We start from the raw sequence: 95,986 nt of genomic DNA, 5'->3' as shown, positions 1-95,986 counted from the left end.
GCCGGTGGTCTTCGGCAGGTTCACGTTCTTGAGGCTGCCGCTGGCGGCCTTCTGGTCGCCGCTCGACCCGACAACGCCGGCCTTGGTGTCGGCGGAGGCTCCGCCGGTCGACACGTGCTTGGCCGAGATCTTGGTCTCCACGCCGTACGGCGTGGCGTTGATCAGGTTGGCCCGCGCCTGACCGAACCAGAACGCCGCGACTTCCTTCGCGGCGAGGTTGGTCTTGGCGAGGTTGACGGACGGGATGGAGTCGGCGTGAGCCGGGGCGGCTATCGCCGCGGAGGCCAGCAGGCCGGCCGCGACCCCGCCCAGAGCGAGAGTGCGTTTCAAGAGGATCTCCCTGGTCTGTCGTGAGGCGTCACTCGCGCCCCATACGTCAGTGAAGGAACGGTCGGAAGTTATAACGAGAAACCCTCTGAAACCAGGAATTTCGGGTTTCCTCTCCGCGCCCGCAGAGTCTCCGCTCCGGCGTGGTGGCCGCGTCGTCATGGCGGCGCGGACCCCGTCTCCGCTGATCACAGACCTTTCGGTCGCCTCGGGCCTCGCCCGGTGCTGGACCGATCCAAGGAAGGTGTGTGACGTAAATCACACGGATATGCATCATATCGATGCCGGTTGGACATGAGTCAATAGCGGGCTGGCGTGCGTTCGAGGTGCCGCCAAAAGCGCCAAAAGTGACAAACGTCAAAGAAGGCATGTTTTACCCCGGACGGGAACGTTTGTCGGTGTCAACCCCCCGGGGTCCGGCCGGCTTCCGCCTCCATCGGACGGCCGGGCCGGGGGTGGCGACGGCTCCGCCGGATCAGTGGGCGGACGCGTCGGAGGTGTCGAAGGGGATCAGAAGCGTGCGCAGCAGGGCGGCGAGTGCCTTCTGTTCGTGCTGGTCGAGACCTGCGAGGAGTTCGCGTTCGCGGCGCAGCAGGTCGGCGAAGGCCGCGTCCACACGGTGCATCCCGGCGGGGGTCAGCCGCACCAGCACGCCGCGCCGGTCCTCCGGGTCCGGGCGCCGGGTGACGAGCCCTCCGGCGGCCAGCCTGTCGATGCGGTTGGTCATCGTGCCGGAGGTCACCAGGGTGGCGCGAAGCAGCGCGCCCGGGCTCAGCTCGTACGGTTCCCCCGCACGGCGCAGGGCCGTCAGCACGTCGAACTCCCACGACTCCATGTCGTGCGACGCGAAGGCCGCGCGGCGCTCGCGTTCCAGGTGCCGGCTCAGCCGGGAGACCCGGCTCAGCACTTCGAGAGGCGTCACGTCCAGGTCCGGGCGCTCCTGTCTCCAGGCCGCGACCAGCCGGTCCACTTCGTCCTCGACGGGCCTCGAGAAGGTCATGGGCCGAGTCTAGCTTCTCTTGACATCGAGATATCTCCCGCGATATCGATTTATCTCGATGTCAAGATAATGGAGGTGCGTGGCATGGGTGCGGACATCTGGGATCCGGTGGTCTACGAGCGGTACGCGGCCGAGCGCGGCCGCCCCTTCCACGAGCTCGTGGCCCGGGTGGGCGCCAAGTCGCCCGAGTATGTGGTCGATCTCGGCTGCGGCACCGGGGAGCTCACCGCGACCCTGTGCGACCGATGGCCCGGCGCTCGGGTGCACGGCGTCGACTCCTCGCCCGCGATGATCGCCAAGGCGCCGCCCGGGCCGACGTTCGAGGTTGTCGACGTCCGGGAGTGGCAGCCGCCCCGCCCGGTCGACGTGATCGTCTCGAACGCGCTCCTGCAGTGGGTGCCGGAACACCCCGACCTGCTGCGCCGGTGGAGGAGTCACCTGACCGAGGACGGCTGGCTCGCCTTCCAGGTGCCCGGCAACTTCGACGCGCCGAGTCACGCCGTCGTGCGCGAGCTGTGCCGTACGACCTGGCGGGAGGAGCTGGGCGACGTGCCGCGGGACGCGCCGGTCCGGGAGCCGGCCGACTACGTGGACCTGCTCGCCGATCTCGGCTTCACGGTGGACGCGTGGGAGACGACCTACATCCACGTGCTGCCGGGGGAGGACGCCGTGCTGAACTGGATCAAGGGCACCGCCCTGCGGCCCATGCTCGACCGGCTGCCGCCCGAGCGCCACGCCGACTTCCTCGCCGACTGCGCCCGCGGCCTGCGCGCCGTCTATCCCCCCAGGCCGTACGGCACGCTGTTCCCGTTCCGGCGGATCTTCGTCGTCGCGCACCTGTGAGTGGGCGCGCGCCCGAACGGGCCGGTTGACCGCGCCGCGGCCATGAATGCGTGGAGCCGGCGCGCCCGTGGTGAGCGGAACGTACTGTTCACCTTGGGGGGCATATGACCGTAAACCGGGGCATTCGGGGGGAACGGTGGCGTTGGAGATCGAGGACAAGTTCGACGTTCCGGAGGGTTTCGCCCTGCCCGACCTCAGCGGCGTGCCGGGGTGCGAGGGGGTGTCCGAGCCGCTCTCCCACCGCCTGACCGCGGTCTATTTCGACACCCCCGATCTGCGGCTGGCGGCTCGCGGCGTCACTCTGCGCAGGCGGCGCGGCGGGGACGACGAGGGCTGGCACCTCAAGCTGCCCAAGGCCAAGGGAGCCCGCCAGGAGATCACCCGGCCGCTCACCCGCAGCGCCAAGGTGGTGCCCGCCGAGCTGGCGAGCCTCGTCCTCGCGTACACGCGGGGCGCCCCGCTCGCGCCGGTGGCCCGGCTGGAGACCCGCCGCAGCATCACCCGGCTGCTCGGCCCCGGTGGCGCAGGCGGCTCGGGCAGCATGGGCGGCGAGGGCAGCGCGGACGGCACAGGCGGCGCGGGTGGCACGGGTGGCACGGGTGGCACGGAGAGCACGGTCCTTGTGGAGATCGCCGACGACCGCGTGAAGGGCACCGTGCTCGGGGACGAGCCGGTGGTGCGGCGCTGGCGCGAGGTCGAGGCCGAGCTCAAGGAGGGCGATCGCGGCCTCCTTGAGAAGGTCGCCAAGCGGCTGCGCAAGGCCGGCGCCACTCCCGCGGACAGCGCGAGCAAACTCGCCCGCGTCCTGGGAGACCGCATCCCCGCGCCGCCGCCGAGGATCCGGCCCGAGCCCGGTTCGGTCGGCGAGGTCGTCGTCGCCTACCTCCGCGCCCACGCCGACGCGCTGATCGCGCAGGACCCGCACGTGCGGCTGGCCGAGGAGGACGCCGTCCACAAGGCCAGGGTCGCCGGCCGCCGCCTGCGCAGCGCGCTCAAGGCGTTCAAACGGATCGTCGCCGGCACCGAGGATCTCCAGGAGGAGCTCAGGTGGCTCGGCGAGGTGCTCGGCGAGGCGCGTGACCTGGAGGTCATCAGGGCGCGCTTCGCCGGCCGGCTCGACGGCCTCGATCCCCGCTTCGTCACCGCCGACGCGCGCCGCAGGCTGGGCGACGACCTGCAGGCCAGGGAACACGAGGCGTACGAGCGGATCCGGGGCGTGCTCAGCGAGAGCCGTTATTTCGCGCTGCTCGACGCCCTCGACGCGCTGGCCGCCGACCCGCCGCTGACGGCCGCGGCGGCCAAGAACGCGGACAAGGCGCTGCCGAAGATCGTGGACAGGAACTGGCGGCGGGTGACCGACGCCTACGAAGCGGCGCGGCGCATGGAGGAGGGCGCGGAGCGGGAGGCGGCCATGCACGACGTGCGCAAGGCCGCCAAGCGCGCCAGATATACGGCGGAGGCCGCCGGCATGTCCGGCGCGGCCGAGCGCGCCAAGGAGGTGCAGGAGGTGCTCGGACGGCACCAGGACGGTGTCGTCGCCCAGGGCGTGCTGCTGGAGGAGGCGGAAAGGGCCCGCCGGGCCGGGGAGGACACTTTCACCTACGGCGTGCTCGTGGGCATCGAGAGCGCCGAGGCGGCCCGGGCCCACGATGAGTTCCCCGTCGTCTGGTCCCGCCTCGCCTGAGGGTTCAGGTCGTATAACGCTCCAGGCTGACAACGCGGGCGGGGCCGGGGTCGGTGGCGCCCGGGTGCATGGCGCGGTGGAGGACGGCGAAGCCGCCCTTGGGGAGAGTGTGATCGGCGGTCCGCACGCCGCGCAGCGCCTGGCCCGCCATGCCCAGCAGCTCGGGCAGGACCTTGCCGTGGCTGCACACCACCGCCGCCTCGGGCGCGGCCAGCAGCTCGCGCATCAGCCGTTCCGCCTTGCGGGGGTCGTATCCGCTCTCCGACAGCGCCGTCTCCTCCCGCACCTCCAGCCCGTGCCGCTCGGCGTACGGCATGAGCGTCTGCGTGCAGCGCCTGCTGTGCGAGCTGACCAGCACGGCCGGACGGTAGCCCCCCAGCACCGTGGCCAGCACCTCGGCCTGAGCGCGCCCGCGCTCGTCCAGTGGCCGCAGGTCGTCGTCGCCCTTCCACTCCTGCCGGGAGCCCGCCAGCGCGTGCCGCACGAGGATCAGCGGCGTGGTCGGCAGGGGAGCGGCACCGGCGGCGCGCAGCAGGCCGCGGTCCCACCTGTGGGTCAGGCGCCGCTGCGCCTCCTCGATCGGCAGCCACACCACCTCATCGACCTCGTCGCCGTCGGCCGCGACCCGGTCGTCGAGAGCATGGGCGAGCCAGTAGTCCACCCGCTTGAGCCGGTCGCCGTGCATGTAGTGCACGGGCGGCAGCGCACGGCCGAGCACGACCTCCAGGCCGGTCTCCTCCCGCACCTCGCGCAGGGCCCCGGCGATCACGTGCTCGCCGCGCTTGAGCTTCCCCTTGGGGAGGCTCCAGTCGCCGTACGCCGGGCGGTGCACGAGAGCGACCTCCGGGTCGTCCTCGTCACCCCGCCAGACGACGGCCCCGGCCGCCCTGATCATGCCCATGGCCATGTCACCGACCCCGCCCCCGGCCGTCGATCCGTCAGTCCGCCACGTCGTCCACGGTCCGCCAGCGCCGTCCGGCGATCAGATGGTGCTGGAGATCGACCTCGCCCCGGTGACGCAGCCACTTGCCGTCGGAGTGCAGCGTCCAGGCCGTGGTGGTGTCGCGGAACGCCAGGTCGAGCAGATCGGACAGATACCGGCGCTGCTGCGGGCTGGCGACCTTGACCAGCGCCTCGACCCGCCGGTCGAGGTTGCGGCGCATCAGGTCGGCGCTGCCGATCCAGATCTCCGGCCGCCGCCCCCCGCCGAACTCGTAGATCCGTGAGTGTTCGAGGAAACGGCCGAGCACGCTGCGTACGCGGATGTTCTCCGACAGGCCGGGCACACCGGGACGCAGGGTGCAGATGCCACGGACCCACAGGTCCACCGGCACCCCCGCCTGCGAGGCGCGATACAACGCGTCGATGATCGGCTCGTCCACGATCGAGTTCGTCTTGATCCGGATCCGGGCCGGGCGGCCCGCGGTGCGATGGGCGATCTCCTGCTCGATCCGGGCGAGCAGGCCCTGGCGCAGCGAGTTGGGCGCGACCAGCAGCCGGCGATACTCCGACTGGCGGGAGTATCCGGTCAGGGGGATGAACAGGTCGGTGACGTCCTCGCCGACCTGCGGATCCGCCGTCAGCAGGCCGAAGTCCTCATACTGCCGGGCCGTCTTGGGGTTGTAGTTGCCGGTGCCGATGTGGCAGTAGCGCCGCAGCTCGCCGCCCGCCTCCTGGCGGACCACCATGGCCAGCTTGCAGTGCGTCTTGAGGCCGAGCACGCCGTAGACCACGTGGCACCCGGCCGTCTCCAGCTTGCGCGCCCAGGAGATGTTCGCGTGCTCGTCGAACCTCGCCTTGATCTCCACCACGACCACGACCTGCTTGCCCGCCTCGGCCGCGTCGATCAGCGCGTCCACGATGGGCGAGTCGCCGCTGGTGCGATAGAGGGTCTGCTTGATCGCCAGCACGTCCGGATCTGCCGCCGCCTCCTCCACGAACCGCTGCACGCTGGTCGCGAACGAGTCGTACGGGTGATGGACGAGGATGTCGCGCTCGCGCAGCACGGTGAACAGGTCGTCCTCGGCGCTGATCGCCTCCGCCGGGACGAACGGCCGGTAGTGCAGCTCCGGGCGGTCGAGGTCGGCGATGGCGTGCAGCCCGGTCAAGTCGAGCGGCCCGGGCAGCCGGTAGATCTCGTTGTCGGACACGCCGAGCTCGTCCACGAGCAGTTCCAGCACCTGCGGGGTGATGGTGTCCTCGACCTCCAGCCGTACGGGCGGCCCGAACCGGCGGCGCAGCAGCTCCCGCTCCAGCGCCTTCATGAGGTTCTCGGTGACGTCCTCGTCGACCTCCAGGTCCTCGTTCCTGGTCACCCGGAAGACATGGTGTTGCACGATCTGCATGCCCTTGAACAGCTCGCCCAGGTGGGCAGCGATCACGTCCTCAAGCGGGACGAACCGGTTCGGCGAGGCGGTCACGAACCGGGGGAGCTGCGAGGGGACCTTCACCCGCGCGAACACCGTGTGGCCGTTCTCCGGGTTCCGCACGGTCACGGCCAGATTCAGCGAAAGACCCGAGATGTACGGGAACGGGTGGGCGGGATCGACGGCCAGCGGCGTCAGGACCGGCCGGATCCGCTCACGGAAGAGCTTGCGCAGCGCCGTCCGCTCGTCCCGTGCGAGGTCTTCCCAGCGGACGATCGCGATGCCCTGCTCGGCGAGCTCCGGGCAGATGAGCTCGTGGAAGACCGCCGCGTGCCTGCGCGCCAGGTCGTCGGCGACCGTCGCTATCCGCGACAGCGCCTCGCTCGGCTTCAGCCCGCCCGTCGTCCGCAGCAGCAGGCCGGTGGCCATCCGCCGTCTGAGCCCGGCCACCCGTACGCGGAAGAACTCGTCCAGGTTGCTCGCGAAGATGGCGAGGAACCTGACGCGTTCGAGCAGCGGCACCGAGGAGTCCTCCGCCAGCTCCAGGACGCGTTCGTTGAACTGGAGCCAGCTCTCTTCACGGTTGAGGAACCGATCGTTGGGCAGCGGCGTCTGCGCGGGGAGGTCGGCCTCCTCCGGCTCGCGGGCGGGGGAGCTTTGGGCGGACATATAACGAAATATGCCCCAACTCGTTGAACAGAACGTTAACTGAACCGCAACGAAAGCGTCAGACCGCTCTGTCAGGCCACTCTGTCGGACCGCGCTCTTCCCGATCTCCACGCTTCACCCGTCACCGGCGACCGCCGCGCGCTCCCCGCGTGCGCTGTCTGTGCGTCCCACGCGCTTCCTGTGCGTCCCACGCGCTCTCGCGCTTCCAGGGCAGGGCCTCCCGCGCGCTGCCTGTGCGTCGCACGCGCTTCCCCGCGCGCGCCCTCCGCCTCCCGCGTGATGCCGGCGTGCCTCTCTCGTCGGCGGGGACCGCCCGCGAGCCGCGCTCCCACGGCATCGCAGATCACCCTGAGCGGGTCGCCGGACCTCCCCCGAGCGGGTTGCGGGATCACCCTGAGCGGGTCGCCGGACCTCCCCCGAGCGGGTTGCGGGATCACCCTGAGCGGGTCGCCGGACCTCCCCCGAGCGGGTTGCGGGATCACCCTGAGCGGGTCGCCGGACCTCCCCCGAGCGGGTTGCGGGATCACCCTGAGCGGGTCGCCGGACCGTGCTGAGCGGCTTTTCGCGCTGTAGCGGCGCCCGCCGGCGAGCCGCCGGCGGGCGGTCAGCTCTCGCCGTGCTGCTGCCGTTCGAGTTCCTTGGCCCGTTCGCGCTGTTCGCGTTCCTTGGCCTTCTCCAGCTCGCGCTGGCGGCGTTCGAGTTGCTTGGCGCGTTCGCGCTGTTCGCGTTCGCGCGCTTTCTCCTGCTCACGGCGGAGCTTTTCCTGCTCCTTCAATTGCCGTTCGAGTTCCTTGGCCCGTTCGCGCTGTTCGCGTTCCTTGGCCTTCTCCAGCTCGCGCTGCTGGCGTTCGAGTTGCTTGGCGCGTTCGCGCTGTTCGCGTTCGCGTGCCTTCTCCTGCTCGCGGCGGAGCTTTTCCTGCTCCTTCGACTCGCGCTCGGCGGGTCTCGCCGTACGGGTCTCCGCGGAGGGGGACAGGACCAGGCCGCGCGTCGCGGCGGTGAGCATGGGATTGGCGTCGAGGCCGGTCAGGCCGTTCCAGGACAGGTTCACCAGGTGAGCGGCGACCTCCTCGCGGCGCGGCTTGCGCACTTCGAGCCACCACTGCCCGGTGAGGGCGGTCATCCCCACGAGCATCTGGGCGTACATCGGCGCGAGCTTGGGGTCGTAGCCGCGCTCCTTGAACTCGTCCGCCAGCACGTCCTCCACCTGGCTGGCGATGTCGCTGATCAGGCTGGCGAAGGTGCCCGTGCCCGAGGCGGCGTGGGAGTCGCGGACCAGGATGCGGAATCCCTCGCTGCTCTCCTCGATGTACTGGAGGAGGGCGAGTGCGGCGCGCTCCAGCTTGATGCGGGCATGCGAGGCCGACAGGGCCTGGGTGACCAGGCTGAGCAGGCGCTGCATCTCCCGGTCGATGACGACGGCGTAGATGCCCTCCTTGCCGCCGAAGTGCTCGTACACCACGGGCTTGGACACCTTGGCGCTGGCCGCGATCTCCTCGACCGAGGTGCCGTCGAAGCCCTTGTCCGCGAACAGGGCACGGCCGACCTGGATCAGCTGCTCGCGCCGTTCCGCGCCGGTCATGCGTCTTCGGGATCGGGAGGACTCGCTCACGGGTTCCATCATGGCGGGTGCGGCGGCTCGAACTCGGTTCGGACCGGTTCGCGATTGTTTGGTGGAAGTGGCCGGACGCGCCGGTACGACCACCGCGGAGGCGGAGGCCGTACGAGTGCCGGCGGCGGCCGATGCCGAACGGGCCGGTGCCTGACGGGCAGATGCCGAACGGGCCGACGTTGAACGGGCAGGGGCCTGCCGGGCGGGTGCCGGGAGGGCGGGCGTGGCCTGCGCCGCCGGAGAAGAGGGTGCGGATGCGGGGGACGTCGGTGTGAGGGACAGGGCCGCCGCGTTACGCGGAGCGGCCCTGCCGTCACCGCTGACTGAGTCGTCAGGCAATGCGCTTCGCCGCCAGCCGCTCGGGGGTCGGCCAGCGCACGTCGTAGGCCCATCCGGCCTTCTCGAACCAGCGGATCAGGCCCGCGCTGAGGTCGATCTGGCCCTTCAGCGCGCCGTGCCGGGCGCAGGTGGGGTCGGAGTGGTGCAGGTTGTGCCACGACTCGCCGAACGACGGGATGGCCAGCCACCACACGTTGCGGGACTTGTCGCGCGACTCGAACACCTCCTCGCCGAACACGTGGCAGATGGAGTTGATCGACCAGGTCACGTGGTGCAGCAGCCCGATCCGGATCAGCGTGCCCCAGAAGAACGCGGTGAGCGCGCCCTGCCACGACCAGGTGATGAGGCCGCCAAGGACCGGCGGGAGCAGCAGGGAGGTGATCGCCAACGTCGGGAACCACCGGTGCAGCTTCATGATGTCCGGGTCCTTGAGCAGGTCCGGGGCGTACTTGGCGCGGTTGACGCGCTCGACCTCGAAGAGCCAGCCCACGTGCGCGTACAGCAGGCCCTTGCACATCGACTTGAAGCCGGGCCCGAACCGCCACGGCGAGTGCGGGTCGCCCTCCTTGTCGGAGAACTTGTGGTGCTTACGGTGGGCGGCTACCCAGTCCACCACCGACATCTCAAGCGACAGGCTGCCGGCGATCCCGAGCGCGATCTTCAAAGGCCGGTTGGCCTTGAACGAGCCGTGGGTGAAATAGCGGTGGAACCCGACCGTGACCCCCAAGCCGGACACGATGTAGAAGGCGGCGGCGATCGCGACATCGGTCCAGCCCAGGCCCCATCCCCAGGCGAACGGCACGGCGGCGATGACCGCGAGGATCGGAAGGCCGACGACGAGTCCGAAGACGACCAGATCGGCTTTGCTCTTGCCTTCCGGCTCGAACTCCGGCTTCGGCTGTGGTGAGGGACGTTCGGTCAGGACGGTCATGGGCTACCTCACGAGATGGGGAAGAATGTCTGGCTACGGAACCGTAACCTACGCCATCGTAAGTTAGGAATCCCTAAGAGCGAATGTGTGGAAGGTGACGCTCCGGGCCGCAACTGGTGGCGAATCCACGTCTTGCGTCAACGGTCGGCCATCTGGTAGTGCCTCGTGCTCACATCCGGCCGCGTCGCCGATGCCGCGGCGTCCACGGCGATCTGCCCGCTATGCCCTCTCGATAACATCCCCGGCCGTCGTGCTCGGCATCATGCGCGGTCCTGCCGGACGGGGCGACGCGGTGCCGCTGCCGGGCCGCGGCGGCGAGGCGGACCGTCGAGGAGCAGGTCGCCAAGCCGATCGAGAGCGCGTTCTAGGTATGCGGCCGGTCCGATCGAGGGGCGTGGCATGGCCCGCGCCCGGACCTGGCGGGGCGGGAGGCGTGACCCCCGATCGGCCTGGCCGCACCTGAGTGCGGCCTGCTTGTCGCTGGATGCCCGGGGGTTCCGCGGCCTCGGCCGGGGTTTTCCTCGCGCTGGATTTTGGGGGAGCGCGCCGGGGGGACTGCTCTGTATCCTGAGTGTCGGATTCCGGCGGGCGCCGGGATCCGACAAAACGGCACTTCGCGCCCATCCCGGGTCGTCTAGGGGCAAGACTACAGATTTTGGTTCTGTCAACGGAGGTTCGAATCCTCCCCCGGGAGCCTGTTTCGTCCGGCTGTCGGAGCCCCAGGGGGGCTGGTTCCCTCCTGGGGTACGGCAGGTAAGCTCACCTTGTCGAGCGGGTGACCGTGCGGTTCCTGGGTATTGGACGCGTGGGAAGCCGCCCTCAATCCATACAGTCACGATCCGTAGTGAGCCGCGACGCCGAGGGAGCCTCAATCCGTGAGTGTGCCGCGCCCGGCAGCCGTGATCGTCCTCGCCGCCGGCGAGGGCACCCGGATGAAGTCGAAAACCCCAAAAGTCCTCCACGAGGTCTGTGGCCGAGCGCTGGTCGATCACATGCTGGCCGCTGCGCGCGGCCTGTCGCCCGAGCGGCTGATCGTGGTCATCGGGCATGCGCGTGAACAGGTCGGCGCCCATCTCGCGACGACCGCCGCCGACGCCCGCACGGTCGTCCAGGAGAAGCAGAACGGCACCGGCCACGCCGTGCGCACCGCGCTCGAAGCCGAGGGCCCGTTCGACGGCACCGTCCTGGTGACGTACGGTGACACGCCCCTGCTGCGCACCGAGACCCTGACTGCCCTGCTGGAACGGCACGCCGCCGACGGCAACGCCGTCACGGTGCTGACCGCCGTCGTCCCCGACCCGACCGGCTACGGCCGGATCGTGCGCGACGAGAGCGGCGCGGTGCTGGAGATCGTCGAGGAGAAGGACGCGACCCCCGAGCAGCGCGCGATCGCCGAGATGAACTCCGGCGTGTACGCCTTCGACGGCGCGTTGCTGGCCGACGGCCTGAGGCGGATCGGCGCCGCCAACGCCCAGGGCGAGGAATATCTGACCGACGTGCTGGCCATCCTCCGCGAGGACGGCCACCGGGTGGGCGCGCACGTGGCCGCCGACCACGCCGAGGTCGAGGGTGTCAACGACCGCGTCCAGCTCGCCTTCGTCCGGCGCGTGCTCAACGACCGCATCCTCCAGGCGCACATGCGCGCCGGCGTGACCGTCGTCGATCCGGCGAGCACGTGGATCGACGCGGGGGTCGAGATGGAGCCCGACGCCGTGATCCACCCCGGCACCCAGCTCAAGGGCGCCACGAGGATCGGGGCGGGAGCCGAGGTCGGGCCGGGCACCACACTGACCGACACGGTCGTCGGCGAGGAGGCCGTCGTACGCAACACCGTCTCCGACGGTGCGGAGATCGGCCCCGGCGCCGTCGTGGGCCCCTTCTCCTACCTGCGCCCCGGCACCGTGCTCGGCGCCAAGGGCAAGATCGGCGCGTTCGTCGAGACCAAGAACGCGCGGATCGGCGAGGGCTCCAAGGTCCCCCACCTCACGTACGTCGGCGACGCGACGATCGGGGTCGGCTCGAACATCGGCGCCGCCTGCGTCTTCGTCAACTACGACGGCGTCGCCAAGCACCACACGGTCGTGGGCGATCACGTGCGTGTGGGCAGCGACAACATGCTCGTCGCCCCGGTCACGATCGGGGACGGCGCCTACACGGCCGCCGGATCGGTGATCACGTCGGACGTGCCGCCGGGGGCGATGGCGGTCGCCCGGGGCAAGCAGCGCAACATCGAGGGCTGGGTGGAGCGCCGCCGCGCCGGCACCCGGTCCGCGGAGGCGGCCCGGCGGGCGACCGAAGCCGGCGACGTGGCCGCGGCGAACGGCAGAGACCCCGCCGGTGACTAGAGCCGGTGAACTGCGCCGTCGATAAAGGACCACCTGCGGCCCGCCACTCCGCGGGCCGTACGGGGACAGGAAAAGGGTACGAGGCGCGGTTTCGGCCGCGTAGCGCCGAAGGGCCAGGCCAGGAGGACACCGTGACCGACCACATCGACCGGGCGAAGGGGTTCGCGGCCCCCGGGCGAGACGGGGGGACGGCGTTACGCGCGGCCCGGCCCCAGCACCATGCCCGGTACGGCGAACAGGCTCGACACGCGAGGAGCGCGGCATGAGCGGCAAGAAGACGACCGGCGAGCGGAACCTGATGTTCTTCTCCGGCCGGTCCCACCCCGAGCTGGCCGAGGAGGTGGCGCAGGCCCTCGGCGTCGAGGTCACGCCGACGGCGCTGCGTGACTTCGCCAACGGCGAGATCTACGTGCGCTACCTGGAGTCCGTGCGCGGCTGCGACGCCTTCGTCATGCAGAGCCACACGGCGCCGATCAACCAGTGGATCATGGAGCAGCTGATCATGGTGGACGCCCTCAAGCGGGCCTCCGCCAAGCGGATCACCGTGATCATGCCGTTCTACGGCTACAGCCGCCAGGACAAGAAGGGCCGCGGGCGCGAGCCGATCACCGCCAGGCTGATGGCCGACCTGTTCAAGCAGGCCGGCGCCGACCGCATGATGTCCATCGACCTGCACACCTCCCAGATCCAGGGCTTCTTCGACGGCCCGGTGGACCACCTGTTCGCCCTGCCGGTCCTGATCAACTACCTGCGCGGCAAGGTCGACCCGGCGACGACCACGATCGTCTCGCCCGACACCGGCCGCGTACGGCTGGCGGAGCGCTGGTCCGACACGCTGGGCACGCCGGTGGCGTTCATCCACAAGCGGCGCGACCTCGACGTGGCCAACCAGGTGAAGGTGCACGAGGTGGTCGGCAAGGTGCGCGGCCGGACCTGCGTGCTGATCGACGACATGATCGACACGGGCGGCTCGATCTGCAAGGCGGCCGACGCCCTGTATGAGCACGGCGCGACCGACGTCATCGTGGCCGCCACGCACGCGATCTTCTCCGACCCGGCCGTCGATCGGCTCAAGAACTCCCGCATCTCCGAGGTGGTCGTGACCAACACGCTGCCCATCCCGGAGGAGAAGAGGTTCGACAGCCTCACGGTCCTGTCGATCGCCCCGCTGCTCGCCCGGGCCATCACCGAGGTCTTCACCGACGGCTCCGTCACCAGCCTCTTCGAAGGCGACAGCTGAGCGGTGCGGGCTCCCGGACCGGCCGACCGGCCGTCCGGGAGCCCGCGCACGCCCCTTCACGCGACACGTGCCCTTGAGTAACGCGTGCCCGTGGGCGACGCGTCCCTCAGGCGGCGGGTTTTCCCTTCAGTAGAGGGCCTTCATCGCCTCCCGCACCTCCTTCAGGGTGTCGTCGGCGATGGCGTTCGCCCATTCGTTGCCGTCGCGCAGCACCCGGCGGACGTGGGCGCGGTCCCGGGCCAGCTCGGCGCGCCGCGCCCGGATCGGCGCGAAGTAGTCGTTGACCGCGTCGGTGACGACGGCCTTCAACGCGGCCGCTCCCCGGCCGCCGATCTCCCCGGCCACCTCGTGCGGGTCGCGCTCCAGGCACAGCGCGGCCAGGAGCACCAGGCTGGAGACCTCGGGCCGGGCCACCGGGTCGTACGTGATGCGGCGGTCCGCGTCGGTCTTGGCGCCGCGGATCATCCGGGCGGTCTCGTCGGCGGTCGCGGCCAGGGCGATGGCGTTGCCCCGGCTCTTGCTCATCTTGCCGCCGTCGGTGCCGAGCAGCAGCGGAGCGGCGGACAGCAGCGCCTCCGGCTCGGGGAACACCGGACCATAGCGGCTGTTGAAGCGGCGCGCGATCGTGCGGGCGACCTCCAGATGGGGAAGCTGGTCCTGGCCGACGGGCACGAGACCGGCCTTGCAGAACAGGATGTCGGCGGCCTGGTGCACCGGATAGGTGAACATCAGCCCGCTGACCGCCGACTGGCGCGAGTGCGCGATCTCGTCCTTGACCGTGGGGTTGCGGCCCAGCTCCGCGACCGACACCAGGCTGAGGAACGGCAGCAGAAGCTGGTTCAGCGCGGGGACCGCGCTGTGCGTGAAGATCGTGGCCCGGCCCGGGTCGATGCCCACGGCCAGGTAGTCGAGCACGAGGTCCTCCACGTGCTCGGCCAGCCGGTCGGCGACGTCGCGGTCGGTCAGGACCTGATAGTCGGCGACGAGCACCATCACGTCCACGCCCAGGTTCTGGAGGCGGACGCGGTTGTGCAGGGTGCCGAAGTAGTGCCCCAGGTGCAGCCGGCCGGTCGGGCGGTCACCGGTCAGCACGCGGAACCGTCCCGGCCGTTCGTGGATCTGTCTTTCCAGCTCGGCGCTGCGGCGCCGGGCGGCCGGCACGCCGAGCTCGTCGTCGTCCGGGGCGGCGTCGATGATCGTGGTCATGGTCTCTCCCTTGGCAGGTGGTCCGCCGTCCCGACGGCGACCCCTCGTCCAGGGAGCACGAAAAAGGGCCGTCCATCCGAACGGCCCGGTCGTACGCGTGTGAGATGGCCGCTCCTACGTGGAGCGCCACCAGCCCTGACACAGCGTGCGAATCACGCCGCCAAGTATAGATCCGCCGGAGCGCCGCCCACCATCGTGGCCAGGCGCGGCCGCCGCCCGGTGAGCGGACGGCGATCCGCGGACTCGGGAGGGTGGCGGGCGGGGCCCTCAGCGCGCGTGCGCCCCGCCGGCGGCGGCCGTGCCGGGGCGGAGCGCCGCCAGACGACGCCGCCCGAGCGTGCCGGCCGCGGCGCCGACGCCGGACGCGGCGAGCGCGATCAGGAAAGGCGCCGCCGGGCCGTACCGGTCGGCGAGGGAGCCCGACACCAGCGCGCCGATCGCGTAGCCGACGACGACGGAGGAGGTGAGCAGGGTCATGACCCAGGAGATCCGCTCCACCGGCACCGCCATCTCGGCCAGCGTGTACGCGGTGACGAGGATCGGCGCGATGGTGACGCCGGGGAACGCGATCAGCAGGGCCAGCACCCACAGATCGCGGGCGTTCGAACCCCCGATGATCGCGAGGGGCAGGCTGAGGACGCCCAGGAGGACGAAACCGGCCCAGAGCCGGCGGACGAGCGACAGGGACGCGGGCAGCATCGGGACGAGCACCCCGGCGAGGGCGCTGCTCAGCCCGAGGACCGCGTAGATCAGCCCGGCCGCGCCGCCGGCGCCGGCGGCCTCCGCCCGCCAGGCGACCCCGGCCTGGGTCGAGCCGAAGTAGCAGCCGAGCCCGGTCAGCGCCACGGCGAGCAGGAGCACGGGGACCGGCGGCACCCGGGCCCCGGCGGCCGCGCTCCCTCCGCGGCCCCCGCCGACCAGGGTGGCCGTGCCGTGCAGGGCGAACGCCACGCACGTCGTGACCGTGAGCCCGGCCGCCACGAGCACGGCCGTCCGGGGCGAGGCCGCCGTCGCGATCACGCCCACCAGCGCCGGGCCGAGGACGAACGCGATCTCGTCGCCGGTCCCCTCGAAGCTCATCGCGGTGGGAAGGCGGTCGGCCGACAGCCGGCCGCGGTGGGCCAGCGCCGTCCAGCGGGCCCGGGACAGCGGGCCCACCTGCGGCACCGAGAACCCTGCGATCGCCGAGGACGTCAGCGACGCCCACGCGGGAGCGCCCGCCCCGACGCACACCACCAGCAGCACGAGGGCCGCCGTGTGCGACAGGGCCGCGGCCAGTCCGGCGGGCCGGTGCCCGTACCGGTCCGCGGCCCGCCCGACGACGGGACCGCCCGCCGCCTGCCCCACGGCGAAGGCCGCGGCCGTGGCGCCGCCGAGCGTGAGCGACTGCGTCGCCCCGCCGACCAGCAGCAGCGCGCCGAGCTGTCCCATGGTCGCGGGTATGCGGCCGACCAGCGTCACCACCAGGAACCGGCGACCGGTGGCGGCGGGCAGGGAGGTGTAGGCACGCAGGGCGCCCCAGCGGCTCACCGCTCGGCGTCCCGGCCGTCGTCCCGGCCGGGACGCGGGTCCACCCCGTACTCCATCAGCGCCTCGCGGGGGACCACCTCCAGGGCCCGGATGTTGGTCGCGGCGAGGTTCACCGGGCAGGCGCAGCCGGCCAGGTACGCCTCGTACCACTTGGAGGCGATGACACACCAGTGGTCGCCCGGCTTGAGCCCGGGGAAGGCGAGGTCCGGCCGCGGCGTCGCGATGTCGTTGTCGACCGTCGCCTGGAACGCGATGAAGCGCTCGTCCACGATCGCGCAGACCGTGTGCCCCTTGGGGTTGTCGGGTCCGGTGTAGCAGTAGCCGTCGCGCCGGTATCCGGTGATCGGGTCGAAGCCGCAGGGCTCCAGCGGCTCGCCGAAGACGTTCAGCGCCTGCTCGGTCATCATCGGCTCCTTGTGGTGGTGAGGTCGTCGCCCGCGGTCTCGTGCCGCGCCGGGGGCGGTGGGCAGCGGAAGACGTGCTCTTCGAACTCGGCGGCGACGCGGACCAGGCGCGCGTCCGCGCCGGGACGCCCGACGAGGAGCATGCCGACCGGCAGCCCGTCCACGAACCCGCAGGGGACGCTGAGCGCCGGGTGCCCGGTCAGGTTGAACACGCAGTTGTTGTCGTGCATCTCGAAGGGCATCTCGGTGTCGATCACGGCCGTGCGCGGGTCGGCCGGGAGGAGATGCGGCGGCATCGGGACGGTCGGCAGGACGAGGAGATCGACCTCGCGCAGCGCGTCGTCGATCTGCTCGCGCAGCCGCCGCCGCAGGCGCTGCGCGTAGGCCATGACCTTGCCGTGGGTGGCGTCCCGCAGCAGCGTGGCTCCGACGAGGGCCAGCACCCCGCCGACCGGGATGTCCTCGGGGCGCCGGGTCAGGGCCTCGCCGAACGCCTCCCCGAAGTTCGGGTGGTAAGGCCCGAAGTGGTTGTTGCCCTGGAGACGGGACTCGAAGACCGTGGTGAGACCGCCCTCGATGGAGATGGGCAGGTGGATGTCCCGCCCGAACCGGTGCAGCGGCACCGACACCTCGGACACGGTCAGTCCGAGCCGTTCCAGCGCCAGGCCGGACTCCCGCACCAGGCCGTCGACCCGGGGATCGGATCGGCCCGGCCACCCGAACCCCTCGGCGAGCAGCCCGGCGCGCAGCCCGGCGACCTCCCGGGCGTACCCAGCGGCGTACGGCTCGCCGTCCCCGTCCGGGCGCGGCGTCGCGGTCGCCTCGAGGAAGGGGATCAGGTCGGCGGCGGTCCGGGTGAGCACGCCGATGTGGTCCAGCGTGCGCTCGGTCGGCATGGCGCCGTCGTAGTCGATCACGCCGTAGGTGGGCTTGAGGCCGAACACGCCGGACCAGGCGGCGGGGTTGCGGACCGAGCCGCCGTGATCGGTGCCGATGCCGTAGTCGGCCTGCCCGGTCGCCACCAGGACGGCGGCGCCGCTGGAGGAGCCGCCGGCGGAGCGGCGCGGGTCCCAGGGGTTCCCGACGGGTCCGTGCGCGCTGGTGAAGCTCGACCCGGAGTAGCACAGGTCCTCGCAGACGGACGTGCCGAGGATCACCGCCCCGGCCGCCCGCGCCCTGCCGACCACCACCGAGTCGGACGCGGGCACGAAACCGGCCATGAGGCGGCTGCCCAGCGTCATCGGCACCCCGCGCACCGCGATCGACTCCTTGACGGTCACCGTCCGCCCGGCGAGCGGTCCGCTCCCCGGAGGTCCGGGTTCGTCCACGGTGTAGAGCCAGGCGCCGTACGGGTTGCCGGGCCCCCGGGAGACCCGGGTGACGGGGACGGGCGGCGGCTCGGGGGGCTGTCCCTCGGTCGCCAGATCGCGGACCCGCAGGTAGACCTCGCGCATGCGGTCGACGGCCGGGCCGAGCCGTGCCACCAGGCCGGGGTCGAGCCTCCATCTGGCGGCGACGGCGGCGAGGTCCGCGGGGCTGAAGGAGGGGATGCTCATGCCGCTCACGCGCGCGTCTCCGGTTCCCCGGCCACGCCGGACGGCGCGAAGCCGGCCTCCTCCAGCGCCCGGCTCGCCGCCGCGAAGGGCTCCACCGGGATGGGAGTGATCCCGGCTCCGACCCGGCCGCGTCCGGGCTCCCGGTGCGCGAGGCCGTTGTTGATGACGGGTTCGACGCCGGTCGCGCGCACCCGGTGCACGTCGATGCCGAGCGGCGTCCCCCGGAAGTCCTCACCGGGGATGAGGAAACGCCGGCTCGTGCCGGCGCAGACGGTCCGCATGCTCCGGGTGATCTCCATGGCGCGGGCCATGTCGCCGCCGACGAAGGACATGATCGCCGGCGCGGCGGTCATCGCGAACGCGCCGAAGCCGGCCGTCTCGGCGATCATCGAGTCGCCCATGGTCGGGTTGACGTCGTCGATGGTCGCCCCGTCCAGCAGAACCGGGTCGCCGATCGGCGCGGGCACGGTGAACCAGCGGTCGCCGAGCCCGCTGACGCGGATGCCGAACTCCCGCCCGTTGCTCGCCATGGCCGTCACGATCGGACTGCCCGGGATCCCCCCGGCGGCGACCGTCACCGCCTTGGCCGCCGAGATCGCGAAGGGCAGCGCGAAGTGCCCGTTGCCCGAGATGAACGCGACGACGTCCGCGGCGTCCGTACGGTCCAGGGGGGCGCGCAGCAGGCCGGGGGTGAGCGCCGCGAGCAGGGCCGCGCTGGTCGCGACCAGCCGGTTGTGGCAGTCGTCGCCGCGTCGCAGCCCCTCGGCCACCAGGGCGATCAGGTCGAGGGGGTCGCTGCGCCGCACGGCCTCGTCGAGGGCGGGGGCGAGCACGTCGCCGAGCCACCGCAGCCGCGAGAGCGTCCCCTCGTCGTACGACCCGTAGCGCATCGCGCCGCCGATCCCCTCGTTCAGGGGGGAGAACGTCGTGATGCCGCCCGTGGCCTCGGCGACCACGACGGGCGTGCTCGGCGTGACGACCCCGGCCATCGCCCCGACGGCGTTGGCGTCGTGACAGGGGCTGATGGTCACCTCGCCGGCGTCGATGATCGCCTCGGCCTCGGCGACGGTCGCGGCCTCCTTCTCCAGCAGCAGGCCCGCGATGATCGCGCCGCGCATGGGCCCGGTGATGTCGGCCAGGTCGATCGGCGGCCCGGCGTGCAGGAAACGCCGGGGCCCGACCCGGTCGGTGGCGTCCCGCGCCTTACAGACGCGGCGCAGACGGACCTCGGTGCCGTTCAGGGCGTCGAGGGTCGCCTGCGTGGGGTCGGACGCCGGGGCGGCGCCGGACGGCGGGGTGGCGCCGGACGGCAGGGTGGCGCCGGACGGCGGGGTGGCATTGGCCATGGTGGTACTCCTGAGCGGGAGGGGGAGGAAGGCGCGGCGACGACGTGGCCGCGCGATGAACGGGGAGCGACCCGGATGGGGGGCGGTGTGCTCGCGCCGGGCGGTCGCGTCCGGGTCGTGGTGTTACGCCGAAGGCGTCTGGCGCTGCCGTTCGGCCAGGAGCTTGCGCACGATCTCCCGGTTCAGCCGGGCGTGCTCGCGGGCGCGTTCGGCGGCGAGGTCGGCCGAGCCCGAGGCGATCGCCTCGAACCACGCCGAATGCTCCTCGAACAGGTCGTACGGGTCGCCCGTCTGCCGCAGCAGCCAGTGCAGGCGCCCCTGCAGGGGCTCCAGCAGGGACTGCAGCAGGGTGTTGTGGGACAGCTTGAGTATCTCGTCGTGGAAGGCCTCGTTGGCCTTGCCGAGGGCGATGCGGTCTCCGGCGTCGAGCGCCTTGCGCGCCCGGGTCAGGATGCTCCGGACGCGGCGCAGCTCGGCCTTGGTGGCCCGCGTCGCGGCCTGCCGGCTGGCCAGGACCTCCAGCGACTCGCGCACGTCGAACAGCTCCTCGACGTCCTGCTCCGACAGCTCCACGACGACCGCGCCCCGCCGGGGGACCGTCTTGACGAAGCCCTCGCTCTCCAGGGCCCGGATCGCCTCCCGCACCGGCAGCCGGGAGACCCCGAGCTGGGCGGCGATCTCGGTCTCGACCAGTCGCGTTCCCGCGGGGTAGACGTCGTCGATGATGCGCTGGCGCAGCTCGTCGCGTACGCGGTCCCGGAGCGGCTTGTAGTCGGCGTCGATGTCGAACGCACCCGGCGCGTCCGCCTGCCTGCTCACAGGGCCGTCTCCCCGGTCTTCCGCCTCGGTCCCGGACCGGTGCCGACCGGCGCGGGCCGCTCGGCGCCGTCGAAAGGATAACGCCGCCGGAAGTCGTCGGCCGCCGCGTCGAACGTGGTGAACTCGACGCCGGGCAGGCCGAGCCAGCTGTCGAAGAGCCGCTCGAGCATCAGCAGGACCTGCGGCCGGCCGGACACGTCGGGGTGCAGGGTCATGGGGAAGACCGCGTAGTCGAACTCGCGGTAGACCCACTCGAACTGGTCGCGCCACAGCCGTTCCACATCGTGCGGGCTGACGAAGCCGTGGCTGTTGGGGGACTTCTTGACGAACATCATCGGCGGCAGATCGTCGACGTACCAGTTGCCGCAGAACTCCACGAGGTCGACCTCGGCGCCGTGGGTGAGGGGCTTCATCCAGTCCTCGGCCCGGCGGCTGTAGTCGATCTTCGTCCACTCGTCGCCGACGCGGGCGTAGAAGGGATGGAAGTCGTTGTAGTTCTGCGAGTGGTCGTAGGAGAAGCCGAACTCCTTCAGCAGGGCCGCGGTGTGGCGGCTCATCTCCCACCACGGCGCCACGTAGCCGCGCGGCGGACGCCCCCACAGGCCCTGGATGAGCTCGACGCAGCGGCCGAGCACGTCCCGCTCCTGCTCCGGTGACATGTCGATGGGGTTCTCGTGCGAGTAGCCGTGCGCTCCGATCTCGTGCCCCGCCTCGGCGACGGCCGCCATCTGCTCGGGGAAGGTCTCGATGGAGTGGCCCGGGATGAACCAGGTCGTGCGCAGGCCGTACCGCTCGAAGAGCTGGAGCAGCCGGGGGGTGCCCACCTCGCCGGCGAACACCCCGCGCTGGATGTCGTTGGGCGAGTCCTCGCCGCCGTACGAGCCGAGCCAGCCGGCGACCGCGTCGACGTCGACTCCGATAAGGATCTTGATGTCCTTGGCCATGGTCTTCCTCATCTCTGCGTCTGGACTGCGGGCGGGTGGGCCAGTAAGCGCCCGTACCCGGTGATCGGTCTCGCGTCCCCGGCCAGGGCGAGGGCCTGCCACAGCGTCGCGGCGACGCTGTCGATGACCGGGACGCCACTGCGGTGTTCCCACCGGGCGGCCAGGTGTGCGGCGCGCAGGTTGGTGCACACCACGGCGACCGCGTCGCAGCCCGCCGTGACGAGCGCGTCGAAGGCCTCGTCCAGCTCGGCGTCCCCGAGCAGGGCGAAGTCGTAGTTGGTGGTGCGGCCGAAGTGGCGGGCCGCGTGCACGGGGAAGCCGTGATCGGCGTAGTGCGCGGCGATGGCGTCGCCGACGTCCCGCGTGTACGGCGTGAGCAGACCGGTGCGCCGGGCCGCCAAGGCGCGCAGGGCGGCGAGGACGGCCAGCGTCGAGGTCGTGGCGGGGGCGCCGGCGGCTTGTTCCATCTCGCGGCACAGCCGCTCGTCCCCGCCCGGGCCGAGCCAGGAGCCGGAGGTGCCGTTCCAGGCGACGACGTCGACACGCGCGTCGCCGAGGAGGCGGGCCGCGTCGACGAACGATTCGGGGGCGAACTGACGGGTGTCGGCGGCGTCGAGGCTGATGCTCGTGACCCGCAGTCGGGTGAAGTGGACCGAGACGTCGTCCCGGCCGGCGAGCAGCGCGCCGGTCATCGGTTCGACGACGGTGTTGGACGACGGGGTGATCATGCCTATTCGCCGGGCGGTCGGCCGCACGATGCCTCCGCTCAGAGGGGGTCATTGAGGATACTGTATACAGGATCCTAAGCACCCTCTGCGACTGAAAACAACTGAAAACTGGTCATTGACACCCCTTTTGGGCCGCCTTACCCTCCTGGTACCGGCGCACCGGATACCCACCGTGACCGTTCCCGATGGGGGAAACCGGCTCCGTCGGATCTCAGACGACCCTGCTCGCCCAGGGGCGTCGCACGCCTGCCCATAGCTCCGAACCTTGGCTCGTCAACGCCGGCGGAGGGACCAGGGGGCGTTCACTCAGTGCCAGGAGACCGCCGTGTCACCTTCCACCCGTGCACCCAAATCAACGGCTTCCGACCGCCATCCGGTGGACGAAGTCCTTCCTGCGCCCCGACTCTTCTTCTTCGGCCTGCAGCACATGTTGATCATGTATGCGGGCTGCGTCGCGGTTCCGCTCGTGCTCGGCACGGTGCTCAAACTTGAGACGCACACCATCGCACTGATCGTCAATGCCGATCTGCTCGTGGCGGGCATCGCCACCGTCATCCAGAGCGTTGGCCTCACCCGCTTCTTCGGCATCCGCATGCCGGTGGTCGCGGGAGCCTCCTTCACCTTCCTCACCCCGATGATGCTCGTCGGCTCCGAGTACGGCATGCCGACCATGTACGGCTCGATGATCGCGGCAGGCGTCTTCGGAATACTGATCGCCCGGCCGTTCTCCAAGGTGCTGCGGTTCTTCCCGACGCTGGTCACGGGCTGCGTGATCACGATCATCGGGCTCTCGCTGGTCAAGGTCAGCGCCGACCTGATCACCGGGTCCGACCCGCAGGCGCCGGACTACGCGAGCGTGCGGTACATCCTCCTGGCCTTCGCCGTCGTCGTGATCATCGTGCTGGCCAACCGCCTGTTCACCGGGTTCCTCCGGAACATCTCGGTGCTGTTCGGCCTGGCGATCGGCACGGTGATCGCGGCGATCATGGGCATCACCGACTTCTCCTCCGTGGCCGGCGCCAAGTGGTTCGGCTTCTCGACGCCGCTGCACTTCGGCGCGCCGGAGTTCCGGCTCGTGCCGATCCTCGCGATGTGCGTCGCCATGGTGGTGGTCTTCTGCGAGATGACCGCGTGCGTGCTGGCCATCGGCGACGCGGTCGGCAAGCGCGTCACCGACAAGGACATGGCCCGGGGACTGGCCACCGACGGCCTGTCCGCCGTGCTGGCCGGGTTCATGAACTCGGTGCCCGACTCCACGTTCGGCCAGAACGTGGGACTGATCAGCCTGACGAAGGTCAGCAGCCGGTACGTCATCACCGTCACCGGCGTGCTGCTGATGATCATGGGTGCCATCCCCAAGCTCGGCGAGGTCGTCGCCAGCCTGCCGGGACCCGTCATCGGCGGCGCCGGCCTGGTCATGTTCGCCATGACGGGGGCCGTCGGCATCCAGATGCTGCAGAGAGTCGACTTCACCGGGAACCAGAACCTGCTCATCGTCGCCGTCTCCCTCGGCCTGGGGATGCTGCCGGTGGCGGTGCCGGGCATCTACCAGAACTTCAACCAGGACACGCAGTTCATCCTCGGCAGCGCCGTCACGGTCACGGTGCTGGCGGCCTTCCTGCTCAACCTGCTCTTCAACCACCTGCTGGTCCGAGCGGGCACGCCCGTTCCACAGGCCCCCGAGGCCCCCGGGGCCGCCGAGGCGCCCGGGACCGCCGCCACGGCGGCGGACGGCACGGCCTGATTCGCGCCCGCCGCGACACATCACACGTAAGGAGCATCCGAACCATGGGTCTTGCACCCGTCTCCGAGAACATCCGGCGCATCCTCAAGGTCATCGAAGAGGGCTCCCGGGACATGGCCACCGGCTGGAACCTCCCTCGCGAGTGCTACGTCGATCCGGAGTTCTACGCCTTCGAGCAAGAGGCGATCTTCATGCGCCAGTGGCTGTGCCTCGGCCGCGTCGACGAGATCCCGAAGCCGGGTGACTTCGTGCGCATCGACATGGGCGACGAGCCCCTGATGATGGTCCGCGGCAAGGACATGGAGATTCGGGTCCTCACCCCGGTCTGCGCACACCGGGCCCACCTGGTGTGCGAGGGGTCGGGGAACACCGGCAGGCTCTTCCGCTGCCCCTTCCACGCCTGGACGTACGGGCTGGACGGCTCCCTCATCGCGGCGCCGTCCATGAACGACACCGTCGGCCTGAAGAACCTGAAGGCGGAGGCGTACCTGCCCTCGCACCGGGTCGAGATCTGGAACGGCTTCGTCTTCACCAATCTCGACCCGAACGCGAAGCCGCTCGCGCCCACGCTCACCAAGCTCACCAAGGAGCTGGAGAACTACCACATCGACGAGATGGTGAGCATGCCCGTCGCGGAGCTGCGCGGCAACAACTGGAACTGGAAGGCGCAGCTCGAAAACGGCATCGAGCCCTACCACAGCGCCTACCTCCACGGCATGCTGCACGACTTCGCGCACGTCAGGCTCACCAGCTTCGTGGACCTCGACCCCGACGAGGGCGCGGTCTACCACCCGACCGGCTTCTACCACCCGGACGCCGGCTTCAACGCGACCACCAAGGCCCTGCTCCCGATCATCCCGACGCTCGGCGAGAAGGAGCGCAACCAGGTCATCTTCGCCTCGGTCCCCCCGAACCTGGGATTCGGGGCGGTTCCCGAGGGTCTGTTCTACTACCTCGTCCTGCCCGCGGGGCCGGACCACATGAACCTGCGCATCGGTCACCTGTACCCCGAGGAGTCCACCCGGCACCCCCGCTTCGAGCAGCTCTACAAGATCGCCCAGGACGGCCTGGTCCTGTTCCACCAGCAGGACGCCAGCTCCGATCTGTCGCTCCAGAAGGGCATGCGCTCCCGCTTCCGCCGTCCCGGCCGCTACTCCTTCCAGGAGGAGTCGCTTCTCCAGTTCAACCGGTGGCTGCTCAAGCGCTACAAGGACTACGTGAACCTGGTCGACGGCGTGACCGAGCCCGCGGCGGCCAACTGAACGCGACATCTTCCCGCCCTCAAGGAGATCCACATGAAAGTCACTGTCGACCGCACCCTGTGCGACGGAAACGGCGTGTGCATGGGCATCGCCCCCGACGTCTTCGACGTCGACGACGACCTGAACCTCCACATCGTCGACGAGATCCCCGACGACCCGGTCATCCAGGCCCAGGTCCGGCAGTCGATCACCTCCTGCCCGGTCCTCGCGCTGAGCCTGGAGGAATAGCGGCCGTGGTCGCCACCACCTCGCAGACCGTCGTCGTGGCCGGCGGGTCCCTCGCCGGCCACAGGGTGGTCGCCGAACTCGCCCGGCATGGCTTCGCCGGCGACGTCGTCTGGGTACGCGGGCCCGAGGGCACCGCTCCCTACTCCCGGCCCGCCCTGTCCAAGGAGCTCATCCAGGGCAAGGTCACCCGCGACGACATCCGGCTGCCCGGCCTCGACACGCACGGCCTGCGGCTGCGCGTCGTGGACCACGCGGTGTGCGCGCGGCTGGACCCCGACGACGACCGGGTGCTGGTCACGCCCACGCACGAGGCTCCGGCAGAACCCTCCGACGGCGAGTGGATCCCCTTCGACGCCCTGTTCGTCTGCACGGGGACGCGCGCCCGCCTGCCGGAGGCGTTCGCCGGGCTGCCCAACGTCCACTGCCTGCGCACGCTCGCCGACGCCGAACGGATCAAGGAGCGGCTGCCCGGCCGGCCCCGGACGGTGGTCGTCGGCGCCGGTCTCGTCGGCAGCGAGATCGCCGCGTCGCTGCGGTCCTGCGGGCTGCCGGTCGAGCTGGTCGTGCAGGGGCGGCTGCCCATGGACACGGTGTTCGGCGAGGACCTGGGACGGTTCTGCCTGGACCGGCACCACGCCAACGGCGTGACGACCCGGCTGCTGACGACCGTCACCGGCCTGTCGGCGACCGAGCCGGACGGCCCGGTCGTCCTGACCTTCGACGACGGCGGGCAGACCTGCGCCGACCTGGTCGTGCTCGGGCTCGGCGCGGTCACGGCCTGCGAATGGCTGCACGGCTCCGGGCTCGACGTCTCCGACGGCCTCGGCTGCGACGAGGCCCTGCGGACCGCGCGGCCGAACGTCTTCGCGGCCGGGGACATCGCCAACTGGAGGCACCCCGTGTTCGGCCGGCGGATGCGGGTCGAGCACTGGAGCAACGCGTCGGCGCAGGCGCGGCACGCCGTCGAGAGCTGGTGGGCCGGGCTGGAGGGCCGCGAGCCCGCGCCGTTCGCGGAGGTGCCGTACTTCTGGTCGGACCAGTACGGCCTGAAGTACCAGATGGTCGGCCACGCGCGCGGGCACGACGAGGTCAGCGTCGAGCGGATCGGCGCGGACGGGTACCCGTTCGTGACCTACTTCCGCGAGGGCCGCGTCGTCGCCGCCGCCGGAGTGAACGCGCCGCGCGCGGTGATGCGCATGAAGGCGCGCATCCAGTCCGAAGCAACCACGATTCAGGGGGCGTACGCAGGGTGAACGGCGACCTGGCCGCAGACGGCACGACATACGCGCACGACGACGAGCGGGACCCGGCGCTGGCCAAGGTGATCCGGGACCACATGTGGTCGCTGCTGAGCGCCCGCTACCGCACCAACCGCCGCTCCCCGGGCGCGCCGACCGAGGACGAGTACCTCCACGACCGGCCGTTCTGGCCCGAGTTCACCTTCGAAGAGGTGACGTACGCGGTGGAGGACGACAGGGACCTGCTGCTGGTGGCCTTCCACGACACCGACGTGCCGGACGTCACCCTCGGCTTCCGGATCGACCTCGGCAAGGCCATGACCAAGTGGTCCCGTCGCGTCGGCGGACGCCACCCGCGGCAGCACCCGGAGATGTTCGCGGCGGAACTGATCTGGTTCATGGTCTGCTTCATCGGCGTCGCCGACTTCGACAAGGCGACGAGCACCCCCGGGCCTCCGCCGTACTGGATCAACGACGGATCCGAGATCTTCGGAAAGCTCAAGGACAACCCGAACATGGAGACCTTCGAGTCCCACCACTGACCTCCCCGCAGAAAGGCCGGCATCCGCCATGGCAGTTGTCGAGATCGAAAAGCCCCGCGACGGCGTCGCGGTCATCCGGCTCAACCGGCCGGAGGTGCGCAACGCGCTCAACACCGAGATACGCGTGCTGCTCGCCGAGGCCGTCGAGACCCTCAACCAGGACGACGACATCGGCGCGATCGTCCTGACCGGCGGCGACACCGTCTTCGCCGTCGGCGCCGACCTGAACGAGCAGGCCGGACGCGATGTGGTGGGCGCGATCCGCGCCTACACCCACCAGGCGTTCTGGTACAGCGGAAAGCCCGTGATCGCCGCCGTGAACGGGGACGCGTTCGGCGGCGGCAACGAGTTCATCCTCCAGTGCGACTTCGTCATCGCCTCGCAGAACGCCCGCTTCGCCCAGACCGAGGTCACCATCGGCCTGGTCCCCGGCGGCGGCGCGACGCAGCGGCTGCCCCGCGTCATCGGCCGGCAGAACGCGCTGTACGCCCTCCTCACCGGCACGCCCATGACCGCCGCCGACGCGTACCGGCTCGGCTACGTCTCCGAGGTGGTCGAGGGCAACGCCATCGACCGGGCCGTGGAGCTGGCCGCGCTGATCGCCTCCCGCCCCCGCCTGGCCGTGCGGCAGATCAAGGAGGTCGTCCGCCTCGGTCTCGACACGTCCTTCGAGGCCGGGATCGCGCTGGAGCGCCGCGGCTACCAGCTCATGTTCGGCACGCGAGACCTGCGCGAGGGCTTCGCCGCGGTACGGGAGGGGCGGGAGCCGAAGTTCACCGGCGAGTGACGGGCGGAGCGCCGATGGCGCGTGGCCGGCGCGGCGAACGGTAGGCTACTGGGGTTGCGCTCGTAACGCCTTCCGCTAGGGCGGGTGAGGGGGAGCGCGCCAATCCCGATTCGAGTCATCCCTAGGAGATGTGCCGTGTCCGAAGTACGCATCGCCGCCGAGCTCCGTAACGAGTTCGGCAAGGGCGCCGCCCGCAAGATCCGCCGGGCGAACAAGGTCCCCGCCGTCCTCTACGGCCACGGCACCGAGCCCAAGCACCTGACCCTTCCCGGCCACGAGCTGCTGCTCGCGCTGCGCACGCCGAACGTGCTCATCCGCCTGCAGGGCGAGGGCGTGGACGAGATCGCGCTGCCCAAGGGCGTCCAGCGCGACCCGATCAAGGGCTTCCTCGAGCACGTCGACCTGCTGCTGGTCAAGCGCGGCGAGAAGGTCACCGTCGAGATCCCGGTCACCGTCGTCGGCGAGCCGGTCGGCAGCGCGATCGTCGAGCAGCCGCTGAACACGATCTCGGTCGAGGCCGAGGCGACCCACATCCCGACCGGCGTCGAGGTGGACGTGAACGGCCAGGACGCCGGCTACACCGTGCACGCGGGCGACCTGAAGCTGCCGAGCGGCACGACGCTCGCCGGTGACCCCGAGGCGCTGGTGCTGCACGTGATCGCGGCCCCGACGGCCGCGCTGCCGGAGGAGGGCGAGGCCGCCGAGGGCGAGAGCGCCGAGGCCGCCGAGTAGGACCCGTTCGTGAGAGAGTCCTCCACAGAATGTCTGTGGAGGACTCTTCCATGTGAGTCGGCGGTGGAGCCGGCTGGTGGAGCCGGCTGGTGGAGTCGGCTGGTGGAGCCGGCTGGTGGAGTCGGCTGGTGGAGCCGACAGCGGAGCCGGCGGCGAGGCAGACAGCAAGGCAGACAGCGGAGGAGACAGCGATGTCCGACACGTCCGCGCAGCGGTGGCTGGTGGTCGGCCTGGGCAACCCCGGGCCGGAGTACGCCGGAAACCGGCACAACGCGGGCTTCATGGTGCTCGACGAGCTGGCGGCCCGGATGGGCGGCCGGTTCAAGGCGCACCGGTCGCGGGCCGAGGTGGTCGAGGGCCGTCTGGCCGGGCTACCGGTCGTGCTGGCCAAGCCGCTGTCGTTCATGAACCTGTCGGGCGGCCCGGTGAAGGCGCTGGCCGACTTCTACAAGGTCACCCCCGACCGGGTGATCGTGATCCACGACGAGCTGGACATCCCGTACGGCGCGCTGCGCGCGAAGATCGGCGGCGGCGACAACGGCCACAACGGCCTGAAGTCGATCACGAAGGCGCTCGGCACGCGCGACTATCCCCGGATCAGGTTCGGCATCGGCCGCCCGCCGGGCCGCATGGACCCGGCGACGTTCGTGCTGCGCGACTTCGCCACGGCCGAGCGGAAGGACCTGCCGTTCCTCGTGGACCGGGCGGCCGACATGGTGGAGTCGCTGATGACCGCCGGTCTCGAGGCGACGCAGAACCGCTTCCACGCCGCCGATCTCAATCCGGCGAAGCCGCCCCGCTGAGACCCCGCGAAACGGCCCCGTCGCCGGCCTCGCGGTGCGCCGAGCCCGGCCACTCCATGAGGTTCTGCAGCAGCTCCGCCTGCTCGATCGCGTCATCCAGGGCGTTGTGCGTGTGCGGGCGCCGCGAACGCACCTCGCGCGGCATCTGACGCTTGGTCGCCCAGGCGACCGGCACCACGGCTTTGGCGGCGTACAGCGTCTTGATGTCGATGCACCGAGAGTGGCCGAAAGGCGACTGTCCGGTGAAGCGGAGGAAGTACCAGTACATCCACATCCAGTCGTACGACAGCGGGAAGGCCGCGAGCACCGGCAGGTCGTCGCCGCACACCTCGGCCACCCAGGCCGCCGCCTCGGTCATCGCCTCGGCCGGGTCGCGTCCCTCGCGCAGCAGCGTCTCCCGGTCGAGGCCGCTCACCGCCAGCGCCTCCGCCACGTGGTCGTCGCTGATCGGCCGTAACTCGGCGTAGAACGTCAGCGCCTCAGGGTCGGTCCGCTCGAACCGCCGCCCGGTCATCCGCCCGGCCACGGTCATGCCGAAGCTGACCATCGAGTACGGCCCCGGAATGGGGCCGTCCGCCTCGACATCGACCGATATGTACGTTTCGGCTTTCAACGAATCTCCCTGAGACGCCGGGGTGAGGCCGCTAGCATTCCATCACCGTCGGTAGTGGCAGGATTGCGGGGGGCGACAGTGCTGGACGGCGATACGACCGCGCTCGCCGTCGGCATGTCCCGGGACGCGCCCGCCCATCCGATGCCGCGGCCGCCCGCGTGGGCCGTGCGATATCGGCTCACCGCGGCCGTCTGCGACATCGTGGGGGCCCTTCTCGCTGGGGTCACCGCCGTGGTGATCCGGTTCGGCGAGGTTACTCCGTACGTGATGCCCTATGTGATGGTGAGTGCCGCGCTGCCCGCCGTCTGGGCGATGACTCTCGTGCTGAGCCGGGCGTACGAGCCGCGTCTGATCGGCGTGGGGGCCGAGGAGTTCCGCCGGGTCGCGCGGGCCGGGTTCACGCTGATCGCGGGGGTCGCGATCGTGGCGTACGCGTCGAAGACCGGGCTCGCCCGCGGATACGTGCTGATCGCGCTGCCGCTCACGACCGTGCTCACCCTCGCGGCGAGGTACGGCCTGCGGCAGCGGCTGCACCGCAGGCGGGCCAGAGGTGAGGGCTGCATGCGCAGGGTCGTGGCGGTGGGCCACCGGACGGCGATCGCCGAGCTGGTCGAGACCTTCCGCAGGGAGCGCTACCACGGCATGGAGGTGGTGGCCGCCTGCGTGCCCACCCGCGCCTCCGGCCATGTCGCCGACGTGCCGGTGCTGGGCGACTTCACCGACGTGCCGCTCGTGGTCGAGCAGGTCCGGGCCGACACGGTGGCGGTGCTCGCCTGCCCGGAGCTGGACGGCACGGCGCTGCGCCGGCTGGCCTGGCGGCTGGAGCGGACGCGCACCGATCTGGTGGTGGCGCCCGCGCTGATGGAGGTGGCCGGTCCGCGCATCGCGATCCGCCCCGTCGCCGGGCTCCCGCTGCTGCATGTGGAGCATCCCGAGCTGGCGGGAGGACGCCGGCTGGTCAAGGGCGTTTTCGACCGGCTGGTCGCCGCCGTCGCGCTGGTGCTGCTCGCCCCGCTCCTGGCCGCCGTCGCCGTGGCCGTACGGGTGACCAGCCCGGGGCCTGCCCTGTTCCGCCAGCGGCGGGTCGGCAGGGACGGCGTGGAGTTCACGATCCTCAAGTTCCGCACCATGTGGCGCGACGCGGAGGCCCGCAAGATCGAGCTGGTCAGCGACGCCGACGGCGTGCTGTTCAAGGTACGCAGGGACCCGCGGGTGACCCCGCTCGGCGCCGCGCTGCGGCGTTACTCCGTCGACGAGTTACCGCAGCTCATCAACGTGCTGCGGGGCGACATGTCGCTCGTCGGGCCACGTCCGCCGCTGCCCGAGGAGGTCGCGCGCTATGGCGACGACGTGCGCCGCAGGCTCGTGGTGCGGCCCGGGCTGACCGGGCTCTGGCAGGTCAACGGCCGGTCCGACCTCTCTTGGGAGGAATCGGTACGGTTGGACCTACGTTATGTCGAGAACTGGTCTCTCATGCTGGATCTGCAGATCTTATGGAAGACGTGGTCTGCGGTCGCACGCGGGGCGGGAGCGTACTGAGGAATGACGATGCGGGACGACCACACCCTCGCCGGTGAGCTGGCGACGGAGGCGGGGGAGCGGCTCCTGGGGCTGCGCGCCCGTCTCGGGTTCGACGACGGCCGGGCGCTGAAGGACGCGGGAGACCGCGCGTCCCACGAGTTTCTCATGGACGCGCTCAGGCGGCTGCGGCCGGACGACGCCGTGCTGTCGGAGGAGGCGACCCGCGAGGAGCGGATGGACCCCCGGCGGCTGTCGGCCGAGCGCGTCTGGATCGTCGATCCTCTCGACGGCACCCGTGAGTTCTCCGAGCAGGGCCGCACCGACTGGGCCGTCCATGTGGCGCTCTGGCAGCGCGGCGCTCTCGTGGCCGGGGCCGTCGCCCTGCCCGCCCAGGGACGTACGCTCACGACCGCGGCGCCGCCCGAGCTGCCCGAGAAGGTGCGTGAGCCGTTCCGCATCGCGGTCAGCCGCACCCGGCCGCCCGAGTTCGTCCGCGAGCTGGCCGCCCGCCTCGGCGGGGAGCTCGTCCCCATCGGCTCGGCCGGGGCCAAGATCGCCGCGGTCCTCACCGGTGAGGTCGAGGCGTATGTGCACGCGGGGGGACAGTACGAGTGGGACTCGGCCGCCCCGGTCGCGGTGGCGGTCGCGGCGGGGGCCCATGCGAGCCGGATCGACGGCTCACCCCTGACCTACAACCAGGAGGACCCGTACCTGCCGGATATCCTGGTCTCCCTACCGGATCTGGCGCCAACGTTGCTCGCCGGAATCCGTGACCTGCATCGCCAGACTCCGTGAAGGAAGTCCCCAATGCTTCAGCGTGACTACACCACGTCACAGCTCGACGTGCTCGAGGCCGAGGCGATCCACATCATGCGTGAGGTCGCGGCCGAGTTCGAGCGCCCCTGTCTGCTCTTCTCCGGCGGCAAGGACTCCATTGTCATGCTGCGGGTCGCCGAGAAGGCCTTCTGGCCGGCGCCGATCCCGTTTCCTCTGATGCACGTGGACACCGGGCACAACTTCCCCGAGGTCATCGAGTTCCGTGACCGGCGCGTCGCCGAGCTGGGCGCGCGCCTGGTGGTCGCCTCGGTCCAGGCGTCGATCGACGCCGGGCGCGTGGTGGAGCAGACCGGGCGGCGGGCCTCCCGCAACCGGCTGCAGACCACGACGCTGCTGGACGCGATCGAGGAGCACCAGTTCGACGCGGTGTTCGGCGGAGCCCGGCGCGACGAGGAGAAGGCACGGGCCAAGGAGCGGGTGTTCTCCTTCCGCGACGAGTTCGGCCAGTGGGATCCGAAGAACCAGCGCCCCGAGCTGTGGAACCTCTACAACACCAAGATCAGCAGGGGTGAGCACATCCGCGTGTTCCCGCTGTCGAACTGGACCGAGCTCGACGTGTGGCACTACATCCGGCGTGAGGGCATCGAGATCCCGTCGATCTACTTCTCCCACACCCGGACGGTCTTCGAGCGTGACGGCATGCTGCTGGCCGACTCCGAGGTGGTCCAGCGGGGCGACGACGAGCCCACGTTCGATGCCGTCGTCCGCTACCGCACGGTCGGCGACATGACCTGCACCGGCGCGGTCGCCTCGACCGCCACCACGATCGACCAGATCATCGACGAGATCGCCGCCACCCGGATCACCGAGCGCGGCGCGACCCGCGCCGACGACCGGGCCTCCGAGGCCGCCATGGAAGATCGCAAGAAGGAAGGCTACTTCTGATGGACATCCTTCGGTTCGCGACGGCGGGCAGTGTCGACGACGGCAAGTCGACGCTGATCGGGCGGCTGCTGTTCGACTCCAAGGCGATCTTCGAGGACCAGCTCGAAGCGGTCGAGCGCACCTCCCGCGACCGGGGCACGGAATACACCGACCTGTCGCTGCTCACCGACGGCCTGCGGGCCGAGCGCGAGCAGGGCATCACGATCGACGTGGCCTACCGCTACTTCGCCACGCCCAAGCGGAAGTTCATCATCGCCGACACTCCCGGGCACATCCAGTACACCCGGAACATGGTCACCGGCGCCTCCACGGCCGACCTGGCGATCATCCTGATCGACGCGCGCAAGGGCGTGCTGGAGCAGTCGCGGCGGCACGCCTTCCTGACCACGCTGCTGCGGGTGCCCCACCTGGTGCTCGCGGTCAACAAGATGGACCTCGTCGACTACTCCGAGGCCCGGTTCGAGGAGATCCGCGAGGAGTTCACCGCGTTCGCGAGCAAGCTGAACGCGTCCGACCTCACGTTCATCCCGATCTCGGCGCTGCACGGCGACAACGTGGTCTCCCGCTCGGAGAACATGCCGTGGTACGAGGGCTCCTCGCTGCTGCACCACCTGGAGAACGTGCACATCGCCTCCGACCGCAACCTGGTCGACGTGCGCTTCCCCGTGCAGTACGTCATCCGCCCGCACAGCGCGACCAGCCAGGAGCTGCACGACTACCGGGGATACGCCGGGCAGGTCGCGGGCGGCGTGCTCAAGCCGGGTGACGAGGTGCTGCACCTGCCGTCCGGCCTGACCACGACGATCACCGGGATCGACACCTTCGACGGCCCGGTGGAGGAGGCGTTCGCGCCGATGTCGGTCACGCTGCGGCTCGGCGACGACATCGACATCTCCCGCGGCGACATGATCTGCCGGCCGAACAACCAGCCGCAGGTCGCCCAGGAGATCGACGCGATGATCTGCTGGATGGCCGACGGCCTGAAGCTCCAGCCGCGCTCCAAGCTGATCATCAAGCACACCACCCGTACGGCCCGGGCCCTCGTGCGCGACCTGCACTACCGGCTCGACGTCAACACCCTGCACCGGGACGAGTCGGCCACCGCTCTCAGCCTGAACGAGATCGGCCGGGTGTCGCTGCGGACGACCCAGCCGTTGTTCGTGGACGACTACGCGCGCAACCGCCTCACCGGCGGCTTCATCCTGATCGACGAGGCCACCAACGGCACCGTCGGCGCCGGGATGATCGTCGACGCACGCTGACGCCGCCGCTTCCCAGGAGAGGTCCGGCTCGGACGGCTTCCGAGGGCGAGGCACGCGGCTTATGCGCCGAGGTGCACGGTCCGCGAGAGCGAGGCGCACGGCTTTTGAGGGCGAGGACGTGGTCTGCGAGGGCGAGCACACGGCAGTGCTCCGGTTCGTCCGGGTGGCGCTGGCCCGTGCCCGCCCTCGGGCCGCGCGAGGGGCGAGGTGAACGCTCCGGCGAGGGTGAGGCGCACCGGCCATGCGAGGGCGAGGCACACGGCGGCGCTTCCGGGTTCATCGAGGTGCCCGTGCCCGCCCTCGGGCCTTTTACGTACGGGCCGGCCCGGCGGGACTATGACGCGACGAGCTTGTCCAGGGGCAGGCCGGGGTCGGCCAGCGCCTGGGCGGTGACGGGTGTTCCGGTGCGGATCAACGCCTTGATCGGCTCGACGACGTCCCAGATGTTGACGTTCATGCCGGCCAGGACGCGATCGCCGCTGAGCCAGAACGCGATGAACTCCCGCCCCGCGACGTCACCCCGGAAGACGACCTGGTCGTAGCCGCCGGGCTCGACATGGCCGACATACTCCATGCCGAGGTCGAACTGGTCGGTGTAGAAGTAGGGCAGCTCCTCGTAGGCCGCCTCCCGGCCCAGCATGGTGGCGGCGGCCACCCTGGGTTGCTTGAGCGCGTTGGCCCAGTGTTCGACCCGTACGCGCCTGCCGAGCAAGGGGTGATGGGCATTGGCGACGTCCCCGGCGGCGACGATGTCCGGGTCGGCCGTACGCAGGGCCGCGTCCACCACGACGCCGTCGTCCACAGGCAGCCCGGCCTGTACGGCGAGCCGCACCTCGGGCTCGGCGCCGACACCGACGAGGACGGCGTCGGCGGGGATCTCCTCGCCGTCGCCCAGCCGTACGCCCGAGCGTGTGATCTCGCTGACGACGACGCCGAGCCGCAGATCGACACCGTGGTCACGGTGCAGACCGGCGAAGACCCGGGCGACCTCGGGCCCGAGCACGCGCAGCAGGGGCAGCTCGGCCACCTCCAGCACCGTGACCTCGACGCCGGCCCGCCGGGCCGCCGCGGTGACCTCCAGCCCGATCCAGCCCGCCCCGATGACCGCCAGCCGCGAAACGCTCCCGATGACCTCCTTGAGCGACTCGCAGTCTTCGATCGTGCGCAGGTAGTGCACGTGGGGTGCGTGCGCGCCGGGGATCGGCGGCGTGCGCGGGCGGGCCCCGGTGGCGAGCAGCAGTTTGTCGTATTCGACCGCGCCGCCGTCGGTCAGCTCGACGCGGTGGGCGCCGCGATCGAGGCCGGTCGCCGCCACGCCGAGCCGCAGCTCGACGTCGTGGTCGGCGTACCAGCCTTCCGGGTGGACGAAGACGCCGGCCCGCTCGGTCGTGCCCATCAGATAGCCCTTGGACAGCGGGGGCCGCTCGTAGGGACGGTGCGGCTCGGCGCCGATCAGCGTGATCCGCCCGTCGAATCCCTGCTCGCGCAGGGCCTCGGCGGCCTTGGCACCGGCCAGACCGGCTCCGACGATCACGAATCTCTGCGGTGTCACGGCGATGATCTCCTTGTTCAGGGGCGGGTGCCGGTGAGGGCGAAGAACTCCTGCCGGGATCGGGCGTCCTCCCGGAGTATGCCCAGCAGCGTCGAGGTGACGGTGGTCGAGCCGACGGCCCGCACTCCGCGCAGGGTCATGCAGGTGTGCTCGGCCTCGATCACGACGCCGACCCCGCGAGGCCGCAACCGCTCTGCGAGCCAGTCGGCCACCTGCTTGGTGAGCCGCTCCTGCACCTGTGGACGGCGGGCGAAGTGCTCCACGACGCGGGCCAGTTTGGACAGCCCGAGGATGCGGTCGCCGGGCAGATAGCCGACATGGGCGACCCCGGCGAAGGGCAGCAGGTGATGCTCGCAGACCGAGCGGACCGGGATCGACCGGGCCAGCACGAGCTCGTCGTAGCCTTCCTCGTTGGGGAAGGTGGTCAGGTCGAACGGGCGCGGCGTGAACAGCTCGGCATACGCCCGGGCCATGCGTGCCGGGGTCTCCCGCAGGCTCTCGGAGTCGGCGGAGACGCCCAGCGCCTCCAGGAACGCGCGGGCCGCCCGCTCGGCCGCGGCAAGATCCACGCCGGCGCGCTGCTTGTCGATCACCCGAAGGGCGGTGCCGGAACGCATCTCAGGCACCGCTCGTGCCGAGCGCGGCCAGCAGCACCAGCACCACGGTGACCACGGCCAGCAGGCCGTGCACGGCCACGACCGCGACCGGGAAGTGCCGCTCTGCCGGTTGTGCCGTGCCGGGCCCGGCGGCCACCGCCGTACGGGCGCGGTAGGCGGGGATCCACCGGGCGAACATCGCGAATCCCAGCAGGGCGACCGGGACCAGCAGGACCAGGGCGACCCACGCCAGTGCGGCGGCGTCGGCGACCAGGAACACGATCCACACGACCAGCCCCGCGGCGGCCAGCGCGAAGTGGCCGAAGATCAGACCTGGTGAGAAGCGGCTGGTGCGCCGGCCGCCTCTGGCGATCCAGACGCCCAGCATCACGAAGCCGCCCACGGCGGTGAGCAGCCACGTGATCAGTGCCGCGATGGCCATGATGAGTTCTCCTTCTGTGCGGGTGGGAAGGGGGGTCAGCGCCGGAACCCGCCGGCCTGGGTGGCCTCGTCGGCGACCCGTACGCCATAGCGGTAGGCGAGCTTGCCGCCGAGATAGCCGGAGACCACGAGCAGCGCCAGGCTGCCCGCCGAGAGCAGTAGCGGGCCGAGCGCGACCTGCCCGCCCGCCGGCGAATCCGCGGGTGAGAGGGCCTGCCGCCACAGGAAGCCGGCGGCGTACGCGGCGGTGATCACGAGGTTCAGCCCCATGTGGAGCAGACCGGTGCGGAACGCCGGGGTGCCCGCCGGGATGGCGAACAGGTCGAGGAACCCGGCCATCGCCGCGGCCACCGCGCCGAGCACGCCGATGGCGATCAGCCACGTCGAGCCCTCGGCGAGGAAACCCGGGTCGGGGGCGAACCGGGACGTCAGGTCGAAGACCATGCTCGCCACCCAGGCCCCGATGGGCACCGCGACCAGCATGGGGTGGAACGGATGGCCGTACGGCCCGGCGAGCAGCGCGCTCACCGGTCGTTTCGCCTCGTGCAGTTCACCGGTCATCCGGGCCTCCGCGTCCGACTTATTACGCCAATGAATGTTGGTCTTATTCAGTCTGGCGGTCAAGACGTTCGCGTACATCGAGGGGGTGATGGTTTTCGACCGTCGAAGCGGGCGATAAGGTGGCGGGGTGACGACGGATCCCGCGATCGGTGCGGTGGCCGCGCTGGACGACGAGCTGCGGCAGGGCATGTACGCCTACATCCGCAGGGCGCGTCGCCCGGTGACCCGGGACGAGGCGGCCGCCTCGGTCGGGATCTCCCGCAAGCTGGCCGCCTTCCATCTGGACAAACTGGTCGACGCCGGGCTGCTGCGTGCCCGCTACGAGGCGGTCGGCGGCATCCGCAAGGTCGGCCGCACCCCGAAGGTCTACGAACCGACCGATATCGACATCCGCGTCACGATCCCCGAACGCCGCCACGAGGTGCTGGCCGACATCCTCATGGACGCCGTGCTCACGGAGAGCGAAGGGGAGAGCGCCCGCCAGGCGGCGGTGCGGGTGGCCTCCCGGCGCGGCGAGGAGATCGGCTCCGCGGAGCGCGCCCGCACCAGGCCCGGACGGCTCGGCGCCGAGCGCGCGCTCACCCTGCTCGAAGGGCTGCTCGCGCGGCACGGCTTCGAGCCCGGCCGCGAGTCGCCGACCTGTGTGCGGCTGCGCAACTGCCCGTTCCATCCGCTGGCCGCCCGGGCCCCCGACCTGGTCTGCGCGGTCAACCACGCCTTCCTTGACGGCATGCTCGACGGATTGGCAGCCGCCAAGGTGGAGGCCGTCCTCGTGCCGCGGCCGGGGGAGTGCTGCGTCGAGCTGCGCTCCTCCTGAGCAGGCATTCCGGCGGGAGTATGCGTCCGGACGGCCGGTGATCGGCGGCTCAACCTCCGGTTATGGCGGCGCAGGGGGCTCGTAGATTCTTTGGGCGATCGGGATTCGTCCGATTACCGTGCGCGCTAGTGTCGTCACGTTTCGCATCCATCCGTGGAGGGCACGTGGCCGACAGTCAGCCGGTGATCTTCGTGGGCGGCCTGGGACGCAGCGGTAGCACCCTGCTCGAACGCCTCCTCGGCGAGGTGCCCGGCGTGGCACCGCTCGGCGAGGTCGTCCACCTGTGGGACCGTGGCGTACGCGCGGACGAGCCGTGCGGCTGCGGGCAGCGGTTCTCCCAGTGCCCGTTCTGGACCAAGGTGGGTGCCCGCGCGTTCGGGCAGTGGCGGCAGAGCCAGGCGGGCTGGCTGCCCGCCCTGCGAGGCCGCGTCGACCGGACCCGCCGCGTGCCCGTCCTCGCCCTCGGGCTCGTGACCCGTGAGGCCGAGCTGGCCGAATATGTCCGGTCGTACGCCCGCATCTACGCGGCGGCGGCGGAGGTGGCCGACGCCCGGGTCGTGATCGACTCCAGCAAGCACGCCTCCCTGGCGTACTGTCTGGCGGCCATCATGGAGCTGCGCGTCGTGCAGGTGGTGCGCGATCCGCGGGCGGTGGCCGCGTCGTGGCGGCGCAGGGTGCGCAGGCCCGAGGACGGCCGGCCGATGACCCGGTGGACGCCCGTGCGCACCGCCGTCCACTGGCTGGCCCAGAACCTGGCCTTCGAGGTGCTGCGCCGCAAGGGCGTCGAGGTCGTCCGGGTGCGTCACGAAGACCTGGTGCGCGACCCGCGCGCGACCCTGGGACGCTTGGTCGCGCAGATCGGCCTTCCGACCGGCGGTTTCACCTTCCTGGACGACCGCGAAGCGCTGCTCGGCGTCGCGCACACCGTCTCGGGCAACCCGATGCGTTTCTCGGTGGGACCGATCGAGATCCGTCACCGTCCGGCGCCCCTCCCGTGGTCCCAGCGGTGGCTGGTCACCGCGATCACTCTTCCCCTCCTGTGCTTTTACGGCTATCGCCTCGTGTATCGCCCGGGGGCCCGGCGATGAGGCCGTCCGTCGGCGTCGTCATTCCGACAAGGGGAGACCGGCCCGGCCCGCTGCGGGCCGCGCTGACCGGCGTGCTCGCCCAGGAGTACGACGGCCGGGTCGAGGTGGTGATCGTGGCCGACGGCGTCCCCGCCTCACTGGTCGCCCGGCAGGTGTCCGGCGTCTCCGGTCCCGGTCCCAGTGCCGATGCCGATGCCGATGCCGCCGGTGCTGCGGGCGGCTCTACAGGCGGCTCTACGGGTGCCGGGGAGGCGGGCGGCGCGGCCAGGAGCGTCCAGGTGCTGGTCAACCGGCGCGCCGTGGGCCTGCCGGGAGCGCGCAACACCGGGATCGCGGTGCTCGGCACGGATCTCGTCGCCTTCTGCGACGACGACGACCTCTGGCTGCCCGGCAAGCTGGCCGCCCAGGTCGCCGCGCTGACGGAGGAGCCCGACGCCGGCTTCGCGAGCTGCGCCGTCGAGGTCGAGTATGGCGACCGCCGGGTGCCGCGGCTGGCCGGCACCGGCCGGGTCACTCACCGGCACCTCACCCGCTCGCGCATGATGATGGTGCACTCCTCGACGTTCCTGTTCCGCCGGGGCTGGGCGTGGGTGGACGAGAGCGCGCCGGCCGGTCAGAACGAGGACTGGGATCTCGCGCTGCGGGCCGCCTGGCGGCATCCGATCGTCCACGTCGACCGGCCCCTCGTGCGGGTGCACTGGGGGTCCTCGCACTACGTGGGCCGCTGGGACGACCGGATCGCGGGGCTGGAGTGGATGCTCGCCCGGCATCCCGGGCTTACGGCGGAGCCCCGGGGTGCGGCCCGCGTCTACGGGCAGCTCGCCTTCTGCCACGCGGCCCTCGGCCGGCGGCGCGAGGCCGCCCGCTGGTCGCTGCGCGCCCTCTCCGCCCGTCCTGCCGAGCCGAGGGCGGCGGTGGCGCTTGCGGTCGCCGGGGGGCTGGTCAGCCCGCGCACCGTGCTCCACGCCCTCCACCGTCGCGGCCACGGCATCTGATGGCCGAGCCCGCACACGCACGTCCGGCGGCGGTGAGCCCGACGCCCCCGCGGCGATGCCTGGAGGCGGTCCGCGCCCCGCTTGCCGGTGCAGGAACGGCCAGAGCGGGGACGGCCGCCGCGCGGGCAGGCAGGGTCCGCGTGGGCGGCGTGCTGCTCGACCCGCTCACCGAGGCCCAGGTCGTCGCCCGGGTGATGGCCGCGGCAGAGCGCGGCGCGGGCGGCCACATCGTCACGCCGAACGTGGACATCTGCCGTGCCGCCGCCCGTGATCCCTCGCTGCGTGCGCTGATCGACGCGGCCGAGCTCGCCGTGGCCGACGGCATGCCGCTGGTCTGGGCGTCACGCCTGCTCGGACGCCCACTGCCGGAGCGGGTGACCGGAGCCGACCTGATCTGGTCGCTGACCGGGGCCGCCGCGGCCCGCGGGCTGCCCGTCTACCTGATCGGGGGACCGCCCGGCGTCGCCGTGGCGGCGCGTGACACGCTGTGCGAGCGGCATCAGGGGCTGGTCGTGGCGGGCGTCCACGCTCCGCCGTACGGGTTCGAGACCGACCCGGCGGCGCTGGCAGAGGTGCGGGAGAGACTCGTGGCCGCGCGGCCGTCGCTGGTCTTCGTGGGGCTCGGCTTTCCCCGGCAGGACCGGCTCATCGCGGAGCTGCGGGCCGACCTGCCGGGTGCCTGGTTCGTGGGATGCGGCGCGGCCATCGCGTTCGCCGCCGGGTCGGTGCGCCGGGCTCCGGGCTGGATGGGCGACCACGGGCTCGAATGGCTGTATCGCCTGATCAGCGAGCCCAAGCGGCTCGCCCGCCGCTATCTGGTCGACGACCTCCCCTTCGCCTGCCGCATCCTGTCGGGTGCCCTGCTGCGCAGGGTCGTCGGGGCGCGGGTCATCAGGGCGCCGGCCTTCGGGGCGCGGGTTTTCGCGTCGCGGGTTTTCGCGTCGTGGGTTTTCGGGGCGCGGAGGAAGGGTTAGAAGGCGTACGGGCCGAAGCGGCCCCAGGCGACCACGGCGGCCAGCACCAGGAGCACCAGGTTGACGACGATCACCTGGGTTTCCGCGCGGCGGGCGTGGACGACGACCGCTCCGGCCATGAGCAGGGCGATGCCGAGCGCGGCGAGCGGCGTCAGCACCGGGGCGATGCCCGTGACGGCGGGCAGTACAAGACCGAAGGCGATCAGCACCTCGATGGCCCCGATGCCCTTGATCGCGCCGGCGGGGAAGTTTTCGGTCCAGGCCATGCCGGAGGCGGCCAGCCTCTCCTTCGGCTGGGCGAGCTTCATCACGCCGGCGACGAGGAAGGCGAGAGTGAGCAGGCCGGCTATGACCCACAGGGCGACGTTCATGGAGAGTCCGTTCTTGCGCGACAGCAGAGCGAAATGTAGCGGATGAGCGGGCCACGGCCATCGTCGGCGCATCGCTGTCACGCCTGCCGCGGCCGAACGCGGGACCGGCGGGCCGGTCGCCGGTCATCTCTTCCGTCCACGGTAGGACGCCGCCGCGACCACCCGATGGACGGCGAGCCTCTCAGACGGCCAGGCGGCCACGAAGCCGGTGTTGCCGGTCCGGGTCCTTCTGTGACAACGGGTCCGCGCGTAACGCCTCGAAACAGCGCCGGTGTTCCCGGCAGCCTCGGCGCAGAGGTCGCTCCAGCCCTTGGCGGCCTCGCTGGTGGCGAACCGAAGATGCCACTCGTCGCCGACGGCGGGCGGGGCCACGGCGTCGCCGCGCTTCGGGCTCATGGCGCGAACACCTCGCCGTGGTCCTCGTCCGGCAGTGCGCGCGTGAGCTGTTCGGTCAGTGCCGGATCGGCCAGGATCCGGGCCGTGGCCCGCCATTCGACGACGACCCGGTGCAGCGTGGCGTGAACGTCCAGATCGATCGCGTCGTGAGTGGCGTCGACAAGGTCCCGCACGAACTGCTGCTTCTCCTCGTCGTTCAGGTGCCGCACCCAGGGAAATACGACGGGAAGGGCGTGCAGCACGGCACGGATGCCCTCGTCATCGGCGAGGAGCGCCGCGACCATGCGGGCGGCGACTTCGGCGGTCTCCTCCCGTTGCCGGTCATGCCGGGCGGTGGAGATGAACGGGTCCTCTCCGTCGCGGCGCCGCCCGCACCGCCGGGCCGCCTCGGGGGCACGGTCCCCAGCGACCGGGGGCAGGCGCCCGGCCGGCAGGGGCCGCACGACCGGGCAGCCTGTCAGGTCCCACCGGTCTCGGCACGTCTGCGGGCGAGGTACCGGCGCTCCGCGTCGGTCGGCGCGAGCGCCAGGGCCTCCTCGTAGGCCTGCGCCGCGTCCGCCGTACGGCCCAGCCTGCGCAGCAGGTCGGCACGGGTCGCGGCGAGCAGATGGTGCCCGGCCAGCGCGCCGCCCGCCCGCAGTTCGTCGACCAGCCGCAGACCCGCGAGGGGGCCGTCGGCCATCGCGACTGCCACCGCCCGGTTCAACTCGACGACCGGAGACGGCGCCAGCCGTGCGAGCCGTGCGTAAAGACCGGCGATCTGCGGCCAGTCGGTGTCGTCCGGGTCGAGGGCGGTGGCGTGACAGGCGGCGATGGCCGCCTGCACCTGGTAGGGCCCGGGACGGCGGCACGCCAACGCGTTGTCCAGCAGCCGCAGCCCCTCGTCGATCTCGTCGTGGTCCCACTGCGCGCGGTCCTGGAACTCCAGGGTGACGATGTCGCCCGCCGCGTCGAACCGGGCCACGCGCCGTGAGTCCTGCAGCAGCATCAGCGCGAGCAGCCCCTGCGCCTCGGGCTCGCCCGGCATCAGCCCGGCGAGCACCCGGGCCAGCCGGATGGCCTCGGCGGTCAGCTCCGGCCGGGCGGGACTCGGCCCGCCGCTGGCCGAGTATCCCTCGGTGAACAGGACGTACAGCACGCCGAGCACGCCCGCCGTCCGCTCGGCCAATAGGTGCGCGGGCGGCACCCCGTAGGGTATGCCCGCGTTGCGGATCTTCTTCTTGGCCCTGACCAGCCGCTGGGCCATGGTCGTCTCCGGCACCATGAACGCCGCGGCGATCTCGGCCGTGGTCAGCCCCGCGAGCGTACGGAGGGTGAGGGCCACCTGCGCCTCCAGCGGCAGGGCCGGGTGACAGCAGGTGAACATCAGGCGCAACCGGTCGTCGGGCACGTGGTCCTCCTCCACGTCCTCCTCCACCGGCTCCGGATCGGGGCCGGCCGGCATGGCCGCGACGGAGCGGAGCCGCGCCACCTCGGTCGTGTCGCGACGGAGTCGGTCCAGCGCCCGGTTGCGGGCCGCCGTGGTGAGCCACGCCCCGGGACGGCGCGGAACGCCGTCCCGGGGCCAGCGGGCGATTGCCTGGGCGAAGGCGTCCTGGGCGCACTCCTCAGCAAGGTCCCAGTCGCCGGTCAGCCGGATGAGCGTGGCGACGACGCGGCCCCACTCCTCGCGGAACGCCTCCTCGACGACCCGGGTGACGTCGGCGCCGCTCATTCCGGCCAGAACGGCCTCACCTCGATCGAACCGAACGACGCCACGGGATGCTTCAGGGCGATCTCGATGGCCTCGTCCAGGTCGGCGCACTCGATGATGTCGAATCCGCCGATCTGCTCCTTGGTCTCGGCGAACGGCCCTTGGGTCACCAGTCCGGCTCGCACCGTCGTAGCGTCGCTGACCGGGCACAGGCGATGCCCGTCGAGGCGCACTCCGCGGCGCTCCGTCTCCTCGATCCACGGCTCGGGGTCGGCCTGCTCGGGGCTGACTTCGACCGACTCCTCGCCGCAGATCAACAGCAGGTATTTCAACGGCTTTCTCCTCCGGACACGGGCCGCCCCGCGCGGCCGCTCTCCTCTACGACGCGGTGAGTCTCCGAAATCGACATCCGATCGCGCCCGGATGTCGAAAATCCGCGTCGGCGCCGTCGTCCTTCCAAGGGGCGCCCGTCGGGAGGCGCCGTACGGGAAGGCGGGACGCATGTCCATAGTGGCTGGGGAAGCCGGCCAGGAGCGACGACGAGAGGGCCGGGAGGGGAGAGCCGTGCGACGGGCACGCGCGGCGGTGACGGCGGTGTTCGCCGTGAACGGCGCGCTGATCGCCTCGCTCGCGGTCCGCACGCCGTCGCTGAAGACGGATCACGATCTGACGGCTGGGCTGCTCGGGCTCCTGACCGCCCTGGTCGCCGTGGCGGCGCTCGCCGCCACGCAGGTCGCCGGGCGCCTCGCGGCGCGGATCGGCAGCGCGTGGGTCGTGCGGATCGCCGCAGTCACGCTTCCCCTCGCCCTGCTCGGAGTGGGCCTCGCCGGCGGACCCGTTCACCTGGCCGCGGCCATGCTCCTCGTCGGCGCCGCGAACGGGCTGCTCGACACGGGCATGAACGCGCAGGCGGTGATGGTCGAACGGGCGGCGCATCGTCCCATCATGAACGGCTGCCACGCGGCATGGAGCATCGGCTCCGTGGCCGGGTCGTTCACCGGCGGGGCCGCAGCGCAGGCGGGTATGTCTCTCACCACGCACTACCTGATCCTGGGAGCGGTCGTGACGGCCGTCGTCCTGGTGGTGGGCAGGGGGCTGCCGGCCGAGGAGTTCTCCGCGGAGCACCCGCCCGCGCGGACGGACGACGGCGCCGGACGGCGAGGATGGCGGGCTGGCTGGACGCGCCGCGTCCTGCTCCTCGGCGCGCTGGGCGCGGCGGTGCTGGCCTGTGAGGGGGCCGTCATCACCTGGAGCGGCGTGTTCCTGCACGAGGACCTCGGCGCCTCGCTGGGCGTGGCCTCGCTCGGCCTCGTCGCCTTCACCGCCTCCCAGACGGCCGGACGGCTGGTGGGCGACCGGTTGTCCGCCCGGCACCCGGCACGGGTCCTGGTGCGGAGCGGCACCGCGCTGGCGGCCGCCGGTCTGACGGCGGTGGTCGTGGCCCCCACGCCGATCCTCGCGGTCGCCGGGTTCGCCCTCGCCGGTCTCGGGCTGGCGACACCGCTGCCACTGATCTTCAGCGCGGCCGGGCACGCGGGCACGGAGGAGGGCGGCACGGGAGCGACCGCCGCGGTCGCCCGGCTCACCACCATGACGTACTCCGCCATGCTGCTCGCTCCGGCGCTCGTCGGCCGCGTCGCACAGGCGCTCGGGCTGACCTGGACGCTGGCGCTGCTGGTGCCGCTGCTGGTGACCGTGGCCTGGAAGGCTCAGGTGGTGGCGCGCCCCCCGTCGAGCGTGGCCCCACCCGTCGTCGCGGCCAGGGTGCCGGACGAGGCGCGTTGACGGCGCGGGGCCGGGGCGGGGCGCGATCAGCCGCGGCCGGCGGCCTGCACGGCGGCTTGCATGGTGTGGCGCAGCAGCAGCGCGGTGGTGACCGGGCCGACCCCGCCGGGCACGGGCGTGAGCGCCCCGGCCTTGTCCGCGACCGCGACCGCGTCGACGTCCCCGACCAGGCCGCCGTCGTCGGTGGGGTTGGTGCCGACGTCCACGACCACCGCCCCGGTCCGTACGTGCTCGGCCGTGATCAGCCCGGCACGGCCGACCGCGGCCACGACCACGTCGGCCGCGGAGGTGACGGCGGGCAGCTCCCGCGTACGGGAGTGGCAGACCGTCACGGTGGCGTTCCGGTCCAGCAGGAGATGGGCGGCGGGTTTGCCGACCACGGTGGACCTGCCGACGACGGCGACGTGGAGGCCGGTCAGGTCGATCTCGTGGTGGTCGAGGATCGCCACGACGGCCTCGGCGGTCGCCGGAGCGAACGCGGGCAGGCCCGCGGCCAGACGGCCCAGCGACAGCGGATTGGCGCCGTCGACGTCCTTCTCGAACGCGATCGCGCCGGCCAGGTCCTCCAGCTTCGCTCCCTGCGGCAGCGGGGTCTGGAGGATGATCCCGTGCACGGTGTCGTCGGCGCTCAGCGCCGTCAGCCTGTCGCGGATCAGGCTCGGGGCGGCATCCGCCCCGAGATCGACGATGTCGCAGGCGATGCCGGCCTTCTCGGCGGCGCGGGCGATCGAGCGTACGTACCAGGCGCTGGACTCGTCCGCCGTGGCGACGACGACCGCGAGCTTCGGCGGTGTGCCGGCCGCGGCGAGCGCGGCGGCCCGCTCGGCGGCCTCGGCCCGGATGGACGCCGCGAGCTCCTTGCCGGACAGCACGCGGGCGCTCACTTGGCGATCTCCTCGCGTACGGCGGCGGTGACCCGTTCGGCCCGCGCGGCGACCTCGTCCACTCCGGCCGCCTCGGCGGCCAGTTCGGCACGGGCGCGCTCGTCCTTGATCCCGCCGAGGTTGATCTCGATGTTCACCCGGGCGGTGGTCGCCGCGGCCCGGGCGGCCTCGGTGGCGGCGGCGATGTCGGAGACGACGTTGCGGTTGCCGATGGGCAGTAGTTCCTCGGCGATGCCGACGGCCTTCCTCGCGACGGCGACCACCTCGGCCGGGACCTCGCCCGCTCCCACCAGCGCCTCGGCGATGGCGGCCGACCGGGCGGCCTTGGCCTCCTCGGTGTCCTTGGGCAGCTTGTACGCCTCGGTGACCGCCGTGAACGCCGCCTCGTCGGCCTCGGCCAGGCGCAGGGCCTCCGCCCGCAGGTCGTCGGTCTCGCCGATGATCCGCTCGATCACGGCCGCGTGCTCGGCGTACTTCTCGCCGGTGGTGTAGCGCGCGACCATGCCCAGCAGCGCCGCGGCCTGCGCGGCCTGCAGGGCCGCTGCGGCGCCACCGCCCGGCGCGGGCACCCGATCGGCGAGGCGGGACAGGAAATCGCTGATCTTCTCGTCGCGCATCGCGCTCGTCCTCCGGTCGTCCTGGTTCGCGCACGCGTGGCACGGTTCGTGCTGGTTCGCGCACGCGTGGCACGGTTCGTGCTGGTTCGCGCACGCGTGGCATGGTTCGTGCGTCGCCACAGCTCCCGCATTGCACGGCCGGGAAAATCCTCCCACGCCCCGCTCGTCACTCCGCGTATGGGGCTCGTTCGTGTCAGCGGGACGGGCTGGCCGTCTGGGCTGCGGGCCGTACGGGCTGGGGCGGGGCCGCGGCGCGCCGGGAAGGCCCGGCCGGAGCCTGGCCGAGGAGGGTGCCGCCGAGGGCGAGGATCATGCCGAGCAACTGGATCGGGCTGAGGGACTGCCCGAGCGCCGCCCAGCCGATGACGGCCGCGGAAACCGGGCTCAGCAGTGCGAGGAAGGCGACGGACGTCGCGGGGAGCCGGGAGATCCCACGGAACCAGATCCAATAGCCGACCGCGGTGCCGACGATGCCCAGGTAGGCGTACCCGAGCAGGTTCTCGCCGCTCAGCGCCGGAGGTGCGCCCTCGATGAGCAGGGCGACGGGAACGAGCAGCAGCCCGCCGGCGGTGAGCTGCCATCCGGTGAGGGCGAGTGCCCCGACCCCCTCCGGGCGGCCCCAGCGCTTGGTCAGCACGGTCCCGGCGGACATGGACGCGGCCCCGGCCAGCCCGGCGAGCACGCCGACCATGTCGAGCCGTGCCTCGGCGCGCAGGACGACCAGCCCGACCCCGACCAGTCCGAGGACTCCGGCGAGCACCTTGCGTGTGGTCGGACGCTCGGCGAGCAGCAGGGCGGCGAAGCCGAGCGCGAACAGCGGGCCCACCGCGCCCAGCACGGCCGCGACGCCGCCGGGCAGCCGGTACGCCGCCAGGAACAGCAGCGGGAAGAACGCCCCGATGTTCAGCACGCCGAGCACCGCGGCCCGCCAGATCCATACGCCGCGCGGCAGCACGCGGCCGATGACCAGCAATGCCAGCCCGGCGGGCAGCGCTCTCATCACCGCGGTGAACATCGGGCGGTCGGGCGGCAGGAACTCCGTGGTCACGGCGTACGTCGAGCCCCAGGCGAGCGGTGTGAGCGCGGTGAGGGCCAGCGTCGCGGTGTGCGGCGCGGAACCGGACCGGGATGCGGCGGACATGCCCATGAAGATTGCTCCTCGTTGATAATCTCAACATTGAAATAACATCACGCCGAACGCATCGACGTCAAACTGATGAACGTTGAGATACTTAGTGCTTAGGGGTCGCCATGGGTGACGCGGTCGATCTGTTGCTCGCGCAGTGGGCGCGGGAACGGCCTGACCTGGACGTATGGCCGATGGGGATCATGGGCAGGATCAGCCGGCTGTCGCGGCTGCTCGACCGGGAGCTGAAGGAGTTCTTCGCCGCGTACGGCCTGGAGCGCTGGGAGTTCGACGTCCTGGCCACGTTGCGCCGGTCCGGCCCGCCGTACGAACTGTCGGCGGGAGCCCTCAACAAGGCGGCGATGGTGACCTCCGGTGCGATCACCAACCGCATCGACCGGATGGCGGCCAGGGGTCTGGTCGAACGGATCCCCGACTCCGACGACCGGCGGTCGGTCCGGGTGCGGCTCACCGATCGTGGTCTCGCGCTCGTGGACGAGGTGCTGGGGCCGCATGTCGCGAACGAGGCGCGCCTGCTGGCGTCGCTGGACCCCGGGGAGCGCGACCACCTCGCCGGCGCCCTGCGCACCCTCCTCGCCTCCCTCGGCGACACCACCCTCGGTTAATGCCACCCGTACGGCGGCGCGCGCGGTTTTCCTTTCACGCCGACCAAGATCATGAAAGGATACGGCTTATCCTTTCACGCTCCGGGTGGCGGTGAAAGGATAAGCCGGGGCTCCAACCCGTCTGCCTTGCGCGGACCTCGCGCTCATGAGGGTCGTGAAGCGAAGTTCCGTACGTCTCGGGTGGGTGGCGCGACACTGTGTCCTCATGCGGGGTGAAGAAGAGGCACGGGCAGTCGCCGATGGTCCGCCGGACAAGATCCGTACGCCGCGGAGCGTGCGCGTTCGCTCGATGAACCTGTACCGGCGGTACTTCGATCTCGTCGCCGACGGCAGCAAGACCATCGAGGTCCGGGTCCAATACCCCAAGCTGCGGGACCTCGCCGCAGGCGACTACATCCGATTCACGTGCGGCGGCGACGACGCCCTGACCAAGGTCAAGCGGGTCGCTCGCTATCGCAGTTTTGAGGAGCTACTGGACACCGAAGGCCATGAGAAGGTCGACCCGACCAGCCCGCGAGATCAGCAATCGACCGCCATCCGGCGCATCTATGGACCGGAGAAGGAAGCCCTCGGCGTCCTGGCCATCGAGATCGAGTTGGTCGCCACTACGTGATTACCTGGTCGAACCTGAGCGTGCCGGGCCGTCGCGGCCGGTTCGGCCGCTTCCTCGTGTGACGGCTTTCTGAATGCCTCAGGATGCCTCACCCGGGATTGTCTGCTGATACCTCAGCTCATAGAGATGGCCGCCCTTGATGAGGATGGACACCTCGACCGGGCGCGCTTCGTCCCTGCCGTCTCGTACGCGGGAGGGTGGCGACGGCCCGAGGCCAGTGATCGGTGGCGTCGGCTCATCGCGGGCCGCGCCGGCTGAGCTGCGCTCCCCGCACGCCGGACCGGCGAATGCCTAGCTGGATACGGCTGGATCGGTGGTCAGGGCGCGTACGCGGACGGCGTCGTCGTGGGGGAGGGAGGTCGCGGTGAGCGCCTGCCGGGAGTCCATCGGGCGGTAGGCCGTACGGGACAGGCCGGTCCAGGCGAAGGCGGGGCGAGATCCGGAGCGGGAGGACGTGCAGGCGGCGGTGACCCGGCGGACGGCACGGCCGGTCCAGGGCAGGCCGCACCAGGCGTACAGGTCGCGGAAGCCGTCGAGGGGCGCGGCGCACAGGTCCTCATAACGCACGACCTTGATCCCGGCGGTGCGGCCGGCCACCGTGCCGGTGACCCGCCAAGCGGTCCTCCACAACACCGCCGCCGCGGTGATCACGTCGTGCTCGCCGGCGAAGGGCGCCAGATCGGCCACGTACGGGTGGTCGCGCAGCAGGAGGGGCTGGTCGAGCAGTTCGCGCGCGTCCACCCTCCACCCGAGCCGCCGCCAGCTCCCGGCGAACGACACGGGGTCGCGGACCACGACGACGACCCGGCAGCCGAGGCGGGCGGCGAACCACTCGGCGGACAGGAGCGCGAACGGATCGTCCAGCAGCGCTCTCCTGGCCAGCAGGCGGCCGAGGGTGAAGGCGGTGCCATATTTGGCCATCCGCGCGAGGTCGCCCGGGCCGTGGTTGCGGCGGAGCTCGGCCGCCCAGCCGTAGCGCAGCGCGACCGTACGGGAGAACGCCGCCAGCCAGGGCGTCTCGTTGTCCGGGCAGATGTACTGGAAACGGTGCGTCACGGACGCGTTCAGCACGCCGGGGGAGCGGCCCGGCGGGCGCTGCGGGTTGAGCGGCTCGTTGACGTAGACCAGCCGCCCGCTCGCCGTGAGCATCCGGCCCACCCAGCTCGTGCCGCTGCGCGGCAGGCCGGTGACCAGCACGGGCGGTTCCGCGCTCACGAGGCCGCCCTCGTCGTCCCCGCACCGCCGGCCGCCGCTCCAGCCCCAGTCGCCGCCCCGGTCGTACTCGTACCGCCGGGCGCCTTGGCGGGATCGGCCGAGCGGCCCACACCGAAGGGGAGCAGGCCATAGCGGCGGTGGACCTGGAGGGCGGGCAGCAGGTTCTTCACGAGCACGCCGCCCGACCAGCCCAGCACCGCCCCCAGCGCGCCGTACGCGGGGACGAGCAGCACGTCGAGGCCGATCGTCACGGCGACGGCCGTCGTCACGTTGGCGAGGCTGGCGGCCGTGCGCCCGCCCGCGACGAGCACGACGTCGACCATGCCGCACGCGGTCGCGACCATCATCGTGGCCGACAGGACGATCGCGATCGCGCCGCCGCCGGCGTACGCGGGCCCGAACAGCGGCAGCAGCCACGGCGCGAGCGCCGCGTAGCCCAGCCACAGCGGCCAGGTGAGCACGATCAGCCACCTGGTGGTGGTGCGATAGAGGGCGCGGGCGGCGTCCAGGTCGCCCTCGGCCAGGGCCCTGACCAGCCGCGCCTGCGCGGCCTGGGCGAGCCCCTGACCGGCGAGCTGCCCCAGCACCTTGAACCGGGTCGCCGCCGTGTAGACGGCCGCCGCCGCGGGCCCCGCGAGCAGCGCGACGATCACCACGTCGAGCCGCTGGAACACCGACTGCAGGGCCGCCGCGGCCGACCTCGGCGCGGTGTGCCGCCAGAAGGCCCCCACCTCCCCCACGTCGTACGGCGCGAGCCCGCGCAGCCGTACGGCGGCCAGCACCGCGCCGGCCACGGAGGGAAGCGCCCAGGCGGCGGCCAGCACCGGCGGCGGGGCCCCCGCGAGCACGGCGGCGGTGACGAGGGCGAGCTGCCCGAGCGGCTGCACGGCCCCGGCGAGCAACAGCGTGGGCCGCATCGTGCCGAGGCCGCGGGTGGCGCAGATCAGCACGTCGGACAGGACGACGAACGGCAGGGCGGCGGCCAGCACGATCCAGACGCCGCCGGGCACGCCGGTGAGCCCGGCGAGCGGCCCGGCCGCCACGGCGACCCCGGCGCCGGTCAGCGACGCGAGCGCGGCCACCGGGGCGAGGACCCCGCGGACCAGCCGCCGTCCCCCACCCGGGGTGCGGGCGGAACGGTTGCGGGCCAGGGCGTGGACGAGGCCGTTGCCGGTGTCGAGGCGGACGATGCCCGCGAGCATCAGGCACAGCGCGGTGGCCGTGAAGAACGCCCCGGCGGACGCCGGGGTGAGCGACCGCGTCACCACCAGCACGAGCGCGAACTGCCCTCCCGCGGCGGCGGCCGCCGTGGCCAGCCCGGCCACTCCATGCCGGAGGAGGCCGCCCGGCCGCGACAGGCCGGTCAGCGCCGCCACGAGGGCACCGCTCCCAGCCACGGGACGAGCTGCGCGTCCCATGGCTCGAAGTGCTCCCGAAGCCGCCGATAGACGGACGCGGGCATGGCCTCCCGCGGCCGGGCGTTGTGCCGCTTGAAGTCCACGCCGCCGATCCGGGGCAGCCCGAGGAACCCCAGCACCCGGTCATAAACGGCGGCGGGATCGCGGAACAGCAGCCCGCTGTCGAGGACCAGGATCCGGTCGCGTCCCACGAGCGGCTCCAGCCGGGCCAGTTGCTCGGCGTACCGTCCCCGTGCCAGGTAGGCGTGGTGCCGGTGCTCGTGGCTGGCGTAGCCGGGGATGGTCCGCAGCCGTTCGGCCTCACCGGCGAGGCGCTCGGGCTCCAGCGCGAGGGCGCGCTCGAAGCACGGCTCGGTCTCGAACCCCCGCGCCAGCTCGTGGGCGTGCGCGGAGCAGGCCCGCTCGACCGGGTCGCGGACCAGGACGATCAGCTTGACTCCGGGCAGGTCGGCCGCGATGCGGGCCCCCGCCAGGGGATGGAAGAGGTAGTAGGGGGACGACTCGAACGCCTGCGGGGCATGACCCCATCGATAGCGGAGCGCCCGCGCCCGGGAGGTCAGCGGGAAGTGGGCGCGATACCAGGGCAGCCCTCGCTCGTAGTCCATGTCGAAGTAGTGGACGCCCTTGCGCAGCACGGGCTTCATGACCAGCGGATGCCGGGACAGGGCGCGGTAGAGCGAGGTCGTGCCGCACCGCTGCGCCCCGACGATCAGGAACGACGGCAGCACCCTGCCGCCGCTGGTCAGCCTTCCGGCGGCGTACGACACGGCGTGCGCCGAGTGCTTCAACGGCGCCTTCACAGCAGGCACTCCTCGTGATCGACGAGAGGGTTCAGCCAGACGGCGGGCGGCCCGAGCGGCTCGTGGCCGTCGCGGCGGGGCCGCTCGGCCAGGGTGACCAGGTAGTGGACCGCCGTCCGGCGGGCCTGGGCCACCTCGACGCCGAACGGTTCCAGGAGCCCGCCCGCCTGGGCGAGACAGGACCGGGCGGCGACCGGCGGCGGCATCCGGCGCAGCGCCCGGTGGAAGAAGTGGTGCAGGACGTCGAAGCCGAGCGGCACGCCCACCGCGAACCGCTCCCAGTCCCACACGAGCAGCCGCCCGTCCGCCCCGGCGGCGAGGTTCCAGGGGGTGAAGTCGCCGTGCCAGGCCGCGGCGTCCCCGCAGCCCGCCTCGTCGCCGTACGGGCGGATGGCGGCGATCTCCCGTACGGCCGACGCGAGCAGGGGAGCGGGCACACGGCGGGAACCCACACGGCGGGAGTCGACGGGAAGCGGCGACAGCATCAGCACCTCAAGGCCCCGCCACTGGCCGTGATAGAGCACGTCGGGCGGCACGACGACCTTCAACGGCCGCCCGGCGAGCATGCGCAGCACCTCGCTCTCGTAGCGCACCAGCCGCCTGGCCCGCGGCGTGTCGCCGATCTTCACGAATCCCGCGAGCCCCGACTCGTCGTACGCCTCCAGGATCGGCTTGCGGTTGGCGCGGCGGGCGGGCCTGACGTGGACGACGACCCGCATCCGGCGGCCGAGCACGTCGCTGAGGTGCGTCTCGATCGTGTCGGTCCCGCCGGCGACGGGCAGGCCGCGTCCGAGCGCGCGGTGCCACCACGTGCGCGGGACGACCCGCCGGGGCACGAGGCGGTGCGGCACCACGGTGCGGGCCTCCGGCCGGACGCCGGGCCGGACGCCCGGCCGGGCGCCTGGCCGGGCGCCTGGCAGGGCACCGGGGCGGGCATCGGGAGGGGAAGGGGGGAACAGCAGGTCCATCACCTCGTCCAGGTAGTGGAGCCGATCGGCCGCGTCCCTCATCGGGCCTCCCCGAGGTCGGATGCCCCTGTGGCGTTGCGCCAGAGCAGGGCGAAGGAGATCAGATACAGGGTCAGGGCGCTGATCAGCCCGTCGTAGACGACCATGTAGAGCAGCACGAGGATCATCACGAGCGTCCCCGCCTTGCCGATGGGCGTCCGGTCGGCCCAGTAGCGCCGCACCGCCCCGGCGAAGAACGCGACGTACAGCAGGGCACCCGTGAAGCCCTGGCTGATCATCAGGAGCCACAGCTGCCCGTCGCTGCCGAGCGGGGGATGGCCGCACTCCGTGCACCACGGGCTGCGGCCCGTCGTCACCGTGCGGTGGCTGCCGTACGCGGTGCGCGTGTTGCCGTAGCCGATGACCGGCGACGTCGCCGCGACCCGGATGGTGGTCGCGACCGTGAACGCGCGGATGCCGTTGCTCTGGGGGTTGTCCAGCCGCTGCGCGACGATCGTGCTCAGCGGCGAAAGCAGGAACGCCGCCGCGGCGACGGCCGCGACCGCTCCGGCCAGCAGGGGGCGTGCGCCCCGGATCATCACATAGGCCGCCGAGATCCCGAGCCCGATCCACAGGCCCCGGTTGAGCGAGTAGACGACCGGCACCGCGGCGGTGGCGAGCGCGAGCACGGCCACCACCCGGCGGTACGGTCCGCCGTAGGTCCACCAGCCGACTACGAACCAGATCACCAGCACCGAGACGTCGGCGCCCCAGGCGTTGGACCACTCGAACGGCGCCTCCGGGCGCGGCGCGGCGTGCCCGAGCACATGCTGGATCTGGGCCGCCGTCGGGTGGATGAGGTTGGCGACGAAGGGATGGCCGCCGATCGCCGGCGGCAGCACCATCTCCAGCGGCGAGGTGAACGCGAAGCCGGGCGCGAACACCCCGAGCAGCCCGCCCCCGACGGCCGTCAGGAACAGCACGCCGAGCCACCTGACCAGGGTGCGCTGCGGCAGCTCGTCGTGGGTGAGGTTGCCCAGGTAGAGCACCATGATCAGGAGGGAGACATAGACGGCCAGCCGCATCAGGTAGCCGATGACCCGGCCGGCGGCGAGCTCGCCGTACGTGCCGTCCGGCGTCTCGGCGAGCGTGAGCGCGCTGATCAGGTAGCCCGTCAGCAGCAGCGCCCACAGGCCGAAGCCCTTCGGCGCGCGGATCGGCCGCCTGCGCCACAGCAGCACTGCCATCGGCACGGCCAGCACCACCACCGACAGCCCGCCCAGGCCGAGCGCCCACCAGACCGGATAACCGAGCAGGTACGCCGCGATCGGCCACGCCGCCCTGACAGAAGGGCGCCTGGTGGGAAGGGCCTGCCACCCGGTTCCGTACGCCGTGACCGGCGGCTGGGGGGCGGCGACCGCCGACGCGGCCGGGGTGCGGGGGCCGGGGATCGTCACGCGCCCCACTCCGCGGTCTCGGGCACGGGCGCGACGAACCCCGGCGGCACGGCGACGGCGCCGAGCACGCGGGCGCCCTGCCGGGCGAGCTGCCGTACGGCCCGGGTGACCTCAGGGGAGGTCGTCCGCCGCAGGCCGACCAGCAGCACGGCGGCGTCGGGATGGGCGGACCGGCCGGTCACGACCGTCACCGGCACCAGGTGCGCCAGCGCGGGGCCGAGGCTCTTGGCGAGCAGCCTGGCCTTTCCCTGTGCGCCGGTGCCGTCCTGGCGTCCCGCTCCCGCGCCTCCCGCTCCCGCGCCTCCTGATCCCGCGCCGTCCTGGCGCGCCGCCCGTGAGCCCTTCTGGCGTCGTGACCGCCCGCCGTCGAGGATGCCCGTCCCCACGCCCTCGACGAGCAGCCGGTGGGGCCCGCCGCCCAGCGACGTGGCGACGGCGGCGGCCATCTCGTCGAGGGCCGCGGAGCTCGGCCTGGCCGGAAGCTCGGCGAGCAGCGGCAGGCCGCACAGCCGTTCGATGTCGGCGCAGGTGCGGATGCGGGTGTCCAGCCGGTCACGGCAGAACGCGGCCCCTGCCCCGGCGAGCACGCCGAGGAACAGGCCGCTGCCGAGGAAGAGCGGCGGGCTCGGGTAGGACGGGCGGGCGGGCGGCCTGGCGGGGCTGATCACCGTGCCCGGCGTCACCGCGACGGTCTTGAGCGCGTCGTAGCGCAGCGTGAGGTCCGCCGCCTGGCGGGCGAGCAGGGCCTGCCGCCTCGACGTCGCCTGCCCCGCCGTGGTCGTGGTGGTCGTGCCCGCCTTTTCGAGGTCGTCCTCGATCTGGTGCAGCCGCGCGGCGATCAGCCTGAGCTGGCCGCCGATCGCGTCCTCGGCAGCGCGGGCGCGGTTGCGCAGATAGGCCTCCGCGTACGCCTGGGCCCCGGCGGCCGCGGCCCGGGGATCGGACGCCGAGTAAGAAATGGAGAGAACGGCGGAATTGGGAGGGACGTCCACGGTCAGCCGCTCCCGCAATTCCTCCGGATCCGGATATTTCAGTATCGCGGCGGCCAGGGTGGAGACGACCGCCGATCGGGCGATCTGTGATTCGGTGTCGAGATTGAGGATTTCGCGCTGCCGGGAGTTCGGCACGTTGAACTGTTCCTGCGCGCCGGTCGCCGTCACCTGCACCTGGGCGGTCGCGGTGTAACGCGGGGGAGTGAGCACGAGCGCCGCCGTCCCGCCGCCCACTCCGGCGAGCAGGCAGATGACGGCGACCAGGCGCCTGCGCCGGAGCACAGAACCGTATTCTGCAAGGTCGCGGCTGTGCGGCGGCAGGCTCATCGAACTCCCCGTGCCCTCGTGTGTCACGCGGCCACGGCCGGCGGTGGGGCCGCCGGTGCCCCTCCGGATGCGGGAGGGAAAGCCGGGCGCGTTCGCGGTCCCGGCGGCGGTCCGGCGGGATCCGGTCTCGAACTATAAGCCGCCGTGGAGTTTCGTCCCCGGCTATTGCCGAATTCGCGTCCGGCAATGGCCGCTCAATTAGCCGATGAAAACGGAAATATCCGTACACGTGAGATGGGGAAACCGGCCCCGAAGTCACAGGGATTGATGGGATGGTGTTTGCCCATCCGTTCAATGCGTGGTCTGCCGAGAAAGGGGGCGCGATGAGACTCATCGCCGGCTTGGCCGTACTGGTGGCGGGAGCGTGCGCGACGGCGTGCACGGGCACCGCCACGAGCGGGCGGGTGCCGGGGGGCGGCGCCGGGACGAGGCCGGTCGCCTGTGCGGTCACGGACAAGCTCATCCCGACGTGCGGGGCGTGGTGGGGGATCGCGCCCGACGTCTTCTCCGGACGCGGCCCGATCCGCGCCGTGGACATGGCCGAACGGCGCATGGGCCGCCGGGCCGACATCGTGCACGTCTACCACCGGGGCGGGGAGCTCTTCCCCACGATGGAGGAGCGGGTGATCGCCAAGGGGCCCCGGCTGCTGCTGGTGAACTGGAAGCCGGCGCTCGACCGCACCTGGGCCGAGGTCGCGCGTGGTGCGGTGGACGGGCGCATCGACCGGCTCGCCGCGCACATCCGGCGCACCTTTCCCGGCCGGTTCTTCCTCACGATCCACCACGAGCCGGAGAACGACGTGCGTGAGGGCCGCGGCTACTCGCCCGCCGACTACGTCGCGATGTACCGCCACGTCGTGATCCGCCTGCGGCAGCAGGGGGTACGCAACGCGGTGACCGTGATGACCTACATGGGCGCGCCCAACTGGGCGGTCAAGCCGTGGTTCGGCCGGCTCTACCCCGGTGACGACGTGGTCGACTGGGTCGCCTTCGACCCGTACGCGGACGACCGGGTGCGCGACTTCGCCACGCTCGTCGACAAGACGCGGCCCGACGCGCCCGGCTGGCCCGGGTTCTACCGGTGGATGCAGGCCAGGTTCCCGGCCAAGCCGATCATGGTGGCCGAGTGGGGCGCCTTCGAGCGGCGCGGGGCGCCCGCGTTCAAGCGCGATTTCTTCGACTCGGTCCGGCGGCAGATCGGGGACTATCCCCAGATCAAGGCGCTGGTCTACTTCGACTCGCCGCTGGCGCCCCGGGGCGACACCAGGTTCGACACCACGCCGGGCGCCACCCGGGCGTTCGCGGAGCTCGGGCGGCTGCCCCGCTTCACGTCCACCCCGGTGCCGGCCTCCTGAGCCGGCCCGCGCGGAACGTCGCCCCGGCCCGCCGCGTACGGGGCCCGGGATCGGCGTCGCCCTCCCGAGCCGTGGACGCGGGCGTCAGCGGACCCAGCCGCCCGAGGTGACCAGGTTCAGCACGGCGCCGACCGCGCGCTCGATCGTCATGTCCGTGGTGTCGAGGACGAGGTCGGCGTCCTCCGGCTCCTCGTACGGGTCGGAGATCCCGGTGAACTCCGGGATCAGCCCGGCCCGCGCCTTGGCGTACAGGCCCTTGCGGTCGCGGCGCTCGCACTCCTCCAGCGGCGTGGCCACGTGGACGAGCAGGAAGTCGCCGCCGACCTCCTCGACCATCGCCCGCACCTCGTTGCGGGTCGCGGCGTACGGCGCGATGGGCGCGCAGATGGCCAGGCCGCCGTGGCGGGCGACCTCGGCGGCCACGAAGCCGATCCTGCGGATGTTGCGGTCGCGGTCCTCGCGCGAGAACGTGAGCCCCGCCGACAGCATCCGCCGCACCACGTCGCCGTCCAGGTAGGTGACCGTGCGGCCGCCGCGTTCGAGCAGCGCGTCGCGCAGGCCCCGGGCGATCGTCGACTTGCCCGAGCCGGACAGGCCGGTGAAGAACACCACGAGCCCCCGCTTGTGCGGCGGCCCCGGAATGCTGATCGGCGCGGGACCGGCGTAGTGCTCGGTGGCGCCGTAGTTGCGGGCCACGTGCTCGCGGAGTTCGAGGTCGATCTCGGTGTCCTCGCGCGGCGCGAGCGGCACCGCGACCACCGTCGCGCCGGGAAGCCGCTCGGCCGCCTTGAGCGCGGCGCGCACCACGGCGGGGCCGCCCTCGCCGAAGACGAGGGGCATGAGGAGCACGGCGGCGTCCAGTTCCTCGGCGGTCGCCGCCACGTCGTCGAGCGTGGCGCCGTCGAGCGGCCCGCGCATCGTCACCGCGAGGACCTCGCCGTCCGGCAGGTCCTTGCGGATCTCCTCCGGCGTACGGCGCAGCCGGGCGAACGGGCCGTACGCGGGGGCGTCGAGCGCCTCGACGGGTCCGGCGGCGTGGTGGCCGTCCCGCTCCACGACGGTCAGCACCGCGACCGCGGCGCCCTCGGGGTCGCGGAGCGTCACCCGGTCGCCGGGCCCGAACTCGTCCGGCAGCGTGATCGTGATCGGGTCGGGCCAGGAGGCACCTCCGGGCAGCCGCCCGCGCTCGACCACGCTCTCCACCTCGGCCGAGGTGAGGAACCCGGTCAACGGCGCGTACGCCCCGGACAGCAGCAGCTCCAGGTCGGCCAGCTCACGTGCGTCGGGCGTCCACTCGGTCATGGCTTCCGTTTCCGCTCGAATCGGTCGGCGCTCGCTTGAGGTCGCGGCTTCGGTGGGTCGGAACGCACCCTACTGGCAACCCCACGCATAGCGTGCCGGTGCCCGGGGCGTCTACAGGCAGACACTAATCCGAGGAGGTGCTCGTGGACGCCGCAGAGGAGCGACGATTCCGCGAATTCGTGTCGGCCCGTGCGCCGGCGTTGATGCGGCTGGCCTATCTGCTGACGGGAGGAGACCAGCACTCCGCGGAAGACCTGGTGCAGACCGCCCTGGCCAAGGTCGTCACGAGGTGGGGGCGGCTCGACGAGCCCGAGGCGTACGTGCGACAGGTCATGTATCGGCAGCAGATCAGCTGGTGGCGCCTGGCCTGGCGGCAGCGGGAGACGAGCGTGGCCGACGTGCCGGAACCCCCGGCAGGCCGCGCGGGCACCCATGAGGCCGAGCTGCGGATGATCCTGCGCCGGGCGCTCGCCCGGCTAACGCCCCGCCAGCGGGCCGTGCTCGTGCTGCGGTATCTCGACGACCTGCCCGAGGACGAGGTGGCCCGGATCCTCGGCTGCTCCGTGGGGACCGTGCGCAGCACCGCGCACCGGTCGCTCGCCCGGCTGCGGACGACCGCGCCGGAACTCGCCGATCTGCGCCTGAGTGAGGTGACGTCATGACCCCCCGGATCCTGAAGGAGACCCTGTCGGAGTGGTCGCGGGAGGTCCACGTGCCCGCCGACCTCGCCGACCGCGCGCTGCGCCGCCGGTCTCGGCTGCGCCTGACGAGGTTCGCGGGTGTGGTCGCGTGCGCGGCCGTCGTGGCGGCCGTGGCGCTGCTGGTGCCGCTGGTCGTGGTCCCCCTCCTCGACAGGGCGCCGGTCTCGCAGGTCGGCGGCCCGCCTGTGGTGGTGCCCGTCCAGCCGTACCGGGAGACGCCCCCCGCGCAGGACGTGCTCGCCGACACGGAGAACTCCCCGCCGAAGAGGATGATCGCGGCGGGCCGGGTGGCGTTGTCCGCCTACTACACCTGGCGGCGGCGTACGGTCGACGGGCGTGAGGCGCTCGACCTGACGTGGTATCTCCTCGACCAGGTGACCGAAAGCTACGAGAAGACGGAGTGGGGCTGGGTCGAGGTCGCCCCCGGCCTGCGCTGGGCGGCGGTCCTGGAGAAGGACCTGCCCGTGCGGAGGATCGGCATCTTCGACATGGAGACCCGGCGGGTGCGGGCGTGGGTGCCGGTGGACCACCCCGTGGGCGGCGTCGCCTGGTCGCCCGACGGCACGCGCCTGGTGGCCACCGCCTATGACGAGTCCCCCGATCTGGACATGAGGTCGGCCGAGGAGCGGCGGTGCCCGGCCCCGGTCGCGGCGACGCCCGGCGATCCCCGGCTGCTGCCGCCGTTCCAGGCGGTCTCCACCAGCCGCACCGGCTTCTACATCGTCGACGTGGCCACCGCTACGGCGGGGGACTTCCACGCCGTCGATCCCTGCCGGACCGACAACAGCAACGTGCGGCGCGACTTCCGCTGGAGCGACGACGGCACGCTGATCCGCGAGGCCAGCAACATCTGGAAGCGGCCCGACGCCTTCTACGACCTCGACGGCAGGCCGCACGACGCGCCCGCCGGCTACGTCGTCACGGAGTCGAAGGCGGGCGTGTCGCCCGACGGCACGCTGCTCGCCGGCCCCGACGGCATGCCCACCGAGATCACCGAGCTCTCGACGGGCAAGGTCGTGGGCCGCCAGGAGGTGCTCCAGCTTCTCGCCTGGGCCGACGACCGCCGCCTGGTCGCCCTGGGCTGCGCGGACACGTGCGGAAGCGAGTTCCACAACGGCCTGGTCCTGGTGGGCGTCGACGGCGGGAGCAGGGTCCAGCTCTCGGTCTACCGGCAGAACGCCCAGGAGCCCGGAACATGGCAGCCGGTCCTGACGCCCAGATAGCGGCCCCGGATAGCGGCCCCGGATAGCGGCCCCGGATAGCGGCCTCGGATAGCGGCTCAGATGAGGCGGGCGAAATGGTTCTGCGGACGGCGGATCACCATGGTGATCTCGTCCTCGGTGCCGTTGAGCCCGCCTCGCGAGAGCGCGGCCACGGTCCGGCAGACCACGGAGACCAGACCGCCGTGCGGGCCCCGCCGGGCCGGGCCGCTCACCGCCGAGTAGTCCTCCGCGATCATGAGCCCGCGCATCAGGCAGTACGCCTGGATGCCCTCGCGGGAGGCCAGCGGCTCGTAGACCGCGGGAAGCGGCCCCACCGACCCGGCCGGGGCGAGCGTGCGCCACAGCGCCCGGCGCACCCAGCGGGGGGTCACCCGGTCGCAGAAGCCGTACGCCGACTTGCGGTCGCGCATCTTCAGCAGCAGCAGCCCGCCGGGGCGCAGCCCGGCGACGAGCCGGTCGAGCACGAGCTCGGCGTGGCGGATGCGTTCGAGGAGGAACGACACGTAGACGACGTCGAAGGAGCGCGGCGGGATCGGCACGAGCCGCAGGTCGCCCAGGTAGGACGCCTCCAGGTCGTCGCGGTTGGCGGTGTGGGTCCGCAGCGGCGGCAGATCCTCGTCCACCCCCGTCATCCTCGGCTCGTAGCGCCCCACGTCGAGGACGCCGCCCCGGCCGCATCCGGCGATGAGGATGTCGAGACGCCGACCGAGCTGGTCGGTCCACTGCTCGCGGATCCGCTGGCTGAACACGTCGTCCTGGTCAGCGGACGACAACCGAACCTCTGTCATACGACCGAGCGTAATCATTTGACGACGCCGAGTTGCGCATTTGCCGTTCCCCATCATGTCCCCGCCGAGGAGCGAACGGAGTGAGACGCATGGATATGCGAGGGGCGCGGCCATGTCTGGAGTGAGGAGCGCGCGGAGCGAGCGACGAGCGAGCACGCACTGAAGGAAGTGTCCATTGCGCGCCTCCGGCACGACCGCGGACTGTAGGCGCCTGAGCGGCCGAGCGGAGCGAGGCCATAAGACAGGGCGTAGCCTTGGTAGCCGCGGCCCGGTTGGGAGCGTCTCGCGGATCTCCTCTGTCAGGGGGATCGGCCGGACGAACGGGGTCGCGTCCGCACGCCGGCTGTCTTTGTCACGGGGCTTTTGAAGGCATCGATGTCTCTTTCCGGACTGCTCGACCTCGTATCCGCCGAACCCAAACTGGCCGCCGCGCTCGACGCCGCCGGTCAGACCGCCGAGCCGGGCGCCGAACTGGTGGCGCCTCCCGCGCTGCGGCCGTTCGCCGTGGCCGCGTTGTCCCGCGTACGGCCGGTGCTCGCCGTCACGGCGACCGCGCGTGAGGCGGAGGATCTCGCCGCCGCGCTCACGAGCCTGGTCGACGAGAGCTCCGTGGCCGTCTTCCCCGCCTGGGAGACGCTGCCGCACGAGCGCCTGTCGCCGCGCAGCGACACGGTCGGCCAGCGCCTGGCCGTGCTGCGGCGGCTGGCGCACCCGATCGAGGGCGACCCCGCGGCCGGGCCGCTGCGGATCGTGGTGGCCCCGGTCCGCTCGCTGCTCCAGCCCATCGTGGCCGGGCTCGGCGACCTGGCGCCCGTACGGCTGCGCGCGGGCGACGACGCCGACCTGGACGACGTGGTGGCCCGGCTCGTCGAGAACGGCTACCACCGCGTGGACATGGTGGAGAAGCGCGGCGAGGTGGCCGTGCGCGGCGGCCTGCTCGACGTGTTCCCGCCCACCGAGGAGCACCCGCTGCGGCTGGAGTTCTGGGGCGACACGATCGAGGAGATCCGCTGGTTCAAGGTGGCCGACCAGCGTTCGCTCGAAGTCGCCCAGGACGGGCTGTTCGCCGCGCCCTGCCGTGAGCTGCTGCTCACCGACGACGTACGGCGGCGCGCCCGTGAGCTGGGGGAGGAGCACCCGGCGCTGAAGGACGTGCTCGACCAGCTCGCCGAGGGCGTGCCGGTGGAGGGCATGGAGGCGTTCGCGCCCGTGCTCGCCGGGGAGATGGACCTGCTGCTCGACCACCTGCCGATCAGGTCGGCGGTGTTCGTCTGCGACCCCGAGCGCATCCGCGGCCGGGCGGTCGAGCTGGTCCATACGAGCCAGGAGTTCATGGAGGCGTCGTGGATCGCCGCGGCCGCGGGCGGCGAGGCCCCGATCGACCTGGAGGCTGCCGCCTTCCGCACGCTTGAGGAGGTGCGCGACCACGCCGGCGAGCTGGGCCAGCCGTGGTGGAGCATCGCGCCGTTCGGCGAGGGCGTGGAGCTGGACGCGCAGGACGTCGAGGCCTACCGGGGCGACACCCAGCGGGCGCTCGCCGACATCAAGGGCTGGATGGGCGCGGGCAAGGCCGTCGTGCTGCTGAGCGAGGGCCACGGCCCGGCCGAGCGCATGGTCGAGCTGCTCAAGGGCGTGGACGTGGCGGCGCGGCTGGTGCCGTCCCTCGACGGTCCGCCGCCGAAGGACGTCGTGCAGGTCACGACGGGCCGGATCGACCACGGCTTCGTCACGCCGGACGTCGCCGTCGTGACCCATCTCGATCTCGTCGGACAGAAGGCGTCCACCAAGGACATGCGGCGGCTGCCGTCGCGCCGCCGCAACATGGTCGATCCTCTGCAGCTCAAGGTCGGCGACCACGTGGTGCACGAGCAGCACGGCGTGGGCCGCTACATCGAGATGGTGCAGCGCACGATCCAGGGCGCGACCCGCGAATACCTCGTGATCGAGTACGCCAGGGGCGACCGGCTCTATGTGCCGACCGACCAGCTCGACGAGGTCACGCGCTATGTCGGCGGGGAGGCGCCCACGCTCAACCGCATGGGCGGGGCCGACTGGGCCAAGGCCAAGACCCGGGCGAAGAAGGCGGTCAGGGAGATCGCGGGCGAGCTGATCCGGCTCTACTCGGCCCGGATGGCCTCGCCCGGTCACGCGTTCGCGCCCGACAGCCCGTGGCAGCGCGAGATGGAGGACGCCTTCCCGTACGCCGAGACGGGCGACCAGCTCGAAGCGATCGACGAGGTCAAGCGCGACATGGAGCGGCCGGTGCCGATGGACCGCCTGATCTGCGGCGACGTCGGCTACGGCAAGACCGAGATCGCGGTGCGGGCGGCGTTCAAGGCGGTGCAGGACGGCAAGCAGGTCGCCGTCCTCGTGCCGACGACGCTGCTCGTGCAGCAGCACCTGTCGACGTTCGGCGAGCGGTTCGCCAGCTTCCCGGTCACGGTGAAGCCGATCTCCCGCTTCCAGACCGACTCCGAGGTGCGGGAGACCCTCGACGGGCTGCGTACGGGCGGGGTCGACGTGGTGATCGGCACGCACCGGCTGCTGTCGCCCGAAGTGAAGTTCAAGGACCTCGGCCTGATCATCGTGGACGAGGAGCAGCGGTTCGGCGTCGAGCACAAGGAGGCCATGAAGCACCTGCGCACGCAGGTGGACGTGCTGGCCATGTCGGCGACGCCGATCCCGAGGACGCTGGAGATGGGCCTCACCGGCATCCGCGAGATGTCGACCATCCTCACCCCGCCGGAGGAGCGGCACCCGATCCTCACGTTCGTCGGGCCGTACGACGAGAAGCAGATCGCGGCGGCGATCCGGCGCGAGCTGATGCGCGACGGCCAGGTGTTCTTCGTGCACAACCGGGTCCGCACGATCGACAAGGTGGCCGCGCGGCTGCACGAGCTGGTGCCGGAGGCGCGGATCGCGGTCGCCCACGGGCAGATGAACGAGAGCCAGCTCGAAAAGATCATGGTGGACTTCTGGGAGCGCAACTTCGACGTGCTCGTCTCCACCACGATCGTCGAGTCGGGCCTCGACGTGCCCAACGCCAACACGCTCATCGTGGACCGCGCGGACAACTACGGCCTGTCGCAGCTCCACCAGTTGCGCGGCCGGGTCGGCCGGGGCCGCGAGCGCGGCTACGCGTACTTCCTCTATCCGCCCGAGGCGCCGCTGACCGAGACCGCGCACGAGCGGCTCGCCACGATCGCCCAGCACACCGAGATGGGCGCCGGCATGTACGTCGCCATGAAGGACCTGGAGATCCGCGGCGCCGGCAACATCCTCGGGGCCGAGCAGTCGGGCCACATCGCCGGCGTCGGCTTCGACCTGTACGTCCGCATGATGGCCGAGGCCGTCCAGGAGCAGAAGTCCAAGCTCGCGGGCGAGACCAAGGTGGAGGAGCGGCCCGAGGTCAAGGTCGAGCTGCCGATCAACGCCCACGTGCCGCACGACTACGTCACCTCCGAGCGGCTGCGCCTGGAGGCGTACAAGCGGATCGCGGCCATCGGCTCGGAGGACGACATCGCGGCCGTCCGCGACGAGCTCACCGACCGGTACGGCAGGCCGCCCCAGGAGGTGGACAACCTGCTGGAGGTGGCGCGCTTCCGGATCAAGGCCCGCAAGGCGGGGCTGACCGACGTGACGCTGCAGGGCCAGCAGATCAGGTTCGCGCCGGTCGAGCTGAAAGATTCACAGCAGGTGCGGCTGCAGCGGCTCTATCCCCGCTCGATCTGGAAGCAGGCCACGGGCATCCTGCTGGTGCCGGTGCCCAAGACCAAGCCGATCGGCGGTCAGCCACTCCGCGACCTCGACCTGCTGAAATGGTGTGGGGACCTGGTCGAGGCCCTGTTCCTGGAGCCTGTGCGGGTACAGTGACCCGCGAAAATGTCAACAAATGCGTGGCCGGTGTCGTTCGGGAGGATCGTCCGTGAAGTCGTATCGAGTGCGCGTCGCCGTGGCGCTGGCGGCGACCGGGATCGCCGTGACCGCGTGCGGCGGCCCCGTGCAGGCGGGTTCCGCGGCCATCGTGGGCTCGGAGCGCATCACCTCCAGTGACCTGAACGACGAGGTCCGCGAGCTGCGCGCCGACCTGGCCGCGAACAAGATCTCCGAGGACCAGCTCCAGCTGACCTTCTCGCTGCCGCAGACGGTGCTGCTCAACATGACCACGAGCAGGCAGTTCCAGGAGCTCGGCCGGCGCAAGGGCATCACGGTCACCGACCGCGAGGTCGACGACATCGCCATCGCGCAGGGCGGCTGGGACCAGTTCAACAAGGTGCTGCTGGCCAACGGCATCCCGCTCGACGAGGGCCGTGCCTTCATCCGGGCCGTCATCGTCCGCAACAAGCTGGCGCAGCAGTCCGGCGCCGGGCAGGACCAGGCGGCACAGCAGGCGGCCCTCCAGAAGATCATCCAGGAGGCGGACTCGACCGTGCCGGTGAAGTACAGCCCGCGCTACGGCAAGTTCGACCCCCAGCAGGGCTTCGTCGCCGACGACCGCTTCGGTTCGCCGGCCGCGGCTGCGGCCGGTGGCGCCGCCGCGGGCGCGGCCGACGCCGGCCAGGCCGGCTGACCGCACGCCCGAGCTGCCTCGTGCGCCCGGGTGGTGTGGCCACGCTGGTCCCGCGTGCCCGGGTGGTGCGGTGACGCCGGTTTCGCGCGTCCGCGTGGTGTGGCCACGCTGGTCCCGCGTGCCCGGGTGGTGCGGTGACGCCGGTTTCGCGCGTCCGCGTGGTGTGGCCACGCCGGTCTCGTGCGCCCGGGTGGTGTGGCCACGCCGGTCTCGTGCGCCCGGGTGGTGCGGCGACGCCGGGCGGGAGGGCTCGTCGGGCTTCACTAGGCTGAGTCCATGGCGTTGATCGTGGTGACCACCTCGCCCCGGGTCGCTCCCGGCCTGCTCGCGCCCGCGGCGTGGCGCGCCCTCAACCGGGGGCGGGTGCTCACCGGCACCCCGGACCACCCCTATCTGCCCTATCTCGACGAGGCCGGCGTCCAGGTCGAGGTGGTGACCCCCGACCCCGGCGCCATCGCCCGCGAGAGCCGTACGGGGACGGTGGTGTGGCTGGCCGCGCAGGACGGCGACGAGGACTTCATGCGCGCGGTCGGCCACGCCGCGATCTCCCTCGACGAGCCGCCGGAGATCGAGGTCGTCCCCGGCTCCTACGACCTGCCCGGCGCACGGCTGCTCGACCTCGTGCAGGTCATGGACCGGCTGCGCCGCGAGTGCCCGTGGGACCGCAAGCAGACCCACGAGTCGCTCGTGCCCTACCTGGTCGAAGAGGCCTACGAGGTGCTGGAGACCATCCACGAGGGCGACTTCGGCCCGCCGCTGCGCGAGGAGCTCGGCGACCTGCTGCTCCAGGTGATGTTCCACGCCCGGCTCGCCCAGGAGCGGATGGGGCCGGACGGGGACGGCTTCGACATCGACGACGTGGCGGACGGGATCGTGGAGAAGCTGGTGCGCCGCCACCCGCACGTCTTCGCGGACGTCCAGGTCTCCGGTGCCGGTGAGGTCAGCGACAACTGGGAGACCATCAAGGCCGCCGAGCGGGCCGCCAAGGGGGAGACCGGCTCGGTGCTCAGCGGCGTGCCGATGGGCCAGCCGGCCATCTCCCTGGCCGCCCAGCTCCTGCGCCGGGCTGGCGGGGTCGGGGCGCCCGGCTCCCTCGCCGGCGACCTCACGCCGTCCGCGGGCGCCCGCCTGTTCGCGCTCGTACGGGAGATCCAGGACGCGGGGCTCGATCCCGAGGCCGAGCTCAGGGCGGCGGCCAGGGAATACCGGCGGCGCGTGGAGGAGTGGGAGAGCACCCGCTCGGACACGCCGTGAACGGGACACCCTGCGCAGTACCGAGTAGTAAGGACCGATAGGCTCGGGTGGCAAACCGCCCGCCATTTTGCTAGGAGCGTTCGTGGCTGCCATCGAGGCCATCACCGCCCGCGAGATCCTCGACTCCCGTGGGAACCCCACGGTCGAGGTCGAGGTACTGCTGGACGACTACAGCACCGGCCGTGCCGCCGTTCCGAGTGGCGCCTCCACCGGTCAGTTCGAGGCCGTCGAGCTGCGCGACGGCGACAAGAAGCGTTATCTCGGCAAGGGTGTCGAGAAGGCCGTCCTCGGCGTGACCGACGAGATCGCCGACGAGCTCATCGGCTTCGACGCCGAGGAGCAGCGTCTCATCGACCAGACGATGATCGACCTGGACGGCACGCCCAACAAGGCCCGTCTCGGGGCCAACGCGATCCTCGGCATCTCGCTGGCCGTCGCCAAGGCCGCCGCCGACAGCGCCGACCTGCCCCTGTTCCGCTACGTCGGCGGGCCGAACGCGCCCATCCTGCCCGTGCCGATGATGAACATCCTGAACGGCGGCGCGCACGCCGACACCAACGTGGACATCCAGGAGTTCATGATCGCGCCGATCGGCGCCGAGACGTTCTCCGAGGCCGTGCGCATGGGCGCGGAGACCTACCACACGCTCAAGAGCGTGCTGAAGGAGAAGGGCTACGCCACCGGCCTGGGCGACGAGGGCGGCTTCGCGCCCAACCTGCCGTCCAACCGCGACGCGCTCGACCTGATCCTGGTCGCCATCGAGAGGGCCGGTTACACGCCGGGCCAGGACATCGCGCTCGCGCTCGACGTCGCGGCCAGCGAGTTCCACAACGACGGCGTCTACACGATCGACGGCAAGGGCGTGTCGTCCGCCGAGCTGATCTCCTTCTACGAGGACCTGGTCCGCTCCTACCCGCTGGTCTCCATCGAGGACCCGCTGAACGAGGAGGACTGGGAGGGCTGGAAGGCCATCACCGCCTCCCTCGGGACCAAGGTCCAGCTCGTGGGCGACGACCTGTTCGTCACCAACCCCGAGCGGCTCGGCCGCGGCATCGCCGAGGGCGCGGCCAACGCGCTGCTGGTGAAGGTCAACCAGATCGGCACGCTGTCGGAGACCCTCGACGCGGTCGACCTGGCCCACCGCAGCGGCTACCGCAGCATGATGAGCCACCGCTCCGGCGAGACCGAGGACACCACGATCGCCGATCTCGCCGTGGCCACCAACTGCGGCCAGATCAAGACCGGCGCCCCGGCCCGCTCGGACCGCGTGGCCAAGTACAACCAGCTCCTGCGCATCGAGGAGCTGCTGGACGACGCGGCGCGCTACGCCGGTCGCGCCGCCTTCCCGCGCTTCCAGGGCTAGCCTGCGGCGGGCCCTGCGGCAAACCTTGCGGCAGACCTTGCGGCAGACTCTGCGGCAGACGGGGATTCCGGCCGGACACGTTCCGGACGCCCGATGGGGCGATGGGCGCGGCGACGCCGTGCCCAACCGGGCGTGTACGGCCGGGACGGGCGGTTAGTGTGGCCGTTGTCACCGGGCCCACGCGCTGACCGACCGGGAGGGGTGGTTTCGTGGCGGCGAAGCGGCCGCAGCTCACCGGGCGCGCGGCGATCCTCGCGGTCGTCGTGTGCGCCATCGCCATGAGCCTCGCCTACCCCGCGCGGGAGTACGTCGCCCAGCGCCGGCAGATCGCCCAGCTGGAGGCGCAGCAGGCGAACGCGCTGCGCAAGCTCCAGAACCTGGAGCAGCGGCGCAGGCGGCTGGAGGATCCGGACTACATCAAGCGCCTGGCCAAGGAACGGCTGTTCTACTGCGAGCCGGGCGCCGACTGCTACCAGGTGATCGACGAGGACACGGCGGGCACCGCCGCCGCCAAGGCGGGGACCAAGCAGCCGGAGCGTCCCGCCTGGTACGTCACTCTCTGGCGGTCGTTCGAGGCGGCCGACAAGGGGCGGCCCGCCGCACCCGCGGCGGGGCGCAGTCCCGCACCCACGGGGTCCCCGTCGGCGTCGGCGTCCGCGCCGCCGGCGGTGGGATGAGCGCCGGGGATGAGGGCCTGGGATGAGGGCCTGGGATGAGGACCCCGGGATGAGGATCACGGACGCCGCCGGGAACGGCGGGGCGCACAGTGTCAACGGCGCAGGGCGCGCAGTGTCAACGGCGCAGGGCGCGCAGTGTCAACAGCGCAGGGCGCACGGCGTTAAGGGCGCACAGCGTTGAGGGTGCAGGGCGCACAGAGTGAAGGGCGAGGAGATCGACGTGGCGGACGACCAGGCGGACCACGCGGGCCACACGGGCCGTGTGGACCCCGCTGACCTGGCGGCGGCGCGGGCGCAGCTCGGGCGGCAGCCGCGCGGGGTGCGGGCCGTCGCTCACCGGTGTCCCTGCGGCCTGCCCGACGTGCTGGAGACCGCGCCCCGGCTGCCCGACGGGGCGCCGTTCCCCACGCTGTTCTACCTGACCTGCCCGAAGGCCGCCTCGGCGATCGGCACGCTGGAGTCGTCCGGTCTGATGAAGAGCATGCAGGCCCGGCTCGCGGAGGACCCCGAGCTGGCCGAGGCCTACCGGGCGGCCCACGAGGACTACGTCGCCCGCCGCGACCAGGCGGCCAAGGAAGAGGGCCTGGAGCCGCTGCCGCGCGACATGCAGAGCGCCGGCGGCATGCCGGGCCGGGTCAAGTGCCTGCACGCGCTGGTGGCCCACGAGCTGGCCGCGCCGGGGGTCAACCCGTTCGGCCGGGAGGCGCTCGACGCGCTGCCCGACTGGTGGGCCGGCGGCCCCTGCGTGGTCGTTGAGAGCCCCGCAGAGCGGCCCCAGGCTACGCGGAGCACCGAGACGGACTGAGGGAACGAGCGTGAAGACGAAGCGGGTCGCGGCCATCGACTGCGGGACCAACTCGGTCCGCCTTCTCATTGCCGATATCTCCGGCGACGTCCTCACCGACGTCGAACGGCGGATGGAGATCGTCCGGCTCGGCCAGGACGTCGACCGTACGGGACGGCTCGCGCCGGAGGCCCTGGAGCGGACCTTCACGGCCATGCGCGGCTACGCCAAGCTGATCAGGGAGCACTCCCCGGACGGCCCCGTGCCGGTCCGCGTGGTCGCCACCTCGGCGACCCGTGACGCCGCCAACCGGGCCGACTTCGTCGCCGGGGTGCGCGACATCTTCGGCGTGGAGCCCGAGGTGGTGACCGGCGACGAGGAGGCGCGGCTGTCGTTCACCGGCGCGACCCGGGGCCTCGCCGGATCGGACGCCGAGACGCCCTACCTCGTGGTGGACATCGGGGGTGGTTCGACCGAGTTCGTCGTCGGCTCCCGGTCCGTCGAGGGCGCGCTGTCGGTGGACATCGGCTGTGTGCGGCTCACCGAGCGCCACCTGCGCGACGATCCGCCGAGCGCCGAGACGGTGGAGGCGGCCGTCGCCGACATCGAGGCGGCCATGGACCGGGTCGAGGAGCGCGTCCCCGTGCGTACGGCGCGGACGCTGGTCGGCCTGGCGGGCTCGGTCACCACGGTCGCCGGGATCGCGCTCGGCCTGCCCGCCTACGACCCCGCGCGCATCCACCACTCGCGCATCCCGGCCGAACGGGTCCACGAGGTGTCCGCGCGGCTGCTGCGCATGACCCACGACGAGCGGGCCGCCATCCCGGTCATGCACCCGGGCCGGGTGGACGTCATCGGCGCGGGCGCGCTCATCCTCGACCGCATAGTCCGCCGTTACGGCTTCCCCGAGGTCGTCGTCAGCGAGCACGACATCCTCGACGGCATCGCCTGGTCCCTCGCCTGACGAAGGCCTGAGAAAGGCCTGACGAAGGCTCGACGAAGGCTCAAGGAGCGGCGGGCTCGTTCTCGTACGCGCCGAGGATCGAGTCGAGCAGGCCCGGGAACCGGCCGTCGAGATCGGCCAGGCGCAGCGCGGTCCACCGGCGGTTGCCGTCCTCCCGCTGATGGATGACACCTGCCTCCCTGAGCACCCGGAAGTGGTGCGTGAGCGTCGACGGCGCCACATCCACCGGAAACGTGCCGCAGGGCCGTTCCGGCTCCGCGCGCAGCGTCCGCACGATCGTCATGCGTGTGGGATCCGCCAGCGCGTGCAGGACGTCGAGCAGGTCGATCTCGGCGGCGTCCGGATGCGTCAGTGCCGACCTGCGGCGTTGGGATCGGGGCATCTCCCCACCTTTCTCTTTCGACAACCATCGTACAACTGTGGTACGACTTTCGTAGTACGACGAACGTCGAAAAAGGAGTGGGTCATGCGGGCACTGGTGATGACGGGGCCGTCGCACGGGTCGGATCTGACCGAGATCGCGGACATGCCGGTGCCGGAGCCCGGCGCGGACGAGGTGTCCATCGACGTCTCCTTCGCGGGCGTCAACTTCATCGACGTGATGGCGCGCAGGGGAGACCCGGGCTACGTCACGGCCTGGCCGTACGTGCCGGGCAAGGAGGTGGCGGGCACCGTGCGCCGGGTGGGCCCAGGCGTCTCCGGTCTCGTGCCGGGGCAGCGGGTGGCCGCCTTCACCCCGTCCGGCGGTCTTGCCGAGGTGGCCGTGGCGTCCGCCGCTCTCACCGTGCCGCTGCCGGACGGCGTGCCCTCCCCCCTCGCCGCGGCCGCCCCGCTGATGCTGACGAGCGCGTTGCTGCTGCTCACCGACGCGGCCAGGTTCGGCGCGGGAGAGAGTGTGCTCGTGCACTCCGCGAGCGGCGGCGTCGGGTCGGCCGTGGCCCGTCTGGTGCCCGCGCTCGGCGGAGGACGGCTCATCGGCACCGTGGGCCGGGCGGACAAGACCGAGGCGGCCCGGTCGGCCGGCTACGACACGGTGGTCGTCCGCGACGAGGGGGCGGGCGCCGCCATCCGGGCCGCCGCGCCCGAGGGCGTGGACGTCGTCCTCGACCCGCTCGGCGTCGAGCTGCTCGAACTCGACCTGGAGGTCACCGGGCCCGGCGGCAGGATCGTGCTGTTCGGCAACGCAGGAGGCGGTGAGGTGTCCCCGTTGCCGCCCCACCCTCGCCTGATGCGCGGCAACGTGGGGATCGTCGGCTTCAGCGCCAGCGCCCTCACCGTGAACGCGCCGCACCGGATCGCGCGGGGCCTGCGCCGCGTGCTGGACCTGGTCGCGGAGGGCCGGCTGGACGTGCCGGTGACCGTGATCGACTCTCTCGGCGAGGTGCCCGGCGTCCACCAACTGCTCGCCGACGGCCGGGGCAGCGGCAAGTACGTCGTCCGGATCGCGTGAGGGTCGCACAGAAGATCTTGCCACTATTGCGCATTGCGGAGTACCGTGCTTTGCGTGGACAGTAGCCAGCTCCTCAAAGGGGTTCTCGACCTGGCGGTCCTGGCGGTGCTCGCCGAGCGCGACAGTTACGGATACGACGTCGTACGCCGTCTGCGCGAGGCGGGGCTGGAGGACGTCGGCGACGCCTCGGTGTACGGGACGCTGCGGCGGCTCTTCAAGGCCGGAGCGCTCACCTCCTATGTGGTCGCCTCCGACGAGGGGCCGCACCGCAAGTACTACGGCCTGAACGACGTGGGCCGCTCACTCCTCCAGACCTCGGCGAAGACCTGGACGTCGTTCGCCGCCACCATGAACGACCTGCTCAAGGAGGTCGATCCGGGATGACTCCCCCAACGACGCCCCCGATGACGCCCCAGGACTACGCCGCCGCCGTACGCGCGGCGCTCGCCGATCTCCCCGCCGGGGACAGGGACGCGCTGCTGGAGGACCTGGACGAGCATCTCGCCGAGGTCGCCGCCGAGCCGGGCATGTCGCTGGAGGAGCGCCTCGGCAGCCCCGAGGCGTACGCGGCCGAGCTGCGGGCCGCCTATGGCGGGCGGCCGTCGGACGGCGGCTCCTCGCTGGGCGGGCGGCTGCGCGAGCGCGTGAGCGGTGCGGTCCGGCGCGTCCACACGCGGCTGCTCGTGCTCCCGCCCTACCGGCAGGCCGCCGCCTTCGCCCCGGAGCTGCGCCCCGCCTGGTGGGTGCTGCGGGGCTACGCCATCGCGCTCGCCGTGCTCGCGCCGATCAGCGCCCCCGGGCTGATCCCCGGCGACATCCCCGCCTGGGTGTTCACGCTCGCGGTCGTCTGGGGATCGGTGTGGCTGGGCCGGCGGGGCCGCGCGCGAGCATCGCGCTGGGGCCGCGTGCTGCTGCTCGGAGCCAACCTGGTGGCCGCGGTGCTCGTGATCACGGCGATGGCCGACGTGCCGGGCACGCCGTCGCGCGACGTGGCCTTCGACTACGGCCCCCGGCCGGAGGGCCTGGGCGTGCGGGTGGAGAACGTGTCCTCCTTCGGCGGGGAGGTCACCAACATCTTCCCGTACGCGGCGGACGGGACGCCGCTGCACGACGTCCGGCTCTACGACCAGGACGGCGACCCGATCATGCTGGATCCGGGCTTCGACCAGGAGATCGTCATCCCCTGCGACGGGGAGCCGCCCATCCGCAACGCCTACCCGCTGCCGCTGCGGCCCTCGGACGACCGTCCCGGACGGGCCGCCCGTGGACCGGCCGCCCGTGGGCTGGAGCCCACGTGCACGCCCACCACCCCGGCGCCCACGGACACCGCGACGCCTTCCGCGTCGCCGTCGCCATCTTCCGCGCCGTCGGCCACGCCGTCCCGCCGATAGTCCCGGCTCCGCCCCGTCCAGTCTCAGCCGTCCCGGCTCCGGCCGTAAGGTCCGAGCCGTAAGGTCCGAGCCGTACGGCCGGAGCCGGGCGGGGCGTCAGCCGTGCAGGCGGACGGGCAGCGAGAACAGTCCGCGCATGATGGCGCTGGGCCACCAGCGCAGCTCGGCGGGGTCGGCGGCGAGGGCCAGATCGGGGAAGCGTTCGAGCACCCGGCCGATCGCGGCCTCCCCCTCCACCTTGGCCAGGGCCGCGCCGACGCAATAGTGGGGCCCCCGGCCGAAGGCGAGGTGCGGTTCGCCGACCCGGCCGGGGGAGAACGCGTCCGGGTCGGCGAACGCCGCCGGGTCCCGGTTGGCCGCGAGCAGCGAGACGAGGATGGGCTCGCCGGGCAGCATCTCCTGGCCGCCGATCACCACGGGCTCGGTGGGAAAGCGCCAGGTGGCGTTCCGTACGGGACCGTCGTAACGCAGCATCTCGTCGATGAAGTCCGGCAGCCGGGAGAGATCGGCGCGCAGGACCGCCGCCTGGGCGGGGTGCCGCAGCAGCGCGAGCAGGCCGTTGCCGATCAGCGCCACGGTCGTCTCGTGGCCCGCGATCAGCAGCAGGAACGCGGTGGAGGTCAGCTCGTCCTTGTCGATCTCGCCCTGGTTGGACCGGCGTACGAGATCGGTGAGCAGGTCGTCGCCCGGCCGGGAGCGCTTGAACTCGACCAGGTCGCCCAGGAAGATCTCCAGGGCGTCGGTGGCGCGGGCGATCTCCTCCACCTCGGACGCCGCCGCCGAGTCGATGACAGAGGCGTGCCGGTGGAAGGTGGCCCGGTCCTCCTCGGGCACGCCGAGCAGGTCGCAGATGATCGTGATCGGCAGGGGATAGGCGAGACCGGAGATCAGGTCCGTCTCCGGGCCGTCGAGGCGGTCGAGCAGCGCGTCGGTCACCTCCAGCGCCCGCGTCCGCAGCCCCGCCATCCGCCCGGGGGTGAAGGCCCCGCTCACCAGCCGCCGCAGCCGCGCGTGGTCGGCGCCGTCGGCGTTGATCATGTGGCGGGCGAGCCCGGGCCGGTGGTCCAGAGGCAGGCCGAGAGGGGCGGCCCGCCATTCGGGCGAGCCGGCCGCCGGGTCCTTGGCGAGGGCGGGATGGGTCAGCGCGGTCACGGCGTCCTCGTACCGCGTGACCAGCCATGCCTCGCAGCCGGGCAGCGGCACGCGGGTCACCGGCGCGTTCCGGCGCAGCCAGTCGTAGGCGGGGTAGGGATCGGCGTCGAACGCCGGGCCGAACAGCGGGGGGCATGAGTCGATGGACACGGGCCCTACGTACCCATCTCCGGCACGACGGAAAAGATCGGAATCTTTCCCGGCATGACCGCTTCGTGACACGCGCCGGTGCCGCGAAGCCCGCTTCCCGGCGGACGCACATTTTCTGACCTGGCACGATCGGTGTCATGAGCTTCGTTCCTCCCGGTTCCGGCCGGCCGGGTGACCCCGCGTCCCCGGACACCCCCGTCGCCCACGACGCCCACGAGGTCGCCAAACTGGCCGCGGAGAGCCGTACGCTGGCCGAACTGACCGCCAGGCAGTCGGTGTGCCGCGCCTGCCCGCGCCTCGTCAAGTGGCGGGAGGAGGTCGCCGACGTCAAACGGCGGGCGTTCGCCGATGAGACCTACTGGGGACGCCCGATCGCGGGCTGGGGCGACGAGGCGCCGCACACGCTCATCGTCGGGCTCGCGCCCGCCGCGCACGGCGGCAACCGGACCGGCCGGATCTTCACCGGCGACCGCAGCGGCGACTGGCTGTTCGCGTCGCTGTACCGCACCGGGTTCGCCGTGCAGGAGACCAGCGTCCACGCGGGCGACGGGCAGCGGCTGATCGGCGCCCGGATGATGGCGGCGGTCCGGTGCGCCCCGCCCGCCAACAAGCCCACCCCGGAGGAGCGCGACACCTGCCTCCCCTGGCTCGCCAGGGAGCTCGCGCTCGTGGCGGGCACGACCCGGGTGATCGTGGCACTCGGCGGTTTCGCCTGGCAGGCGGTGTGGCCCGCGCTGCGCGAGGCCGGGTTCACGCTGCCGCGCCGCAGGCCGCCGTTCGGCCACGCGGTGGAGGTGCCGCTCTCCTACGGCGAGGCGCCGGTCACGCTCATCGGCTGCTACCACCCGAGCCAGCAGAACACCTTCACCGGCCGGGTCACCGCGGACATGCTCGACGCGGTCTTCGCCCGCGCCGCCGCACTGGGCAAGGCGACCTTGTGAACCATTTCACGAGTGTGAAGTCGATCACTTCGGGAAGATTGCAGGAATTTTTCCAAGAAATGACGTCAAGAGATGACGGAGTGGGGAAAATCACTGGACCTTCGGCCCTGGCGGAATGGTGCGGTTGCCAACCCGTGACGTAAGCTTGTGAATGCTTTCACAAGGAGGGCATCGTGGCAGACCGCAACTGGAAGCACGTCGTCATCGTCGGCGGTGGATACGTGGGCCTCTACACGGCTCTGCGGCTCCAGCGCACGCTCCGCCGTGAGCTGCGCAACGGCAGCGTGCGGATCACGCTGATCGACCCGCAGTCGTACATGACCTACCAGCCGTTCCTCCCCGAGGCGGCGGCCGGCAACATCTCGCCGCGCCACGTCGTGGCCCCGCTGCGCCGGGTGCTGCCCAAGGTGCGCATCCTCAACGGCAAGGTCTCCAAGGTGCACCACGAGGCGCGCACGCTGACCTTCGAGCCCGCCGCGGGCCAGTCCCGTGAGATCGAGTACGACGTCGTCGTCATGGCGGCCGGCTCGATCTCGCGTACGCTGCCGATCCCCGGCCTGGAGGACGCGGCCATCGGCTTCAAGACCGTCGGCGAGGCCATCGCGCTGCGCAACCGGGTGCTGGCCCTCCTCGACCGCGCCGAGTCGAGCGACGATGAGGACGTGCGCCGCCGCGCGCTGACCTTCGTCGTGGTCGGCGGCGGCTTCGCGGGCATCGAGGCCCTCGCCGAGCTCGAAGACATGACCGACGACGCGGTCAACTACTACCCGAGCATCGACAAGAAGGACCTGCGCTGGGTCCTGATCGAGGCGTCCGACCGCATCCTGCCGGAGGTCGGCCCCGAGATGGGCGAGTGGACCGCCGAGCAGCTGCGCGAGCGCGGCATCGAGCTCAAGATGAAGACGTTCCTCCAGTCGTGCGAGGGCGGTCTGGTCAAGACCTCCGACGGCGACGAGTTCGAGTCGGCCACGATCGTGTGGACCGCCGGCGTGAAGCCGAGCCCGATCGTCAACTCCACCGACCTGCCGCTCGACGAGCGCGGCCGGATCAAGACCACCACGCGCCTGACCGTCGCGGGCGTCAAGGGCGCCTTCGCCGCCGGTGACATCGCAGGCGTGCCCGACGTGACCAACCCCGGACAGTACTGCGCGCCCAACGCCCAGCACGCCGTACGGCAGGCGAAGGTCCTCGGCGACAACATCACGGCCTACCTGCGCGGGCAGAAGCTGGCGGACTACCGGCACAAGTACGCCGGGTCGGTCGCCGGGCTCGGCCTCTACCGGGGCGTCGCGAACGTCTACGGCGTGAAGCTGCGCGGCTTCCCCGCCTGGTTCATGCACCGCACCTACCACCTGTCGCGGGTCCCCACGGTCAACCGGAAGGTCCGCGTGGTGATGGACTGGACGCTCTCGCTGTTCTTCAAGCGGGAGACGATCTCCCTCGGCGAGATCGAGCACCCGCGCGACGAGTTCCGGGCGGCCGCGAAGAGCGGCGTCAAGCACTGATCCGCCCGGCGCGGACGGCTCGGCGGACGACCTCGGAACACGCACACGGCCCGGCGGCCCACCCGCCGGGCCGTCGCGTCTTCCTGTGCTCTGACATGCTGGTGTGGTGGACGGGGGAGAAGGTGCGGACGGTCTCCAGGACCTTGACCGGCCGGCTCCCAGGCGTGCCGTTCACGCGCTGTGGAAAGGGGGACAAGCCGCGTAAGACGTAACTTGCTTACAGAGGAGTGATCCGTGACATATGATCGCGGCGCCCCCGTAGCCCAATGGCAGAGGCAAGCCCCTTAAAAGGGCTGTGGTGTGGGTTCGAGTCCCACCGGGGGCACAGAGCGCCGCCTCGACCAATCAGCCCCGTGACCTGGGGGAGCGCGGTCACGGGCCGATCGTAGCTGTTCCGGTTGACTACGGCCGAACGCGAACGTCCACGGGAAGCCGTGCCCCCGGCATGCCCGTGGTGTGCCCGCGACATCACTCCTCGCCCAGCCCGCCGGCGCTGCACCCCTGTGGATCCCGCCCGCGCCGGGTTCCGCCGTGTGGTCGGCGGAGGAGTGGGACGGCCTCTCGGGCTCTCTTGCCGGGCACGAGCCACTTGCGATTCGGATGCCGAGGTAAGCGGCTCGGGCCGCTCAGTCTTCTGACTGGTGGGGTGGGAGTCGCCCGTGGGGCGAGCGTGCGGGAAGTCCTGATCTGGCGGCCGGTAGATTTTTCTCGTCCTATTTGTCATAGAGAGTCCATGCTCGGATACATTCGGGCATGCGTTTTGTCCTTTTTGTCATGGTTCTGGTGGGTTTGGTGGTCGGTATCGCCTTGCCCGCGTCGGCCATCACCCATGGCTCGGCAGACAATGGCGATCACCCGGAAGTGGGCGCCCTCATCGGGAATGAGCCGGAGAGCGACGGCACGTGGGCGTACTGCACCGGCACCCTCATCTCGCCGAACGTCTTCCTCACGGCCGCCCACTGCGGGCACAAGGGCCAGAAGACCGCCCGGGTCTCCTTCGCCGACCACTACCAGCCCGGCGAGAAGCTCTACACCGGTCGCTTCGTGCCCGACTCGCGATACAAGGGCGACGCCTATGATCTGGCGGTCGTGATCTTCCCGGCGCCCGTCGAGGGCATCGCGCCGGCCAAGCTGCCCTCGCTGGGCCTGCTCGACCAGCTCAAGGCCGACGGCACCCTGCAGACCGCGCGCTTCACCCCGGTCGGGTACGGCTCGGTGGAGCCCACGAAGAAGCGGGACGGGAACGGATGGCGCTACCACTACACCGACACGCGCAGCCAGACCTCGATCTCCTTCAAGCGCCTGGGCGCCAGGTGGCTCGACCTGATGCCGTCCTCGCGTGACGAGGGTGGAACCTGCTACGGCGACTCCGGCGGCCCCAACTTCCTGGGCGGCCCCGACTCGAACCTGCTCGTGGCCACGACGATCAGCGGCGTGGACGACGCCTGCAAGACGACCAACGTCGACTACCGGCTGGACATCCCCGAGGTGCGGGCGTTCCTCGGCAAGTACGTCACGCTCCCCTGACGCCGCTTTCGCGGTTGGGGGTAGATGTATAACCCCAATGGGGGTATGAATGATGCATGCCTAAGATCAACGTGTACCTGCCGGATGATCTGGCGGAGGCGGTCAAGGACGCGGCGCTTCCGGTGTCCGCGATCTGCCAGCGGGCGCTGGAGCAGGCGGTCCGCCGCGTGAGCGCCATCCGCGAGAGCATCCTCGGCGACTTCGAGATCGACGACCCCCGGTTGTCGCACTTCACGCCCAGGACCCGCGCCGTCTTCCGGCTGGCGCTGGAACAGGCCCGGGCCGAGAACGCCGCCGGCATCGGCACCGAGCACCTGCTCGCCGCGATGCTGGCCGAGGGGCGGAACCTCGCCCTGCATGTGCTGCGGGCCATGGAGGTCGAGCCTGCTCTGATCGAGCGCGACCTCGCGGCCCGCCGCCCGTCCGCACCCACCGGACCGGACCAGTCCGGGGACGAGGGGACGCCGAAGGACGGCCCGAGCCGGTTCGACGCGCATGCGGCCAACGCCCTCGAACTGGCGGTCACCGAGGCCCATGCCCTGGGGCACAACTACATCGGGTGCGAGCATCTGCTGCTCGGCCTGGTCGCCGAGCCCGACGGCATCGGCGGGCAGGTGCTGCGCGAGCGGGGCGCCGAGCCACGCCTCACGCGGCGCGCGGTCGTGGCGGCGCTCGCAGGCTACGTCCACCTCCGAGCCCAGGCACAGGACGCCTCCGCGTCCCAGAGCACGGCCCAGGCTTCTTCTCAGAGCGCCGTGCAGGCGGTGGCGGCGGTCGTCCGTCAGGAGATCGCTCCGCTCATGCGGCGCATCGAGCGGCTCGAACAGCACGCCGGAGTCGCCGCCGAGGACGGCGCGGCGTGAGCGGACGCGTGCTGCTGGTGGCGACGGGCGACGTCATGGCGTACGCCCGTCGCACGGGCCGCCCGGGGCTCGCGACGGCCGCCGACCTGCTGGCGGCCATCCCCGGGAATCCCGGCGTGGAGGTCGTGACCGAGGACGTGCAGGCCGAGCCGAGCTGGGACACCTCGGCCTCCACCATGCTGCGGCTGGCCCGGCGGGTGCGTACGGCCCTGCTGGACGAGGGGTTCGACGGCGTGGTCGTCACCCACGGCCTGGACACGATCGAGGAGACGGCCTTCCTCGCGGACCTGCTCGCGGGCCCCGCCGCTCCGCGCGGCGGCATCGTGCTGACCGGCGCCGTACGCGGGCTGGACGAGCTGTCGAGCGACGGCCCGCGCAACCTCGCGTCGTCCCTGGCCGCGGCGGCCGACCCGGCTCTTCGCGGAGTCGGCGCGGTGGTCTGCGCGAACGACGAACTGCACGCGGCCCGCTGGGTCACGATGGCCGACGCCACGAGCGTGGCGGCCCTCTCGTCCGCCCCCGAGCCGATCCTCGGCCGGGTGGTGGACGGCCGGGTCGAGATGACGGCGACGCCGCCACCACGGCCCCCGGCCGCGCGGGGAGAGCCGGAGACGAACGTCGCGCTGATCAAGACATATCCGGAGATGGATCCGGTGATCGTCACGTCCGTCGTGGACGCCGGAGCCAGGGGTGTCGTGCTGGAGGGCACCGGCGCCGGGAACGTCCCGATCACCCTGTACGCGACCCTCAGCGAGCTGGCGGAGTGGGACATCCCCGTGGTGATCGCCTCGCGGTGCCGCACCCGGCCGGCCGCGCTGGAGGACCTCCCGCTCGGCCTGGGGCTGGCCGGCAAGGTCGGCGCCATCGGGGCGCGCGGCCTGGCTCCGGCGAAGGCCAGGTATGCCCTGATGGTGGCGCTCGGCGGGGGTGGGCGGCCCGCCGTACGCGACTGGTTCGCCCGCCTCTGACCACCGTCAGACGCGCCGCTCATGCACCACCGTCAGACGCGCTGTTCGCGCACCGCTGTCAGGCGTGCTGCTCCGCGCACCGCTGTCAGGCGTGTCGCTCGTGCACCGCGGTCAGGAGCGCCGATCGTGCACCGGCGTAAGGGCGTCCGTCATCCGCGACGGCTCGGCGTACGTGCCGCCGCCGCCGGTGATCGCGGCCTGCGAAGGTGGGGCGTCGGTGTTCGAGGGGCAGCCGGAGACCGGCAGGCGCAGCACGAACATGGCGCCGCGGTACGCCGACTCGGTCGCCACCAGGGTGCCGCAGTGGGCACGGGCGATGTCGCGGGCGATGGCCAGGCCGAGCCCGGTGCCCCCGCGGCCCCGGCTACGCGCCGTGTCCGACCTGGCGAACCGCTCGAAGATCCGCTCCCGTTCGGACACCGGCACGCCGGGACCGTCGTCGCTGACCGACAGCTCGACGAAGCCGTCGTCGCGCCGGAGCTCGATCTCGACCAGGCTCCTGGCGTGCCGCTGCGCGTTGTCGAGCAGGTTGGTCAGCAGACGGGCGAGGTGGCGCGGCGCGGCGTGCATCCTCACCCCGTCCGCCAGCCGGAGACGCACCGGTATCCGATCGGTCCGGCGGGCGACCTCGTCCCTGACCAGCACGGACAGGTCCACAGGTTTGCGGCCCGGGGCCGTCGCCCCCACCTTCGCCAGCAGGAGCAGGTCGTCGATGATCGCTTCCAGCCGCCCCACGTCGAGCAGCGCGTCCCTGAGCAGTGACCGCAGATCGGTCTCGTCGGGGTGAAGCTGCGCCTCCTCCAGTTGCGCGCGCAGGCCGGCGAGCGGAGTGCGCAGCTCGTGGGAGGCGTCCGCGGCGAACTCGCGCTGCCGCCGCAGCGCCCGCTCGGTCGTGATCTTCGCCTGCTCGATGCGGGCGAGCGTGCTGTTCACCGTGCGGGCGAGCCGCGCGATCTCGTCGTCGCCGACCGGTTCGGGCACCCGGGTGTCCAGATCGTTCACGTTGACGGCGGCCAGGTCGCTGCGGATGGCCTCGACCGGGCGCAGGGTGCGTCCGGCCACCTTCCAGGCGGCCCAGGCGGTGAGCAGTACGAGCACGGTGACCTCCGCGGTGAAGAGCAGATCGAACATTCCGACGGGCGTGAAGCCGTCGATAGGGCGTCCCGCGTACACCACGGGGGAGTGGGGCCCCGGCATCATCCGCAGCGCCGACAGGCGCAGGCAGCCGAGCCCGTCGTGCGTGCAGGTCTGGAGGTCCTGCATCGGATCGGCCTCCGACGGCCAGAAGGACGTCAGCGGCGGCCTGCCCCGGGCCGCCGGTGACGCGGAGAGAACACGGTGATCGGGAGCCACCACCTGGACCAAATTGATCCCGGCCACCTGCGGGGTGATGTCGTCGTGGACCTGACCCGTACGCCACGCGGCGGCCGTGAGCGCCGCTTCCTGCCGGGCGTCGAGCGAGACGGAGGTGGCGAACGCCTGCCGGGCCAACAGGCTGCCCAGGATCCCGGTGGGGATCAGCAGCAGGATGGCAAGCGCCGTGACGAGGACGGTGATGCGTCCTCGGATGGATTCAGGTCGGAGTCTTCGTAAGAACGCTGGGCCCCTGACGTACATTGCCGTCCTCCTCGCGATGACATTCCCAGCGGCACAGGCGACGGTCGTGTGGCTCTCCGGTGGCGAAGTGACCGGACGGATGCCGCGCCTGTGAGGTTCGGAATAGGCTCGCAACGGCAGGCGGAGTGATCGCTGTGGCGTTCTGCCTGGTCAGGCCGCTACTTCTCGGCTCCGCACCAGGTTAGCAACGAGACTTGAAGGGCTCAAGTAAAGGAAGCATTCAAGAAACTTATGCCGTCGGCGTCTGATGTCGCCGCCGCCGGGAACTCGCCGGAGATCCTGCTCGTTGCCACTGCGGTGGAGTGGCGCTCCCACTTGTAGGGGCACCGCTCCTCGGGCACCATCCCCACTAGGCCGCGCAGCGGCTGATCGGTGAGTCGCGTCCTGGAGGAAGCGAATGGAGAGCAAGAACCCCATATTCAGTCGGCGCGGGGCGGCTGGTCAGCAAGCGTGGGCCGGTCCGGCGCCCAGCGTGGACCAGCTGAACCAGATGTACGCCGCCCCCGCGTACGCTCCCCCGTCGGCGCGGGCCATGACGATCGACGACGTCGTGGTGCGCGGCTTCACGACCCTCGGCACGCTCGTCGTCTCGGCCGCCCTGGCCTGGTACTTCAACGTCGGCTGGGGGCTCGCGGCGCCGGCGATGATCGTGGGCCTGATCCTCGGGCTCATCGTCTCTTTCCGGCAGAGCACGAATCCCGCGCTGATCCTCGGCTACTCCGTCTGCTACGGCATCGCCATCGGCGTGCTGAGCCACATGTACGACTATGTCTACAACGGCATCGTCCTGCAGGCCGTGCTCGGCACCATGGTGGCCTTCGGCGGCACGCTGGCCGTGTACGCCCTGAAGATCTTCCGGCCGACGCCGAAGTTCGGCAAGTTCGTGATCGCCGCCGCGTTCGGCGCGATCGGCCTCATGCTGATCAACTGGATCGCGAGCATCTTCGTCACCGGCGGCCTGGGCCTGCGCACCGACAGCCCCATCGGCTGGATCTTCAGCATCGGCATGATCCTGCTCGGCTGCTTCTTCCTGCTGCTCGACTTCAGTGAGATCGAGCATGGGGTGCGGGCCGGCGTGCCGGAGCGCTACTCGTGGCTGATGGCGTTCGGCCTGACCCTGAGCCTCGTGTGGCTCTACCTGGAGATCCTCCGCTTCATCAGCTACTTCACGAACAACGACTAGCCGTACGAAGCGAAAGGGCGCCGTTCCTGCCGGAGCGGCGCCCTTTTAATGGGCTATATCAGGATCTGGTGATCAGTTCCGTAATTTTCGATCAACATCCTGTAACAAATCAATGCCAGCGAGGGCTTGTCAAGCGCGGACCGGTGATGCACTGTGACACAAAGCAGCCTTTTCCGTGGAGGTGCCCATGTCGTTGAACCACTCACCGGAGACCCAGACCAAGCTGATCGCCCGCGTCCCGTCCATAACCGGGCGCGACCTCCCAGAGTGGTTCGAAGCCATCGACAACGGCCCGTCGTTCCTACGCTGTGAAGAGCGGGCCAACTGGCTCGCCGACGAGCACGGGCTGAGCCACGGCTACGCCGCCGCCATCGTCCTCGAGCACGAGCGGCGCCGTCGCTTCTAGACCGCAGCGCGGGAGGCGGCAGTGACGTCCCGCGCACACAGGACTTACGAGCATCACGAGCACAGCATCACGAGCACAGCATCACGAGCACGGCACCACGAGCCCAGCACGCAGGCAGGGAGGCTCAGCTCAGGAAGCGGACTACCGTCCCCGAAGGCAGCACGCGCCCGCACCGGTCCGGTGCGGGCGCATCATTGTTGTATGGATCTCGACAAGGCGCGTGAGTTCGTCAGGAGCAACCACCGAGCGGTCATGCTGACCCGCCATCCGGACGGCCGGCCGCAGACCTCCCCGGTGACCGTCGGCTGCGACAAGGACGGCTACATCGTCATCAGCAGCCGCGAGACGGCCGTCAAGACCCGCAATCTGCGGGAGAACCCCGAGGTCGTGCTCACCGTGATGACCGACGCCTTCTACGGCCAGTGGATGCAGATCGAGGGCGTCGCCCAGGTCGTCTCGCTGCCGGACGCGATGGAGCACCTGGTGCGGTACTACCGCGACATCAGCGGCGAGCACCCGGACTGGGACGACTACCGCGACGCCATGATCCGGGAGAAGCGAGTGATCATCCGGGTCGAGCCCACGCGGGCCGGCCCCGACTTCCACGGCTGAGGAGCCCACGCCGGTCCCGGCTCCGGCCCGGACCGGCGTGAATTCCGCCGATCAGGACAGCCGCTCCAGCACCATCGCCATGCCCTGCCCGCCGCCGACGCACATCGTCTCCAGCCCGATCGACTTGTCGTGGAACCGGAGGCTGTTGACCAGCGTGGAGGTGATGCGGGCGCCGGTCATGCCGAAGGGGTGCCCCACCGCGATGGCGCCGCCGTTCACGTTGAGCCGCTCGATGTCGATGCCCAGCTCCTGGTAGGAGGGGATCACCTGGGCCGCGAACGCCTCGTTGATCTCGACCAGGTCGACGTCGCCGATCGACATGCCCGCGCGGGCGAGGGCCTGCCGCGACGCCTCGATCGGGCCGAGCCCCATGATCTCCGGGGACAGGCCGGTGACGCCGGTCGACACGATCCGGGCGAGCGGCGTGATGCCCAGCTCGGCGGCCTTGGTGTCGCTCATGACGACCACCGCGGCGGCGCCGTCGTTCAGCGGGCAGCAGTTGCCCGCCGTCACCGTGCCGTCCGGCCGGAAGACCGGCTTGAGCTGCGAGACCGCCTCGTACGTCGTGCCGGCCCGCGGGCCGTCGTCCTTGCTCACCACACTGCCGTCGGGGAGCGTCACCGGGGTGATGTCGCTCTCCCAGAAGCCGTTGGCGATGGCCTTCTCCGCGAGGTTCTGCGAGCGCACGCCGAACTCGTCCTGCTCGCGCCGCGAGACGCCCTTCAGCGCCGCGACGTTCTCGGCCGTCTGACCCATGGCGATGTAGACGTCCGGCAGCGCGCCGTCCTCGCGCGGGTCGTGCCACACCGGCGCGCCGCCCTTGGCGGTCTCCTCCGTACGCGCCTTCGCCTCGTCGAACAGCGGGTTCTGCGCCTGGGGCATGTCGGAGCTGCCGTTCACGAAGCGGGAGACGGTCTCGACACCGGCCGAGATGAACACGTCGCCCTCGCCCGCCTTGATGGCGTGGAACGCCATCCGCGTCGTCTGCAGGGAGGAGGAGCAGTAGCGCGTCACCGTGGTGCCCGGCACGTTGTCGAGCCCCAGCATCACCGCGACCACACGTCCCAGGTTGTGGCCCTGCTCGCCACCGGGGAGCCCACAGCCCAGCATGAGGTCGTCGACGTCGTTCGGGTCGAGCTGCGGCACCTTCGCCAGCGCGGCGCGGACCATCTGCACGGTCAGGTCGTCCGGGCGGATGTCCTTGAGTGACCCCTTGAAGGCGCGGCCGATCGGCGACCGCGCGGTCGCCACGATGACTGCCTCGGGCATGTGACTCTCCTGCCTGATCTCGTGCCCCTCCGCACGGGGTTCCGGGGGGCCTCCTCACCGGAGGTTACCCCTCGGTACGCCGCCCGCCACGCCGCAGGCCCCACTCACCAGAATTTTGTACTACTGCACAGTGCTGCCCGCTTCGCGCGCCGGAGCGCTCAACTCCGCCGTCTTCCCTCGTCGCGCTCTGGTCGCTTCGCTTCCGCGCGCTTCTCAGTCCAGATCGGCGGCGCGCTCCGACGGCTCGCTCGGTGTTGCCCGCTTCGCGCGCCGGAGCGCTCAACTCCGCCGTCTTCCCTCGTCGCGCTCTGGTCGCTTCGCTCCCGCGCGCTCCTCAGTCCAGATCGGCGGCGCGCTCCGACGGCTCGCTCGGTGTTGCCCGCTTCGCGCGCCGGAGCGCTCAACTCCGCCATCTTCCCTCGTCGCGCTCTGGTCGCTTCGCTCCCGCGCGCTTCTCAGTCCAGATCGGCGGCGCGCTCCGACGGCTCGCTCGGTGGTGGGAGACTCAGCCGTACATGCCGGGGGTGGTGGCGGTGCCGTCCTTGAGGGCGTGGAGGGCGCCCTTCTCGTCGCGCCACAGGCGCCAGCCGTTCTGGCTGCCGGTGAACCAGGAGGGCGGCGGGACGGAGGAGTCCTTGCGCTTGCCCGTGGCCAGGTCGAACTCGCACAGTGCCGCGATCGAGTAGAACCCGGGGATCATGCCGCGCAGCGGCAGCGGCTTGGGGTCGGTCACGCAGAACGACCAGCCGGTCGCGCCGCTCACCGGGGTCGGCTCGCCGGTGCTGAGGTCGAAGACCGAGCCGGGCGCGTCGCGCTTGAGGAAGCCGAGCTTGTTCATCTCGGGCGGGAAGGCGAGCCACCAGCCCGACCCGGGCACCTGGGCGGGCGTGATCTGCCCAAGGACCCGTCCGGTCTTGGCGTCGAGCCGGGCGAACCCGCCGTACTGGCCCTGCTCGTCGACCGGCCGGACGACCGGCGCGTACGCGGGGTTGCCGCTGGGATAGACGCGGACGACGGACGGCCGCATCCAGTCGACGGCGCCGTCGGTCAGACGGGCGGAGAACAGGCCGAACGTCGAGGTCTCCTTGGTCTGGGGGTTGGTATACGGGGCGACGTACCCGATGATCTTGTCGCCCGTCGCGCCGAAGGCCCAGCCCCCGCTCAGGTCGACGTCGGGGCCGAGGGCCTGCTCGATCGGCAGTTGCCAGACGGCCTTGCCGTCCTTGAGCGCGCGGGCCTCCAGCACGGGGTGGGAGGCGAGCCGGAGCAGGACGACCTTGGACGCGTCGGACCATTCGACCTCGGCGATGCCGGCCAGGCGCCACTTCACGGCTCCGTCGCGGGGATCGAGGACCACGACCCGCGCGCTGGAGAGCGCGGTGTCCTCGGAGACGCAGACGTACGTCCCGCAGCGCTGCGGCCCGAAGGTGGACCGCACGGGCCTGATCCACTTCTGCTGCCCGGTGCGGGCGTCCCTGGCGACCAGCGTGGCGCCCTTGCGGCCGGCGGCGGGGGGATCGAGCGCGATCACCACGGCCTGCCCGCCGCCGGTCTCCACGGTCGCCGGGGCCTGCACCCCCATGCCGGGGAGCCGGCCCACCATCGTCGCGGCGTGTGCCCAGAGCCGGCGGCCGGTGGCGAGGTCGAGGACGACCGTCTCCAGGGAGCCGTCGGGCCGCATGGAGGTGGTGGCCGCGACGCCGCCTCCCGTGGTGGCCCGGCTGACCGCGTTCACCTGCGTGTTCTGCCAGGCCGGGTAGTCCTTGGCGGCCTCGTCGCCGCCGGAGCAGCCGGTGAGGGCGCCCCCCGCCAGCAGGGCGGTCGCGGCGAGCGCCAGAGCGGGTTTCGCGTGGTTCAGCTGGGGCCGGATCATTTCGCTCCTACAGGGGGTGATGGCCCGGCCGCAGGAGGTAACCGGCTCTAGGCGTTCGGAAGCGGCCCGGGTCTCCGGCGGAGCAGCGCCGCCCATCGTCCATGGGGGCCGACCGCCCGGCCGGCGACACGGGTCGCGGTGACCTCGGTGCCGGGTTCCTCCACGGCCATTGCGGCCAAGAGGTATTGCGATCCTTCGACGCGCACGGGTTCCGGCTCGGGCCACAACCCCAACGCGGCGCATACAGACGGTAGCACTGCGTACGCGGCTTGTAGGTAGCCTCGGGCAGATGGGTGAAAACGATCAGGTCCGAACATCTCTGCCGGGTTCGCGTCGAATTCGGGTCCGAGCAGGTCGGCGAACGCCACCGTACGGCCGCCCGCCTCGACGACGGCGACCGTCTGGGCCGCGGCGAGCTGCCGCGACCAGCGCCGGGTGACCCAGCGGAGCGGCTGCGCGATCGGGCGTACGGTGCCCAGGTCGGGGCAGGTGCCCACGACCACCTCCGCGCCGGCCTCGCGCAGCCGGCGCACCGCCTTCTGCAGGTGCCGTACGGCATGGGCCGGCAGCGTGGCCGTGGTCACGTCGTTGGCCCCGATGAAGATGATCGCGACCTCCGGCCGGGCCTCCAGCGCGCGGTCCACCTGGACGCCGAGGTCCACCGACGCCGCGCCCGACTGGCCGACGACGGTGAGGCGCACCGGGCGCTCGGCCACCGCCGCCAGCCCGTACGCGATACGGACACCCGGGGTGTCCTCGGCGTTGCTCATGCCGAGGCCGACGGAGGTCGAGTCGCCGAGGACGGCCATCCGGATCGGCTCGCCGGGGAAGGCGCCGTACACGCCGTCGGAGTCGGGGCCGTCGAGACCGTGCGGCTGCCCCACGATGCGCCGGGCCACCATGGCCTCGGCCATGAGCAGGCCGTACGTGACCGCTCCGAGCGCCGTGAGCCCGCCCCCGCCCAGCGCGGCGGCGGTCGCGATGCGCCGCGCGGCGCGCACCGCGCCGGACGTCCAGACCACCCGCCCTCCTCCATGCTCACGGTACGGTTTGAAAGAAGAAACTAGCCGAGTTCCGGCCACCCCTATCGGAATCACGGCTGACGGCAGGCTGACAAGCTTCGGCAAACAAGGTGGTCATCGCGGTGCGCGTACACGACTCGCTGGTGGAGCTGATGGGCAACACCCCGCTCGTCCGGCTGCGCAGGGTAACGGCGGGCGCGCCCGCCCAGGTCCTGGCCAAGGTGGAGTATTTCAACCCCGGCGGCTCGGTGAAGGACCGCATCGCCGTACGGATGATCGAGGCGGCCGAGCGCAGCGGCGCGCTGAAGCCCGGCGGCACGATCGTCGAGCCTACCTCCGGCAACACCGGTGTGGGCCTGGCCATCGTGGCGCAGGAGAAGGGCTACCGCTGCCTGTTCGTCTGCCCGGACAAGGTCGCCCAGGACAAGATCAACGTGCTCCGCGCGTACGGCGCCGAGGTCGTCGTCTGCCCGACCGCCGTCTCGCCCGATCACCCCGACTCGTACTACTCGGTGTCCGACCGGCTGGCCCGCGAGATCCCGAACGCCTGGAAGCCCGACCAGTACTCCAACCCGGAGAACCCGGCGAGCCACTACCACTCCACCGGGCCGGAGATCTGGGAGCAGACCGAGGGCAGGATCACCCACTTCGTCGCCGGCATCGGCACCGGCGGGACGATCAGCGGCACCGGAAAATACCTCAAGGAGGTCTCCGGCGGCCGGGTGAAGGTCATCGGCGCCGACCCCGTCGGCTCCGTCTACTCCGGCGGCACCGGACGTCCCTACCTGGTGGAGGGCGTGGGCGAGGACATCTGGCCCGCGACGTACGACACCACGATCTGCGACGAGATCATCGCGGTCTCCGACAAGGACTCGTTCGGCATGACCCGCAGGCTCGCCCGCGAGGAGGCGCTGCTCGTCGGCGGATCGTGCGGCATGGCGGTGGTGGCCGCCGTACGGGTGGCCCAGGCGGCAGGGCCGGACGACGTCGTGGTCGTGCTGCTGCCGGACGGCGGCCGCGGCTACCTGTCGAAGATCTTCAATGACGAGTGGATGGCCGACTACGGCTTCCTCACCACGTCGAGCGAGGAGGGCCTGGTCGGCGACGTGCTGGGGCGCAAGACGCCGGGGCTGCCCGAGTTCGTCCACGTCCACCCGCACGAGTCGGTCGGCACCGCGATCTCGATCATGCGGGAGTACAACGTCTCCCAGCTTCCGGTCATGAAGGAGGAGCCGCCGGTCATGGCGGCCGAGGTCATCGGCTCGATCGTGGAGCGCGACCTGCTCGAGGGCCTCTATCGCGGCCGGGTGCGGTCGGAGGACGAGATCGGCGGCCACATGTCCGCGCCGCTGCCCATGATCGGTTCCGGTGAGCCGGTGGCCCGGGCGGTCGAGGCGCTGGAGAAGGCCGACGCCGCCGTGGTCCTCGACGACGGCAAGCCGGTCGGCATGGTCACCCGCCAGGACCTGCTGGCCTTCCTCGCCAACCACTGATCACGCCGTCGCGCGCGCACCGGCGCCGGAACGTCGGCCGCCGGTGCCGCGTGGCGTACCCGGCCTGGCGCGCCCGGCCTGGCGCGCCCGCCGCACACCCGCCGTGACCAGGCGGTGCGGACGGCTACGCTCGACCCCATGAACCAAGGTTTCGAGACGCTGGCCATCCACGCGGGCCAGGAGGCGGACCCGCACACGGGAGCCGTCGTCCCTCCCATATATGCCGTTTCGACCTACAAGCAGGACGGCGTGGGCGGCCTGCGGGCGGGTTACGAGTACAGCCGGTCGGCCAACCCGACCAGGACCGCCCTGGAGGAGGCGCTGGCCGCCGTCGAGGGCGGCGTGCGCGGGCTGGCCTTCGCGTCGGGCCTCGCCGCCGAGGACACGCTGCTGCGCACCGTCTGCAAGCCCGGCGACCACGTGGTGATCCCCGATGACGCGTACGGCGGCACCTACCGGCTGTTCTCCCGGGTGCTCCAGGAGTGGGGGGTCGCCTTCGACCCGGTGCCGCTCGGCGACCTCGACGCGGTGCGCGCCGCCGTACGGCCGGAGACGCGGGCGATCTGGGTGGAGACGCCCACGAACCCGCTGCTGAACGTCGCGGACATCGCCGCCCTGGCGTCCATCGCCCACGACGGGGGCGCGGTGCTCGCGGTGGACAACACCTTCGCCTCGCCCTACCTGCAGCAGCCGCTCAGCCTGGGCGCCGACGTCGTGGTCCACTCGACGACCAAGTATGTCGGCGGCCACTCCGACGTGGTCGGCGGGGCGCTGGTGACGCGGTCGGCCGACCTCGGCGAGCGGCTGGCCTACCACCAGAACGCGATGGGCGCGGTGGCCGGGCCGTTCGACTCCTGGCTCACGCTGCGCGGCCTCAAGACGCTGGGCGTGCGCATGGACCGGCACTGCGACAACGCCGAGCGCGTGGTCGACCTGCTGCTGTCGCACCCGAAGGTCGTCCAGGTGCTCTATCCGGGCCTGCCCGAGCACCCCGGCCACGAGGTCGCGGCCAAGCAGATGCGGCGTTTCGGTGGGATGGTGTCGTTCCGCGTCGAGGGCGGTGAGGAGGCCGCGGTCGAGATCTGCAACCGGGCCAAGCTGTTCACGCTCGGCGAGTCGCTCGGCGGCGTCGAGTCGCTGATCGAGCACCCCGGCCGGATGACCCACGCGTCGGCCGCCGGGTCGCCGCTGGAGGTCCCCGCCGACCTGGTCCGCCTGTCGGTCGGCATCGAGACCGTCGACGACCTGCTGGCCGACCTCACCGAGGCCCTCGGCTGAGATCTCAGCGCCCACTCCGCGCTCTGCTTATCGGGCGCTCCGCTTATCGGGCGCTCCGCGCCCTGCTTACTGCGCGCTCCGCGCCGGGGTCGTACGCTCCGGCGCGGAGGGGCGGGCGGGGGCCATCCACCGTTCGCCCACCAGGGCGGCGAGCGCCGCGGCGGTCAGGACGGCGCCCGCCACGGTCACGCTGCGGACCCCGGCATGGTCGATGAGCGCGCCGCCGAGCAGCGACCCGCCCGCGATGCCGATGTTGAAGGCCGAGCCGGTGCCGGCCGAGGCGATGTCGGTGCTGCCCGGGGCCACCTGCAGCCCCCGGCTTGCGATGGCCGCCGCGAGCGCGCTGAACGACATGCCCGTCACGCAGAGGGCCACCACCGCCACCGGGTGCAGGGCTCCGAAGGCGTACAGGGCGAGCAGCGCGCACGTGATGAGGGCCAGCGGACCGGTGATGGCGGCCCGCGGCCGGGTGTCGAGCAGCCGGCCGACCACGATCGTCCCCGCGACCCCGGAGATCCCGGACGCGAGCAGCAGCGGGCTGAGCGCGGCCGGGGCGAAGCCGCCGAAGTCCAGCAGGAACGGCGTGATGTAGGTGTACGCGGTGAGATAGCCGCCCACTCCGATGACGGTGGCCACGATGAGCAGCGCGTAGCGGCGGGCGTCCGGGGTCGCGCCGCGGCCGGATTCGTGACCGCCGGAGCCCGCGCCCGGCTGCCGGCGGCCGGGCATGAGCGTCGCCACGGTGACGCAGGTGATCAGGCCGACGGCGGCGGCCAGGGCGAACGCGGCCCGCCAGCCGACCTGCTGGCCGAGCCAGGTGCCCGCGGGGACGCCGAGCACGGGCCCGAGGGAGCTGCCGATCGACATGCGGGCGATCGCGCGTCCCCGGATCTCCGGGGGGAACATCGCCGCCGCGGCCGGGGTCGCGACCGACCAGAACAGCGCCTGGGTGGCCGCGACCAGCAGCCGGGCGGCCAGCAGCATCGGATAGTTCGGCGCCACGGCGGTCAGCAGCATCCCCGCGACGAACACGCCGAGCGTGATGGTGAGCAACGTGCGCCGCGGCACCCGCCGGGTCAGCCGGGTGAGCGGCAGCGACGCCATCACCACGACGGCGGCGTACCCCGTCACGAGCAGGCCCGTCTCGGACGGCGACCGGTCCAGGTCGGCCGCGATCACCGTGAGCAGGCCGATGGGGAGCACCTCGGCGGTGACGTAGGTGAAGGCCCCGACGGCGAGGGCGACCAGCGCCCACGCCGCCCGGCGACGCGTCGTTAGGTGCACCCGCTCCTCTTTCCCCCGTTTCCGGCCAAAAACGTTCTACCGGACATTCAGGGGTAAGCGGGACTCTCAGGGGTTGAAGAAGACCATCAGGAACAGGATGACGAGCCAGATCAGGGCGCTGATGCCGCCCAGCGCGGCGATCCGGCCGGTCTGCACCTTGGCGTCGTCCTCCGTCGACTCGCTGGCCAGCGCCGCGATGGCCGTCCGCTGGTCACGCTCGACGATCACCAGCAGGACGGCGGCCACGACGAACAGCGTCATCGACACCGACAGGTAGGGCGCGCCGAGCGCGCTGCGGCCCAGCAGCAGGCCGAACAGGAAGACCCCGATCGTGAGCAGGCCGAACATCCGGGTCGCGCGGTGCAGATACCGCAGCACGCTCAGATCGCGCGCCCGGATGTAACGCGGCGTGACGCTCGTGACCGCCGTGAGCGGACCGAGCGCGAAGATCGCGAACCCTATGTGCAACCACAGCAGCAGATGGTCGAGAGGCGACATGGGCAGAGGCTATCGCCTGAGTGATCGGCTCCGCAGTGCCCGGACGCGCTCGTCACGGGCGCGTCGGACGCCGGGAGGGCGCGGGCTACTTCCGGCGGCGGGGGCGGTTGTGGACCGCCATCTCGTACAGCACGCCGGTGAGGATCATGAGGACGACGAGGCCGACCGCTGCGAACATGGGAGCGCTCCTTCCACGGGCATGTGGAACGACCAGCGCGAACAGGGGATGCCTGTCTATCGTCCGCCGATTGCAACCAGGTCGGCAATCGATTATCGATCTCCCGGCCCGCGGCCGTCCGCCTCCCCGCCCGCGCCCGCTGCACAGTGCTCAGTGCTCGGTGTCCAGTGCTCGGTGTCCGGTGTCCGGTGCTGCCCGGCCCCCGTGAGCGCCCCCGCCCGCGCAGATCTGCTTAATGCCCGGCAGGCGGCCGGCGAACCGTCCAGCGGTCCGTCTCCTCCCCGGCGCCCCAGGAGTCCCGGGGCCCGGGAGCCCTGGGAGCCCCGGGAGCCTGGGGAGCCCCCGGGAGCTCGGATGCTCAGCGGGTGCGGCGGGCGCGGAGGAAGTCGCTGACGACGTACTCGCCGAGGCGGTCGGCGCTGGCGGAGAAGACCCGGCCGCCGTTGCGCCGGGCGACCTCGTCCACGAACTCGCGCAGCCGGTCGTCGGCGGCCAGCATGAAGACGTTGATCGTCGCGCGCCGCCGGGTCATCTTGTCGACCTCGGCGAGCGTCAGCGTCAGCGTCTCCTGCGACGGCGGCCACTCGAAGCGCGGCACGCCGTTGCGCATGAGGTGCGCCGTCGGCTCGCCGTCGGTCACCACCAGGACCACCGGCTCGAAGTCCGGATGCCGGTCGAGGTGACGGCCCGCGATCAGCAGGGCGTGGTGCAGGTTGGTGCCCTGCACCATGTCCCATTCGAGCCCGGCCAGCTCGTCGGGCCGCAGCACCCGCGCGTAGTTCGAGAAGCCGATGATCTGCACGGCGTCCTGCGGGAACTTCGAGGCCACCAGCGCCTGGAGGGCGAGCGCGGTCTGCTTGGCCGCCGCCCAGGTGCCGCGCAGGGCCATCGAGTAGGACAGGTCGACCAGCAGGCACACGGCCGCCGCCGAGCGCCGCTCGGTCTCCACGACCTCGAAGTCGTCCACGGTCAGGGCCACCGGCGCGCCGCCGCCACGCCGTACGCCGTTGACGACCGTACGGACGACGTCGATGGGCTGCTCGTCGCCGAAACGCCACGGACGGGTCGATCCGGTGGGCTCCCCGGCCGTGCCCGCGTCGCGCTGGTCGTGGTCGCCGCGCCGGCCGGAGTCGAGCGAGGCGAAGACCCGGCGCAGTGCGGTCTCCCCGAGCCGGCGTACGGCCTTGGGGGTGAGCTCCAGCTTGCCGCGGTTGCGCCGCAGGTAGCCCTGGGCCTCCAGCTCGCGCTCGATCTGCCGCAGGGCCTCCAGGTCGTCCACTGCCGAGCGGCCGAGCGCCCGCCGGATGGCGGCCTCGTCGATGTCGTCGAGCCGGGCGCCGGGGTAGTCCTGACGCAGCGCGGTCTCCAGGTCGCCGAGGTCGGCCAGCTCCTGCAGGGCCGTCACCGCGTCGCCCATGCCCATCGGCTGCTCGCCGGACACCCGTTCGGGGGTGTTCCAGGCGAGGTCGGGACGGCGGGCGTAGAGGGCGTCGCCGAGCCGGCGCATCTGCTCGGCCAGGCCGGCCTGCTCCAGTGTGTTGTTGATCAGCCCGGCCAGCTCCTCGCGCTGCTCCGGGGTGAGCGAGGCGAGCATCCGCTGCGCGGCGGCGGCGCGGCGGGCGAGCTGGTCGACCAGCTCGTCGAGGTTGCGTGGGTTCTCGGGGAACATGTCCCCGTATTGCTGCATGAACCGGTCGAAGTCCTCCTGGGT

At 71.8% G+C, this 95,986-nt stretch carries 88 protein-coding genes, 2 tRNA genes and 2 pseudogenes (1 of these 92 only partly in view); 48 read left to right on the top strand and 44 right to left on the bottom strand.

Annotated features, from left to right (window positions below):
* Nucleotides 1–330 (bottom strand): annotated as a pseudogene (locus FLV34_RS06775) (hypothetical protein); the annotation flags it as partial.
* 472 nt (nt 331–802) lie between these two features.
* Entirely contained in the window at nt 803–1,327 is a 525-nt protein-coding gene (locus FLV34_RS06770; RefSeq protein WP_142650793.1) for a MarR family winged helix-turn-helix transcriptional regulator, read from the bottom strand.
* Between the two features lie 84 nt (nt 1,328–1,411).
* On the opposite strand from FLV34_RS06770, the gene FLV34_RS06765 reads away from it, so the two are divergent.
* Together FLV34_RS06765 and FLV34_RS06760 are read left to right on the top strand one after the other, a co-directional pair.
* On the top strand, nt 1,412–2,170 hold the full coding sequence (locus FLV34_RS06765) for a trans-aconitate 2-methyltransferase (protein WP_185949063.1): 759 nt from the start codon (nt 1,412–1,414) through the stop codon (nt 2,168–2,170).
* Between the two features lie 136 nt (nt 2,171–2,306).
* Nucleotides 2,307–3,854 carry a CYTH and CHAD domain-containing protein gene (locus FLV34_RS06760; RefSeq protein WP_147942615.1) on the top strand — a complete coding sequence of 516 codons (1,548 nt, stop codon included), beginning with the start codon at nt 2,307–2,309 and terminating at the stop codon, nt 3,852–3,854.
* 4 nt (nt 3,855–3,858) lie between these two features.
* On the opposite strand, the gene FLV34_RS06755 is transcribed toward FLV34_RS06760, so the two are convergent.
* The 4 genes from FLV34_RS06755 to FLV34_RS06740 form a co-directional block, all read right to left on the bottom strand.
* The gene (locus FLV34_RS06755; protein WP_240971943.1) at nt 3,859–4,761 is read right to left on the bottom strand and encodes an NUDIX hydrolase; all 903 of its coding nucleotides are present in this window, start codon (nt 4,759–4,761) and stop codon (nt 3,859–3,861) included.
* Between the two features lie 31 nt (nt 4,762–4,792).
* Nucleotides 4,793–6,889 (bottom strand): RNA degradosome polyphosphate kinase, encoded by a 2,097-nt coding sequence (locus tag FLV34_RS06750; protein WP_147942614.1) that lies wholly within the window; start codon nt 6,887–6,889, stop codon nt 4,793–4,795.
* Between the two features lie 604 nt (nt 6,890–7,493).
* Nucleotides 7,494–8,510: a TetR/AcrR family transcriptional regulator gene (locus tag FLV34_RS06745; protein WP_142650805.1), complete on the bottom strand. Its 1,017-nt coding sequence runs from the start codon at nt 8,508–8,510 to the stop codon at nt 7,494–7,496.
* Between the two features lie 322 nt (nt 8,511–8,832).
* Complete coding sequence (locus tag FLV34_RS06740) at nt 8,833–9,771, bottom strand: acyl-CoA desaturase (protein ID WP_142650790.1); 939 nt, start codon at nt 9,769–9,771, stop codon at nt 8,833–8,835.
* Nucleotides 9,772–10,394: 623 nt separating this feature from the next.
* On the opposite strand from FLV34_RS06740, the gene FLV34_RS06735 reads away from it, so the two are divergent.
* From FLV34_RS06735 to FLV34_RS06725, 3 genes are all read left to right on the top strand, one after another.
* A tRNA-Gln gene (locus FLV34_RS06735) sits at nt 10,395–10,465 on the top strand.
* A gap of 181 nt (nt 10,466–10,646) precedes the next feature.
* On the top strand, nt 10,647–12,116 hold the full coding sequence (glmU, locus tag FLV34_RS06730; protein WP_142650789.1) for a bifunctional UDP-N-acetylglucosamine diphosphorylase/glucosamine-1-phosphate N-acetyltransferase GlmU: 1,470 nt from the start codon (nt 10,647–10,649) through the stop codon (nt 12,114–12,116).
* A gap of 262 nt (nt 12,117–12,378) precedes the next feature.
* A complete protein-coding gene (locus FLV34_RS06725; RefSeq protein ID WP_142650788.1) occupies nt 12,379–13,356 on the top strand; it encodes a ribose-phosphate diphosphokinase in 978 nt (325 codons plus the stop codon).
* 126 nt (nt 13,357–13,482) lie between these two features.
* Here the strand turns inward: FLV34_RS06725 and trpS are convergent, their stop codons facing one another.
* The 8 genes from trpS to FLV34_RS06685 form a co-directional block, all read right to left on the bottom strand.
* On the bottom strand, nt 13,483–14,562 hold the full coding sequence (trpS, locus tag FLV34_RS06720) for a tryptophan--tRNA ligase (RefSeq protein ID WP_142650787.1): 1,080 nt from the start codon (nt 14,560–14,562) through the stop codon (nt 13,483–13,485).
* Between the two features lie 267 nt (nt 14,563–14,829).
* Nucleotides 14,830–16,092: an MFS transporter gene (locus FLV34_RS06715; protein ID WP_147942613.1), complete on the bottom strand. Its 1,263-nt coding sequence runs from the start codon at nt 16,090–16,092 to the stop codon at nt 14,830–14,832.
* Nucleotides 16,089–16,499 (bottom strand): DUF2237 family protein, encoded by a 411-nt coding sequence (locus FLV34_RS06710; protein ID WP_205830896.1) that lies wholly within the window; start codon nt 16,497–16,499, stop codon nt 16,089–16,091. The genes FLV34_RS06715 and FLV34_RS06710 overlap by 4 nt, the downstream gene beginning before the upstream one ends.
* On the bottom strand, nt 16,496–18,052 hold the full coding sequence (locus FLV34_RS06705; protein WP_142650785.1) for an amidase family protein: 1,557 nt from the start codon (nt 18,050–18,052) through the stop codon (nt 16,496–16,498). Before FLV34_RS06705 ends, FLV34_RS06710 begins: the two co-directional genes overlap by 4 nt.
* Before the next feature lie 5 nt (nt 18,053–18,057).
* On the bottom strand, nt 18,058–19,398 hold the full coding sequence (locus FLV34_RS06700; protein WP_147942612.1) for a DUF1116 domain-containing protein: 1,341 nt from the start codon (nt 19,396–19,398) through the stop codon (nt 18,058–18,060).
* Nucleotides 19,399–19,521: 123 nt separating this feature from the next.
* Nucleotides 19,522–20,217, bottom strand: a complete 696-nt coding sequence (locus FLV34_RS06695) for a GntR family transcriptional regulator (protein ID WP_205830895.1) — start codon at nt 20,215–20,217, stop codon at nt 19,522–19,524.
* The gene (locus FLV34_RS06690) at nt 20,214–21,173 is read right to left on the bottom strand and encodes a polysaccharide deacetylase (protein ID WP_261985679.1); all 960 of its coding nucleotides are present in this window, start codon (nt 21,171–21,173) and stop codon (nt 20,214–20,216) included. Before FLV34_RS06690 ends, FLV34_RS06695 begins: the two co-directional genes overlap by 4 nt.
* Nucleotides 21,170–21,916, bottom strand: a complete 747-nt coding sequence (locus FLV34_RS06685; RefSeq protein ID WP_222709427.1) for an aspartate/glutamate racemase family protein — start codon at nt 21,914–21,916, stop codon at nt 21,170–21,172. Before FLV34_RS06685 ends, FLV34_RS06690 begins: the two co-directional genes overlap by 4 nt.
* A 298-nt stretch (nt 21,917–22,214) precedes the next feature.
* On the opposite strand from FLV34_RS06685, the gene FLV34_RS06680 reads away from it, so the two are divergent.
* From FLV34_RS06680 to pth, 8 genes are all read left to right on the top strand, one after another.
* Nucleotides 22,215–23,633: a nucleobase:cation symporter-2 family protein gene (locus tag FLV34_RS06680; RefSeq protein ID WP_315985135.1), complete on the top strand. Its 1,419-nt coding sequence runs from the start codon at nt 22,215–22,217 to the stop codon at nt 23,631–23,633.
* A 44-nt stretch (nt 23,634–23,677) separates the two neighbouring features.
* Nucleotides 23,678–24,895 (top strand): aromatic ring-hydroxylating dioxygenase subunit alpha, encoded by a 1,218-nt coding sequence (locus FLV34_RS06675; protein ID WP_142650781.1) that lies wholly within the window; start codon nt 23,678–23,680, stop codon nt 24,893–24,895.
* Nucleotides 24,896–24,928: 33 nt separating this feature from the next.
* Nucleotides 24,929–25,123, top strand: a complete 195-nt coding sequence (locus FLV34_RS40250; RefSeq protein WP_168066390.1) for a ferredoxin — start codon at nt 24,929–24,931, stop codon at nt 25,121–25,123.
* A 5-nt stretch (nt 25,124–25,128) separates the two neighbouring features.
* Nucleotides 25,129–26,376, top strand: a complete 1,248-nt coding sequence (locus FLV34_RS06670) for an NAD(P)/FAD-dependent oxidoreductase (RefSeq protein ID WP_168066388.1) — start codon at nt 25,129–25,131, stop codon at nt 26,374–26,376.
* The gene (locus FLV34_RS06665) at nt 26,373–26,903 is read left to right on the top strand and encodes a hypothetical protein (RefSeq protein WP_142650779.1); all 531 of its coding nucleotides are present in this window, start codon (nt 26,373–26,375) and stop codon (nt 26,901–26,903) included. Before FLV34_RS06670 ends, FLV34_RS06665 begins: the two co-directional genes overlap by 4 nt.
* Before the next feature lie 28 nt (nt 26,904–26,931).
* Nucleotides 26,932–27,690, top strand: coding sequence for an enoyl-CoA hydratase-related protein (locus FLV34_RS06660; RefSeq protein ID WP_142650778.1), 759 nt, complete (start codon nt 26,932–26,934; stop codon nt 27,688–27,690).
* Between the two features lie 135 nt (nt 27,691–27,825).
* Nucleotides 27,826–28,422 (top strand): 50S ribosomal protein L25/general stress protein Ctc, encoded by a 597-nt coding sequence (locus FLV34_RS06655; RefSeq protein WP_142650777.1) that lies wholly within the window; start codon nt 27,826–27,828, stop codon nt 28,420–28,422.
* A gap of 191 nt (nt 28,423–28,613) precedes the next feature.
* On the top strand, nt 28,614–29,225 hold the full coding sequence (gene pth, locus FLV34_RS06650; protein ID WP_142650776.1) for an aminoacyl-tRNA hydrolase: 612 nt from the start codon (nt 28,614–28,616) through the stop codon (nt 29,223–29,225).
* On the opposite strand, the gene FLV34_RS06645 is transcribed toward pth, so the two are convergent.
* Nucleotides 29,200–29,838, bottom strand: coding sequence for an exonuclease (locus tag FLV34_RS06645; protein ID WP_205830893.1), 639 nt, complete (start codon nt 29,836–29,838; stop codon nt 29,200–29,202). The genes pth and FLV34_RS06645 overlap by 26 nt on opposite strands.
* A 141-nt stretch (nt 29,839–29,979) precedes the next feature.
* Here FLV34_RS06645 and FLV34_RS40245 point away from each other — a divergent pair, with 141 nt between their 5' ends.
* The 4 genes from FLV34_RS40245 to cysN are packed head-to-tail and all read left to right on the top strand — an operon-like array spanning nt 29,980 to nt 34,343.
* Entirely contained in the window at nt 29,980–31,377 is a 1,398-nt protein-coding gene (locus FLV34_RS40245) for a sugar transferase (RefSeq protein WP_187280560.1), read from the top strand.
* A gap of 3 nt (nt 31,378–31,380) precedes the next feature.
* The gene (locus tag FLV34_RS40240; RefSeq protein ID WP_185949062.1) at nt 31,381–32,154 is read left to right on the top strand and encodes a 3'(2'),5'-bisphosphate nucleotidase CysQ; all 774 of its coding nucleotides are present in this window, start codon (nt 31,381–31,383) and stop codon (nt 32,152–32,154) included.
* A gap of 12 nt (nt 32,155–32,166) precedes the next feature.
* Nucleotides 32,167–33,081, top strand: a complete 915-nt coding sequence (gene cysD / locus FLV34_RS06635) for a sulfate adenylyltransferase subunit CysD (protein WP_142650775.1) — start codon at nt 32,167–32,169, stop codon at nt 33,079–33,081.
* On the top strand, nt 33,081–34,343 hold the full coding sequence (gene cysN, locus FLV34_RS06630) for a sulfate adenylyltransferase subunit CysN (protein ID WP_142650774.1): 1,263 nt from the start codon (nt 33,081–33,083) through the stop codon (nt 34,341–34,343). The genes cysD and cysN overlap by 1 nt, the downstream gene beginning before the upstream one ends.
* A gap of 334 nt (nt 34,344–34,677) precedes the next feature.
* Here cysN and FLV34_RS06625 read toward each other — a convergent pair whose 3' ends face one another.
* From FLV34_RS06625 to FLV34_RS06610, 4 genes are read right to left on the bottom strand one after another with little or no spacing between them, the layout of a single operon-like run.
* A complete protein-coding gene (locus tag FLV34_RS06625) occupies nt 34,678–35,895 on the bottom strand; it encodes an NAD(P)/FAD-dependent oxidoreductase (protein ID WP_261985677.1) in 1,218 nt (405 codons plus the stop codon).
* A 17-nt stretch (nt 35,896–35,912) separates the two neighbouring features.
* Entirely contained in the window at nt 35,913–36,512 is a 600-nt protein-coding gene (gene folE, locus FLV34_RS06620) for a GTP cyclohydrolase I FolE (RefSeq protein ID WP_142650773.1), read from the bottom strand.
* Between the two features lies 1 nt (nt 36,513).
* Nucleotides 36,514–36,933 carry a hypothetical protein gene (locus tag FLV34_RS06615; RefSeq protein WP_142650772.1) on the bottom strand — a complete coding sequence of 140 codons (420 nt, stop codon included), beginning with the start codon at nt 36,931–36,933 and terminating at the stop codon, nt 36,514–36,516.
* A gap of 35 nt (nt 36,934–36,968) precedes the next feature.
* Nucleotides 36,969–37,493: a DUF2231 domain-containing protein gene (locus tag FLV34_RS06610; RefSeq protein ID WP_147942610.1), complete on the bottom strand. Its 525-nt coding sequence runs from the start codon at nt 37,491–37,493 to the stop codon at nt 36,969–36,971.
* Between the two features lie 127 nt (nt 37,494–37,620).
* On the opposite strand from FLV34_RS06610, the gene FLV34_RS06605 reads away from it, so the two are divergent.
* The 4 genes from FLV34_RS06605 (at nt 37,621) to FLV34_RS06590 (ending at nt 41,367) form a co-directional block, all read left to right on the top strand.
* Nucleotides 37,621–38,310 carry a metalloregulator ArsR/SmtB family transcription factor gene (locus FLV34_RS06605; RefSeq protein WP_147942609.1) on the top strand — a complete coding sequence of 230 codons (690 nt, stop codon included), beginning with the start codon at nt 37,621–37,623 and terminating at the stop codon, nt 38,308–38,310.
* A gap of 164 nt (nt 38,311–38,474) precedes the next feature.
* Complete coding sequence (locus FLV34_RS06600) at nt 38,475–39,398, top strand: sulfotransferase (RefSeq protein ID WP_260617460.1); 924 nt, start codon at nt 38,475–38,477, stop codon at nt 39,396–39,398.
* The gene (locus FLV34_RS06595; protein ID WP_147942608.1) at nt 39,395–40,393 is read left to right on the top strand and encodes a glycosyltransferase family 2 protein; all 999 of its coding nucleotides are present in this window, start codon (nt 39,395–39,397) and stop codon (nt 40,391–40,393) included. The genes FLV34_RS06600 and FLV34_RS06595 overlap by 4 nt, the downstream gene beginning before the upstream one ends.
* A 140-nt stretch (nt 40,394–40,533) precedes the next feature.
* On the top strand, nt 40,534–41,367 hold the full coding sequence (locus tag FLV34_RS06590) for a WecB/TagA/CpsF family glycosyltransferase (protein ID WP_260617459.1): 834 nt from the start codon (nt 40,534–40,536) through the stop codon (nt 41,365–41,367).
* On the opposite strand, the gene FLV34_RS06585 is transcribed toward FLV34_RS06590, so the two are convergent.
* The 5 genes from FLV34_RS06585 to FLV34_RS42220 form a co-directional block, all read right to left on the bottom strand.
* Nucleotides 41,364–41,738 (bottom strand): DoxX family protein, encoded by a 375-nt coding sequence (locus FLV34_RS06585; protein ID WP_142650768.1) that lies wholly within the window; start codon nt 41,736–41,738, stop codon nt 41,364–41,366. The genes FLV34_RS06590 and FLV34_RS06585 overlap by 4 nt on opposite strands.
* 123 nt (nt 41,739–41,861) lie before the next feature.
* Nucleotides 41,862–42,134 carry a hypothetical protein gene (locus FLV34_RS06580; RefSeq protein WP_205830891.1) on the bottom strand — a complete coding sequence of 91 codons (273 nt, stop codon included), beginning with the start codon at nt 42,132–42,134 and terminating at the stop codon, nt 41,862–41,864.
* Nucleotides 42,131–42,577: a prevent-host-death family protein gene (locus tag FLV34_RS06575; RefSeq protein WP_185949060.1), complete on the bottom strand. Its 447-nt coding sequence runs from the start codon at nt 42,575–42,577 to the stop codon at nt 42,131–42,133. Before FLV34_RS06575 ends, FLV34_RS06580 begins: the two co-directional genes overlap by 4 nt.
* A 14-nt stretch (nt 42,578–42,591) precedes the next feature.
* Nucleotides 42,592–43,848, bottom strand: a complete 1,257-nt coding sequence (locus tag FLV34_RS06570) for an RNA polymerase sigma factor (protein WP_142650767.1) — start codon at nt 43,846–43,848, stop codon at nt 42,592–42,594.
* Nucleotides 43,845–44,159: a YciI family protein gene (locus FLV34_RS42220; protein WP_142624671.1), complete on the bottom strand. Its 315-nt coding sequence runs from the start codon at nt 44,157–44,159 to the stop codon at nt 43,845–43,847. Before FLV34_RS42220 ends, FLV34_RS06570 begins: the two co-directional genes overlap by 4 nt.
* A 232-nt stretch (nt 44,160–44,391) precedes the next feature.
* Between FLV34_RS42220 and FLV34_RS06560 the strand changes: the two genes are divergently transcribed.
* Nucleotides 44,392–45,612 carry an MFS transporter gene (locus tag FLV34_RS06560; RefSeq protein WP_168066386.1) on the top strand — a complete coding sequence of 407 codons (1,221 nt, stop codon included), beginning with the start codon at nt 44,392–44,394 and terminating at the stop codon, nt 45,610–45,612.
* A 26-nt stretch (nt 45,613–45,638) separates the two neighbouring features.
* Here the strand turns inward: FLV34_RS06560 and FLV34_RS42215 are convergent, their stop codons facing one another.
* From FLV34_RS42215 to FLV34_RS06545, 3 genes are all read right to left on the bottom strand, one after another.
* Complete coding sequence (locus FLV34_RS42215) at nt 45,639–46,496, bottom strand: bifunctional 5,10-methylenetetrahydrofolate dehydrogenase/5,10-methenyltetrahydrofolate cyclohydrolase (RefSeq protein WP_147942607.1); 858 nt, start codon at nt 46,494–46,496, stop codon at nt 45,639–45,641.
* Nucleotides 46,493–47,113, bottom strand: coding sequence for a cyclodeaminase/cyclohydrolase family protein (locus FLV34_RS42210; RefSeq protein ID WP_147942606.1), 621 nt, complete (start codon nt 47,111–47,113; stop codon nt 46,493–46,495). Before FLV34_RS42210 ends, FLV34_RS42215 begins: the two co-directional genes overlap by 4 nt.
* A gap of 193 nt (nt 47,114–47,306) precedes the next feature.
* Nucleotides 47,307–48,254 (bottom strand): EamA family transporter, encoded by a 948-nt coding sequence (locus tag FLV34_RS06545; protein WP_142650762.1) that lies wholly within the window; start codon nt 48,252–48,254, stop codon nt 47,307–47,309.
* A gap of 110 nt (nt 48,255–48,364) precedes the next feature.
* Between FLV34_RS06545 and FLV34_RS06540 the strand changes: the two genes are divergently transcribed.
* Both FLV34_RS06540 and FLV34_RS06535 read left to right on the top strand, forming a co-directional pair.
* Nucleotides 48,365–48,865, top strand: a complete 501-nt coding sequence (locus FLV34_RS06540) for a MarR family winged helix-turn-helix transcriptional regulator (RefSeq protein ID WP_142650761.1) — start codon at nt 48,365–48,367, stop codon at nt 48,863–48,865.
* Nucleotides 48,866–49,070: 205 nt separating this feature from the next.
* The gene (locus tag FLV34_RS06535) at nt 49,071–49,478 is read left to right on the top strand and encodes an ASCH domain-containing protein (protein ID WP_142650760.1); all 408 of its coding nucleotides are present in this window, start codon (nt 49,071–49,073) and stop codon (nt 49,476–49,478) included.
* A 291-nt stretch (nt 49,479–49,769) separates the two neighbouring features.
* Here FLV34_RS06535 and FLV34_RS06530 read toward each other — a convergent pair whose 3' ends face one another.
* From FLV34_RS06530 to FLV34_RS06505, 6 genes are read right to left on the bottom strand one after another with little or no spacing between them, the layout of a single operon-like run.
* On the bottom strand, nt 49,770–50,693 hold the full coding sequence (locus tag FLV34_RS06530) for a sulfotransferase (protein WP_147942605.1): 924 nt from the start codon (nt 50,691–50,693) through the stop codon (nt 49,770–49,772).
* The gene (locus tag FLV34_RS06525; protein WP_187280559.1) at nt 50,690–52,090 is read right to left on the bottom strand and encodes a lipopolysaccharide biosynthesis protein; all 1,401 of its coding nucleotides are present in this window, start codon (nt 52,088–52,090) and stop codon (nt 50,690–50,692) included. Before FLV34_RS06525 ends, FLV34_RS06530 begins: the two co-directional genes overlap by 4 nt.
* Nucleotides 52,057–52,911: a sulfotransferase domain-containing protein gene (locus tag FLV34_RS06520; RefSeq protein ID WP_142650758.1), complete on the bottom strand. Its 855-nt coding sequence runs from the start codon at nt 52,909–52,911 to the stop codon at nt 52,057–52,059. The genes FLV34_RS06525 and FLV34_RS06520 overlap by 34 nt, the downstream gene beginning before the upstream one ends.
* Nucleotides 52,908–53,921: a hypothetical protein gene (locus FLV34_RS06515; protein WP_147942604.1), complete on the bottom strand. Its 1,014-nt coding sequence runs from the start codon at nt 53,919–53,921 to the stop codon at nt 52,908–52,910. Before FLV34_RS06515 ends, FLV34_RS06520 begins: the two co-directional genes overlap by 4 nt.
* A complete protein-coding gene (locus FLV34_RS06510) occupies nt 53,918–55,315 on the bottom strand; it encodes a hypothetical protein (RefSeq protein ID WP_260617458.1) in 1,398 nt (465 codons plus the stop codon). Before FLV34_RS06510 ends, FLV34_RS06515 begins: the two co-directional genes overlap by 4 nt.
* The gene (locus FLV34_RS06505) at nt 55,312–56,634 is read right to left on the bottom strand and encodes a YveK family protein (RefSeq protein ID WP_147942603.1); all 1,323 of its coding nucleotides are present in this window, start codon (nt 56,632–56,634) and stop codon (nt 55,312–55,314) included. The genes FLV34_RS06510 and FLV34_RS06505 overlap by 4 nt, the downstream gene beginning before the upstream one ends.
* 323 nt (nt 56,635–56,957) lie before the next feature.
* Between FLV34_RS06505 and FLV34_RS06500 the strand changes: the two genes are divergently transcribed.
* Complete coding sequence (locus FLV34_RS06500) at nt 56,958–57,989, top strand: glycoside hydrolase family 26 protein (RefSeq protein ID WP_142650755.1); 1,032 nt, start codon at nt 56,958–56,960, stop codon at nt 57,987–57,989.
* 84 nt (nt 57,990–58,073) lie between these two features.
* On the opposite strand, the pseudogene cysC reads toward FLV34_RS06500, so the two are convergent.
* Nucleotides 58,074–59,324: pseudogene (gene cysC / locus FLV34_RS06495) on the bottom strand (adenylyl-sulfate kinase); the annotation flags it as partial.
* A gap of 110 nt (nt 59,325–59,434) precedes the next feature.
* Here cysC and FLV34_RS06490 point away from each other — a divergent pair.
* Both FLV34_RS06490 and FLV34_RS06485 read left to right on the top strand, forming a co-directional pair.
* Nucleotides 59,435–59,953 carry a SigE family RNA polymerase sigma factor gene (locus FLV34_RS06490; protein ID WP_142650753.1) on the top strand — a complete coding sequence of 173 codons (519 nt, stop codon included), beginning with the start codon at nt 59,435–59,437 and terminating at the stop codon, nt 59,951–59,953.
* Nucleotides 59,950–61,215 (top strand): WD40 repeat domain-containing protein, encoded by a 1,266-nt coding sequence (locus tag FLV34_RS06485; protein ID WP_142650752.1) that lies wholly within the window; start codon nt 59,950–59,952, stop codon nt 61,213–61,215. Before FLV34_RS06490 ends, FLV34_RS06485 begins: the two co-directional genes overlap by 4 nt.
* Before the next feature lie 56 nt (nt 61,216–61,271).
* Here the strand turns inward: FLV34_RS06485 and FLV34_RS06480 are convergent, their stop codons facing one another.
* Complete coding sequence (locus tag FLV34_RS06480) at nt 61,272–62,003, bottom strand: methyltransferase domain-containing protein (RefSeq protein ID WP_168066382.1); 732 nt, start codon at nt 62,001–62,003, stop codon at nt 61,272–61,274.
* A gap of 375 nt (nt 62,004–62,378) precedes the next feature.
* Here FLV34_RS06480 and mfd point away from each other — a divergent pair, with 375 nt between their 5' ends.
* The 7 genes from mfd (at nt 62,379) to FLV34_RS06445 (ending at nt 71,615) form a co-directional block, all read left to right on the top strand.
* Nucleotides 62,379–65,876 carry a transcription-repair coupling factor gene (gene mfd / locus FLV34_RS06475; protein WP_147942601.1) on the top strand — a complete coding sequence of 1,166 codons (3,498 nt, stop codon included), beginning with the start codon at nt 62,379–62,381 and terminating at the stop codon, nt 65,874–65,876.
* A 52-nt stretch (nt 65,877–65,928) separates the two neighbouring features.
* The gene (locus tag FLV34_RS06470) at nt 65,929–66,573 is read left to right on the top strand and encodes a SurA N-terminal domain-containing protein (protein WP_168066380.1); all 645 of its coding nucleotides are present in this window, start codon (nt 65,929–65,931) and stop codon (nt 66,571–66,573) included.
* 276 nt (nt 66,574–66,849) lie between these two features.
* Nucleotides 66,850–67,827 (top strand): MazG family protein, encoded by a 978-nt coding sequence (locus tag FLV34_RS06465; RefSeq protein ID WP_142650749.1) that lies wholly within the window; start codon nt 66,850–66,852, stop codon nt 67,825–67,827.
* A gap of 82 nt (nt 67,828–67,909) precedes the next feature.
* Nucleotides 67,910–69,190 (top strand): phosphopyruvate hydratase, encoded by a 1,281-nt coding sequence (gene eno / locus FLV34_RS06460; protein WP_147942600.1) that lies wholly within the window; start codon nt 67,910–67,912, stop codon nt 69,188–69,190.
* Nucleotides 69,191–69,399: 209 nt separating this feature from the next.
* Entirely contained in the window at nt 69,400–69,867 is a 468-nt protein-coding gene (locus tag FLV34_RS06455; protein WP_261985676.1) for a septum formation initiator family protein, read from the top strand.
* Between the two features lie 262 nt (nt 69,868–70,129).
* Nucleotides 70,130–70,672 carry a DUF501 domain-containing protein gene (locus FLV34_RS06450; protein WP_142650795.1) on the top strand — a complete coding sequence of 181 codons (543 nt, stop codon included), beginning with the start codon at nt 70,130–70,132 and terminating at the stop codon, nt 70,670–70,672.
* Between the two features lie 10 nt (nt 70,673–70,682).
* On the top strand, nt 70,683–71,615 hold the full coding sequence (locus tag FLV34_RS06445) for a Ppx/GppA phosphatase family protein (RefSeq protein ID WP_142650747.1): 933 nt from the start codon (nt 70,683–70,685) through the stop codon (nt 71,613–71,615).
* A gap of 40 nt (nt 71,616–71,655) precedes the next feature.
* Here the strand turns inward: FLV34_RS06445 and FLV34_RS06440 are convergent, their stop codons facing one another.
* Nucleotides 71,656–71,997 carry a helix-turn-helix transcriptional regulator gene (locus tag FLV34_RS06440; protein ID WP_147942599.1) on the bottom strand — a complete coding sequence of 114 codons (342 nt, stop codon included), beginning with the start codon at nt 71,995–71,997 and terminating at the stop codon, nt 71,656–71,658.
* Nucleotides 71,998–72,081: 84 nt separating this feature from the next.
* Between FLV34_RS06440 and FLV34_RS06435 the strand changes: the two genes are divergently transcribed.
* From FLV34_RS06435 to FLV34_RS06425, 3 genes are read left to right on the top strand one after another with little or no spacing between them, the layout of a single operon-like run.
* Nucleotides 72,082–73,065 (top strand): zinc-binding dehydrogenase, encoded by a 984-nt coding sequence (locus tag FLV34_RS06435; protein ID WP_142650745.1) that lies wholly within the window; start codon nt 72,082–72,084, stop codon nt 73,063–73,065.
* 54 nt (nt 73,066–73,119) lie between these two features.
* Entirely contained in the window at nt 73,120–73,449 is a 330-nt protein-coding gene (locus FLV34_RS06430; RefSeq protein ID WP_142571211.1) for a PadR family transcriptional regulator, read from the top strand.
* Entirely contained in the window at nt 73,446–74,456 is a 1,011-nt protein-coding gene (locus FLV34_RS06425) for a hypothetical protein (protein WP_147942598.1), read from the top strand. The genes FLV34_RS06430 and FLV34_RS06425 overlap by 4 nt, the downstream gene beginning before the upstream one ends.
* Before the next feature lie 96 nt (nt 74,457–74,552).
* Here the strand turns inward: FLV34_RS06425 and FLV34_RS06420 are convergent, their stop codons facing one another.
* Complete coding sequence (locus FLV34_RS06420; RefSeq protein ID WP_261985675.1) at nt 74,553–75,758, bottom strand: cytochrome P450; 1,206 nt, start codon at nt 75,756–75,758, stop codon at nt 74,553–74,555.
* Nucleotides 75,759–75,895: 137 nt separating this feature from the next.
* On the opposite strand from FLV34_RS06420, the gene FLV34_RS06415 reads away from it, so the two are divergent.
* From FLV34_RS06415 to FLV34_RS06390, 6 genes are all read left to right on the top strand, one after another.
* On the top strand, nt 75,896–76,699 hold the full coding sequence (locus FLV34_RS06415; protein WP_142650743.1) for a uracil-DNA glycosylase: 804 nt from the start codon (nt 75,896–75,898) through the stop codon (nt 76,697–76,699).
* A 170-nt stretch (nt 76,700–76,869) separates the two neighbouring features.
* Nucleotides 76,870–78,204: an NAD(P)/FAD-dependent oxidoreductase gene (locus tag FLV34_RS06410; RefSeq protein WP_147942597.1), complete on the top strand. Its 1,335-nt coding sequence runs from the start codon at nt 76,870–76,872 to the stop codon at nt 78,202–78,204.
* 252 nt (nt 78,205–78,456) lie between these two features.
* A tRNA-Leu gene (locus tag FLV34_RS06405) sits at nt 78,457–78,529 on the top strand.
* Nucleotides 78,530–79,065: 536 nt separating this feature from the next.
* A complete protein-coding gene (locus FLV34_RS06400) occupies nt 79,066–79,731 on the top strand; it encodes a trypsin-like serine protease (protein ID WP_187280557.1) in 666 nt (221 codons plus the stop codon).
* 56 nt (nt 79,732–79,787) lie between these two features.
* Nucleotides 79,788–80,594 carry a Clp protease N-terminal domain-containing protein gene (locus FLV34_RS06395; RefSeq protein ID WP_142650740.1) on the top strand — a complete coding sequence of 269 codons (807 nt, stop codon included), beginning with the start codon at nt 79,788–79,790 and terminating at the stop codon, nt 80,592–80,594.
* Nucleotides 80,591–81,562, top strand: a complete 972-nt coding sequence (locus tag FLV34_RS06390) for an asparaginase (protein ID WP_147942595.1) — start codon at nt 80,591–80,593, stop codon at nt 81,560–81,562. Before FLV34_RS06395 ends, FLV34_RS06390 begins: the two co-directional genes overlap by 4 nt.
* Before the next feature lie 111 nt (nt 81,563–81,673).
* Here FLV34_RS06390 and FLV34_RS06385 read toward each other — a convergent pair whose 3' ends face one another.
* On the bottom strand, nt 81,674–83,179 hold the full coding sequence (locus FLV34_RS06385; protein ID WP_142650738.1) for an ATP-binding protein: 1,506 nt from the start codon (nt 83,177–83,179) through the stop codon (nt 81,674–81,676).
* A 397-nt stretch (nt 83,180–83,576) separates the two neighbouring features.
* On the opposite strand from FLV34_RS06385, the gene FLV34_RS06380 reads away from it, so the two are divergent.
* The 3 genes from FLV34_RS06380 (at nt 83,577) to FLV34_RS06370 (ending at nt 85,380) form a co-directional block, all read left to right on the top strand.
* Complete coding sequence (locus FLV34_RS06380) at nt 83,577–84,362, top strand: Bax inhibitor-1/YccA family protein (protein WP_142650737.1); 786 nt, start codon at nt 83,577–83,579, stop codon at nt 84,360–84,362.
* Nucleotides 84,363–84,549: 187 nt separating this feature from the next.
* Nucleotides 84,550–84,768 carry a DUF4287 domain-containing protein gene (locus FLV34_RS06375; RefSeq protein WP_142619963.1) on the top strand — a complete coding sequence of 73 codons (219 nt, stop codon included), beginning with the start codon at nt 84,550–84,552 and terminating at the stop codon, nt 84,766–84,768.
* Between the two features lie 201 nt (nt 84,769–84,969).
* Entirely contained in the window at nt 84,970–85,380 is a 411-nt protein-coding gene (locus FLV34_RS06370) for a PPOX class F420-dependent oxidoreductase (protein ID WP_142650736.1), read from the top strand.
* A 51-nt stretch (nt 85,381–85,431) separates the two neighbouring features.
* On the opposite strand, the gene FLV34_RS06365 is transcribed toward FLV34_RS06370, so the two are convergent.
* The 3 genes from FLV34_RS06365 to FLV34_RS06355 form a co-directional block, all read right to left on the bottom strand.
* Nucleotides 85,432–86,649: an acetyl-CoA C-acetyltransferase gene (locus FLV34_RS06365; protein WP_142650735.1), complete on the bottom strand. Its 1,218-nt coding sequence runs from the start codon at nt 86,647–86,649 to the stop codon at nt 85,432–85,434.
* A gap of 505 nt (nt 86,650–87,154) precedes the next feature.
* Nucleotides 87,155–88,522, bottom strand: a complete 1,368-nt coding sequence (locus FLV34_RS06360; RefSeq protein ID WP_142650291.1) for a PQQ-binding-like beta-propeller repeat protein — start codon at nt 88,520–88,522, stop codon at nt 87,155–87,157.
* A gap of 47 nt (nt 88,523–88,569) precedes the next feature.
* A complete protein-coding gene (locus FLV34_RS06355) occupies nt 88,570–89,544 on the bottom strand; it encodes an SGNH/GDSL hydrolase family protein (protein WP_142650292.1) in 975 nt (324 codons plus the stop codon).
* Nucleotides 89,545–89,666: 122 nt separating this feature from the next.
* Here FLV34_RS06355 and FLV34_RS06350 point away from each other — a divergent pair, with 122 nt between their 5' ends.
* Together FLV34_RS06350 and FLV34_RS06345 are read left to right on the top strand one after the other, a co-directional pair.
* Entirely contained in the window at nt 89,667–91,037 is a 1,371-nt protein-coding gene (locus tag FLV34_RS06350; RefSeq protein ID WP_142650293.1) for a cystathionine beta-synthase, read from the top strand.
* A 138-nt stretch (nt 91,038–91,175) separates the two neighbouring features.
* Entirely contained in the window at nt 91,176–92,315 is a 1,140-nt protein-coding gene (locus FLV34_RS06345; RefSeq protein WP_142650294.1) for a cystathionine gamma-synthase, read from the top strand.
* A 66-nt stretch (nt 92,316–92,381) separates the two neighbouring features.
* Here the strand turns inward: FLV34_RS06345 and FLV34_RS06340 are convergent, their stop codons facing one another.
* The 3 genes from FLV34_RS06340 to FLV34_RS06330 form a co-directional block, all read right to left on the bottom strand.
* Nucleotides 92,382–93,599: an MFS transporter gene (locus tag FLV34_RS06340; protein ID WP_142650295.1), complete on the bottom strand. Its 1,218-nt coding sequence runs from the start codon at nt 93,597–93,599 to the stop codon at nt 92,382–92,384.
* 66 nt (nt 93,600–93,665) lie between these two features.
* The gene (locus FLV34_RS06335; RefSeq protein ID WP_142650296.1) at nt 93,666–94,097 is read right to left on the bottom strand and encodes a hypothetical protein; all 432 of its coding nucleotides are present in this window, start codon (nt 94,095–94,097) and stop codon (nt 93,666–93,668) included.
* 536 nt (nt 94,098–94,633) lie between these two features.
* Nucleotides 94,634–95,986 carry the 3' portion of a VWA domain-containing protein gene (locus FLV34_RS06330; RefSeq protein WP_147942594.1) on the bottom strand. It continues 591 nt past the right edge of the window, so the window shows 1,353 of its 1,944 coding nt (coding positions 592–1,944); the start codon falls outside the window, past its right edge; the stop codon is at nt 94,634–94,636.

Source organism: Microbispora sp. CSR-4 (assembly GCF_008033685.1).
Taxonomy (GTDB): Bacteria; Actinomycetota; Actinomycetes; order Streptosporangiales; family Streptosporangiaceae; genus Microbispora.
This window is presented reverse-complemented; position numbering and strand designations above follow the sequence as displayed.

What these genes read in the sequence shown, in the direction of transcription:
- FLV34_RS06705 (WP_142650785.1), bottom strand. Translation starts at nt 18,052, where the DNA reads ATGAGCATCCCCTCCTTCAGCCCCGCGGACCTCGCCGCCGTCGCCGCC.
- FLV34_RS06505 (WP_147942603.1), bottom strand. Translation starts at nt 56,634, where the DNA reads ATGAGCCTGCCGCCGCACAGCCGCGACCTTGCAGAATACGGTTCTGTG.
- FLV34_RS06690 (WP_261985679.1), bottom strand. Translation starts at nt 21,173, where the DNA reads ATGAGGAAGACCATGGCCAAGGACATCAAGATCCTTATCGGAGTCGAC.
- FLV34_RS06480 (WP_168066382.1), bottom strand. Translation starts at nt 62,003, where the DNA reads ATGACAGAGGTTCGGTTGTCGTCCGCTGACCAGGACGACGTGTTCAGC.
- FLV34_RS06540 (WP_142650761.1), top strand. Translation starts at nt 48,365, where the DNA reads ATGGGTGACGCGGTCGATCTGTTGCTCGCGCAGTGGGCGCGGGAACGG.
- FLV34_RS06765 (WP_185949063.1), top strand. Translation starts at nt 1,412, where the DNA reads ATGGGTGCGGACATCTGGGATCCGGTGGTCTACGAGCGGTACGCGGCC.
- FLV34_RS06440 (WP_147942599.1), bottom strand. Translation starts at nt 71,997, where the DNA reads ATGCCCCGATCCCAACGCCGCAGGTCGGCACTGACGCATCCGGACGCC.
- FLV34_RS06595 (WP_147942608.1), top strand. Translation starts at nt 39,395, where the DNA reads ATGAGGCCGTCCGTCGGCGTCGTCATTCCGACAAGGGGAGACCGGCCC.
- FLV34_RS40245 (WP_187280560.1), top strand. Translation starts at nt 29,980, where the DNA reads ATGCCGCGGCCGCCCGCGTGGGCCGTGCGATATCGGCTCACCGCGGCC.
- FLV34_RS06335 (WP_142650296.1), bottom strand. Translation starts at nt 94,097, where the DNA reads ATGTCGCCTCTCGACCATCTGCTGCTGTGGTTGCACATAGGGTTCGCG.
- cysD (WP_142650775.1), top strand. Translation starts at nt 32,167, where the DNA reads ATGCTTCAGCGTGACTACACCACGTCACAGCTCGACGTGCTCGAGGCC.
- folE (WP_142650773.1), bottom strand. Translation starts at nt 36,512, where the DNA reads ATGCGTTCCGGCACCGCCCTTCGGGTGATCGACAAGCAGCGCGCCGGC.
- FLV34_RS06675 (WP_142650781.1), top strand. Translation starts at nt 23,678, where the DNA reads ATGGGTCTTGCACCCGTCTCCGAGAACATCCGGCGCATCCTCAAGGTC.
- FLV34_RS06380 (WP_142650737.1), top strand. Translation starts at nt 83,577, where the DNA reads ATGGAGAGCAAGAACCCCATATTCAGTCGGCGCGGGGCGGCTGGTCAG.
- FLV34_RS06345 (WP_142650294.1), top strand. Translation starts at nt 91,176, where the DNA reads ATGAACCAAGGTTTCGAGACGCTGGCCATCCACGCGGGCCAGGAGGCG.
- FLV34_RS06615 (WP_142650772.1), bottom strand. Translation starts at nt 36,933, where the DNA reads ATGGCCATCGCGGCACTGATCACGTGGCTGCTCACCGCCGTGGGCGGC.
- FLV34_RS06515 (WP_147942604.1), bottom strand. Translation starts at nt 53,921, where the DNA reads ATGAGGGACGCGGCCGATCGGCTCCACTACCTGGACGAGGTGATGGAC.
- mfd (WP_147942601.1), top strand. Translation starts at nt 62,379, where the DNA reads ATGTCTCTTTCCGGACTGCTCGACCTCGTATCCGCCGAACCCAAACTG.
- pth (WP_142650776.1), top strand. Translation starts at nt 28,614, where the DNA reads ATGTCCGACACGTCCGCGCAGCGGTGGCTGGTGGTCGGCCTGGGCAAC.
- FLV34_RS06500 (WP_142650755.1), top strand. Translation starts at nt 56,958, where the DNA reads ATGAGACTCATCGCCGGCTTGGCCGTACTGGTGGCGGGAGCGTGCGCG.
- FLV34_RS06465 (WP_142650749.1), top strand. Translation starts at nt 66,850, where the DNA reads ATGGCGTTGATCGTGGTGACCACCTCGCCCCGGGTCGCTCCCGGCCTG.
- FLV34_RS06745 (WP_142650805.1), bottom strand. Translation starts at nt 8,510, where the DNA reads ATGGAACCCGTGAGCGAGTCCTCCCGATCCCGAAGACGCATGACCGGC.
- FLV34_RS06545 (WP_142650762.1), bottom strand. Translation starts at nt 48,254, where the DNA reads ATGTCCGCCGCATCCCGGTCCGGTTCCGCGCCGCACACCGCGACGCTG.
- FLV34_RS06365 (WP_142650735.1), bottom strand. Translation starts at nt 86,649, where the DNA reads ATGCCCGAGGCAGTCATCGTGGCGACCGCGCGGTCGCCGATCGGCCGC.
- FLV34_RS42210 (WP_147942606.1), bottom strand. Translation starts at nt 47,113, where the DNA reads ATGCGCGACGAGAAGATCAGCGATTTCCTGTCCCGCCTCGCCGATCGG.
- FLV34_RS06770 (WP_142650793.1), bottom strand. Translation starts at nt 1,327, where the DNA reads ATGACCTTCTCGAGGCCCGTCGAGGACGAAGTGGACCGGCTGGTCGCG.
- FLV34_RS06740 (WP_142650790.1), bottom strand. Translation starts at nt 9,771, where the DNA reads ATGACCGTCCTGACCGAACGTCCCTCACCACAGCCGAAGCCGGAGTTC.
- FLV34_RS06395 (WP_142650740.1), top strand. Translation starts at nt 79,788, where the DNA reads ATGCCTAAGATCAACGTGTACCTGCCGGATGATCTGGCGGAGGCGGTC.
- FLV34_RS06370 (WP_142650736.1), top strand. Translation starts at nt 84,970, where the DNA reads ATGGATCTCGACAAGGCGCGTGAGTTCGTCAGGAGCAACCACCGAGCG.
- FLV34_RS06660 (WP_142650778.1), top strand. Translation starts at nt 26,932, where the DNA reads ATGGCAGTTGTCGAGATCGAAAAGCCCCGCGACGGCGTCGCGGTCATC.
- FLV34_RS06700 (WP_147942612.1), bottom strand. Translation starts at nt 19,398, where the DNA reads ATGGCCAATGCCACCCCGCCGTCCGGCGCCACCCTGCCGTCCGGCGCC.
- FLV34_RS06425 (WP_147942598.1), top strand. Translation starts at nt 73,446, where the DNA reads ATGACTCCCCCAACGACGCCCCCGATGACGCCCCAGGACTACGCCGCC.
- FLV34_RS06485 (WP_142650752.1), top strand. Translation starts at nt 59,950, where the DNA reads ATGACCCCCCGGATCCTGAAGGAGACCCTGTCGGAGTGGTCGCGGGAG.
- FLV34_RS40250 (WP_168066390.1), top strand. Translation starts at nt 24,929, where the DNA reads ATGAAAGTCACTGTCGACCGCACCCTGTGCGACGGAAACGGCGTGTGC.
- FLV34_RS06375 (WP_142619963.1), top strand. Translation starts at nt 84,550, where the DNA reads ATGTCGTTGAACCACTCACCGGAGACCCAGACCAAGCTGATCGCCCGC.
- FLV34_RS06385 (WP_142650738.1), bottom strand. Translation starts at nt 83,179, where the DNA reads ATGTACGTCAGGGGCCCAGCGTTCTTACGAAGACTCCGACCTGAATCC.
- FLV34_RS06360 (WP_142650291.1), bottom strand. Translation starts at nt 88,522, where the DNA reads ATGATCCGGCCCCAGCTGAACCACGCGAAACCCGCTCTGGCGCTCGCC.
- FLV34_RS06585 (WP_142650768.1), bottom strand. Translation starts at nt 41,738, where the DNA reads ATGAACGTCGCCCTGTGGGTCATAGCCGGCCTGCTCACTCTCGCCTTC.
- FLV34_RS06415 (WP_142650743.1), top strand. Translation starts at nt 75,896, where the DNA reads ATGAGCTTCGTTCCTCCCGGTTCCGGCCGGCCGGGTGACCCCGCGTCC.
- FLV34_RS06755 (WP_240971943.1), bottom strand. Translation starts at nt 4,761, where the DNA reads ATGGCCATGGGCATGATCAGGGCGGCCGGGGCCGTCGTCTGGCGGGGT.
- FLV34_RS06580 (WP_205830891.1), bottom strand. Translation starts at nt 42,134, where the DNA reads ATGAGCCCGAAGCGCGGCGACGCCGTGGCCCCGCCCGCCGTCGGCGAC.
- FLV34_RS06610 (WP_147942610.1), bottom strand. Translation starts at nt 37,493, where the DNA reads ATGACCGGTGAACTGCACGAGGCGAAACGACCGGTGAGCGCGCTGCTC.
- FLV34_RS40240 (WP_185949062.1), top strand. Translation starts at nt 31,381, where the DNA reads ATGACGATGCGGGACGACCACACCCTCGCCGGTGAGCTGGCGACGGAG.
- FLV34_RS06570 (WP_142650767.1), bottom strand. Translation starts at nt 43,848, where the DNA reads ATGAGCGGCGCCGACGTCACCCGGGTCGTCGAGGAGGCGTTCCGCGAG.
- FLV34_RS06710 (WP_205830896.1), bottom strand. Translation starts at nt 16,499, where the DNA reads ATGATGACCGAGCAGGCGCTGAACGTCTTCGGCGAGCCGCTGGAGCCC.
- FLV34_RS06535 (WP_142650760.1), top strand. Translation starts at nt 49,071, where the DNA reads ATGCGGGGTGAAGAAGAGGCACGGGCAGTCGCCGATGGTCCGCCGGAC.
- cysN (WP_142650774.1), top strand. Translation starts at nt 33,081, where the DNA reads ATGGACATCCTTCGGTTCGCGACGGCGGGCAGTGTCGACGACGGCAAG.
- trpS (WP_142650787.1), bottom strand. Translation starts at nt 14,562, where the DNA reads ATGACCACGATCATCGACGCCGCCCCGGACGACGACGAGCTCGGCGTG.
- FLV34_RS06750 (WP_147942614.1), bottom strand. Translation starts at nt 6,889, where the DNA reads ATGTCCGCCCAAAGCTCCCCCGCCCGCGAGCCGGAGGAGGCCGACCTC.
- FLV34_RS06435 (WP_142650745.1), top strand. Translation starts at nt 72,082, where the DNA reads ATGCGGGCACTGGTGATGACGGGGCCGTCGCACGGGTCGGATCTGACC.
- FLV34_RS06725 (WP_142650788.1), top strand. Translation starts at nt 12,379, where the DNA reads ATGAGCGGCAAGAAGACGACCGGCGAGCGGAACCTGATGTTCTTCTCC.